General features: G+C 64.4%; 114 protein-coding genes, 2 tRNA genes and 2 pseudogenes (2 of these 118 cut by a window edge). 60 read left to right on the plus strand and 58 right to left on the minus strand.

Features of this window, described 5'->3' with window-relative positions:
• A protein-coding gene (mfd, locus tag BKG76_RS04420; protein WP_070936296.1) for a transcription-repair coupling factor crosses the window boundary here: on the minus strand, window positions 1-2343 show its 5' portion. Its footprint begins 1311 nt before the window's first position; 2343 of the gene's 3654 nt are visible here — the first part of the coding sequence; it begins with the start codon at window positions 2341-2343; its stop codon lies beyond the left edge, outside the window.
• A 107-nt stretch (window positions 2344-2450) separates the two neighbouring features.
• On the opposite strand from mfd, the gene lysA reads away from it, so the two are divergent.
• On the plus strand, window positions 2451-3797 hold the full coding sequence (gene lysA / locus BKG76_RS04425; RefSeq protein ID WP_070936867.1) for a diaminopimelate decarboxylase: 1347 nt from the start codon (window positions 2451-2453) through the stop codon (window positions 3795-3797).
• Here the strand turns inward: lysA and BKG76_RS04430 are convergent.
• The 7 genes from BKG76_RS04430 to BKG76_RS04460 all read right to left on the minus strand — a co-directional run bounded on the left by BKG76_RS04430 (window position 3794) and on the right by BKG76_RS04460 (window position 6657).
• Window positions 3794-4093 (minus strand): hypothetical protein, encoded by a 300-nt coding sequence (locus BKG76_RS04430; protein WP_070936297.1) that lies wholly within the window; start codon window positions 4091-4093, stop codon window positions 3794-3796. The two genes, lysA and BKG76_RS04430, sit on opposite strands and share 4 nt — an antisense overlap.
• Window positions 4094-4155: 62 nt before the next feature.
• Window positions 4156-4494 (minus strand): hypothetical protein, encoded by a 339-nt coding sequence (locus BKG76_RS04435; RefSeq protein WP_070936299.1) that lies wholly within the window; start codon window positions 4492-4494, stop codon window positions 4156-4158.
• Window positions 4495-4633: 139 nt separating this feature from the next.
• Window positions 4634-4897 carry a hypothetical protein gene (locus tag BKG76_RS04440; protein WP_070936300.1) on the minus strand — a complete coding sequence of 88 codons (264 nt, stop codon included), beginning with the start codon at window positions 4895-4897 and terminating at the stop codon, window positions 4634-4636.
• Window positions 4898-5019: 122 nt separating this feature from the next.
• The gene (locus BKG76_RS04445) at window positions 5020-5259 is read right to left on the minus strand and encodes a hypothetical protein (protein WP_070936302.1); all 240 of its coding nucleotides are present in this window, start codon (window positions 5257-5259) and stop codon (window positions 5020-5022) included.
• A gap of 103 nt (window positions 5260-5362) precedes the next feature.
• Window positions 5363-5662 carry a hypothetical protein gene (locus BKG76_RS04450; RefSeq protein ID WP_070936304.1) on the minus strand — a complete coding sequence of 100 codons (300 nt, stop codon included), beginning with the start codon at window positions 5660-5662 and terminating at the stop codon, window positions 5363-5365.
• 93 nt (window positions 5663-5755) lie between these two features.
• The gene (locus BKG76_RS04455) at window positions 5756-5989 is read right to left on the minus strand and encodes a hypothetical protein (RefSeq protein WP_070936306.1); all 234 of its coding nucleotides are present in this window, start codon (window positions 5987-5989) and stop codon (window positions 5756-5758) included.
• 74 nt (window positions 5990-6063) lie between these two features.
• Complete coding sequence (locus BKG76_RS04460; protein ID WP_070936308.1) at window positions 6064-6657, minus strand: TetR/AcrR family transcriptional regulator; 594 nt, start codon at window positions 6655-6657, stop codon at window positions 6064-6066.
• Between the two features lie 131 nt (window positions 6658-6788).
• Between BKG76_RS04460 and BKG76_RS04465 the strand changes: the two genes are divergently transcribed.
• The 3 genes from BKG76_RS04465 (at window position 6789) to BKG76_RS04475 (ending at window position 9472) form a co-directional block, all read left to right on the plus strand.
• A tRNA-Gln gene (locus BKG76_RS04465) sits at window positions 6789-6860 on the plus strand.
• Between the two features lie 16 nt (window positions 6861-6876).
• The gene (gene glmU / locus BKG76_RS04470) at window positions 6877-8325 is read left to right on the plus strand and encodes a bifunctional UDP-N-acetylglucosamine diphosphorylase/glucosamine-1-phosphate N-acetyltransferase GlmU (RefSeq protein WP_070936310.1); all 1449 of its coding nucleotides are present in this window, start codon (window positions 6877-6879) and stop codon (window positions 8323-8325) included.
• Window positions 8326-8485: 160 nt separating this feature from the next.
• A complete protein-coding gene (locus BKG76_RS04475) occupies window positions 8486-9472 on the plus strand; it encodes a ribose-phosphate diphosphokinase (RefSeq protein ID WP_005059141.1) in 987 nt (328 codons plus the stop codon).
• A gap of 23 nt (window positions 9473-9495) precedes the next feature.
• Here BKG76_RS04475 and BKG76_RS04480 read toward each other — a convergent pair whose 3' ends face one another.
• Window positions 9496-9843 carry a hypothetical protein gene (locus tag BKG76_RS04480; protein WP_083337905.1) on the minus strand — a complete coding sequence of 116 codons (348 nt, stop codon included), beginning with the start codon at window positions 9841-9843 and terminating at the stop codon, window positions 9496-9498.
• A 150-nt stretch (window positions 9844-9993) separates the two neighbouring features.
• On the opposite strand from BKG76_RS04480, the gene BKG76_RS25395 reads away from it, so the two are divergent.
• The 6 genes from BKG76_RS25395 to BKG76_RS04505 all read left to right on the plus strand — a co-directional run bounded on the left by BKG76_RS25395 (window position 9994) and on the right by BKG76_RS04505 (window position 14193).
• Window positions 9994-10125, plus strand: a complete 132-nt coding sequence (locus tag BKG76_RS25395) for a hypothetical protein (RefSeq protein ID WP_269085928.1) — start codon at window positions 9994-9996, stop codon at window positions 10123-10125.
• Complete coding sequence (locus BKG76_RS04485; RefSeq protein ID WP_070936314.1) at window positions 10118-10804, plus strand: LpqN/LpqT family lipoprotein; 687 nt, start codon at window positions 10118-10120, stop codon at window positions 10802-10804. The genes BKG76_RS25395 and BKG76_RS04485 overlap by 8 nt, the downstream gene beginning before the upstream one ends.
• 45 nt (window positions 10805-10849) lie before the next feature.
• On the plus strand, window positions 10850-11734 hold the full coding sequence (locus BKG76_RS04490) for an oxidoreductase (RefSeq protein ID WP_070936316.1): 885 nt from the start codon (window positions 10850-10852) through the stop codon (window positions 11732-11734).
• 155 nt (window positions 11735-11889) lie between these two features.
• Window positions 11890-12537, plus strand: a complete 648-nt coding sequence (locus BKG76_RS04495) for a 50S ribosomal protein L25/general stress protein Ctc (protein ID WP_070936318.1) — start codon at window positions 11890-11892, stop codon at window positions 12535-12537.
• A 36-nt stretch (window positions 12538-12573) separates the two neighbouring features.
• Window positions 12574-13140, plus strand: coding sequence for an aminoacyl-tRNA hydrolase (gene pth, locus BKG76_RS04500; protein WP_078279525.1), 567 nt, complete (start codon window positions 12574-12576; stop codon window positions 13138-13140).
• Window positions 13141-13170: 30 nt separating this feature from the next.
• Window positions 13171-14193 carry a beta-ketoacyl-ACP synthase III gene (locus BKG76_RS04505; protein WP_070936321.1) on the plus strand — a complete coding sequence of 341 codons (1023 nt, stop codon included), beginning with the start codon at window positions 13171-13173 and terminating at the stop codon, window positions 14191-14193.
• Here BKG76_RS04505 and BKG76_RS04510 read toward each other — a convergent pair whose 3' ends face one another.
• Both BKG76_RS04510 and BKG76_RS04515 read right to left on the minus strand, forming a co-directional pair.
• Complete coding sequence (locus tag BKG76_RS04510; RefSeq protein ID WP_070936323.1) at window positions 14194-15369, minus strand: carboxylesterase family protein; 1176 nt, start codon at window positions 15367-15369, stop codon at window positions 14194-14196. It abuts the gene before it with no gap.
• Window positions 15366-15992, minus strand: a complete 627-nt coding sequence (locus tag BKG76_RS04515; protein WP_070936325.1) for a TetR/AcrR family transcriptional regulator — start codon at window positions 15990-15992, stop codon at window positions 15366-15368. Before BKG76_RS04515 ends, BKG76_RS04510 begins: the two co-directional genes overlap by 4 nt.
• Window positions 15993-16068: 76 nt before the next feature.
• Between BKG76_RS04515 and BKG76_RS04520 the strand changes: the two genes are divergently transcribed.
• Window positions 16069-16968: an alpha/beta hydrolase gene (locus BKG76_RS04520; protein ID WP_070936868.1), complete on the plus strand. Its 900-nt coding sequence runs from the start codon at window positions 16069-16071 to the stop codon at window positions 16966-16968.
• Entirely contained in the window at window positions 16955-17596 is a 642-nt protein-coding gene (locus tag BKG76_RS04525; RefSeq protein WP_070936327.1) for a maleylpyruvate isomerase family mycothiol-dependent enzyme, read from the plus strand. The genes BKG76_RS04520 and BKG76_RS04525 overlap by 14 nt, the downstream gene beginning before the upstream one ends.
• A gap of 40 nt (window positions 17597-17636) precedes the next feature.
• Here BKG76_RS04525 and BKG76_RS04530 read toward each other — a convergent pair whose 3' ends face one another.
• The 3 genes from BKG76_RS04530 to BKG76_RS04540 form a co-directional block, all read right to left on the minus strand.
• Window positions 17637-17993 carry a hypothetical protein gene (locus BKG76_RS04530; RefSeq protein WP_070936329.1) on the minus strand — a complete coding sequence of 119 codons (357 nt, stop codon included), beginning with the start codon at window positions 17991-17993 and terminating at the stop codon, window positions 17637-17639.
• Window positions 17994-19643: a fatty acyl-AMP ligase gene (locus tag BKG76_RS04535; protein WP_070936331.1), complete on the minus strand. Its 1650-nt coding sequence runs from the start codon at window positions 19641-19643 to the stop codon at window positions 17994-17996.
• A 232-nt stretch (window positions 19644-19875) separates the two neighbouring features.
• Window positions 19876-20820: a 4-(cytidine 5'-diphospho)-2-C-methyl-D-erythritol kinase gene (locus BKG76_RS04540; RefSeq protein WP_070936333.1), complete on the minus strand. Its 945-nt coding sequence runs from the start codon at window positions 20818-20820 to the stop codon at window positions 19876-19878.
• Window positions 20821-20909: 89 nt separating this feature from the next.
• Between BKG76_RS04540 and BKG76_RS04545 the strand changes: the two genes are divergently transcribed.
• Entirely contained in the window at window positions 20910-21827 is a 918-nt protein-coding gene (locus BKG76_RS04545) for a bifunctional helix-turn-helix transcriptional regulator/GNAT family N-acetyltransferase (RefSeq protein ID WP_070936335.1), read from the plus strand.
• Here BKG76_RS04545 and BKG76_RS04550 read toward each other — a convergent pair.
• Entirely contained in the window at window positions 21824-22486 is a 663-nt protein-coding gene (locus tag BKG76_RS04550) for a TetR family transcriptional regulator (RefSeq protein ID WP_070936337.1), read from the minus strand. The two genes, BKG76_RS04545 and BKG76_RS04550, sit on opposite strands and share 4 nt — an antisense overlap.
• 180 nt (window positions 22487-22666) lie before the next feature.
• Between BKG76_RS04550 and BKG76_RS04555 the strand changes: the two genes are divergently transcribed.
• The 4 genes from BKG76_RS04555 to BKG76_RS04570 are packed head-to-tail and all read left to right on the plus strand — an operon-like array spanning window position 22667 to window position 28325.
• Window positions 22667-23062 carry an MmpS family transport accessory protein gene (locus BKG76_RS04555; protein WP_232783654.1) on the plus strand — a complete coding sequence of 132 codons (396 nt, stop codon included), beginning with the start codon at window positions 22667-22669 and terminating at the stop codon, window positions 23060-23062.
• Window positions 23059-25971: an MMPL/RND family transporter gene (locus BKG76_RS04560; RefSeq protein ID WP_070936341.1), complete on the plus strand. Its 2913-nt coding sequence runs from the start codon at window positions 23059-23061 to the stop codon at window positions 25969-25971. Before BKG76_RS04555 ends, BKG76_RS04560 begins: the two co-directional genes overlap by 4 nt.
• Before the next feature lie 46 nt (window positions 25972-26017).
• Complete coding sequence (locus BKG76_RS04565; RefSeq protein WP_070936343.1) at window positions 26018-26821, plus strand: serine/threonine-protein kinase; 804 nt, start codon at window positions 26018-26020, stop codon at window positions 26819-26821.
• A 19-nt stretch (window positions 26822-26840) separates the two neighbouring features.
• Window positions 26841-28325: an amino acid permease gene (locus tag BKG76_RS04570; protein WP_070936345.1), complete on the plus strand. Its 1485-nt coding sequence runs from the start codon at window positions 26841-26843 to the stop codon at window positions 28323-28325.
• A 3-nt stretch (window positions 28326-28328) separates the two neighbouring features.
• Here BKG76_RS04570 and rsmA read toward each other — a convergent pair whose 3' ends face one another.
• The 3 genes from rsmA to BKG76_RS04585 all read right to left on the minus strand — a co-directional run bounded on the left by rsmA (window position 28329) and on the right by BKG76_RS04585 (window position 31275).
• Window positions 28329-29225: a 16S rRNA (adenine(1518)-N(6)/adenine(1519)-N(6))-dimethyltransferase RsmA gene (gene rsmA / locus BKG76_RS04575; RefSeq protein ID WP_070936869.1), complete on the minus strand. Its 897-nt coding sequence runs from the start codon at window positions 29223-29225 to the stop codon at window positions 28329-28331.
• Window positions 29189-30316, minus strand: coding sequence for a resuscitation-promoting factor (locus BKG76_RS04580; RefSeq protein ID WP_070936347.1), 1128 nt, complete (start codon window positions 30314-30316; stop codon window positions 29189-29191). The genes rsmA and BKG76_RS04580 overlap by 37 nt, the downstream gene beginning before the upstream one ends.
• An 83-nt stretch (window positions 30317-30399) precedes the next feature.
• Window positions 30400-31275, minus strand: coding sequence for a TatD family hydrolase (locus BKG76_RS04585; RefSeq protein ID WP_070936349.1), 876 nt, complete (start codon window positions 31273-31275; stop codon window positions 30400-30402).
• Here BKG76_RS04585 and metG point away from each other — a divergent pair.
• The 5 genes from metG to BKG76_RS04610 all read left to right on the plus strand — a co-directional run bounded on the left by metG (window position 31217) and on the right by BKG76_RS04610 (window position 37169).
• Complete coding sequence (metG, locus tag BKG76_RS04590) at window positions 31217-32878, plus strand: methionine--tRNA ligase (RefSeq protein ID WP_269085929.1); 1662 nt, start codon at window positions 31217-31219, stop codon at window positions 32876-32878. The genes BKG76_RS04585 and metG overlap by 59 nt on opposite strands.
• 89 nt (window positions 32879-32967) lie before the next feature.
• The gene (locus BKG76_RS04595; protein ID WP_070936353.1) at window positions 32968-34125 is read left to right on the plus strand and encodes an NAD(P)/FAD-dependent oxidoreductase; all 1158 of its coding nucleotides are present in this window, start codon (window positions 32968-32970) and stop codon (window positions 34123-34125) included.
• Between the two features lie 8 nt (window positions 34126-34133).
• Complete coding sequence (locus BKG76_RS04600; protein WP_070936870.1) at window positions 34134-35039, plus strand: RNA polymerase sigma-70 factor; 906 nt, start codon at window positions 34134-34136, stop codon at window positions 35037-35039.
• A 41-nt stretch (window positions 35040-35080) separates the two neighbouring features.
• Window positions 35081-35899: a GNAT family N-acetyltransferase gene (locus BKG76_RS04605; RefSeq protein WP_070936355.1), complete on the plus strand. Its 819-nt coding sequence runs from the start codon at window positions 35081-35083 to the stop codon at window positions 35897-35899.
• 4 nt (window positions 35900-35903) lie between these two features.
• A complete protein-coding gene (locus tag BKG76_RS04610) occupies window positions 35904-37169 on the plus strand; it encodes an aminodeoxychorismate synthase component I (protein ID WP_070936358.1) in 1266 nt (421 codons plus the stop codon).
• On the opposite strand, the gene rsmI is transcribed toward BKG76_RS04610, so the two are convergent.
• Window positions 37153-37989 (minus strand): 16S rRNA (cytidine(1402)-2'-O)-methyltransferase, encoded by an 837-nt coding sequence (gene rsmI / locus BKG76_RS04615; RefSeq protein ID WP_070936359.1) that lies wholly within the window; start codon window positions 37987-37989, stop codon window positions 37153-37155. The two genes, BKG76_RS04610 and rsmI, sit on opposite strands and share 17 nt — an antisense overlap.
• Before the next feature lie 86 nt (window positions 37990-38075).
• On the opposite strand from rsmI, the gene BKG76_RS04620 reads away from it, so the two are divergent.
• A complete protein-coding gene (locus BKG76_RS04620; RefSeq protein ID WP_070936361.1) occupies window positions 38076-39620 on the plus strand; it encodes a dolichyl-phosphate-mannose--protein mannosyltransferase in 1545 nt (514 codons plus the stop codon).
• 75 nt (window positions 39621-39695) lie between these two features.
• Here BKG76_RS04620 and arcA read toward each other — a convergent pair whose 3' ends face one another.
• Window positions 39696-40910: an arginine deiminase gene (arcA, locus tag BKG76_RS04625; RefSeq protein ID WP_070936363.1), complete on the minus strand. Its 1215-nt coding sequence runs from the start codon at window positions 40908-40910 to the stop codon at window positions 39696-39698.
• A 53-nt stretch (window positions 40911-40963) separates the two neighbouring features.
• Between arcA and BKG76_RS04630 the strand changes: the two genes are divergently transcribed.
• A complete protein-coding gene (locus BKG76_RS04630) occupies window positions 40964-41566 on the plus strand; it encodes an alpha-ketoglutarate-dependent dioxygenase AlkB family protein (protein ID WP_070936365.1) in 603 nt (200 codons plus the stop codon).
• Here the strand turns inward: BKG76_RS04630 and BKG76_RS04635 are convergent.
• Window positions 41563-42258 (minus strand): DUF5642 family protein, encoded by a 696-nt coding sequence (locus BKG76_RS04635; RefSeq protein ID WP_070936366.1) that lies wholly within the window; start codon window positions 42256-42258, stop codon window positions 41563-41565. The two genes, BKG76_RS04630 and BKG76_RS04635, sit on opposite strands and share 4 nt — an antisense overlap.
• A gap of 96 nt (window positions 42259-42354) precedes the next feature.
• On the opposite strand from BKG76_RS04635, the gene BKG76_RS04640 reads away from it, so the two are divergent.
• Window positions 42355-42678: a hypothetical protein gene (locus tag BKG76_RS04640; protein WP_070936367.1), complete on the plus strand. Its 324-nt coding sequence runs from the start codon at window positions 42355-42357 to the stop codon at window positions 42676-42678.
• A 280-nt stretch (window positions 42679-42958) separates the two neighbouring features.
• Window positions 42959-43270 carry a hypothetical protein gene (locus BKG76_RS04645; RefSeq protein WP_070936369.1) on the plus strand — a complete coding sequence of 104 codons (312 nt, stop codon included), beginning with the start codon at window positions 42959-42961 and terminating at the stop codon, window positions 43268-43270.
• A gap of 53 nt (window positions 43271-43323) precedes the next feature.
• Here BKG76_RS04645 and BKG76_RS04650 read toward each other — a convergent pair whose 3' ends face one another.
• The 4 genes and pseudogenes from BKG76_RS04650 to BKG76_RS24750 all read right to left on the minus strand — a co-directional run.
• Window positions 43324-44217, minus strand: a complete 894-nt coding sequence (locus BKG76_RS04650; protein ID WP_070936370.1) for a metal-dependent hydrolase — start codon at window positions 44215-44217, stop codon at window positions 43324-43326.
• A 90-nt stretch (window positions 44218-44307) separates the two neighbouring features.
• A complete protein-coding gene (locus BKG76_RS04655) occupies window positions 44308-45069 on the minus strand; it encodes a phosphatidylethanolamine N-methyltransferase family domain-containing protein (protein WP_070936372.1) in 762 nt (253 codons plus the stop codon).
• 29 nt (window positions 45070-45098) lie between these two features.
• Window positions 45099-45689, minus strand: a complete 591-nt coding sequence (locus tag BKG76_RS04660; RefSeq protein WP_070936871.1) for a sensor domain-containing protein — start codon at window positions 45687-45689, stop codon at window positions 45099-45101.
• A gap of 124 nt (window positions 45690-45813) precedes the next feature.
• Window positions 45814-45927 (minus strand): annotated as a pseudogene (locus tag BKG76_RS24750) (MBL fold metallo-hydrolase); the annotation flags it as partial.
• A gap of 163 nt (window positions 45928-46090) precedes the next feature.
• Here BKG76_RS24750 and BKG76_RS04665 point away from each other — a divergent pair.
• Both BKG76_RS04665 and BKG76_RS04670 read left to right on the plus strand, forming a co-directional pair.
• A complete protein-coding gene (locus tag BKG76_RS04665) occupies window positions 46091-47044 on the plus strand; it encodes an alpha/beta hydrolase (protein WP_070936872.1) in 954 nt (317 codons plus the stop codon).
• Window positions 47045-47084: 40 nt separating this feature from the next.
• Entirely contained in the window at window positions 47085-47474 is a 390-nt protein-coding gene (locus BKG76_RS04670; protein WP_070936374.1) for a PPOX class F420-dependent oxidoreductase, read from the plus strand.
• A gap of 7 nt (window positions 47475-47481) precedes the next feature.
• Here the strand turns inward: BKG76_RS04670 and BKG76_RS04675 are convergent, their stop codons facing one another.
• Complete coding sequence (locus BKG76_RS04675) at window positions 47482-48171, minus strand: type 1 glutamine amidotransferase domain-containing protein (RefSeq protein WP_070936376.1); 690 nt, start codon at window positions 48169-48171, stop codon at window positions 47482-47484.
• A gap of 124 nt (window positions 48172-48295) precedes the next feature.
• Here BKG76_RS04675 and BKG76_RS04680 point away from each other — a divergent pair, with 124 nt between their 5' ends.
• A complete protein-coding gene (locus BKG76_RS04680; RefSeq protein WP_070936378.1) occupies window positions 48296-49288 on the plus strand; it encodes an NAD(P)H-quinone oxidoreductase in 993 nt (330 codons plus the stop codon).
• Here the strand turns inward: BKG76_RS04680 and BKG76_RS04685 are convergent.
• A complete protein-coding gene (locus BKG76_RS04685) occupies window positions 49269-50063 on the minus strand; it encodes a sulfite exporter TauE/SafE family protein (RefSeq protein ID WP_070936873.1) in 795 nt (264 codons plus the stop codon). The two genes, BKG76_RS04680 and BKG76_RS04685, sit on opposite strands and share 20 nt — an antisense overlap.
• An 88-nt stretch (window positions 50064-50151) precedes the next feature.
• Here BKG76_RS04685 and BKG76_RS04690 point away from each other — a divergent pair, with 88 nt between their 5' ends.
• Window positions 50152-50907, plus strand: a complete 756-nt coding sequence (locus tag BKG76_RS04690; protein WP_070936380.1) for an AraC family transcriptional regulator — start codon at window positions 50152-50154, stop codon at window positions 50905-50907.
• 32 nt (window positions 50908-50939) lie between these two features.
• A complete protein-coding gene (locus tag BKG76_RS04695; RefSeq protein ID WP_070936383.1) occupies window positions 50940-51164 on the plus strand; it encodes a hypothetical protein in 225 nt (74 codons plus the stop codon).
• Between the two features lie 511 nt (window positions 51165-51675).
• Here the strand turns inward: BKG76_RS04695 and BKG76_RS24995 are convergent.
• The 7 genes and pseudogenes from BKG76_RS24995 to BKG76_RS04725 form a co-directional block, all read right to left on the minus strand.
• The gene (locus tag BKG76_RS24995; protein ID WP_131815787.1) at window positions 51676-52065 is read right to left on the minus strand and encodes a hypothetical protein; all 390 of its coding nucleotides are present in this window, start codon (window positions 52063-52065) and stop codon (window positions 51676-51678) included.
• Between the two features lie 1495 nt (window positions 52066-53560).
• Window positions 53561-55955, minus strand: a pseudogene (locus BKG76_RS04700) (hypothetical protein); the annotation flags it as partial.
• Window positions 55956-56488: 533 nt separating this feature from the next.
• Window positions 56489-56564, minus strand: a tRNA-Ala gene (locus BKG76_RS04705).
• Window positions 56565-56647: 83 nt separating this feature from the next.
• Entirely contained in the window at window positions 56648-57655 is a 1008-nt protein-coding gene (sepX, locus tag BKG76_RS04710; RefSeq protein ID WP_070936384.1) for a divisome protein SepX/GlpR, read from the minus strand.
• 251 nt (window positions 57656-57906) lie between these two features.
• Complete coding sequence (locus BKG76_RS04715) at window positions 57907-58560, minus strand: GNAT family N-acetyltransferase (RefSeq protein ID WP_070936386.1); 654 nt, start codon at window positions 58558-58560, stop codon at window positions 57907-57909.
• 28 nt (window positions 58561-58588) lie between these two features.
• On the minus strand, window positions 58589-59899 hold the full coding sequence (glp, locus tag BKG76_RS04720; protein ID WP_070936388.1) for a molybdotransferase-like divisome protein Glp: 1311 nt from the start codon (window positions 59897-59899) through the stop codon (window positions 58589-58591).
• An 11-nt stretch (window positions 59900-59910) separates the two neighbouring features.
• Window positions 59911-60840 (minus strand): UTP--glucose-1-phosphate uridylyltransferase, encoded by a 930-nt coding sequence (locus tag BKG76_RS04725; RefSeq protein ID WP_070936389.1) that lies wholly within the window; start codon window positions 60838-60840, stop codon window positions 59911-59913.
• Window positions 60841-60941: 101 nt separating this feature from the next.
• Between BKG76_RS04725 and BKG76_RS04730 the strand changes: the two genes are divergently transcribed.
• From BKG76_RS04730 to mscL, 4 genes are all read left to right on the plus strand, one after another.
• Window positions 60942-61517, plus strand: a complete 576-nt coding sequence (locus tag BKG76_RS04730) for a 5-formyltetrahydrofolate cyclo-ligase (RefSeq protein ID WP_083337907.1) — start codon at window positions 60942-60944, stop codon at window positions 61515-61517.
• Between the two features lie 59 nt (window positions 61518-61576).
• Window positions 61577-61918 carry an FmdB family zinc ribbon protein gene (locus BKG76_RS04735; RefSeq protein ID WP_070936393.1) on the plus strand — a complete coding sequence of 114 codons (342 nt, stop codon included), beginning with the start codon at window positions 61577-61579 and terminating at the stop codon, window positions 61916-61918.
• 64 nt (window positions 61919-61982) lie between these two features.
• Window positions 61983-62687 (plus strand): SAF domain-containing protein, encoded by a 705-nt coding sequence (locus BKG76_RS04740; protein WP_236737522.1) that lies wholly within the window; start codon window positions 61983-61985, stop codon window positions 62685-62687.
• Window positions 62688-62696: 9 nt separating this feature from the next.
• Window positions 62697-63092: a large-conductance mechanosensitive channel protein MscL gene (gene mscL / locus BKG76_RS04745; RefSeq protein ID WP_070936396.1), complete on the plus strand. Its 396-nt coding sequence runs from the start codon at window positions 62697-62699 to the stop codon at window positions 63090-63092.
• Window positions 63093-63117: 25 nt separating this feature from the next.
• Here the strand turns inward: mscL and BKG76_RS04750 are convergent, their stop codons facing one another.
• From BKG76_RS04750 to rpmF, 9 genes are all read right to left on the minus strand, one after another.
• Window positions 63118-63759, minus strand: coding sequence for an MspA family porin (locus tag BKG76_RS04750; RefSeq protein ID WP_207543745.1), 642 nt, complete (start codon window positions 63757-63759; stop codon window positions 63118-63120).
• A 232-nt stretch (window positions 63760-63991) separates the two neighbouring features.
• Window positions 63992-64606 (minus strand): MspA family porin, encoded by a 615-nt coding sequence (locus tag BKG76_RS04755; RefSeq protein ID WP_236737538.1) that lies wholly within the window; start codon window positions 64604-64606, stop codon window positions 63992-63994.
• A 156-nt stretch (window positions 64607-64762) separates the two neighbouring features.
• Window positions 64763-65368 (minus strand): MspA family porin, encoded by a 606-nt coding sequence (locus tag BKG76_RS04760; RefSeq protein ID WP_407937643.1) that lies wholly within the window; start codon window positions 65366-65368, stop codon window positions 64763-64765.
• A 370-nt stretch (window positions 65369-65738) separates the two neighbouring features.
• The gene (locus BKG76_RS25275; protein WP_083337908.1) at window positions 65739-65942 is read right to left on the minus strand and encodes a hypothetical protein; all 204 of its coding nucleotides are present in this window, start codon (window positions 65940-65942) and stop codon (window positions 65739-65741) included.
• 4 nt (window positions 65943-65946) lie between these two features.
• On the minus strand, window positions 65947-66444 hold the full coding sequence (locus BKG76_RS04765) for a MogA/MoaB family molybdenum cofactor biosynthesis protein (protein ID WP_070936404.1): 498 nt from the start codon (window positions 66442-66444) through the stop codon (window positions 65947-65949).
• A 35-nt stretch (window positions 66445-66479) separates the two neighbouring features.
• The gene (locus BKG76_RS04770) at window positions 66480-67793 is read right to left on the minus strand and encodes a trypsin-like peptidase domain-containing protein (protein ID WP_070936406.1); all 1314 of its coding nucleotides are present in this window, start codon (window positions 67791-67793) and stop codon (window positions 66480-66482) included.
• 41 nt (window positions 67794-67834) lie between these two features.
• Window positions 67835-69370 (minus strand): HAMP domain-containing sensor histidine kinase, encoded by a 1536-nt coding sequence (locus BKG76_RS04775; protein WP_083337909.1) that lies wholly within the window; start codon window positions 69368-69370, stop codon window positions 67835-67837.
• 32 nt (window positions 69371-69402) lie between these two features.
• A complete protein-coding gene (locus BKG76_RS04780) occupies window positions 69403-70089 on the minus strand; it encodes a response regulator transcription factor (protein ID WP_070936408.1) in 687 nt (228 codons plus the stop codon).
• 67 nt (window positions 70090-70156) lie between these two features.
• The gene (rpmF, locus tag BKG76_RS04785) at window positions 70157-70330 is read right to left on the minus strand and encodes a 50S ribosomal protein L32 (protein WP_070936410.1); all 174 of its coding nucleotides are present in this window, start codon (window positions 70328-70330) and stop codon (window positions 70157-70159) included.
• A 347-nt stretch (window positions 70331-70677) separates the two neighbouring features.
• Between rpmF and BKG76_RS04790 the strand changes: the two genes are divergently transcribed.
• From BKG76_RS04790 to BKG76_RS04820, 7 genes are all read left to right on the plus strand, one after another.
• A complete protein-coding gene (locus BKG76_RS04790; protein ID WP_070936412.1) occupies window positions 70678-72387 on the plus strand; it encodes an acyclic terpene utilization AtuA family protein in 1710 nt (569 codons plus the stop codon).
• 5 nt (window positions 72388-72392) lie between these two features.
• Window positions 72393-73541 carry an acyl-CoA dehydrogenase family protein gene (locus BKG76_RS04795; RefSeq protein ID WP_070936876.1) on the plus strand — a complete coding sequence of 383 codons (1149 nt, stop codon included), beginning with the start codon at window positions 72393-72395 and terminating at the stop codon, window positions 73539-73541.
• The gene (locus BKG76_RS04800; protein ID WP_070936415.1) at window positions 73538-75133 is read left to right on the plus strand and encodes an acyl-CoA carboxylase subunit beta; all 1596 of its coding nucleotides are present in this window, start codon (window positions 73538-73540) and stop codon (window positions 75131-75133) included. Before BKG76_RS04795 ends, BKG76_RS04800 begins: the two co-directional genes overlap by 4 nt.
• Before the next feature lie 13 nt (window positions 75134-75146).
• Window positions 75147-77168: an ATP-binding protein gene (locus BKG76_RS04805; RefSeq protein ID WP_070936416.1), complete on the plus strand. Its 2022-nt coding sequence runs from the start codon at window positions 75147-75149 to the stop codon at window positions 77166-77168.
• On the plus strand, window positions 77165-78334 hold the full coding sequence (locus tag BKG76_RS04810) for an acyl-CoA dehydrogenase family protein (protein WP_070936418.1): 1170 nt from the start codon (window positions 77165-77167) through the stop codon (window positions 78332-78334). Before BKG76_RS04805 ends, BKG76_RS04810 begins: the two co-directional genes overlap by 4 nt.
• Window positions 78335-78359: 25 nt before the next feature.
• A complete protein-coding gene (locus BKG76_RS04815) occupies window positions 78360-79154 on the plus strand; it encodes an enoyl-CoA hydratase family protein (RefSeq protein WP_070936419.1) in 795 nt (264 codons plus the stop codon).
• An 86-nt stretch (window positions 79155-79240) separates the two neighbouring features.
• The gene (locus BKG76_RS04820) at window positions 79241-79843 is read left to right on the plus strand and encodes a DUF1707 SHOCT-like domain-containing protein (protein WP_070936420.1); all 603 of its coding nucleotides are present in this window, start codon (window positions 79241-79243) and stop codon (window positions 79841-79843) included.
• Here the strand turns inward: BKG76_RS04820 and BKG76_RS04825 are convergent.
• The 7 genes from BKG76_RS04825 to sfnG all read right to left on the minus strand — a co-directional run bounded on the left by BKG76_RS04825 (window position 79797) and on the right by sfnG (window position 89074).
• Window positions 79797-81032: a cupin domain-containing protein gene (locus tag BKG76_RS04825; protein ID WP_070936877.1), complete on the minus strand. Its 1236-nt coding sequence runs from the start codon at window positions 81030-81032 to the stop codon at window positions 79797-79799. The genes BKG76_RS04820 and BKG76_RS04825 overlap by 47 nt on opposite strands.
• A 311-nt stretch (window positions 81033-81343) precedes the next feature.
• On the minus strand, window positions 81344-83197 hold the full coding sequence (locus BKG76_RS04830; protein WP_070936422.1) for an ABC transporter ATP-binding protein/permease: 1854 nt from the start codon (window positions 83195-83197) through the stop codon (window positions 81344-81346).
• A 22-nt stretch (window positions 83198-83219) separates the two neighbouring features.
• A complete protein-coding gene (gene purH / locus BKG76_RS04835; RefSeq protein ID WP_109420569.1) occupies window positions 83220-84800 on the minus strand; it encodes a bifunctional phosphoribosylaminoimidazolecarboxamide formyltransferase/IMP cyclohydrolase in 1581 nt (526 codons plus the stop codon).
• A complete protein-coding gene (purN, locus tag BKG76_RS04840; RefSeq protein ID WP_083337910.1) occupies window positions 84770-85468 on the minus strand; it encodes a phosphoribosylglycinamide formyltransferase in 699 nt (232 codons plus the stop codon). Before purN ends, purH begins: the two co-directional genes overlap by 31 nt.
• The gene (locus tag BKG76_RS04845; RefSeq protein ID WP_070936425.1) at window positions 85465-86766 is read right to left on the minus strand and encodes a cell division protein PerM; all 1302 of its coding nucleotides are present in this window, start codon (window positions 86764-86766) and stop codon (window positions 85465-85467) included. Before BKG76_RS04845 ends, purN begins: the two co-directional genes overlap by 4 nt.
• Before the next feature lie 26 nt (window positions 86767-86792).
• Window positions 86793-87815, minus strand: a complete 1023-nt coding sequence (locus BKG76_RS04850) for a DUF5336 domain-containing protein (RefSeq protein WP_070936428.1) — start codon at window positions 87813-87815, stop codon at window positions 86793-86795.
• A 137-nt stretch (window positions 87816-87952) separates the two neighbouring features.
• A complete protein-coding gene (gene sfnG / locus BKG76_RS04855; protein WP_070936430.1) occupies window positions 87953-89074 on the minus strand; it encodes a dimethylsulfone monooxygenase SfnG in 1122 nt (373 codons plus the stop codon).
• Between the two features lie 118 nt (window positions 89075-89192).
• On the opposite strand from sfnG, the gene BKG76_RS04860 reads away from it, so the two are divergent.
• Entirely contained in the window at window positions 89193-90041 is an 849-nt protein-coding gene (locus BKG76_RS04860) for an LLM class F420-dependent oxidoreductase (protein WP_070936431.1), read from the plus strand.
• On the opposite strand, the gene BKG76_RS04865 is transcribed toward BKG76_RS04860, so the two are convergent.
• Window positions 90038-90640 (minus strand): hypothetical protein, encoded by a 603-nt coding sequence (locus BKG76_RS04865; RefSeq protein ID WP_070936433.1) that lies wholly within the window; start codon window positions 90638-90640, stop codon window positions 90038-90040. The two genes, BKG76_RS04860 and BKG76_RS04865, sit on opposite strands and share 4 nt — an antisense overlap.
• A 170-nt stretch (window positions 90641-90810) precedes the next feature.
• On the opposite strand from BKG76_RS04865, the gene BKG76_RS04870 reads away from it, so the two are divergent.
• Window positions 90811-91341, plus strand: a complete 531-nt coding sequence (locus BKG76_RS04870; RefSeq protein WP_070936435.1) for an STM3941 family protein — start codon at window positions 90811-90813, stop codon at window positions 91339-91341.
• Between the two features lie 141 nt (window positions 91342-91482).
• Here BKG76_RS04870 and sucD read toward each other — a convergent pair whose 3' ends face one another.
• Entirely contained in the window at window positions 91483-92385 is a 903-nt protein-coding gene (sucD, locus tag BKG76_RS04875) for a succinate--CoA ligase subunit alpha (RefSeq protein ID WP_070936437.1), read from the minus strand.
• Between the two features lie 14 nt (window positions 92386-92399).
• Window positions 92400-93563, minus strand: coding sequence for an ADP-forming succinate--CoA ligase subunit beta (sucC, locus tag BKG76_RS04880; RefSeq protein ID WP_070936439.1), 1164 nt, complete (start codon window positions 93561-93563; stop codon window positions 92400-92402).
• A 422-nt stretch (window positions 93564-93985) separates the two neighbouring features.
• Between sucC and BKG76_RS04885 the strand changes: the two genes are divergently transcribed.
• From BKG76_RS04885 to BKG76_RS04905, 5 genes are all read left to right on the plus strand, one after another.
• Window positions 93986-95032 (plus strand): M23 family metallopeptidase, encoded by a 1047-nt coding sequence (locus BKG76_RS04885; protein WP_070936441.1) that lies wholly within the window; start codon window positions 93986-93988, stop codon window positions 95030-95032.
• Window positions 95033-95294: 262 nt separating this feature from the next.
• Window positions 95295-95885 (plus strand): TetR/AcrR family transcriptional regulator, encoded by a 591-nt coding sequence (locus BKG76_RS04890; protein ID WP_070936443.1) that lies wholly within the window; start codon window positions 95295-95297, stop codon window positions 95883-95885.
• A gap of 99 nt (window positions 95886-95984) precedes the next feature.
• Window positions 95985-96695, plus strand: coding sequence for a cysteine hydrolase (locus BKG76_RS04895; RefSeq protein ID WP_070936446.1), 711 nt, complete (start codon window positions 95985-95987; stop codon window positions 96693-96695).
• Between the two features lie 61 nt (window positions 96696-96756).
• Complete coding sequence (locus BKG76_RS04900; RefSeq protein ID WP_070936879.1) at window positions 96757-97704, plus strand: aldo/keto reductase; 948 nt, start codon at window positions 96757-96759, stop codon at window positions 97702-97704.
• 14 nt (window positions 97705-97718) lie between these two features.
• On the plus strand, window positions 97719-98357 hold the full coding sequence (locus BKG76_RS04905; RefSeq protein WP_070936448.1) for an FMN-dependent NADH-azoreductase: 639 nt from the start codon (window positions 97719-97721) through the stop codon (window positions 98355-98357).
• 6 nt (window positions 98358-98363) lie between these two features.
• On the opposite strand, the gene pcrA is transcribed toward BKG76_RS04905, so the two are convergent.
• Window positions 98364-100712, minus strand: a complete 2349-nt coding sequence (gene pcrA, locus BKG76_RS04910; protein ID WP_207543746.1) for a DNA helicase PcrA — start codon at window positions 100710-100712, stop codon at window positions 98364-98366.
• Between the two features lie 340 nt (window positions 100713-101052).
• Here pcrA and BKG76_RS04915 point away from each other — a divergent pair, with 340 nt between their 5' ends.
• Genes BKG76_RS04915 through msrB form a run of 4 tightly spaced genes read left to right on the plus strand, consistent with a single transcriptional unit; the run spans window position 101053 to window position 104414 of the window.
• The gene (locus tag BKG76_RS04915) at window positions 101053-101343 is read left to right on the plus strand and encodes a chorismate mutase (protein WP_070936451.1); all 291 of its coding nucleotides are present in this window, start codon (window positions 101053-101055) and stop codon (window positions 101341-101343) included.
• Between the two features lie 44 nt (window positions 101344-101387).
• Window positions 101388-102146, plus strand: a complete 759-nt coding sequence (locus BKG76_RS04920) for a hypothetical protein (RefSeq protein WP_070936453.1) — start codon at window positions 101388-101390, stop codon at window positions 102144-102146.
• A gap of 42 nt (window positions 102147-102188) precedes the next feature.
• Window positions 102189-103838 (plus strand): glucose-6-phosphate isomerase, encoded by a 1650-nt coding sequence (gene pgi / locus BKG76_RS04925; protein ID WP_070936455.1) that lies wholly within the window; start codon window positions 102189-102191, stop codon window positions 103836-103838.
• A gap of 45 nt (window positions 103839-103883) precedes the next feature.
• Window positions 103884-104414, plus strand: a complete 531-nt coding sequence (msrB, locus tag BKG76_RS04930; protein WP_070936457.1) for a peptide-methionine (R)-S-oxide reductase MsrB — start codon at window positions 103884-103886, stop codon at window positions 104412-104414.
• 26 nt (window positions 104415-104440) lie between these two features.
• On the opposite strand, the gene BKG76_RS04935 is transcribed toward msrB, so the two are convergent.
• Complete coding sequence (locus BKG76_RS04935) at window positions 104441-104950, minus strand: helix-turn-helix domain-containing protein (protein WP_070936458.1); 510 nt, start codon at window positions 104948-104950, stop codon at window positions 104441-104443.
• Window positions 104951-105065: 115 nt separating this feature from the next.
• On the opposite strand from BKG76_RS04935, the gene BKG76_RS04940 reads away from it, so the two are divergent.
• The 3 genes from BKG76_RS04940 to BKG76_RS04950 are packed head-to-tail and all read left to right on the plus strand — an operon-like array spanning window position 105066 to window position 107900.
• Window positions 105066-105857, plus strand: coding sequence for an aldolase (locus BKG76_RS04940; protein ID WP_070936459.1), 792 nt, complete (start codon window positions 105066-105068; stop codon window positions 105855-105857).
• Entirely contained in the window at window positions 105854-106741 is an 888-nt protein-coding gene (locus BKG76_RS04945) for a dihydrodipicolinate synthase family protein (protein ID WP_070936460.1), read from the plus strand. The genes BKG76_RS04940 and BKG76_RS04945 overlap by 4 nt, the downstream gene beginning before the upstream one ends.
• Before the next feature lie 22 nt (window positions 106742-106763).
• A complete protein-coding gene (locus BKG76_RS04950) occupies window positions 106764-107900 on the plus strand; it encodes a GTP-binding protein (RefSeq protein WP_070936461.1) in 1137 nt (378 codons plus the stop codon).
• Here the strand turns inward: BKG76_RS04950 and BKG76_RS04955 are convergent.
• The gene (locus BKG76_RS04955) at window positions 107897-108457 is read right to left on the minus strand and encodes a CGNR zinc finger domain-containing protein (protein ID WP_070936462.1); all 561 of its coding nucleotides are present in this window, start codon (window positions 108455-108457) and stop codon (window positions 107897-107899) included. The two genes, BKG76_RS04950 and BKG76_RS04955, sit on opposite strands and share 4 nt — an antisense overlap.
• Before the next feature lie 80 nt (window positions 108458-108537).
• On the opposite strand from BKG76_RS04955, the gene BKG76_RS04960 reads away from it, so the two are divergent.
• From BKG76_RS04960 to ctaD, 3 genes are all read left to right on the plus strand, one after another.
• Complete coding sequence (locus BKG76_RS04960; RefSeq protein WP_070936463.1) at window positions 108538-109032, plus strand: VOC family protein; 495 nt, start codon at window positions 108538-108540, stop codon at window positions 109030-109032.
• Window positions 109029-109901, plus strand: coding sequence for an NAD(P)-dependent oxidoreductase (locus BKG76_RS04965; RefSeq protein ID WP_070936464.1), 873 nt, complete (start codon window positions 109029-109031; stop codon window positions 109899-109901). The genes BKG76_RS04960 and BKG76_RS04965 overlap by 4 nt, the downstream gene beginning before the upstream one ends.
• Before the next feature lie 71 nt (window positions 109902-109972).
• A complete protein-coding gene (ctaD, locus tag BKG76_RS04970) occupies window positions 109973-111649 on the plus strand; it encodes an aa3-type cytochrome oxidase subunit I (RefSeq protein ID WP_070936465.1) in 1677 nt (558 codons plus the stop codon).
• Here ctaD and BKG76_RS04975 read toward each other — a convergent pair.
• Window positions 111646-112080 (minus strand): pyridoxamine 5'-phosphate oxidase family protein, encoded by a 435-nt coding sequence (locus BKG76_RS04975; protein ID WP_070936880.1) that lies wholly within the window; start codon window positions 112078-112080, stop codon window positions 111646-111648. The genes ctaD and BKG76_RS04975 overlap by 4 nt on opposite strands.
• Window positions 112081-112129: 49 nt before the next feature.
• Window positions 112130-112978 carry a TIGR03621 family F420-dependent LLM class oxidoreductase gene (locus BKG76_RS04980; RefSeq protein WP_236737523.1) on the minus strand — a complete coding sequence of 283 codons (849 nt, stop codon included), beginning with the start codon at window positions 112976-112978 and terminating at the stop codon, window positions 112130-112132.
• 86 nt (window positions 112979-113064) lie between these two features.
• Here BKG76_RS04980 and BKG76_RS04985 point away from each other — a divergent pair, with 86 nt between their 5' ends.
• Window positions 113065-113278 carry the start of an NAD(P)H-dependent amine dehydrogenase family protein gene (locus tag BKG76_RS04985; RefSeq protein ID WP_070936466.1) on the plus strand. 839 nt of this gene lie beyond the right edge of the window, so the window shows 214 of its 1053 coding nt (coding positions 1-214); its start codon is at window positions 113065-113067; its stop codon lies off the right edge, out of view.

The following is a 113278-nucleotide window of genomic DNA, read 5'->3' on the forward strand; positions in this document are numbered from 1 at the left end:
CTGTTCTTCGTCGACGATCACCAGCCCAAGGTCTTTCCATCGCACCGCGGTCTGCAGCAGCCGGTGCGTGCCGATGACGATATCGACTGAGCCATCGGCCATTCCCTCGATAACCAGTTTCGAGGTGACCGGATCGGTGAAACGCGACAGACCCGCCACCTTCACCGGGAAGCCGGCGGTGCGATTGGTGAATGTCTGCAGATGCTGATCCGCCAGCAGCGTGGTGGGTACCAGCACCGCGACCTGCTTACCGTCCTGGACGGCCTTGAATGCCGCGCGCACCGCGATTTCGGTTTTGCCGTAGCCGACGTCGCCGCACACCACCCGGTCCATCGGAACCGGCTTCTCCATATCCGATTTCACTTCGGTGATGGCGGTCAGCTGGTCGACGGTCTCCACGAAGCCGAAGGCGTCTTCCATCTCGCGCTGCCACGGGGTGTCCGGAGCGAAGGCGTGTCCGGGCGCCGCCTGGCGCGCCGCGTACAGCGCGACAAGTTCGCCCGCGATCTCGCGAACAGCCTTACGTGCCTTGGTCTTCGTGTTGGTCCAGTCACTGCCGCCGAGGCGACTGAGACCAGGCGACTCGCCACCCACGTACCGGGACAGTTGATCCAGGGAGTCCATCGGCACGTACAGGCGATCGCTCTGGCCGCCGGCCGCGGCGCCACGCTTACTCGACGCGTACTCCAGCACCAGGTATTCCCGACGGGCTCCACCGACGGTGCGTTCCACCATCTCCACGAACCGCCCGATGCCGTGCTGATCGTGCACAACGAGGTCACCGGCGGAGAGTGCCAGCGGGTCAACCTGATTGCGGCGCTTGGCCGGTAGCCGCTTGCCGTCGGTGGCCGCAACCCGGCTACCGGTGAGATCCGTCTCGGTGACGATGACGATATTGGCACCCGGGAGTATCACGCCATCGGTGAGATGACCACGCAGCACCCCGACGACGCCCTCGGCAGGCTCTGCGCCCGGCTCTAACAGCGTTGCAGGGGTTTCCGTTTCGGCCAGCTGCTCGATAATCCGATGTGTGGTGCCGGCTCCGGCGGCCACAACGGCCGCCCGCCCACCGGTCATCACGTGAGCACGCAACATCGCGAAGATCTCCGCCGCACCCTCTTTGTGACCGCGCGAGGACGGCGACGGTCGCACCGCCAGCGCGACAGTTTGATCGTTGTCCATGCCCAGCGGGCTCAGCGACCACCATGGATACCCGGCCTCGCCCGCCGCATGCTTGACGTCATCGAGTTCACGGAACCCCGAATCTGCCAGTGCGGCAATATCGATCGGTGCATCGGCTCCGATGGCGGCGACAGACCAAGACGCCTCCAGGAATTCCCGGCCGGTGCGCTCCAGATCGGCCGACCGCCTCCGCACCTTCTCCGGATCGCAGACCAAGACGGGTGCGTTGTCGGGCAGATGGTCGACCAACATGGTCAGCTCGCCCGAATGCAGCACGGGCAATAGCGATTCCATACCGTCGACGCAGATACCGTCCGCCAGCTTGGCGAGCATCTCCCCTACCCCGGCGCCGAGGCGGTGCTCTTCTGGCGTGCTACCGGAGACTCCCGCCACAGCGGCGAGTTCGGCGGCGCGGGTGCGCACCTGCTCGGTGAGAAGCAGCTCGCGACAGGGCATGGCGAGTACGGACGTGACCTCCAACTCGGGGATCGATCGCTGGTCGGCGACGGAGAAGTAGCGCATCTCGCTGACCTCGTCACCCCAGAACTCGACCCGCACCGGATGGTCGGCGGTGGGACTGAAAACATCCAGGATGCCGCCGCGCACCGCGAACTCCCCGCGGCCGGCCACCATGTCCACTCGGGTGTATGCGAGCTCGACCAGACGGGCGATCAACCCATCGAATTCCGACTCGGCACCGACGGTGAGCTCCACCGGCTCCAGATCGAACAGCTCGGGGGACATCGGCTGCAGCAGCGAGCGCACCGTGGTCACCACCACTCGCAGCGGCACCCCCATCCGGGAATCCTCCGGATGGGCCAGCCGGTGCAGCACCTGCAACCGGGCACCCACGGTGTCGACACCGGGTGACAACCGCTCGTGCGGGAGCGTCTCCCAGGACGGCAACAGCGTCACCGCGTCGCCGTACACGTCGCGCAGCTCGGCGGCGAGGTCTTGCGCCTCTCGGGTGGTGGCCGTCACAACCAGGACGGGTGGATCGCTCGCATCGGCCATACCCGTCACGACAAATGCGCGTGCACACGTCGGACCGGTCAGATCGAGGCCGGTCTTGGCGGCAATGGCCGGAGCGAGAACATCGAATGCAGGGTCCCGCAAGGCTGTCCGGATCACCCCGGCGAGAGGCGGGGTAGTCGCAGTCATGGTGGCCCTATTCTACGGCGCCCAGATCTCGCCAAAATCGGGCCCATCGCCGTCAAGGCCACGTCAAGAAACTCCACATGCGCTCGCCACGGGCGCACGGTGAATACATGACACTTCTGGACCTCCTGCCGTCCTTACACAATGTGGCTCGGCCACGCGTCGACCCGACGGTGTGGCCGGTCACCACACATCTGGATGAGCAGGGCCGGATGTGCGTCGGAGAGACGGCGCTCTCGGAAATCGCCGACCAGTTCCGTACCCCCGCGTACGTGCTTGACGAGGAGGACTTCCGCTACCGCGCCCGCCGCTATCGCAGCACCCTGCGCGAGATCGAGGTCGCCTATGCCAGCAAGGCACTTCTGACGGCCGATGTCGCGCGCTGGGTGGCTCAAGAGGGGCTCTCACTGGACGTCTGCTCCTCCGGTGAGTTGGCGACCGCACTCGCGGGAGGTTTCGACCCGGAACGAATCATCATGCACGGCAACGCCAAGACCCCCGACGAGCTCAGTGATGCCGCCGCGGTCGGCGTGGGCCGGATCGTGGTGGACTCCTACACCGAGATCATGTTCCTGGCGACTCGGCTCAAGAAGCGCCAGCGTGTGCTGGTACGGGTTACCCCCGATATCGATATCCACGGGCATGCCGCCGTCACCACGGGCATCACCGACCAGAAATTCGGGTTCCCGCTCCATGGTGGACACGCGATCGAGGCCGCCCGCCGCGTTCTGGACCAACCCCTGCTGGACCTCGTGGGCTTGCACTGCCACATCGGCTCACAGGTCACCGACTGCGCGCTGTACGCCGAGACCATCCGCCGCATGATCGCGGCGATGGCCGACATCCGTGCCGAACACGGCGTGATCCTGGGTGAACTCAACATCGGTGGCGGCCACGGCGTTCCCTACCGTTCGGGCGACCCCGAACTCGACCTCGCCGAGCTGCGCGACTTCATTGACGACGCCCTCGATGCCGCCTGCGCGGCCGAGCGCTTCCCGCGCCCGCGCGTCGTCGTCGAGCCCGGCCGCGCCATCTCCGCACGCGCGGGCGTGACGCTGTATCGGGTGGTGTCGGTCAAGACCCAGCCCGGTGGGCGCACCTTCGTGGCCGTCGACGGCGGTATGAGCGATAACCCCCGCGTGTCCCTGTACGACGCGAAATACAGTGTCGCGCTGGCAAACCGGCATCCCTCTGCTCCCCCGCAGCTGGTGACGGTGGCCGGGCGGCACTGCGAATCCGGTGACGAGATCGCCCGCGATGTCAGCCTGCCGTCCGATGTTCGTCCCGGCGATGTGTTGGCCGTCGCGTGCACCGGCGCGTACAACCACAGCATGGCCTCGTCCTACAACATGGTGGGACGTCCGCCCGTGCTCGCGGTCCGCGACGGACACGTACGCGAACTAGTGCGTCGCGAAACGATCGCCGATCTGTTGTCGCGGGACCGCGGCGCGCGCTAGAGCGCGGCGCCGCTCTTGGTCGGCGCAACCGTCAACGGCGGTGAGGGAATCTTGGCCGTGGGCGAGGAATGCAGCTCGGCATCGCCCGGCTCGGTGCACACCTGCTCACCCGGCTTGGGTGCGCCGCACTTCTCGTGCGCACCCGCCGGCGGAACGACCGCGGTAGGCAACGCACAGTGCGAAGCTCCTGGGGCGCAGGGCGGGTCGGCGTGAGATATGTCGAGAGCAAGCGGCACACCGACGGTGACCGCAGCAGCAACCAGCAGCGCCGCACGTCTCACCAGCACAAACATCATGAGCAAACGATAGGCCTATTTGATTAGCCAGGCACTACTTCGCAGCGAATTCACAGCAGCGTTCAGCCGTGTGCTTGCGGAGAGGAACCATTGCCCGGCACCATCACGGCCTGGGTCGACTGGGGCGGCGTCGGCAAGTCCCTCACATTGGGAGCCGACCGCAGCTCCGCGTCCCCCGTCTCGGAGCATTGCTCGAAGGTCTCGGGAACCCTGAGATCGGCAGAGGCGCCGGTGCATTTCTCATGGTCGCCCACGGGCCGTGGCTGATTGGGCGGCAACGCGCAACGCGGCGCCCCGGCCGGGCACGGGTCCGCGCGCACCGTTCCCGCGGCCAGCGGAACCCCAACGAAGAGCGACAGTGAGAGCACTGCCAGGCCGGCACGAATCCACAACAGTCGCATGCTGAGCTCCTGACAGCTGGGCGGTCTCCACGCCGAACATAGGCGTGTTCCGACCCAGAAAAGTGAACGGCAGCTGTGAGTCTGCTACCAGTTTGATTCCTGCCGAGAAAAACCCTTGCCAGGAAAGCGATGTCACCTGTCAGGGGCGATTACGCGCCTCGCCGGGAGCGTTGATCGCCTGCCACGGCGGCATGCTGCTTTGCGGAACCTGCGGCATGACATACGGATCCGGACTTGAGTGCAGCTCGACGTCCTCATGTACCGGAGTCGGCGGCAGCGGTGCCTGACACATGGCCGGATCCGCGCACGGCTGCTCCGCACCCGCGACCGGTGCCACCGGCACGATGACCAGAGCGACCGCCGACGCGGCGGTAACCACGCATCGGAACGCTGTTGACGCCATGACAGACACCTCGCCTATCCATCAACCCCAACGTCTGATTTTAGGCGCTTTTCGCACGTCACATGGTTGATTCGCAGCTTTTCGGCTAGCCAGATCACGGTGCGTCCGCCTGCCCAACCGGCTCACAGATTGTCGGGACGCACCGGCACATCCGGCGGTTTCGGCAAGTCGGCCGGGTCCGGCCAGGACCGCAGCTCGGCGTCGCCCGAGGTCACACAAATCTCGGAACCGGTTCGCGGCTGCATGCAGTTCCCGTGCCCTCCCCGGGCCGGGCCCGCGGCATACGTCGAATCGACGTCGACAGGAACGACGACAAACAAACCCGTCGCCGCCACCGCCATGGCATACCGAAGGCCAGGCATGGAACAACACCCCTTAACTGCTTAGATTCCCTAACGAATCAAAATTAGACTCATTAGGAACTGAAAGCAACTATCGAGGTAACGCTGCTCCGGCGTCTACCGGCTAGTGACCCATACCGGGATTACCGAAAACCATCCAGGGTGGCTGCTCGGCCTGCGGAACCTCCGGAATGTCGGCCGGGTTCGGCGACGAATGCAGTTCCGCATCCCCCGCACGGGTGCACACCATGTCGTCGGGACCGCCGTTGCAATCCTCTGGGTTGGCCGGCGCGGACTGACACATGGCCGGGTCGGCACATTGCGGGTCTGCCGCGGCGACCGGGGCCAGCGACACAGGCAATGCGCCCAGCGCGGCCGCTGCGGCGCCGACCACAGCCCATCGCACAACTACTGATGTCGTCATGACAAACACCTCACCTACTGATCAACCCCGACAACTTAAATTCTAGGTGATCGAGGCATGTCACGCGTGGGTTCACCTCGACTGCCGGCCCCGTCAAGGGATCCACACACCGGACCCAGTACCGCCCACGACCAACCATGGCGATGCCTGCGGAACCTCGGGGATGACCTGCCGATTCGGTGTGGAATGCAGTTCCGCGTTGCCGGGCTTCACGCACACCCGCGCGGTGAGCGGACCGCTGCAATTATCGGCCGCCGCATTGGGCGCGCCGATCACACCCAACGCGAACGCGGCCGCCATACCCACAACCCAACGCGACCCCGTCATGACCGACCACCACCTGTACGAACCATCCGTTATGTCGAACGGTCCGGAGTGCGCAGATGTTCCTGCGCGACGGGTCACTCCTCGTGCAGCTGCGGATCGGCTTCCAGATGCTTCAAACCGTGCCAGCACAGGTTGACGATATGAGCCGCCACCACTTCCTTCTTGGGCTCCCGGGCATCAAGCCACCATTGCGCCGTCATCGACACCTGTCCCACCAACGCCTGCGCGTACAGCGGCGCCATCTCGGCGTCCAGACCACGGCGCTGGAAGTCACCCGCCAAGATGCTCGACACCTGACTGACCGCGTCGTTGAGCAGACTGGAGTACGTCCCCGAGCTGACACCGGGGGGTGAATCCCGGATCAGGATCCGGAAGCCGTCGGTGCGGTCCTCGATGTAGCTCAGCAGGGCAAGCGCCACCTGCTCGAGCCGGACCCGCGAGCGATAACTCGTCAACGACGAGGTGATGCCGTCCAGCAGCACGGACATCTCACGATCCACCACGACGGCGTACAGCCCCTCCTTGCCGCCGAAATGCTCGTACACGACAGGCTTGGACACCCCAGCGCGTTGCGCGATCTCCTCGATCGAGGTGGCCTCGTATCCGCGCTCGGCGAACAACGACCGCGCCACATCGATCAGCTGACGGCGGCGCTCAGTGCCGGCCATCCGGACGCGAGGGGTGCGTCCGGGGCCGTCCGGCCTACTAGGTACCGCCATGTGCCATCACTCTTTCTCGACCCCTCGGCAGGCCGCGTGGCCGAGCTAGGTGGTCGACTACAGTCTTCATTCTGTAACAGTCCGTCGTGGTGTAATCGGCAGCACCTCTGATTTTGGTTCAGATAGTTCAGGTTCGAGTCCTGGCGACGGAGCAGTAGGGAGTAGGAAATGCCAGGCAATTCCGCTGGGACCGCAGTAATCGTGCTGGCCGCGGGCGCCGGTACCCGCATGTGTTCGGATATCCCCAAGGTGCTGCATACCCTCGGTGGCCGCTCCATGCTGGCGCACTCCGTGTATGCGGCAGCCAGCGTAAATCCCGAACATCTGGTGATCGTGCTGGGGCATGACCGCGAACGCATCGCCACCGCCGTCGACATCCTCGCCGAGTCGCTCGGCAGGAAGATCGAGATCGCCGTCCAGGAACAGCAGCTCGGTACCGGACACGCGGTGGCGTGCGGTCTACAGGCGCTGCCGCCGGACTTCTCGGGCACGGTCGTCGTCACCTCGGGCGACATCCCCCTGCTGGACGGCGACACCCTGGCGGGGCTGATCGGCCGGCACACGAGCGAGCCCGCCGCCGCCACCCTGTTGACCACCACGCTGGCAGATCCCACCGGTTATGGACGCATCCTGCGCACCCAGGACCGCGAGGTCATCGCAATCGTCGAGCAGACCGACGCCACCGAGAGTCAGCGCGCCATCGGCGAGGTCAACGCCGGGGTGTACGCCTTCGACGTCGAGGCCCTGCACGCGGCGCTGTCGCGGTTGCGCTCCGATAACGCGCAGCACGAGCTGTACCTCACCGATGCCGTCTCGATCATTCGCGAGAGCGGAAAAGTGGTGCACGCCAACCATGTTGACGACAGCGCACTGGTGGCCGGGGTCAACGACCGGGTGCAGCTCTCCGAGCTCGGTGCCGAACTGAACCGCCGGATCATCCGCCATCATCAGCGCAATGGGGTCACCATCGTCGACCCGTCGAGCACCTGGATCGACGTCGAAGTCCGGATCGGGCAGGACGCCACCATCGCTCCCGGCACCCAGCTGCACTCGTCGACCGTCATCGGCGGTCATTGCCATATCGGACCGGACACCACCCTCATCGACGTCACCGTCGGCGACTCGGCCACGGTCATCCGCACACACGGTCAGGGCTCCACCATCGGCGCGCGATCGGTCATCGGGCCGTTCACCTACCTGCGACCGGGCACGGTCACGGGCGAGAGCGCCAAACTCGGCGCGTTCGTGGAGGTCAAGAACTCCACCGTGGGCCGGGGCACCAAGGTGCCGCATCTGACCTACGTGGGCGACGCCGATATCGGCGAGCACAGCAACATCGGCGCGTCCAGCGTGTTCGTCAACTACGACGGAGAGACCAAGCGGCGCACCGTAATTGGCTCGCATGTGAAGACCGGCTCGGACACCATGTTCGTGGCCCCGGTGACCGTGGGCGACGGTGCGTACACCGGCGCCGGGACCGTCATCCGCGAAGACGTGCCGCCGGGTGCGCTGGCGGTGTCGGCCGGCCCGCAGCGCAACATCGAAGGCTGGGTGGCACAGAAGCGTCCGGGCTCGGACGCGGCCAGGGCTGCCGAGGAAGCATCCAGAGGTTCCTGACCGGATTCCTGACCACCGAGAACCCGGGTTGGACATCTCGCGTTCAAATTCCGGCAACCCCCTCCCAGTCATCCGGGAAAGGTCCGTACGATTACCCCGACGGGGCGGTACCCGTCAGTAGCCCAAGACCCGAACTAAACCCAAGAGGACTAGCTGCGCCGTGAGCACCGACTGGACGGACAACCGCAAGAATCTGATGCTGTTCTCGGGTCGTGCGCACCCCGAGCTGGCCGAACAGGTCGCCAAGGAGCTCGACGTCCAGGTGACCGCGCAGACCGCCCGCGATTTCGCCAATGGCGAGATCTTCGTGCGGTTCGAGGAGTCGGTACGCGGCTGCGACGCGTTCGTTCTGCAGTCGCATCCCGCGCCGCTGAACACCTGGCTAATGGAACAGCTGATCATGATCGACGCCCTCAAGCGGGGCAGCGCCAAGCGCATCACCGCGATCCTGCCGTTCTACCCCTATGCCCGCCAGGACAAGAAGCACCGCGGCCGCGAGCCCATCTCGGCCCGCCTGGTGGCCGACCTGTACAAGACCGCCGGCGCGGATCGCATCGTCACCGTCGACCTGCACACCGACCAGATCCAGGGCTTCTTCGACGGGCCGGTGGACCACATGCGTGCCCAGTCGCTGCTCTGCGGCTACATCGCCGAGCACTATGTGAGCAATGGCGAAGATGTGGTCGTCGTGTCACCGGATTCCGGTCGCGTGCGCGTCGCCGAGAAATGGGCCGACTCCCTAGGTGGCGTGCCGCTGGCCTTCATCCACAAGACCCGTGATCCGCGAGTACCCAACCAGGTCAAGGCCAATCGCGTCGTCGGTGACGTGACCGGCAAGACCTGCGTCATCACCGACGACATGATCGATACCGGTGGCACGATCGCCGGTGCGGTTGGGCTCCTGCACGAGGCAGGCGCCAAGGACGTCGTGATCGCCGCCACCCACGGCGTGCTGTCCGACCCCGCCGCCGAGCGTCTGGCCAACTGCGGCGCCCGGGAAGTGTTGGTCACCAACACCTTGCCCATCGGCGAGGAGAAGCGGTTCCCGCAGCTGACCGTACTGTCGATCGCGCCGCTGCTGGCCAGCACCATCCGCGAGGTCTTCGAGAACGGTTCGGTGACAGGGCTTTTCGACGGGAACGCCTAAGCCCCGCACCGAACCGATCGGAACTAGACCTCGTCGTTGTCCGACGTCAGAACGGTTCCACTCTCGTCTCCTCCGCACACCGCACCCGCGTTCTCGCATCCGGCGCCGGTACCGCTGGCAGGTGCCGGCGGAGCGATGTTGTTGCTGTCGGTGTCGTCAGGGCCCGACACATCGGCGTCGGGACCGTTACCGCCACCGGGATCGCCCGGGTTGAGGGGCGCAGCAGAAATCACGGCAGCGGGGGCGAGCGGATCCGCCAGGGCGGTTACTTCCGCGGAACCCAGTCCGACAGCACCGAAAACGACGAGACCAAGCACTGGCAAGAAACGATGCGCGACCGATCGTGTTCTTGAAGATTTCACAAGTAGCATTCAGTAAAGGTACAGCGCTTTCCATGGATGTGGACATGAAAATCTGTGTGCTTTTCAACAGCGAAAACCATTGCGCCAATTGCCCGCCAGAGCCGCCGGGCCGTTCACCCAATCTGGCGAACGGGCGTAACAACCCATAGGGTCGGTCCCGTGAGCACAGCACCCAAGGGGCCACCACCAATCCACCCAACAGAGGGTCGCACCGTGCTACTGAGCGCCACCACCGTCCATGAGGTCTTCGAGAACGATTCGGTGACAGTACTTTTCGGCAAGAATGCGTAAGGCCGCGCTAGCGGTCGCATGCGTGGTGGCACTCGCGACGATCGGATGCGGCACCCAAAAGCCCGGGCAGCCCACCATTTCCTCGAGCAGCTCGGCCCCGGAATCGACCACCGCACCGAGCAGCTCCTCCGCGGAATCGACCACCGCACCGGCCACCGTCACGCCGACATCGATGAACCAATACCTGCAAAGCATCGGTGTCAAGGTCACCCCGGTGTCACCGGAGAGCCCGGCTAACGTCCGGGTCGAGCTGCCGCTGCCCGAGGGTTGGGAGAACCTGGGCTCACTCGATCCCGCCTACCTGATCACCGATAAGCCCAGTGGCGCCGATCAGGGCCGAACACCGAGCGCGGTGGTGTATCTCATCAAGCTCGACGGCCCTCTGGATGCCCGCAAGGCGATCACCGAGCACGGATTCGCCGACGCGCAGAACACCCAGAACTTTCAGAAGATCGCCTCGTCTCTCGACGACTTCCAGGGATACCCGTCGGCCGCCATCGAGGGCACCTACGACAACCAGAACGTGCGAGTGCACGCGTGGAATCGGGATGTCATCGTGCCCGACGGATTGCTGCACTACCTGGTTCAGCTCACGGTGACGACCACCGAATCCCAGTCCACCGCGCTGTCCCCGGACGTCGCCGCCCTCACCGGTGGCCTGAAAATCACGAAGCGGTAAGGACACCCTCGACGCTGTCGGCCAGGACCGTTAGGGTCAGCTCCCGTGACCAAGTCGACTACCCAATGGACCGCCGCCGAGCTGCCGTCGTTCGAGGGCCGCACCGTCGTCATCACCGGAGCGAATAGCGGGCTGGGCCTGGAGACCGCGCGCGAACTGGCCCGTGTGGGCGCGCACGTCATCATGGCGGTGCGCAACACCGAAAAGGGAAACGCCGCCAAGGCTTCGATCAAAGGAAGCACTGAGGTGCGACAGGTCGATGTGGCCAACCTGGCTTCGGTGCGTGCGTTCGCCGACACCGTCGAGAGCGTCGACATCCTGGTCAACAACGCCGGCATCATGATGGTGCCGCAGGCCAAGACGGTCGACGGCTTCGAAAGCCAAATCGGCACAAACCATCTCGGCGCATTCGCGCTCACCAATCTGCTGCTGCCCAAGCTCACCGACCGGGTGATCGCGGTGTCTTCCGTCGCGCACCGGGCCGGGAAGATCAATCTGGGCGATCTCAACTACGAGCGCCGCGGTTACACCCGCGCGGGGGCCTACGGGGCCTCGAAGCTGGCCAATCTGCTGTTCACCAAGGAATTGCAGCGGCGTCTGAGCGCCGCCGGGTCGTCGGTGCGCGCGCTGACCGTCCATCCGGGTGTGGCGGCCACCGAGCTGCAGTCACACAGCGGGAACCCGATCTTCGAGATCGCGCTGAAGACGGGGAACCTCTTCGCGCAGGACGCCCAACACGGTGCCCTTCCCACGCTGTACGCCGCATCCCAGGACCTGCCGGGTGACACGTACATCGGACCGGACGGGCCGTTCGAGGCCAAGGGGTACCCCAAGCGCGTAGGACGCAGCAGCAGGGCGCAGAACACCGAGAGCGCCAAGGGACTGTGGGACCTGTCCGAGCAGCTCACCGGGGTGTCGTTCCCTCTCTGACACCTGCGCTGATTGGTCTTTCCGGTCCCGCCTCGGCTACTCTGAGCAGGCTGTCACGGCGAGGGTGGGTCTTCCCACCGTTATCGACGGGATCATGGACTTCATCGTGTTGTCCTCCCTGTGCCGTGTCTCACGAAACGCAAGGAGTTGACCAGATGTCCAAGAAGAACACCCCCACCAGCAATAACCTCACCGTCACCGTCCGCAAGGACACCGGTAAGGGCGCCTCACGCCGCGCCCGCCGCGACGGCCAGGTTCCCGCCGTGCTGTACGGCCACGGCACCGCCCCCGAGCACCTGAACCTGCCGGCCCGCGATTTCGCGGCCGTGCTGCGCCACACCGGCACCAACGCCATCCTCACGCTGGATATCGAAGGCCGCGAGCAGCTGGCCCTCACCAAGACCATCGAGATTCACCCCATCCGCCGCAACCTGGTGCACGCCGACCTGCTGGTCGTGCGTAAGGGCGAGAAGGTCGTTGTCGAGGTGAACGTCCACGTCGAGGGCGATGCCGAGAGCGGCACCCTGGTGGCTCAGGACGCCAACACCCTGGAGATCGAGGCCGAGGCAATGTCGATCCCCGAGTTCCTCACCGTCTCGGTCGAGGGCCTGCCCGCCGGCACCCAGATCGCCGCCGGCGCGATCGAACTGCCCACGGGCTCCACCCTGATCTCCGATCCCGAGACCCTTGTCGTCAACGTCGTCGCCGCGCCGACCGCCAGTGAGATGGACGCCGAGGGTGGTGGCAGTGAAGGTGCCGAGGCGCCCGTCGCCGAGGACGCCGAAGGCTCCACCGAAGAGTAGGCGGAGTAATCCGTGCCCGATTTATCCGAAGACGCCGTGCTGGTGGTCGGCCTGGGCAACCCCGGGCCGACCTACGCCAAGACACGACACAACCTCGGATTCATGGTCGCCGACCTGTTGGCGGCCAAGGATGGCGCAACCTTCAAGCCGCACAAGAAGTCCGGCGCCGAGGCGACGACGATTCGCCTCGGCGGCCGGGCCGTGAACCTGGCCAAGCCCCGCACGTTCATGAACACCTCGGGTCCTCAGGTGGCCGCGCTGGCCAAGTTCTTTTCGGTTCCCGCCGGGAACGTCATCGTCATGCACGACGAGCTGGATCTGGATTTCGGCACCGTGCGACTCAAGCTCGGCGGCGGCGAGGGCGGCCACAATGGCCTGCGCTCGATATCGCAGTCGCTGGGCACCAAGGACTATCTGCGGGTTCGGCTGGGCGTCGGACGTCCACCCGGACGCAAGGACCCGGCGGCTTTCGTCTTGGAGAACTTCGCCAAGACGGAGACCGAGCAGGTTCCCCTGCTGTGTGAGCAGGGCGTCGACGCGACGGAGCTACTGATCCGCCTCGGTCTGGAGGCAGCACAGAACCAGGTACATGCCTGGGGTTAGACGCCCGGATGTGCCCGCTATGGTCTCCTCATGACCGATATCGCGGAGATCACCGGCCCCAACAAGATCGGCCTCCTCAGCCTGGGCGCGTACCGCCCCGAACGCGTCGTCACCAATGAAGAGATCTGCGAGCACATCGAGTCCTCCGATGAGTGGATCTACACCCGCACCGGCATCAAGAGCCGTCGGTTTGCCGCCGACGATGAGTCCGCTCAGACCCTGGCCATCGAGGCGGGGCGTAAGGCCATCGCCAATGCCCTGCTCACCGGTGCCGAGATCGACGCGGTGATCGTCGGCACCAGCACTCACTACTTGCAGACGCCTGCATCCGCCCCGGCCGTGGCCACCGCACTGGGCGCCCAGGGTGTCCCTGCCTTCGATCTGTCGGCCGGCTGCGCCGGGTTCGGATACGCGGTGGGCGTGGCGGGCGACATGATCCGCGGCGGCAGCGCCAGCAAGGTGCTGGTCATCGGTTCGGAGAAGCTCTCCCCCGCATTGGATATGACCGACCGCGGCAACTGCTTCATCTTCGGCGACGGGGCCGGCGCGGTGGTCGTCGGCGAGACCGCCGAACAAGGCATCGGCCCCACCGTGTGGGGCAGCGACGGCAGTCAGTCCAACGCCATTCGTCAGGACATCGACTGGATGGACTTCGCGGCGGCACCCGACCCGGATGGCCCGCGACCCTACCTGCGCATCGAAGGTACTTCGGTATTCCGTTGGGCTGCTTTCGAAATGGGCAAGGTTGGGCAGCGAGCCATGGAGGCCGCCAAGGTGGGGCCCGAACAGATCGACGTCTTCGTGCCGCATCAGGCCAACACCCGCATCAACGAACTGTTGGCCAAGAATCTGCATCTGCGTCCGGATGCCGTCATTGCCAACGACATTGAGCACACCGGCAACACCTCGGCGGCATCGGTGCCGCTGGCCATGGAGACGCTACTGTCCACCGGTGCGGCCAAGCCCGGTGACCTGGCACTGCTCATCGGCTACGGTGCCGGGCTCAGCTATGCCGCCCAGGTGGTCCGGATGCCACCTGTGCCGTTCGAGTGATTACTTCTCTCTTCTGATAGTGATCGGCTGGCCGATCAATCCGTCGATGTCGGGGGTTCCGTCACGCGCGAATGACGCCCATGCCGCACGCACGGCACGCCCGAAACGTTCCACTTCGTCCCACGGGGTATCGCCGAGCATCGGGGCCAAACTCCAGGACTCACGGCCGCCGAGAAGCAACGGCAATTCAATACAATGTGTCGCACCGAAAGGCGAACCCATTGGTCGCCAATCGATCTGATACGAGAACACCCGGGAGCCGGTGGCCGCCAGCCGCTCCCGAAATCGACGCATGTGCCTGCCGAAGATCAGTCTCGATGGCAGAGGGGCGACCGGAAGTGGAACCCCGAATGCGGTCACTTCCTCACGCGTAAATCCGTACATCACGTCACGACCGTTACCGTCCGCTGAAAGCGGCTCGGCGACAACGGGGTACACACCGAGTACTGGCGCAAACGGAATAAACAATGGTGACCGGACGCGGTGTGCTACGGCCGCCCTGGTAGCGCGAAGCAGTTCATCGGGTGTGACACAGCGTGGGTCGGCCGCAAGCTCATTCGCCAGCTCTCGACCGAACTGGTCAGCCTGCTGCGGCCGAAGTGTCGACATCAGCGGACCGCTCTGCACGATGGCACGGTGAAACAGTCCACGGGCCTCATCCATTCCCAACAAGAGCGCAGTCGACAGGCCGCCCGCCGACTGGCCGAACACCGTGACGTTGGAAGGGTCACCACCGTAATCGGCGATACGACGCTGCACCCACCGCAGAGCCTCCAGCTGGTCGAGGAGGCCCAGATTTCCCTGACTAACGCCGGCTAGATGCAGAAACCCAAACACACCTAACCGATAGTTGACGCTCACCACTACGACACCTTGTTCCTGGCAGAGCTTGGCACCGTCATACCAGGCCTGCAAGCCTCCCCCACTGACGAAGGCTCCGCCGTGCAACCACACCATCACCGGGCGCCCCGCGCCATCGCATGCGGGTGTCACGACGGAAAGATCGAGGCAATCTTCGCTCTGCGGAAGTCGCGGATTAGCCTCTCCCATAACGCCTTCTAGCCTTGACGGCGACTGAGGGCAGATCGCTCCGCTGGTCGGCCCGTCGTCGGTGACCGGTTGCGGGGGCTCGAATCGATTGGCCGTCGCATACCGGATTGCACCCGAGCGCTTCATCGGCAACCTCCTTTCGGCTTGGCACGCAAGGTGATGCCATCGATCAGCATGGCGATTCCGAGGTCGAATTCCCTTGCCGGGCCGATTTCTTGCGCCACCCCTGCTAGGGCTGCCACATTCGGATAGTTATCGTCGGCCACTGCGCCGATTAAGGTGGCGGCTCGGCTGGCATCCTCCCCCAACCCGGCCTGCGCGGAACCCAGGGCGAATCCCAGCACCGCCCGAAAGGCGGCCAGTCGACTCTCACCATCGAGCCCGCCTCGCGCAAGGGCCGCGATCAGTGCGTCGATCACGGCGAACCCCACAGGCGCGGACATGCGGCGGGTGAGCACCAGCGAGATCGCGGCCGGATGCTTGCGCACCGCGGTCCAGATATCGCGGGCGATTCGGTCGACATCGGCCCGCCAGTCGGCGGACGGCCTACGGGCCGGCACCGTGGCCATGACAGCAGCCACCACCAGCTCCTCTAGCCCTTCCTTGCCTTCGACGTAGTTGTAAAGCGTCATCGGCCCGGTACCCAGCGCCGTCGCCAACGATCGCATGCTCAGCGCCGAAAGCCCACGGGTATCCACGAGTTCCAATGCGGCGATGGCTATTTCATCCCGAGTAAAGCGTGCTTTCATCAATCCCCTTGACAAGTACACCGTACGTATTGCAACCTCACTATACACGTACATCGTACCTATGGAAGGCTTCGCGATGACCACATCAACCACAGAGCGCCTCGGGTTCTCCTCAAGCGGGATCCGGTGCGCGGGATGGCTCACCCGCCCCGCGGGACCCGGCCCGCATCCGGCAGTCGTGCTGGTACACGGCCTGGGCGCCACCCACGACATGATGTTGCCGCAGTACGAGCAGCATTTCGCGGCAGCAGGCATCGCCACACTGGCATTCGATTACCGGTACACCGGCGCCTCAGAAGGGTCTCCCCGCCAGCAGTTCTCGATGCGCGGGCAGCGCCACGACGTCGAGTCGGCCATCGCATTCCTGCAGACCCACCTGGATATCGATCGTGATCGCATCGCACTGTGGGGCACCAGCCTCGGCGCCATGCACGTCACACTGGTCGCCGCCGGACGCGACGACCTGGCCGCCGCGGTCATCCAATGCCCCATCGTGCACGGGCCGGGCGCAGCGCGTACATCCAACTTCTGGTCACTGCTGCGACTGGGACCGACGATCGTCGAGGATCTGGTACGCAAGATATTCGGCCGCTCGCGGCGATACGTGCCGATCGTCGGACCGCCGGCGAGTCTCGCGTTGGTGAGCGCATACGGCGCCTTGGCGGGCTGGGAGTCGACCTGCCCGCCGGGTCATGAGTTCGACAACCGGATTGCGGCGGCCGACGCATCGATGCTCGTGTTCACCACGGCGCTGCGACGGTCGCAAGAGATCGCCGCGCCGCTGATGGTGTGCGTATGCGACCGCGAGGGACTGATGGACCCCCGATATGCCGAGCAGGTGGCCCGTCGCGCGCCCCGCGGTATCGAGTTCCACTATGACTCTGACCATTTCGATATCTATCACGCGCCGGTATCGGAACGCGCCCTCGCCGACCAAACCCTGTTTCTTCGGGAGCATCTGCATGTCGGCCGCTGACGTCCTTCGCGCCCACGATCTGAGATTCCTCGACACCGTCGCCGATCTCACGGCGACAGACTGGGCCCGGCCCAGCCTGTGCTCCGAATGGTCCAATCACGAGGTACTGGCGCATCTGGTGATCGGAAGAAGCGCCTCGGTGCGGGACATCGCGACAGGCATGATCCGCGCGCGGTCTTTCGATCGGGAGAACACCCGTACAGCAAAAACACTCGCCGCCGATCAGGCGCCCGAGGAACTCCTGAGTGAGTATCGCAGGTTCATCATTCAACCCAGCGGAGTCGGCAAGGTGTTCCCGCGCGGTCTGTTACTGGGTGATCACGCGGTCCACGAACTCGACATCCTGTTCGCGCTCGACCACACGTCGTCGATACCCGCCGAGATTCTCGTCAAGGTCCTCAAAACCCAAGTAGGGCTGCCGAATCCGTTCGTCCCCGCGTATTTCACCGCACGGGGTCTGCGGTTGCGCGCGACGGACGCGGACTGGAACCACGGAACATCGGGGCCAGTCGTCGAAGGCACGGCCGCCGTACTCGCGTCGGTGCTGGCCGGCAGACCAAAGATGCTCACGTATCTCGGCGGTGATGGCGTCGGGGTGTTGGCGCAGCGCCTCGGCGCCCGACATTAAAGTCTCTGCCCGAACCCGCGTGGGAGATTACTGCCCGCGTTCAGAGCGCAATGGTGTCGTGCACAGCCGTCACATAAAACACGTGCGGATCAAACCCGGGCCGACCATCGCCCTCGGTGCCACTTACTACCACCCAAACTCCGTCGATCGGCCACGACTGGTCGAACCAGACATCCTGCTGGATTTCGGTGCCGGACCACATGATTCGGGCCATCAACCCACGGTCAGGATAGCTCACCACCACAGTCACAATTCGTCCGAGACGGAATCGGGGATCAGCAGCGCACGCCTGTGCGGCATGCGCAAGCCGACGCTGCGCCGACTGACGCTTCCAGCCGGGGCCGCCGACGCGCCAAACGATCAGCGCGATTGCGCCGATGATCAGAAGGGTCAGCACCTAGATGACGAGGGCCACCGAGGTCGAGCGACGCAGCTTGCCCGACGGGGTCTTCGGGATGCTGCCCGGTCCGAGCACCACCACATTGCGTGGCCGCACATCGACCTCGGCGACAACTTCGTGCGCGACGTGCTGCTCGATGCGGCGCACCTCGTCCGGGTTCTCGAAAGCGTTGGACTCCACCACAACCGCGAACGTCTCACGCTGGTTCTTGGGGTCGACACCGGCCTCCAGGCGCACCGCAACCGCGCAACCCGGCCGCACACCTTCGACACGTCCGGCGGCACGCTCGATATCGGTCGGGTAGATGTTGCGGCCCGCCATGATGATGACGTCCTTGACGCGACCGCAGACGACGACGTGACCCTTCTCTGTCAGGTAGCCGAGGTCACCGGTGTTGTACCAACCGTTTTCGTCCTGCGCGGCCAGGAAACCACCCATGGTCACATAGCCGGGGGTCACCGACTCACCCCGCAGCTCGATGACGCCAACGCCGCGCGGGGGCAGCACATTCAGGTCCTCGTCGATGACCCGCGCCTCGATGCCGGGCAGCAGCGGGCCCAGGGTCGCCAGGTGGCGCAGGTTTCCGCGGGTGGCGGGGACCGCGCGACGCAGGGCGGCCAACAGGTCGGCATCGACCTCGTCGACAACCAGCCCGGATGCCTCGACCTCCGAGAAGGACACGGCCAGCGCGGTTTCGGCCATACCGTAGGCGGGCACCATCGCAGAAGGCTGGAAGCCGAACGGCTTTCCGGCATCACACAGGTCGTGAACCACGGCCGGGTCCACCGGCTCGGCGCCGGAGAGCACGAACCGCAGCGTCGACAGATCGAAGTCACCCGGCTTGGCCTGGTTGCGCAGACGCTTGGCGAACAGCGAGTAGGCGAAGTTCGGGGCGGCCGTCATGGTGCCCTTGTACTTGTCGATCAGCCTGCCCCACAACAGGACATCGCGCATGAAGTCCATCGGAGTGATCTTCACCAGCTCGGCGCCGAAGAACATCGGCACCGTCAGGAAGCCGACCATGCCCATGTCGTGGAACAGCGGCAGCCAACTGACCATCACGTCGACGTCGGGCTTGTACTTGGAGGCGACGTACATGCCGTGCGCATTGGCGTACAGGTTGCGGTGGGTGATCTTGACGGCCTTCGGGGAACCTGTCGACCCGGACGTCAGCTGCATGAGTGCGACGGAGTCCTCGTCGGCCTCGACGGGCTCGATCGGGTCGGCGTCCCACAGGTCCTTGATGTGAACGACGATGACGCCCTTCTCCTGCAGTACCGGAGCGGCCGCGTCGAACGGGGCAGACACGATCACAGCCTTGGCGCCGATCATGTCGACGACCTTCAGGGTGTCCTCGGCCCACACGGCGAGGTCGGTGCGTGGGGTCGGCTGGTGCAGCATCGTCAGTGAGGCACCACGCATCCACACGGCCTGGATCGCCGGGGCGATCTCGACGGGCATACCGACCAACATGCCGATCGCGTCGTCGGGGCCGAGGCCCGCGGCGGCCAGACCACCGGCCAGCTGCTTGGCGCGTTCGTGTACCTGTTTCCAGGTGTGCCGGACTGGGGTGTCGGGTTCGCCGGTGACCATGCCCTTGGCGCTGGACAGCGCGTTGGCGTACAGCTCGTCGGTAAACCTGCTCACAGTTTCCTCCTGGCCTAGGCCTGCTGGGCGAGTCACGCTTCCTTACCGGATGCTCCGCCACCCGTGCCACGACGTGCGGTAGGCGCGCGCAGGGCCGTTAGCAGCGGATTCATATCGTTCAGGTGACAGTCCGGATGCCTTCTTATGATCCGTTAGCATCTTAGGCTTTTCTTAATCGCCGACCAAACCCAGTGTGATCTTGATGTTTGGCGTGTCGCCCCACTCGGCGTGTCTAGCCGTCGCTGCGGCCTTGAATGACCTGCGCCCCATGGACGGGACCGCTGGCCACCCGGACCGTGCGGCATACGCCCGCGCCGGCCAGCTCCGCGCTGACATGGACTGCGTCGTCGGCCGAGGTACACAAGAACGCGCAGGTAGGGCCCGATCCGGAGACGATTCCGGCCAGTGCACCCGCGGACTCCCCCGCCCGCAGCGTCCGGCGCAGTTCGGGGTTCAGACTCACCGCCGCCGCCTGCAACTCATTACCCAAGAGCGGTGCCAATCGGCGCGCATCGCCGGCGGCGAGCGCACCCAAGAGTTCATCTGCCTCGGCGAGCCGAGGCGGATCGCCGTTCTCGCGCAGCCGGTCGATCTCCTTGAAGACCTGGGGCGTGGCCAAACCACCGTCGGCGAAGGCGAACACCCAGTGAAAGACGTTGCGCGCCAATACCGTGGCCAGCTGCTCGCCCCGGCCGGTGCCCAGCGCGGTGCCACCGTGCAACGCAAATGGCACATCGCTGCCCAGCTGAGCGGCCAGGTGGTGCAGATCGCGGCGCGGAACACCGGCGCGCCACAGCTCATTCATCGCGACCAGGACCGCGGCGGCATCGGCGGAGCCGCCGGCCATACCGCCCGCGACGGGGATGTCCTTATTAATAAAGATCGAGACGTCGGGGGCGCGGCCCACGTGATCGGCGAACAGCTCGGCCGCCTGCCAGGCGAGATTGCGTTCATCGGTGGGCACCGTGCCTTCGCCCTGCCCGACGACGTCCACGGACAGCACGTCGGCGTCCCGGACGGTGACGTCATCGGCCAACGACACCGCGTGAAAAACGGTGGTCAGCTCGTGATAGCCATCCTCACGGAGGTCACCTACGGCCAGGTACAGGTTGACCTTGCCGGGCGCCCGAACGGTCACCGCGCCGGTAGGCACCCAATCGGAGACGGTCTCGGACACGCCCCTGAGGGTACGTTCTGGCGACGCGGATAGCCGCCACGCATCAAACAACGGAGACATCGCGGCTTTATCTGACTAAAGTCAGATAAATGACCGATACCCTGGTTGACGGCCTGCGCAGCTTCAACAGGACCGTCACGCAACGGATAGGAGTCCTGGAGAGCGAATACCTCGCCCGGGACCGCCCGCTCGGGCAGTCCCGGGTGCTGTGGGAAATCGGTGAGAACGGCTGCGACATCCGCGAATTGCGAGCCCGCCTGGGCCTGGACTCGGGCTATCTCAGCAGGCTGCTCCGCGCACTGGAAGGCGCCGGGCTGATCGACGTGAACGCAGCCGACGGCGATACCCGAGTGCGCACCGCACGGCTGACCAGTACCGGCAGCGCCGAACTGGCCGAGCTCGACCGCCGCTCCGACGACCTGGCGCAATCGATCCTCGAACCGCTGAGCGCGAATCAGCGCCGTCGGCTCGCCGACGCCATGGCCGAGGTCGAAAAACTCTTCGTGGCCTCGCAGGTTCAGATCGCCATCATGAACACCCGCTCCCCCGAGGCCCGGTACTGCATTCGCTCCTACTTCGAAGAAATTGCCACCCGGCTCGAAAACGGGTTCGACCCCGCGCTGGCATTGCCCGCCGGCGATGCCGAACTCTCCGCACCCGCTGGGCTGTTTCTCGTCGCGACCCTGCACGAGGAGCCCGTCGGCTGCGGCGGGCTGAAGCTGCTCAGGAATGCCGACAGCATCATCGAAGCGGCCGAGATCAAACGAGTGTGGATCTCCCCCAACGTCCGCGGCATGGGGCTCGGGAAACGCATCCTCACCGAACTAGAGCGGCAGGCCACCGCGCACGGCGCACACACGATTCGCTTGGACACCAACCGGGCGCTGACCGAGGCGATCGCGATGTATCGCTCGGCGGGTTATGACGAGGTCGCCGCGTTCAACCACGAGAAGTACGCGCACCACTGGTTCGAGAAGCGCCTCGACGCCTCAAGCCCGCGCGCCTAGGCCCTTTTCGTCGCCCCGATGCATGTCGCGGTCAGTAACCGCGTGAGCGTGCTGGCGAAATCGGTATCCCAATCATCCGGAATGCCGGGCTCCTCGCTGAAGTCGTGTTCGAGCCCCTTGGGGGGATGCGCGAACTGCCACAACATGGCCGCGAGAGCGAAGGACGACATGACGACGTCCAGTGCTGCCTCACGGTCGAGCTCCGGCGCCGATCGCTCTATCGCCTCGACGATGGTCATCGCGGCCGCCTGGTTGACCCGCTGCGCCTCACGGACTTGGTCGATGACCACCTCGTGCTCGAAGTGGACGTAGTGACTGCCCAGCAGATCGCAGAACAGCGGCGCATCGACAAGCGCGCCCGACAGTATCGCGCCGACCTCGACAGGCGACCGTTCCTGTGAACCCTCCAACGCCATACAGACGGACTCGGCCAACTCCGCCATGCCCTCGGTCGAAAGGCGCAGCAGCACTTCTTTGTGGGAGCTGAAGTAGCGGCGCACCGCGGAGTGATGGACCCCCGCACGATTAGCCAAACCGGTGAGAGTGACGGACGCGACACCCGACTCCAACGCCAAGGAGCGCGCGGCTTCCACGAGCGTTGCCGCACGTTGACGCTTGTTCTCCTCGGAGCGGGCGCGCCGAAAACTCAGGGAAGTCATCTCACTCAAGATAACGCACGGCGTGTGACTTGCGGGCCCATCTACCCACTGGTAGGTTGCCTGTAACGCACAGGCTATGCGTTACAGGCGAAGCTTCGAATAGTTCTCCGGTTCAAAGCAAACGGGTGAAGGGGTCCTGCGATTCTCAGCGCATTGAAGCGGGCGTGGATCCCCGTGGTGATGGTGCTCGTGTTGGCCATCGCGGGCTTTGCGGTATGGCGGATTCGCGGCATCTTCGGCTCGTCGCAGCTGCCCACCTACGCCGGCAGCATGACCGACGACAAGAACAACTCCAAGCCCAAGCATGTGCTCTACGAGATCTTCGGCCCTCCCGGCACCATCGCGGACATCAACTACATCGACAAGGAAGGGGAGCCCCACCAAATCAACGGGGCGACGCTACCGTGGTCGATTGAGATCGTCACGACCGCACCGTCGATGACGGGAAACATCCTGGCCCAGACCCGCAACGCCGATGGACTCGGTTGCCGCATCACGGCCAATGACGAGAAAAAAGACGAGAGGTATACCAACGAGGTGAGCGCCTACGTCTACTGCTTTGTGAAGTCCGCATGAGCGGGGCGCACGCCAACGGAGAGCCGACTTTCCTGGCCAAATGGATCCGGCGTCTGTCCATCCCCATCGTCATCGCATGGGTTGCGGTCGTCGTCATTCTCGCGCTCTCGGCGCCTCAGCTCGAGCAGGTGGGTCGCGAGAACACGGTTTCGCTGAGCCCCTCCGACGCGCCGTCCATGAAGGCCATGAAGAACATGGGGCGCCTCTTCCAGGAGTCCGACTCCAACAGCGCCGCCATGATCGTGCTCGAGGGCAACCAACCGCTCGGGCCCGGCTCGCACAAGTTCTACGACGAGATGGTGTCGCAGCTGCGCGCCGACACCAAACACGTTCAGCACGTTCAGGACTTCTGGGGCGACCCGCTGACCGAATCCGGTGCGCAGAGCACCGACGGCAAGGCCACCTACGTTCAGCTGAACCTCGCCGGCGACATGGGCGAGACGCTCGCGAACGAATCGATCGAATCCGTCCGCGATGTCGTCAAGAAACTCACGACCGACGAACACGGCAATCCCAAACCGATGCCGGACGGTCTCAAGGTCTACGTCACCGGCCCGGCCGCTCTCCAGGCCGATATGGGCCATGCCGGCGACAGCAGCATGATCAAGATCACCGGGCTGACGTTCATCGTCATCATCGTGATGCTGCTGTTCTTCTACCGATCGATCTTCACCGTGCTGCTGGTGCTGCTCATGGTGGGCATCCAGCTGGGTGCCGCACGCGGCATGATCTCGGTGCTTGGCGACAACCACATCATCGGGCTGTCCACCTTCGCGGTGAACCTCCTTGTGGTGCTCGTCATCGCGGCCGGGACCGACTACGCCATCTTCCTGATCGGGCGATATCAGGAAGCAAGAGCGAAGGGGCTCGACAGCGAGGCCTCTTACTACGAGATGTTCCATGGCACAGCACATGTCATCTTGGGCACCGGGTCGACCATCGCGGGCGCCATGTACTGCCTGAGCTTCACCCGGATGCCGTACTTCCAGACCATGGGTGTGCCGTGCGCGGTGGCCGTCCTCACCGCGGTGGCCGTCGCACTTACCCTGGGGCCTTCGCTGATCACCATCGGCAGCAAGTTCGGGTTGTTCGAACCCAAGCGCGCCATGCGAATTCGCACCTGGCGTCGTATCGGGGCCGCCATCACGCGCTGGCCCGGCCCCATCCTGGCGGCCTCGATGGCCATCGCCATCATCGGATTGGCCGCGCTTCCCGGATACAAGACCAGCTACGACGACAAGAAGTACATCCCCAAGGACATCCCCGCCAATCAGGGTTTCCAGGCCGCCGACCGACACTTCGATCCGGCCCGGATGAACCCGGAGATGCTGGTGCTGGAGTCCGACCACGATTTGCGGAACTCCGCGGACTTCCTGGTCATCGACAAGCTCGCCAAAGCCGTCTACCGGGTACCGGGAATCGCACGCGTGCAAGCGATTACCCGTCCACAGGGCACACCGATCGAGCACAGCTCCATCCCATTCCTCATCAGCGCCCAAGGCGTCGGCCAGGTGCAGAACCTGAAACTGATGAAAGACCGCATGGCAGACATGAAGGTCCAGGCCGACAAGATGGGCGTCATGGTCGGCACCATGAAGAAGATGCTGGCCAACATGACCGAGCTCACCGGCGTGATGCACCAGATGATCGGCGACATGCACACGCTGCAGGGCACCATCCATGACATGCGGGACAGCCTGGAGAATTTCGACGACTGGTTCCGCCCCATCAAGAACTACTTCTATTGGGAGAAGCACTGCTTCGACATCCCGGTCTGCCAGGCGTTCCGGTCGATCTTCGAAGTACTGGACAAGATCGACGACCTCACCGAGAACATGGACGCCATGGTCTTGTCCATGGAGCAGATGGACGTCATCATGCCCCAGATGGTCGCGGACATGCGGGACATGATTCCGCTCATGGAGTCGATGCAGAACATGATGCTGACGATGCACAGCACCATGGCCGGCATGTACGACCTGCAGGACGAGACGAGCAAGGACTCGACCGCCATGGGCAGGGCGTTCGACAAGGCCAAGAATGACGACTCGTTCTATCTACCGCCGGAGATCTTCGACAACCCGGACTTCAAACGCGGCCTGAAGATGTTCCTGTCTCCCGATGGCAAGACACTGCGCATGATCATCTCGCATCGCGGTGATCCCACGTCGCCCGAAGGACTTTCGCATATCGAGCCGATCAAGCTGGCGGCCATCGAAGCGGTCAAGGGCACGCCCCTGGAAGACGCCAAGATCGAACTCGGCGGCACCGCAGCGACATTCCATGACATGGCCGACGGCGCGCGCTACGACCTGATGATCGCCGGTATCTCCGCGCTGTGCCTGATCTTCCTGATCATGCTGCTCATCACCCGCAGCTTCGTGGCCTCGCTGGTCATCGTCGGCACCGTCTTGCTGTCCCTGGGCGCATCATTCGGTTTGTCGGTCATCATCTGGCAGTACATCCTGGGCCAGGAATTGCACTGGATGGTCATGCAAATGGCGATCATCGTGCTCCTGGCGGTGGGCTCCGATTACAACCTGTTGTTGGTTTCCCGGCTCAAGGAAGAGCTCCCGGGCGGGCTGAAGACGGGCATGATCCGGGCCATGGGCGGTACCGGCAGTGTAGTGACCTCCGCAGGCCTGGTCTTCGCCTTCACCATGATGGCCATGGCCATCAGTGACCTGACCATCATCGGCCAGGTGGGTACGACGATCGGCCTCGGTCTGCTGTTCGACACCCTGGTAGTGCGGTCGTTCATGACACCGGCCATCGCGACCCTGCTGGGCCGCTGGTTCTGGTGGCCGCTGAACGTGCGTACCCGTCCACTACCCCCGCCGAGAACACCGCAGCCGCCGGCATCCGTTCCGCCTCCCCCGGCGCCCGTCGGCGCAGGACCGGCGTACTAGGACCGAATTCTTCACCCCGCTGGGCGACTCGTGACACCCTCGGTGCATGCCTGTACCAGGTAGTGAGTTCAACGGCTACATCGTCGACGCCCTCGCGGGCCGTGGCGGGACGGCGCAGGTCTACCTGGCACACCGCGCCGACGACGGGTTCGCGGTTGCTCTGAAGGTGCTGGAGCCGCGGCATCAAAACCCGGAGAACATCGACCGGCTGCACCGCGAATTCGACTTGGCCCAACGGTTCTCACACCCCCGCATCATCACGATGTACGAACGCGGCGAGGACTGGCTGGCCATGGAGGCGCTTACCGGCGGCTCGGCTCAAGACCTGGTGGGCACGGATCAGAGCTGGATCATCCCGATCAAACTGACTGCCCTACAACAGATCGCCGGAGCACTGGACTACATTCACGAGGCCCAGGTGGTGCACTGCGACGTGAAGCCGTCCAACATCATGCGCGGAAGCTCAGGCAACGCCGTACTCACCGATTTCGGTGTGGCGCAGGAACTCACTCACGCCGACGGGCCGCGCCGGCCCGTCGTGCACACCTCACTGCCTTACGCCGCGCCCGAGGTACTGCGTGGGCAACCCGTCACCGCAGCCACCGATCAGTATGCGCTGGCCTGCACGGCTGTCGAACTGTTCGATGGCAAACCCCCGTTCACCGCACGAACGGTGCTCAAACTCGTCGATATGCAGCTGAACGCCACGCCGTGGCCGATTTCATACCGGCATAAGCACATTCCCCGCGCTTTCGATTCCATCGTCGCCAAGGCGATGTCCAAGGATCCGTTAAGCCGCTACCCGACATGTACGGAGTTCATAACACTTTTGACACACGCGATGACCTAATCCCCGGTAGCGTCGCCCCATGGCATCTCCAGCTAATTACGATACGTCGGGCCTCGCCCGCGAGGACGAGGGATATCACAAAGGCCTGAAGAACCGCCAAGTGCAGATGATCGGGATTGGCGGTGCCATCGGCACCGGCCTTTTCATGGGCGCCGGAAAGCGCTTACACGAGGCCGGGCCAAGCCTGTGGCTCGTCTACGCCGTCTGCGGCGTGTTCGTGTTCTTCATGTTGCGCGCACTCGGAGAGCTGGTGCTGCACCGCCCATCTTCGGGGTCTTTCGTGTCGTACGCGCGCGAATTCCTCGGCGAGAAGGCCGCTTATGTCGCCGGATGGATGTACTTCGTCAACTGGGCGGCCACCTCGATCGTGGACGTCACCGCCATCGCGCTCTACATGCACTACTGGGGCAGCTTCAAGGCCATCCCGCAGTGGACCATCGCACTGATCGCTCTCATCATCGTGCTCACGCTGAACATGATCAGCGTCAAGCTGTTCGGCGAGATGGAGTTCTGGGCCGCACTCATCAAGGTCATTGCCCTAGTGGCCTTCTTGATCGTCGGCGTCGTGTTCTTGGCCGGGCGATTCACCGTAGAGGGTGCCCCCACCGGGCCCTCGATACTCGCCGACAACGGCGGGCTCTTCCCCACTGGGTTACTGGCCCTTGTGGTGGTCACCTCCGGGGTGGTCTTCGCCTATGCCTCAGTGGAATTGGTGGGCACCGCGGCGGGCGAGACGGAGAACCCCGAGAAGGTCATGCCGAAAGCCATCAACGCCGTGGTTGTCCGCATCGCCGTGTTCTATGTCGGCTCATTGATTCTGCTCGCGCTGCTGCTGCCGTACACCCTCTACAAGGAGGGCGAGAGCCCGTTCGTGACGTTCTTTTCCCGGGTGGGTTTGCCCTACGCCGGTGACATCATGAACTTTGTGGTGCTCACCGCCGCGCTGTCCAGCCTCAACGCCGGCCTGTACAGCACCGGCCGCATCCTGCGATCCATGTCCATGAACGGCAGTGCACCACAGCTGCTGTCCCGCATGACATCCAACGGTGTTCCCTTCGCCGGCATCGCGCTCACCGCATGCTTCACCGTGGCCGGCGTGTTCATGAACATGGTCATTCCGGCCAAGGCTTTCGAAACGGCACTGGACGTGGCTGCCCTCGGCATCCTCGCGTCGTGGGCCACCATCGTCATCTGTCAGCTGCGGCTTTACCAGTGGTCGCAGCGCGGCATCCTGCGTCGCGGCAAGTTCCAGATGCCCGGCGCCCCCTACACGGGGTACGCGACACTCGTCTTCCTCGTGGTGGTGCTGGCGCTCATGTGTTACGAAAACTATTGGAACCTGGTCGCTCTGGCGATCTTCACACCGCTACTGACTATCGGTTGGTACCTCTCCAGGGAACGCGTCATGCAGCTGGCGCAGGAGCGAATCGGCTATACCGGTCAGTACCCGGTGATCGCGGAGACACCGATGATGGACGATCCGCCCAACCTCGGTGACAAATAGGACCTAGCTGATCGACGAACGCTCCAGCAGGCGCGCGAAATCCGCGACGTCCAGCGTCTCGCCGCGACGCGCGGGGTCGATGCTGGCGGCCAGCAGACGACGTGCCGACTCGTCACCCGAGCCCGCCCACTCGGCAAAGGCGTTGCGAGATGTCTTGCGGCGCTGCGCGAACGAGATGTCGATGAGATTGAAGAGCTCCTTGCGGAACCCGGCGTCAGAGGGCCATGTCGCATCCGGGTGACGATCGATGCGCACCAGGCCCGAGTACACCCGTGGGATCGGCCAGAACACCGCAGGCGACACTGTGCCGAGACGCTTCACCTTGCCGAAGTAGCGCACCTTGACGCTGGGCACCCCATAGATCCGCGAACCAGGCTCGGCAGTCAGTCGATCGGCAACCTCGGACTGAACCATCACCAAAATGGTTTTCACCGAATCGAATTCGGTCAAAATCCGTAGCAGTGCCGGCACCGCGACGTTGTAGGGCAGGTTCGCCACCATCGCCGTCGGCTCGCCCTGGATATCGGCGGGCGTGAGGTTCAGAACATCCTGGTGAATCACCGAGAACCGGTTGAACTCACTGTGCGAATGTTCCTTGATGGTGGCCGGCAGGCGCCGTGCGAGTACGGGATCCACCTCGACGGCGGTCACCGCGCAGCCCTTGTCGAGCAGGCCCAGCGTCAGCGAACCCAGGCCGGGCCCAACCTCGATGACATGATCACCCTTGCCCACACCCGATGCCGACACAATCCGGCGAATGGTGTTGGCGTCGTGAACGAAGTTCTGGCCCAGCGTCTTCGTCGGTCGGAAATCGAGATCCTTGGCCAGTTGTCGGATCTCGGTGCGGCCGAGCAGCCTGATGGTCAGCGGGCACCAACTCTCGCGCTGCACACCGGCCAGGCGCCCCACCCCTGCGCGGACAATGTCTTCTCGGCGATGGCGATCTGCTCCTCGCGCGTCGCGAGATCAGCGCGCGGCGCGTACTTGCCACCACCGTGCGCCAGCCAGGTGCCGAAGTCGAACTGCACGCCGCCGTAGAAGCCGTTGCCGGTGTTGATGGCCCAGTTGCCGCCCGCCTCGCACTGCGCCAGGGCATCCCAGGCCGAACCACGCGTGACGTTGGGCACCTCGGTACCGGGCTTGGCGCCCACCCGAAGCACCGAATCGCGGGCGGGGGTCAGCACGTTGTTGGACACCGGCATGCGTCCGGTCTCGCGGCCATTGACCGACAGCACCGAGTAGACGATGTCCTGGGTGCCCGGAGCGCCCGGATCCTGGACCACCGAGCGACTCATGTTCATCTCGGGGTCTTCGATCTTCTGCGGAGTCGGTGCCAGCGGGGCCTGCTCGGTCACTCGGCTGACGCGGATGCGCGTCACGGTGATCGGCATGTCGGCGGTCACCGGAGTGCTCGGCGCGGGATCGACGGTGTCGAACTGCTGCAGCGGGTTACCCGTTGCCTCCAGCAGCGCACCCACGGTGGGCGCTGCGATGCGCGGGGTACTGATCGCACCGCCATCGTTGAGCTGGACGGTCTTGGCGCTCACCACGGCCAGCGACATACCCTCCAGCGGGAGGCGGCTGCCGCGGGTGGCGGCGGTCGGCGCGGTGTCGGTCATCGACAACTGCGACAGGGCATCGCTCACCGTGCTGGCGGTGGTCCACACCTGCTGGGTGCCCTGGCCGTCCACGGAGATGTCCAACGGACGCGAACGCTTCAGAACAATGGTGTCGCCGTTGCGCACCGAATCGTGCTTGGCGGGGGCGACATCGTCACGGTCGGACAGTGCGTATCCGTAGTCGGCGAGGACCTCGGACACCTGCGACTTGACGGTGGTGACCGTCATGGCGTTTCCGTCGACGTTGAGAGTCAGTGTCTTGTGCGCAGCGATGGCGTAGCCACCGCCCGCGCCGATCACCACCAGCAGGGCGGCCACAAGGGCGCGTAGCAAGGGCGATCGCGTTGCGTTGAGCTTCGTCAGTGCATTCACGAGTAGGGGTTTCCTGCGTTCGTTTCGGAGCCTCGATGCCGGACGTGGTGGGGCGCAATCCGGCTGATAATCATCCTCATTGATCACGACACGGTAACGAAAGCATCGCGTGGGGGCAACTCATCAACGATCTTGAACACCCCGATTGCGGTCGCAGATGAGGCTTTCGCTAACCGGTCAGCTGTTCGCCCAGTTATTTCCGCCAAGGCGCGAACGGTGTATGGCAGGCAATACGGTTCATTGGGTGCGCCCCGGTAAGGATGTGGTGTCAGGTAGGGCGCATCAGTCTCTACCAGCAGTTGTTCGTCCGGAATGAGCACGGCAGCCTCTCGCAGCGCGCGGGCGTTCTTGAAGCTGACCGTCCCGGACAAACTCAAGATCCAACCCTCAGCGACACATTTTTTCGCCATTTCGGCATCCGACGAGAAGCAGTGGAAGATAACCGAGGGCGGCGCACCCTCGGCCTTCAGCACATCGAGCACTTCCGCGTCGGCGTCACGGTTGTGAATCATCAGCGGCTTGCCCGTCCGCTTGGCCAGCTCGATATGCCAAGCAAATGCTTCGCGCTGCACCGATGGCTCCGCGCACCCCTCCAAACGGCCCGGCCAATACAGGTCCAAACCGGTCTCGCCGATCGCCACCACCCGGGGGTGGGCAGCCAGCGTCTCCAATTCAGCACGTGCGTCCCCGGTAAGGTCGCCGGCCCGGGTGGGATGCAGCGCCACCGCGGCATACACCCGCGGATCGGCGGCAGCGGCCGATACCGCCCAGCGGGCGGACTCCAGGTCGTCGGCCACCGTCACCACCCGTCCGACACCGACGGACTCTGCGTGATCGACCATGGCGCGTACGTCCTCGGCAGTGACCGCACCGCACGCATCCAGATGAGTGTGGGCATCGATGAGGGGTGCGAGCGGCAACGGGTCGGGTGGTCGGGAACGAATATGGCCGGGCGTCATCAGAACACCAGTCTATAAAGTTGCTCAGACCATGCCTGAATCATTGGATCCGTTCTACATCACCACCGCCATCGCGTACCCGAACGGCGAACCGCACATCGGACACGCATATGAGTACGTCGCAACCGATTCCGTGGCCCGGTTCAAACGGCTGGACGGCTTCGACGTGCGCTATCTCACCGGCACCGACGAGCACGGTCTGAAGGTGGCGCAGGCGGCGGCCGCGGCCGGAATCCCGACGGCGCAGCTCGCGCGGCGCAACTCCGATGTCTTCGAGGCATTGCAGCGCAAGCTCAACATCTCCTTCGACCGGTTCATCCGCACCACCGACCCCGATCACCACGAGGCGTCCAAGGCGATCTGGCGCCGGATGGCCGACAACGGTGACATCTATCTAGACACCTACTCGGGGTGGTACTCGGTACGTGACGAGGCGTTCTACACCGATGCCGAGACCACGGTCGCCCCCGACGGCACCCGCACCGCCACCGAGAGCGGTACACCCGTCGAGTGGACCGAGGAGCATTCCTACTTCTTCAGGCTGTCGGCGTACCAGGACAAGCTGTTGGCGCACTACGAGGCCTATCCGGAATTCATCGGCCCGGCGGTGCGGCGCAACGAGGTCGTCAGCTTTGTCTCCGGTGGTCTACGTGATCTGTCCATCTCCCGGACCACCTTCGACTGGGGGGTGCAAGTACCCGAGCATCCCGATCACGTGATGTACGTGTGGGTCGATGCGCTCACCAACTACCTGACCGGTGCCGGTTACCCCGATACCGATTCAGAGCTGTTCCAGCGGTACTGGCCGGCCAATGTGCACATGATCGGCAAGGACATCATCCGGTTCCACACCGTGTACTGGCCCGCCTTCCTTATGTCCGCCGGGATCGAGCTGCCGAAGCGGGTTTTCGCGCACGGCTTCCTGACCAACAAGGGCGAGAAGATGAGCAAGTCGATCGGCAATGTGGTGGATCCCATCAACCTCATCGATACCTTCGGCCTGGACCAGGTGCGCTACTTCCTGCTGCGCGAGGTGCCGTTCGGCCAGGACGGCAGCTACACGGAGGACGGCCTGATCGGACGAATCAACGCCGATCTGGCCAATGAGCTGGGCAACCTGGCTCAGCGGTCCCTGTCGATGGTGGCCAAGAATCTCGGCGGAATCGTGCCGGAGCCCGGCGAATTCGCCGCGGCGGACCATGAACTGTTGGCGGCCGCTGACACGCTACTGGAGCAGGCTCGGGCGCATTTCGAGGTGCCCGCCATGCATCTGGCACTGGAAGCGATCTGGCAGGTGCTGGGCGCGACCAACCGGTACTTCTCGGCCCAGGAGCCGTGGGTGTTGGCCAAGAGCCTCCAGGCAGACGGAGCCGCGGCCGACCAAGAGCGATTCGGCACCGTGCTCTACACCACGTTGGAGGTGGTTCGGATCGTGGCGCTGCTGGTGCAGCCGGTAATGCCCGAGTCCGCGGCCAAGCTGCTCGATCTGCTGGGCCAGTCCGAGGATCAACGGGACTTCACGGCCATCGGGACACGGTTGAAGCCCGGCGTCAGCCTGCCCGCACCGACCGGTGTGTTCCCGAAGTATCAGGTGCCCAAGTAGGTCACGAATGTGAGCCCGGTCACGGTCTGTCACAGATTTCGCCGCCCCGGTGTCTTAGGGGCATCAGCGAATGAAAGGAAGTCACCGAAATGACCGAGAACACCCGAGTGATCGTGATCGGCGGGGGCTACGCCGGAACCCTGGCGGCCAACCAATTGCTGGCCAACAAGAACCTGACCGTGACCCTCGTCAATCCGCGACCACACTTCGTCGAACGGATCCGCCTGCACCAGCTGGTCGCCGGTAACCGGGGTGCGACGGTCGACTACGACCAGCTGCTCAATCCGGCCATCCGTCTTGTGGTCGACAAGGTCACCCACATCGATGCCGACGCCCAAAAGCTGGAACTCGCCTCGGGTGCGCTCCTGCCGTATGACTATCTGATCTACGCCGTCGGAAGCACGACCACTACCCCCGACATCCCGGGTGTGGCCGAAAATGCGTTGTCCATCAACGAGTTCGAACACGCCCAACAGGTACGCGCCCGGTACGAACGACTCGCGCCGGACGCACCCATCGTGATTGTCGGCGCGGGTCTGACTGGTGTCGAGCTGGCCGGGGAACTCGCCGAGGCCGGCCGCACGGTGACGCTGATCTGCGGCGCGCAGCTGTTGCCTTCCGTCGGCGAACCGGCACGGCGCGCCGCGGCCAAGCGGTTGGGCAAGCTCGGTGTGCAGGTGCTGGCGCCCGCCACCGTGGTTCGGGTCGACGAGGACGCGGTGACCCTGTCCGACGGCCGGGTACTGACGAGCGCGCTGACGGTGTGGACCGCGGGGTTCGGTGTGCCGCGGCTGGCCGCCGACAGCGGGCTGCGGACCGACGCGCTGGGGAGATTGCTCACCGATGAGACGCTGGTCAGCGTCGATCATCCCCGCGTCGTCGGGGCCGGTGACGCGGTAAGCCCCTCAGGCGTGCCGCTGCGGATGAGCTGCCAGGCCGCCGGGCCGCTGGCCGCGCGTGCGGTCAAGACTGTGCTGGCCCTGGTAGACGGGCTGCAACCGGTAGCGGGCGGACAGATCTTCGTCGGGCAGAACGTCAGCATCGGACGTCGTGCCGCCGTCATCCAGACCTCACGCGCCGACGACACACCACGCAAGCTGTTCATCGGCGGCCGGACCGGTGCGGCGATCAAGGAAATGATCTGCCGCGGAACGGTTTACTTCCTGAAACAGGCCGCCAAGCATCCGAAGGCCTATTACTGGCCGCAGGGCGGCAAGCGCGCTGAAGCCCTCAAGGTACAGGCGTAACGGTGACGGTGTCTGACTCCGCGCACGCCGAACTGTTCACCCACCTGCGCCCGTTGTTGTTCACCATTGCGTACGAAATGCTGGGTTCCGCAACGGAAGCCGACGACGTACTACAGGAGAGCTATCTGCGGTGGGCGCAGGTGAATCTGGACTCGGTCACCGACACCAAGGCCTATCTGGCGCAGATTGTCAGCCGTCAAGCCCTGAATACGCTGCGCACCAACAGCCGTCGCCGCGAGGAGTACGTGGGCCCGTGGCTGCCTGAGCCGGTACGGGTCGCCTTCGACGGCGATACCGAGGACGCCTCGGCCGATGTGGTCCTGGCCGAATCAGTGTCCATGGCAATGCTGGTGGTACTGGAGACGCTGGCCCCGGATGAGCGCGCGGTATTCGTGATGCGCGAGGTCTTCGGGTTCGATTACAGCGAAATTGCTTCTACCGTATGCAAATCCGAGGCTGCGGTGCGTCAGATAGCGCACCGCGCCCGCGAGCATGTGCAATCGCGCCGCCGCCGGTTCACCCCCACCGACCAGCAGGCCGAAGAGATCACCACCAAGTTTCTGCTCGCGGCCGCCGGTGGCGATGTCGACGCCTTGGTGGAGATGCTTGCCCCCGACGCGGTGTGGACATCCGACGGCGGCGGCAAGGTCAGCGCGGCACGACGTCCGGTGTACGGGGCCGACAGAGTGGCCCGCGTGGCGATCGGACTGTCCCGGGCCGCCGCGGAGTTCCCCGACATGCGAATGGAATTCAGCATCTACAACAGCACCCCGGCGCTGCTGATCTACAGCGAAGGGCGCCTCGACGTCGTGCTTGCCGTCTCGATCGCGGACGGCAAGGTGGCCCACGTCTTTGCCATCCGAAACCCCGACAAATTGGCCACCGCCGAAATCACGCGCCGGATCAGCAGATAACCAGTGGCGGCCGCGGCCGGATATCGGACAGAATCACCGGCGTGTTCTGCGATATCGACACCGCCGCGCGCATCGAGCGCGCCGAAGCCGACACCATTGCCGCCGGAACTACGAGGTGCGACGACGGTCTCGCGATCCCACTGGCAGGGGGCGTCGCGTCATACGCCGGACCGGGTTCACCCATGAACAAGATCGCGGGGCTCGGGTTTGGTGGCGTACCAACCGAATCCGAGCTCGACGCCGTCGAGCGAGAGTTCGCCGCCCGCGACACTCCGGTGCACGTGGAGGTCGCGAGCCTGGCAGATCCCGCGCTCTGCGAGCTGCTGACCGCGCGGGGATACCTGCTGGTCTCGTTCGAGAACGTCCTCGGACTCGCGCTGACGGACGTCCCCGCGCCCGTCGTCCCCGACGGCATCACGGTCCGCCACAGCGGGATAGACGAACTCACCACGTGGCTCGATGTGGTGGTCGACGGGTTCGCGGTACCCGATGACCAAGGCGTGGCCTCCCACGAATCATTTCCGCGGGAAGTGCTTTCCCGCACAATCGCCGCGCTGTCGACAGTGGAGGGCGAACAGCGGTACATCGCAGTACGCGAGGGGGCCGTCGCCGGTGGCGCGAGCATGCGCATCCTGGATGGCGTGGCTCAGCTCAACGGTGCCGCGACCGCCGCCCCGCACCGTCGGCGCGGTGTTCAGACCGCGCTGCTGACCACTCGGCTTCACCAGGCCGCACGTGACGGTGCGGACTTGGCAGTGGTCACCACCCTGCCCGGGTCGAAATCCCAGCAGAACACCCAGCGTGAAGGCTTCGCACTGCTGTACACCCGCGCGATCCTGGTGAAGCGTCTGCGAAACTAGGTCCATGCGCGTCCAGCAGCTCGGCAATCTCGGCCCGCCGCCGGCTGTGCTCCGATCGCTGGCCGTCGCCACACGCGAAACGGGGCGGCCGGCACCCGCCGCACTGATCGGATCGTGGTACGGCTCGCGGGCGATCATCGCTCCGTCCTTGTCCACTCGCCCGGTACTGCCTCGACAAGCATTCAGCGACAAAACCTCTCATTTGACCGATGCCCCACCCGAAGCGGTGGGGGGTGGCTGGATTGGCTATCTGGGATATCCGGATCGGGCTGCGGCCGGCCGTAATCAGCGGCTTCCCGCTGCGGCCGGCGGCTGGACCAATGCGGTACTGCGGCTCGATGGTGACGAATGCTGGTGGTACGAAAGCCTTCTAGATCAGGAATGTCCGGAGTGGATACTTCACGCACTGCGACACCCCCGCGATCCCCTGCCGTGGTTCATCGAGTGGACGGCACCCGACCGTGAGCATCACCGCGATGCCGTCGGCCGCTGCCTGGAAGCCATCGCGGCCGGTGAGGTGTACCAGGCCTGCGTGTGCACGCAATTCCGCGGCGCCCTGACGGGTGAACCGCTGGACTTCTTCGCCGATGCCGTCACCCGAACCGCGCCGGCCCGCGCCGCCTTCCTATCCGGCGTGTGGGGTGCCGTCGCCTCGTTGTCACCCGAATTGTTCTTGCGGCGCAAGGGCGCCGACGTCCGCTCCAGCCCCATCAAGGGCACCCTCGCAGCCACCGAGGATCCCGCCACACTGCTGACCTCGATCAAGGATGTCGCCGAGAACATCATGATCACCGATCTGGTGCGCAACGATCTGGGACGCATCGCCGACACCGGCACTGTCACCGTCCCCGAGCTGCTGGCCGTGCACCCGGCACCCGGCGTATGGCATCTGGTGTCCACCGTTGCGGCCAAGGTGCCGTTGGAAGCCACCGCCAGCGACCTCCTGACCGTCGCCTTTCCGCCCGCGTCGGTGACAGGCACACCGAAAACCCGTGCACGCCAACTGCTTCGCCAATGGGAATCAGATCACCGAGGGGTGTACTGCGGCACCATCGGGATGCTCTCACCCGCGGCCGGCCTGGAACTCAACGTCGCGATCCGCACCGTCGAAATCGCACCGGACGGGCGTGCCGTGCTCGGCGTGGGCGGTGGCATCACCGCCGACTCCGACGTCGACGCCGAATGGCAGGAATGTCTGCACAAGGCGGCCGCCACCGTCGATCTCACCGCGATCGCGGCGTGCGAACCCAGGCTCAAGCCCGCGCTTTGACCACCGCGTCGTACAGGTCGCGTCGCGACAGCGTCGCACCGGACTCTCCGATGGCCGTCGCGCAGGACTCACGCAGCCCCATCCCGTCGTCCATCAGCTCTTCGACCCTGGCCACCAAGGCCTCGATCTGCGGTACGGCGGGACGACCGCCGTCGAGCACCACCGTGATCTCCCCGAGCACATCGTTGCTCTCGGCCCACGCCGCCAACTCGCGCAGTGTGCCCCGCAGCACCTCTTCATGCGTTTTGGTCAACTCGCGACAGACCGCCAACCGGCGCTCGGGCCCCAGCACCTCCACCGCGTCGGCCAGTGTCTCCGCCAGGCGCCGCGGCGACTCGAAGAACACACAGGTGCGCGGTTCGGTCGCCAGCTCGGCGAGCCACCGGCGCCGCGGCCCCTGCTTGCGGGGTGCGAACCCCTCGAAGCAGAAACGGTCCACCGGGAGCCCCGAGACGGCCAGCGCCGTCGTCACCGCCGACGGTCCGGGCAGGCATTTGATCGGTATCCCCTGTTTGACGCAGGCGGCGACCAAGCGGTATCCCGGGTCGCTGATCGACGGCATCCCCGCGTCGGTGACCACCAACACGTCGTACCCGGCCTCCAGATCGGCCAGCAGGGGCTCGATGCGGCTGGCCTCATTCTGGTCGTAGAAGCTGATGATCTGGCCGCTGATCTGCACGTCCAGCGACTTCGCGAGGGCCCGAACACGGCGGGTGTCCTCGGCGGCCACCACCGAGGTCTTGGCCAGCGCCTCACGCAATCGGGGTGAGGCATCCCCCGGCTCACCCAGCGGTGTCGCCGCCAGCAGCAAGTTCCCCATCCCGCAAGACTAAATCCCCTCGTCGCTACCGCTGCAGCCCGCCGCTCCAAGTCGCCCCGCCAGGGTCCTCCCTTACGATCGACCGTGTGATCGCGCCCGCAACCCTGCCGCCGACCTCGGCAGCCGAGTCGGATCTCCAGTCGCCGGGGCCCCGGATACCGCCCGCGGACTTCGGACCCACCGACCGATTCCGTGGCTGGGTGATGACCGTCGTCATCACGGTCATTGCAGCCCTGACCCGGTTCATCAATCTTGGCGCCCTCACCGACCGCGGCACCCCCGTCTTCGACGAGAAGCATTACGTGCCGCAGGGCTGGCAGGTTGTCACCAACGACGGCGTCGAGGACAACCCCGGCTACGGGCTGGTGGTGCATCCGCCCATCGGCAAACAGATGATCGCCCTCGGTGAATGGCTGTTCGGATACGACCCGTTCGGCTGGCGATTCGCGGCGGCGCTCTCAGGCACCATCATCGTGCTGCTGGTTGCCCGGATCGCCCGGCGGATCAGCCGGTCCACCATGGTGGGCGCCATCGCCGGAGTCTTACTGATCGCGGACGGAGTCAGCTTCGTCACCGCACGCACCGCGCTGCTCGACGTGTATCAGGTGCTCTTCGTGGTGGCCGCGTTCGGCGCGCTGATCGTCGACAGGGACCAGGTTCGGGAACGGCTTTACCACGCATACCTTGACGGGCGCATCGGCGACACCCCGTGGGGCCCACGACTGGGGGTGCGCTGGTGGCGCTTCGGTGCCGGAATCCTGCTTGGATTGGCCTGCGGCACAAAGTGGTCGGGCCTGTACTTCATCGCATTCTTCGGCGTGCTGTGCATCGCGTTCGATATCGCGGCGCGTCGCGCCTACGGCGTGCGGCGTCCCTGGGCCGGCACCGCGGTGCGCGATCTGGGGCCCGCTTTGTATGCGCTGCTGGTCATTCCGTTCATCGTGTACATGGCCTCGTACTGGTCGTGGTTCGCGTCCGAGACGGGCATCAACCGGCACGCCGAGGGACGGCAGATCGGTGTCGGCGGGTGGATGCCCGATGCCCTGCGCTCGCTCTGGTACTACACGCACAGCGTCTACACATTCCATTCGACGCTGACCAACTCCAATGGCAATCACCATCCGTGGGAATCCAAACCATGGACCTGGCCGATGTCGCTGCGACCGCTGCTCTACGCCATCGAGGACAAGAACGTCCCCGGCTGCGGCGCCAATTCCTGTGTGCGCGCGGTGTTGTTGGTGGGCACGCCGGCCATCTGGTGGCTGGCGGTTCCGGTGCTGTTGTGGGCGACGTGGGCGACGGTGGTCCGGCGTGACTGGCGCTACGCGGCGGCACTCGTCGGCTACTGCTCGGGGTGGCTGCCCTGGTTCATGAACATCGACCGGCAGATGTACTTCTTCTACGCCGCGCCGATGGTGCCGTTCCTGGTCATGATGATCGCGTTCATCGTCGGCGACTTCCTACGTAAGCCGACGGCCAACCCGGAACGAAAGACGTTGCGAATGTTCCTCGCAACGTTCTACGTGGCATTGGTGGTCACCAACTTCGCCTGGCTGTATCCGATCCTCACCGGTGCCGCCATCTCACCGTTCATGTGGAACATGGAGATGTGGCTGCCCAGCTGGCGCTAGCCGTGTTCACGCCGACACGCCGTGTCGCGGCGTGTTCGTATCGCACATGTTCGCCATAGGACGGCGTGTCGGCGCCTAGAGCAGGTCGCGCGACACCGGGCAGGACATACAGCGCGGTCCACCCCGACCCGTCCCGAGCTCCGACGCCGAGATGGCAAGCACCTCAACACCGGAATCCTCGAGGCGGGCATTGGTTTCCACGTTCCGTTCATAGGCGACGACGACGCCGGGCGCCAGTGCCAGGGTGTTGTTCCCGTCGTCCCATTGCTCACGTTCGGCCGTGACCGGGTCAAGTCCGGTATCGATGACGCGTAGCTTGCCGATACCCATCGCATCGGCCGCGGCCTCGACGAAGGGCTCTGAACCCGAGATGCTGACGCCACCCTCGGTGCGGCGGATGGTGAACGCCGACAACGAATCCTGAATAGCCGGGTACATCACCACGGCGTCGGTGTCGACCATGGTGCAGACGGTGTCCAGATGCATCGACGCCCGCTCCTGCGCGATGGGCACCGCGAGCACGGTGTGGGCCAGACCGTCGTCGAACAGGCTGCGCGCCAGGGCTTCCGCACCGGCAGGGGTGGTGCGTTCCCCCACTCCGACCGCTACCACGCCGGGCCCCAACAGCAGCACGTCGCCACCCTCGACCGGGGCCGAGTGCGACTCGTAGGCGCGGCGTACCCCGAGGAACCGTGGGTGATGGGCATAGATCAGATCGGTGAGCGAGGTCTCGCGCACCCGGGCCGGCAGCGCCAGGGAAGTGATCGCGAATTTACGGCCAATCCAGAACGACGAGTCGCGGGTGAACAGCAGGTTCGGCAGCGGTTCGATGACGAAGTCCGATCCGTGATGCATGGTCCGCACCAGCGACGGTTGCCCCACCTTGCCACCCACCGGCAGTTCGTCGAACGTCATCCCGCACATCAGCACGTACGCCAGATCGGCGGCATCCAGCGTCCGCAGATACCCCGAAAGATCCTGTGCCAGGGCGTAGCCCAGCCTGCGCGCATTGACGGCGGCCGAGATGCCCTGCACCCTGGCCGCACCGCTGGCGAGCGCCTCGCGCAACAAATCGGAGAGCAGCAGCACTTCCACACCGCGCGAACGCAGCACCTCGGCGAAGGCGTCGTGTTCCTCCTGGGCGCGCGCCACCCAGGGCAGCCCGTCGAACAGCAGCTGATCGTTGTTGCGCGGAGTCAGCCGCTTGAGCTCGTCGCCCGGCCGGTGCAACACCACTACCCGCAGCCGTCCCACCTCTGAATTGGCACCCAGCACTGGAACATCCGTCATGAGATGACGCTAGCTTGCCGCGCAATCGAACATGTGTGCGATACCATGAAGGTGTGACACACACGGTTCAAGCATCACTGTTCGGCGCTCCGCCGGTCCCGCGCCGTGAGTTGGCGGGCGGCGCTTGGCTTGAGGTGCATCATGAATGGCTCGGACGTGCGGACAATCTCATGGGCCAGCTGTTGGCGCAGGTGCCCTGGCGTGCCGAACGCCGACGCATGTACGACCGCACTCTCGACGTCCCGCGGCTGGTCAGCTTCCATGACCTGACGGCGGGGTCACCACCGCATCCGGTGCTGGAGACCATCTGCGACCGGCTCAATGGCGAGTACACCAACGAACTCGGCGAACCCTTCACCACGGTGGGCCTGTGCCAGTACCGCGACGGCACCGACAGCGTGGCGTGGCACGGCGACACCATAGGCCGCGGCCTACGTGAAGACACCATGGTCGCGATCGTAAGCATTGGCGCCACACGTACTTTCGCCCTGCGACCACGGCTCGGTGGCGACTCGATCCGCATCAACGTCGGCCACGGAGACCTGTTGGTGATGGGCGGCTCCTGCCAACGAACCTGGGAACACGCCATCCCGAAGACGTCCAAGCCGGTGGGGCCACGTATCAGCCTGCAGTACCGGCCCCGCGACGTGCGCTAGGAGCGCACCGCCGCAACCGCCTTGACCAGCAGATCCGATGCACGCTTGCCGTCCGGCAGCGCGGGCGGGACATTGCCGACGGCGATCGGACTGACCGTGACCGCCACCATGTAGCGGCCCAGATATGCCGAATAGTTCAGAACTTCCTGGCCGACCGCCCGCCCGGAGGTGCCACTGAGCACGTCGCGCTTCATGCCGAGCGTGCGCGCGCCGTCGATGGCGGGCGCGTCGATCACCTCGGTCTGCCCCGCGATCCCGTTACCGCGGAAACCGACCTTCTTGCAGTCCGCCGACACGGCCGGATCGAAGGGGACTTCCTGCGAGGTTTCCACGGCCACTGCCACGTACTGATTCCCCGCACCCGTCGCGGTCAAGGCCGCCATATTTCCCTTAAGCCCTGCGGGCACCGTGCTGCCACCGCTGTACTTGGCACATCCGGGAGGGTCGACCGTCATACCCGGCGGCAGTGGAGCCGGCGAGAGCAGCTTGGGGTCCATTCCCGCCGGCTCCATGGTCTTGACCACGAATTCGGGCCCGAACTGGCTCCTCAGCGAGGCGATGTTTCCGATCTGGACGTTGTGGTTGACGGGATTCTGGACGCTTCGGCCACACCCAGCCACCGGCACGGTAACGAGCGCAAGCACACAGGTGGCCCAGATTCCCCAGCTCTTGACGGTCACCGGCTTCAGCACCCGGCCACTGTATCGATTCGGAACGAAAAATCGATGGCACCTATAGGGAACAATGTCTGTGTGGCCCAGAGTTAAATCCTGTGAGGACGGTGTGAGATGAACACGGTGGTTCGGTTGAGCCGGTTGTGCCTGGCGGCAGTAGGTGCCGGTGCGCTGTTGGCCCTCACCCCCGGTACAGCACTCGCCGATGACGCACAGTCGGTTATCAACCAGTATCAGGCGCAGGGCTATCAGGTCATCATCGACCGCAGCGGCAGCGCACCTACCAACAAGTGCACCGTGTCCAACATCCGCAACGGACAGGATGTGTATCGCACCGAGTATCAGCGCACCTGGATGCCCAGCGGAAAGTGGCTGGTGCTGCCGGTCCGGGTGCTCGACCACAGATTGGTGTACATCTCCCTTAACTGCAACGTCTAGTTAGCCTCACCTAACTGGATTTGCCGGTTCGCTGGGAGCCGTCCCGCCACCCCAGCGCGAGCAGCGCCACCTAAGAACGAGCGCAGGCGAAGCTATGAATTTGGCGTCAATTTCGCAGAGCGGGAATCAATCTGAGTATTACCACGTTGGACAGGACAGATTCACGAACGTTGATGATTCAGGCTTGAGTCTGGGCGTCGGGGGTCGGGTCTCGATGTGGTGGACGGAAACGTTTCCGTAACAGCGAGGCCGCGAGGAGTGAGGCGAGAGGAGTGAAATCATGAAGAAGTTGCTATTTGCAGGTATTGCCGCAGCTGGCGTCATCGGGGCGTCGCTGGGATCGGCAAGTGTCGCCCTCGCCGGACCATCTGGATCGGGCGATGCTAACACTGTCATCAATGACCTCAAGTCAAGCGGGTACCGAGTGATCGTCTCCAAGACGGGCGCCGGTGATCTGAGCAAGTGCACCGTCGAGTCGGTTACGCAGGAGTCGCCTGTGAGCAATGTGCAGCCGGCCAGGGATGTGCGTAACAACCCCACCACGGTGCCGACGATCGACCGCAAGGTCGCGCATGTCGCACTGAGCTGCTGAACACAGCAGAACGTGACAATGGCCCGGGCCGCAAGCCCGGGCCATTGTTGTCTCTACTTCAAGTGATCAACCAGAGTGCCCTCGGCGCCGAATAATTCAGCGCGCCACCGCTCCAGCAGCGCTTCGGTGTCGAGATCGTCGGGATGGAAGTCCTTCTTCATATAGACGGCGAGCCTGCCGATCATGCCGTCGTTGAGTAGCGGGCCGCGGATCAACCCGACCGTTTCGCGTAACACCCGCGCCGGCTGGCGCCGTCCCGCCGGATCGCTCCACGCGATGGAGAACCACGAGCCTGCGGTCGCGAACGGCACCGTCCCCGTCCAGATGACGGCCATTACCGCGCGCCGCAGCCATTCGGGTCCGCCGACCGCTCGGTAGACGTCGAAGGCCACCGATTTGTGCTCAAGCTCCTCGATTGCATGCCAATACAACAGGTTCCGCACCTCGTCATCGGTCACCATGTCCTGGAGCTCACCGCTTTCCAGCAGTCGCTCGGCCAGCACAGCGGTGTAGTGCTCCAGCGCAGCCGTCGCGGCCAGCATGGTCAGCCGGACGTACTTGAGACGGTCCATGTCCGGTAGGTACTTGTCGACAAGGTCTTCGACCTTGCCGGAACGCCGCCCGATCGTCTCGACCATCCTGCTGCGATAGCCCATCTCGGTGAGCTTTTCGTTGAGCTCGCGATGGTGCAGGCCATGGGTGACCTCCTGACCGATGAACCCCGCGACACGTTTCTTGAGCGTCGGCTCGGTGATTCTGTCGGCGTAGCGACGCACTGATCGGACGAAGAACTCCTCCCCCGGCGGGAACACCGCAGAGGCACCTGCCAGCACGTGGCTGAGCGCAATATCGTTGTCGGCGAAGTGCCTTCGCATAGGCACCGGGTCGCCGAACCAGAACCTGATACGCCGAGTCTTCGGGTATGAGGCCATTACCGGAACAGCCATTCGCACTACCTCCACATCGATCGTGTAACTCAGTGTTACACGAATCGCTTACGTTTTGAAGAAGTGCGTAAAAGTCGGGTCTTAGGTCCCCTACAGCAGCCCCGGCACGATGGCCTTGCGCTCGCGCGGGTACTCGCCGGGGAACGTCTCGCGATACCAGCGATGAATCGCGAGAGCGCGCGGCAGCAGATTCGCGATGGAAAACAGCACGAAGATCAATCCGGGCAGCGTCCACGCCATCAACGCCCAACCCGCCCAGAGAATGATTTCGCCGAAGTAGTTGGCCGCCGACACCCACCGGAACGCGCCGCCGTACGGGATGCGGTAGCCATCGAAACCGTCGGCCCGCAGATTGATGAGAATGCGGTCGGCATGGAAGTTCACGATCCATCCGGCGAGGGCGACAAGCACACCGAGGATGAACCGGGGGTCGGTGAACCACGCAGCGCTGCGCAGATGCGCGGCGAAGGCGACCGCGTACCCATTGGCAAAACCATTGACCGCGTTGAATATGAATCCGAACGCAATCCCGCTGTAGGGGAAGCGTTTTCCGCTGTCCCTACGCGAGAGCGGATAGATCAGTCCGCGGTAGAGATAGTGGCATTGCCACAGTACGTACAGCACCAGCGCCGGCACACCGTGATGATGCGCGACGGTCCAGAAGGTGATGGTGAACGCCCACCACTGCGGGCATTCGAAGATCAGCCAACCCACCTTGGCGGGCGCGGTGAACCTCTCGCCCGGCTTGGCGAACCTGCCGTAGGGATTGGTGAACCAGAAGCCGCTGACAAAAGTGACGATGGCCAGGACTACCAGGAAAACAATCGCAGCGTGATACAGCTCGGTAAGCACACCGGGACAGTACCGAGTGAACGGTGGTTCTAAGCAGGGTCGATGATGTTGGTCTTCAGCTGGTTGGCGACCTGGCCCGCGACCTCGGCGTTGTCGGTGGCGCCCGAGGAGCTCACCCCGTACACCACATTGCCGGTGATGTGCACGCGTGTCGCACCGGTGTTATCGCCCCACGAAAGCGTGATCGCATTGCTCATGCCGAACGAGTACCCGCCCGGCGACTGCGCCCTGCACTTGTTGAAGGCTTCTGTCAGCCGTTGAAATTCGCTTTGGGCGGCGGGCTTGTCTTGAAAGATCGCAACGGTCTCGTGCAGCGTTTGACGCGGGTCTGCCGTGCTGGCGACGTTGAGCTCACGGTATGCCTGCCAACCATCGCCCAGGTCGCCCTGCGCCGTGGCGTGCAATAACCCGCACGGGTCCGCGGAGTTGATGGCAGGCCCGTAGACCGGTGCGGTGTCGGTATGTGTCGTATCGGCCGTCGGGAAGCCCAGGGACTTGACCTCGTCGAGACCTGCGAACAGTGAATCTGCCGCCGAAGCATCGATTTTCAATTCAGTGAGCTCCGGAGTGGGCGGCTTCTCCGCCGCAGGACTGACTGGCTGAGAGCAGCCCGCGACCAGAGCACTGGCAAGAAGACCCAACCCGGCCCACCGTGTCCGCGTCACCCTAGAAGTGTGGACGGCCAACCTGGGAGCACGCTGGGAAGTGGGGCAGATCACGCGCCGCAGGCGTCAACGGCAGCGGCGTCACCCCATCCGGCCCCAGCCAGAGATAGCAGTTCAGCAGGCGAGCCTGACCACCCGGAATGCACAACCGGAACAACGACGGGGCGAGCTGCCGCAGGTCACTATGCGGCACGTCGACACGCTGCGTGGCGCGACAAGTGACCAACGCGTTGCGGAATTCGGCCAGTCGGGTGCCTGCGTCACGCAAGTCGGCAAGGATGGAGATGGTCGCCTATGCGATGTCGTGGGACCAATGTCTTGAAACGGCCGGCCAACAGCACGATGCGAGAGGCAACATGACGGACATCAAGCCAATACTCGAGCCCGAGGCAGCGGAGTTCTGTCGGGCCACCAACTCTCCGCCGTTCCTCTATCAGCTGTCACCCCAGGACGGACGCAAGGCCGTCGACGAAGTGCAATCCGGCCCCGTAGACATGCCGGATGTCGACGACGAGTGGATCACCGTCGACGGCGGACCCACAGGATCGGTGAAGGTCCGCATCGTCAAGCCCGTCGGCACCACCGGGGCGCTGCCCGTGGTCTTTTACATCCACGGTGCGGGTTGGGTGTTCGGCAATGCGCATACGCACGATCGGCTGGTCCGCGAATTGGCGGTGGGCGCCGAAGCTGCCGTGGTGTTCCCCGAGTATGACCTTTCCCCGGAAGCGAAGTATCCGATAGCGATCGAGCAGAACTACACGGCCGCGCAATGGGTCTTCGCTCACGGGGCCGAAAAAGGCTTGGATGCTTCACGATTCGCCGTCTCGGGCGATTCGGTGGGCGGCGATATGGCGGCGGTGCTCACCCTCATGGCCAAGGACCGTGGTGATGTCTCCATCCGCCACCAGGTGCTGCTGTATCCCGTGACCGCAGCCGACTTCGACACCCCGTCGTATCACCAGTTCGCGGAACACTACTTTCTGTCCCGCGAAGGCATGAAATGGTTTTGGGATCAATACACCGAGAATGACGGCCAACGCGAGGAGATTTACGCGTCACCCCTGCGGGCAACCATCGACCAACTCTCTGGCCTGCCACCGGCTTTGGTCATCACCGCCGAGGCCGACGTACTGCGCGACGGCGGCGAGGCCTACGGCGCCAAGCTCCGTGAGGCCGGTGTGCCCGTCGTGCAGGTGCGCTTCGGCGGGATCATCCACGACTTCATGATGCTCAACGCGCTGCGCTCCAGCCATGCCGCGACGGCCGCAATAAAACTCGCGCAGGCCACCCTGCGTGAGGCCCTGAAATGATGGCAGCTGGACGCGGACTCACCGAACAAGGGAGACAAGCATGACCGATTGGGATGTAGTCGGCCGGGCCAACTATGTGTCGTTCACGAGCTATCGCAAGGACGGCACCGCGGTCTCCAGCCCGGTCTGGATTGCTCCCGACGACGGCAAGCTCTACTTCTTCTCGGAAGTCGGCGCATACAAGGTGAAACGCATCCGCCGTAACCCGTCGGTCACGTTGCAGCCCTGCGATGTTCGCGGGAAGCTCACCGCGGGGGCGCCGATCGTCGAGGGCACTGCCCGTGTTCTCGAGTTCACCGATAGCCCACGGGTCCGCAAGATCCTCAATCGCAAGTATTGGCTGCTGGGCCCGTTGAGCGAGATCGGCGTGTGGGTAACTCGCCGACAGCAGGCGTCCTTCGCCATCGAAATCGCGCCCGCCGAAAGGTAGTTCGTACTCAGCCCGCCAATACCGAGACGACCTTCTTGGCCGTCGCCTTGGCGGATCCGGGGTTTTGGCCCGTCACCAACCGGCCATCGGCGACGACGTACGACGCGAACGGGATCAGACCCTTCTCGTAGCGGGCGCCGCGCTTTTTCATCTCCTCTTCGACGTTGTAGGGCACGAGCTTGTCCACCCGGGCCAGTACCTCCTCCGTCCAGGAGAACCCGGTGAGCTTGCGCCCGGCGACCAGCAGCGATTCGTCGGAGAGCGTGGTGTTGAGCAGGCCGGCGTAGCCGTGACATACGGAGGACACGACTCCCCCACGTTCGAAGATCTCACGCGAAATACGCTGCAGGCCTTCGCTATCGGGGAAGTCGAACATCACCGCATGGCCGCCGGTGAAGTAGATCGCGTCGAATTCCGCCGCGTCGATCTCATCGGGTGAGGCGGTGTTGGCCAGCAGGGCCATCTTGGCATCGTCGGCTTTCCACGCCTTTGCGCTCTTGTCGTAGTTCGGGAACTTCAGCGAGCGTGGCTCCAACGGCGAGAGCCCTCCCCTCGGACTGACGATCTTCTGTTCATAACCCGCCGCGGCGAACACGTCATGCGCGTGTGTCAACTCCGAGAGCCATAATCCCGTCGGCTCCGACGGGTCCTCGTAGTGCGCGACGTTGGTGACGACATTCAGGATGCGCTTGGTCATGCTCTCAGCATTCCGCCGATGGAGCGGTTACGCCACACCTTCGGCGAGATACCCCGGCCCATAGCCTCCACATAACGGATGATGAGAGCAATCGGCCAGACGGCAACGCAAGGAGGCAGGCCGCATGTATGCGATAACACTCAACGGTTTTGGTGATCCCGAGGTCATGGAGTGGGCTCAGGTGGCAGACCTGCCCGCCCCGGGCCCCGGAGAGGTGGCCATCGATGTGGTGGCCGCGGGCGTCAATCGGGCCGACGTGATGCAACGCCTGGGCCTGTACCCGCCGCCACCCGGCGCCAGCGAGATCCCTGGCCTCGAGGTTTCCGGCTACATCGCCGAAGTGGGTGCCGGGGTGCAGGATTGGTCACCCGGCGATGCGGTATGCGCGCTGATGGCCGGCGGCGGATATGCCGAGCGAGTCAACGTCGCCGCTACGCAGGTGCTGCCCGTGCCGCAGGGCGTCAGCGTCACCGGTGCGGCAGCCCTGCCGGAAACCGCCGCCACCGTGTGGTCGAACGTGGTGATGACGGGCGGTCTGCGCAGCGGGCAGACGCTGCTGATTCACGGCGGCGGTAGCGGAATCGGCACGCATGCAATACAAGTGGGCCGCGCATTGGGCGCGAATGTGGCGGTGACCGCCGGAACGCAGTTCAAGCTGGATCGGTGCCGCGAGCTCGGTGCGCAGACGCTGATCAACTACCGCGAGCAGGATTTCCCGGCGGTGGTCAACGCCGAGTACTCCGGGGCCAATGTCATCCTCGACATCATGGGCGGCAGCTACCTGCCCAAGAATGTGGAGGCGCTCGCCGAGAACGGCCACCTGACGATCATCGGATTGCAGGGTGGGGCCAGCGCTGAGCTGAATCTTGGTGCGCTGCTGTTCAAGCGGGGATCGGTACACGCGACCAACCTGCGTCGCCGGCCCGAGCAGGGGCCTGGCTCCAAGGCCGAGATCATCGCCGAACTCCGACGGCGGCTGTGGCCGCTGATCGACGAGGGAGCCGTGGCACCCGTCGTCGCCGCCGAGGTTCCGATCACCAATGCCGCAGAAGCGCACCGGCTGCTGGACTCCTCCGAGACTGTCGGAAAGGTACTACTCACGGTGCGCGAGCAGTAAGCATCGCCAGGGCCGAAACAACGAGCAGTCCGACATAAGCCCAGGCATGCACGGTATCGGGCAGCCGTGGCGGCCGCCGTCGTAGCCAAAACAGCACCGGTAGAGCCCCGGCGAGCAGCGCGATCGCGGAACGGAAATCCACCGCGCCGACGAAGTACGGCTCACCCGCCACCGCTGCCGAGGTGCTGGTCAGAAAGATCGCCAGCGCCGGCACACTGATGGCCAGCGTCAACGGATTCGCCAGTGCGGTCGCCACATTCATCGGCTGGCCACCGCGGCGCAACAACGGAACCGTCATGACGCTGCCACCCACTCCCAGGAAAGAGGCCACCGCACCGATGGGAACGCCCAAGGCGGGAGGAATCGCGAACTCGCGTTGGGGCCCGTCAATCACGGTGGCGCGGCGCAGGAAACCGGGCCGCAGCAGCACATCGAGGATTGTGATCACCAGGTAGACCACGAAACCCCATGTCGTCAGCTGCGGTGACGCCAACCGGGCCAGCCCCGCACCGAGCACGCCGCCACACCCCAGCAAGACCACGAGTGTTGCGGCACTTCGCAAGTAGAACAACGTGGTTCGCGGCGTCGCCGCGGTGGCCGCGGCCGCGCTGACCACCATGACCACCGCAGAGGTTGCAACGGCCACCTCCGGCGCCGCCGCACCCAGCACACCATCGACCCACATGATTACCGGCACAGTGACGAAACCGCCGCCGAAACCGAACAACACGGTGGTGAGGCCCGTAAGCACTCCGATCACCACCAACACGAGCACGTCCATGGAACCAGTCCATCCGACGCGTCGCACGCGAACAATCGAAAGCCAGCTCGATTCATTCGACTTTCGGCCATATCCTGACACGATGCGGAACGTACCGCTCGCCGACGTCGACGACCTGCCCCACGATGTCCTACCGATCAGCACCGACTACACCAACGGGCAGCTGCTGGACTGGCATCAGCACCGGCGTGCACAGTTCCTCTACGGAACCACCGGCACGATGATCGTGGATACCGACGCCGGGACATGGACGGTACCCACCCGCCGCGCCGTCATGATCCCGGCGCGCACGCGCCACCGGGTGCGCATGTTGGAGGTGCGCACCGGCAGCCTCTACATCGAACCCTCGGCCGTTCCGTGGTGGCCGTCGTCGTGCGTGGTGGTCGACGTCAGTCCATTGATGCACGAACTGCTCAGTGCTGCAGCAGATCTGGCTGCCGACTATGACCGGTCCGGCCGTGACGGAGCGCTCACCGCGCTCCTGCTGCACGAGCTGGCATTCTTCACCGCGCTGCCACTGCACGTCGATATGCCGCGATCGGCCGACCTCGCCGAGCTGTGCCGCGCCTACCTCGATGCGCCGGAGGTATCGGTGTCCAATGCGCAGTGGGCGCTGCGGCTGAACACGAGCGAGCGCTCGCTGACTCGCCGCTTCCGCGATGAGGTCGCCTTGAGCCCGGCCGCATGGCGCGTGCGGGCGCGGCTGCTGGCCGCGGTGCCGCTGCTGCGCGATCATTCGGTGACTCAGGTGGCCGGACGGCTGGGATATGCCACGCCCGCCGCCTTCTCCTACGCCTTCGGCCGCGCGTTCGGCATCGCCCCGTCAACCATCAGCTGAATGCTTCAGCATTTGACGATACTGTGGGTCGTATGACGACGACGTTCGTCGGGATAGCGGCGATCGTGGCGATGACCCTTATAGGTATCGGCATGAATGCTGGGCTCTTCAACACCCGCAGGGCACGCCAGGCGATTCCGCCACTGGTGGCGCGAGCGGCTGCTCCCGTGTACGCACTCAACCGCCGGATCGGCAACCCGGGCCGCACCACCAAGCTCAAGGACGAGCCCGAACCAACAGACGAACCCACGGACTAAAGCGCTCGTCCCACCCATCCCAACAAAAAAGAACCCCCGGCTAGCGGGGGTTCTTGTGGTGGAGCTAGGGAGAATCGAACTCCCGACCTTCTCGATGCAAACGAACGTCAGTCGGCGGTTGTTAGGACAAGCCACGTTGGCCTAGTAAGGGACCTGCTGGTCAGCACGTTGGTTCCGTTGGTCGTTATCAGGCTTGGAAAGTTCTGCTGCGGACTGACTGCGGACTGAGTCAGATGGATCTGCGCCGGAGACTCGACCAGCCGACTCCTTCAACATCGCTGACATCACGAGGATGGCTGCAGGATGCAGCGCAGCCGGAATGCACGGGTACATTCCGGGACGCACTCACCTAGCTACACGGACGCGGCGGGCCCAACAACCGGAATCCCGCACCCCCAAAGACAAACCAGTCTCCCAAAGCAACGCTATCGCAGTTCCCATCAATTGTGAGCCGGATTGGATAATAGCCTTCAAAGATCAATCGAAGGTTGAGCGGGCGACTAGCTCTGCATCAGTACTTCTGGATCATCGACGCAAATTTAAGCATCGCCGCCTCGGCGTCGCGTTCTATCGCCCGGCCGCTTAATGCCGCACTAATACAAGCGCGCAACACCATTGCCGCCTCCATAAATATCGGCGAGCTAGACTCCATTACATCATATCCAGCACGGTCAACAATCAGCACTCCCGGTGGAAGTGGCCATTCATTTTGCGTAAGCCCACCACGAACGCCTTCCACAAAATCCTCAGGCAATCCAGGAACAAACCCTCTTAGACGATTTAGTTCACTCTTAATGGCGTGCTCCCCGGTCTCATCCCATGGATTACCTACAAGGATATTGACGGTCGCAGCGCTACCCGTAGAAACTATGAATTCACCGCCAAGAAGGGCACGCGGCATGATTCCACCCCTTCTTTGAACCTCCACGACATATCGCGCACTTTGAGCGACCAAATGTAGGCCTGTCGAGGCTTCTATAGAAAACCCTACCTCCGCAGTGGGCGTATAGGCGGCTTGCGGAATATCGTCACTTATAGCTGACGCCCCGGCTCGATCGATGTTTAATATCATTACGGCAGCAATCCATTCATTTGCTTCCACCAACGGCCAAACAAAGGGTTCTCTTGTATGAGATCGAGATCATAGTTTTTCCCAGGTGGATGTGTCATCAGCGCCTCTGCATGTGCCGCTTCATAGTCCATACCCTGTTTCATGAGGCCATTTTCTGTCAGCTCATGCCTCATGAAGTTCACTTGAGTGTCGCTTAAAGGTGCACCCTGCGAAATGGCGTCACGTATCCGCGAAATCATAGCATCGTTGGGCTCAAATGGATCCATACGACTCAAATGCGCAGCCACGTTGTCTATGTCCACAGCTGTAAAATCTGCTTTTGTGGCGAAGCTAGTTACGGGCGAGATAGCCTGTTCGGCAGCCTCGGCACCGCCGCGTCCCAGCCACGCGGCCCGTCCAGCCTGCCCCGCCGGGGTGAACATGCTCGCTGCCAGTCCAGTATCTAGGACGGCACCCAATTGGGTGCGTCCTGCGTAGCCATCGGTAGTCAATACGTGCATGTCGTAGGGCACGTTCGGGACCCCCGGCAGGTTCTGGTGAACCCACGACGAGATGCCGCCCGAATCGGCGCGCAAGACCGGGTCAGTGATGGTATCGATCGCGGTGCCGTTGTCCATGCCGTCCAGGAAGGTGGCGGTCTCGTTGGTATCCGAAAGCCACTTGCCTGAGGCGTCATAGTTGGACACCGGGGTGCTTTGGTGGCTGTACTCAACCTTGCCGCCGGGAGCCGTTTGCAATGGCCCGGTCTGGCCCCGCACCGAAAAACCACTCAACACCCCATTCGGGTCCTGCTGTGTCAGCAACGTGACCGGATTGCCATTCAAAACACCCTGCAACACACCGTTTTCGCCCGGATGCAGGTTGGTCAACGTGCCCGCCTCACCCAAATTCATAGACGGGGCACTACCGGGGGTTTGGATCAACCGCACCGGGCTGCCATTGGGACCCAGATAGGTACTGAGCTCACCTTGCGGCGAAATCACATGCGCGGTGCGCCCATCAACCACATGATTGGCCGCACCACTGGGATCTGAATACCAACTCGACCCCTTCGGTGGGCCCGCGGCGACCTGGTTGAGATTGCTCGTCAAACTTCCAACCGGCGCTGTCTCCTGCGGTTTAGGCTCGGTGGCCCCCGGCAACGTCGGTGAGGACGGCTCAGCAGGATCACCCGACGCCGAGGACAACAACCGCTGACTCGAGGTCTGCGGCGTGGCTGCAGCGTAAGCGCTATTGAGGGCCTGCAACTGCGGCGGCAACGACGAAGCCGCCAGCGGGGACAGCGGTTTAGGTGTTGACGTCGGGCTGGCCGCCTTAGGCGCCTGCGGCTGCGCGGGCGCAACTGGCTGCGGTGGCTGCTGGGGTGCCCGCTTGGTGCTGTCTAGTGCCTGCACACCCGAGGACTGCGGTGTTGGTGGTGTGGGTGGTTTCGGAACATCGCCAGGCCCGTTGACCGCTGTGGCGGTGCCCGAGAGCGCGTCGGTGGCCCCTGAGGTATCGGGCATACCGGAGGTGCCCAGACTTGAAGCGGTGTTGACAATCCCCGAAACTTGAGAGACCCCACCTGCGACCTGGCCGGTCAGGTCAGCGACTTGGCCACCGGCCTGGGTGAGCTGCTGCACCTGCTGGGCCTGGGGCTTGAGTTGCGGGTTCGCATCGGCAGCGAGCTGTGCGCCCTGACCGGCCTCATTGAGCCATGTCGAGGCGATCGACGCACCGGAGCCCACCGCGTCGGCGGTGTCACTGATTCCCCCAGAAACGCCTTGTACCAACGCAACTGCGTCCATCGGATTAACCGCACCGGACTGCGCCGACGACGCCAGAGAGGCCCCTGCCTGCGCGGCCGAGCCGAAATTCTGCGCCGCAGACCCCGCGGACTGCCCCAAATTCACACTGTCAGAAACAGTGTTGGCAATGTCGCCAGGCAGCGACTGGCTCAGCTGCGCCCCGTCCTGCGCCAGCGCCTGGGTGTCCGGCCCTTGTTGTTGGTCGGGTTGGGGCTGTTGATCGTCCTGCTTGCGTCTGCGCGTGGAGGCCGCACCCATCAACAACGCGGACAGGTCGTTATTGCCCGACTGGTCCTGCTGTTGGTCTTTGTCGTCCTTCTTTTTGTCTTTAGACGGGGCCTTGGGCAGCTTCTGGTTGCCGTTCTGCTTCTGCTGACCCTGCTGCTGGAGTTGTTTGGTCAGATCATCAAGACGTTGGCGATCTTGCGTGGACTGCTGCTGTTGGTCCTGTAACTGGCGGGTCAGCTCATCAAGACGCTGCTGATCAGACTGATTCGGTGACTGCTGATCAGGCTGCTGCCCAGTGTTGTTCTGCGGTGGCTGGTTTTGAGGTGGCTGCTGCTGGGGCTGTTGAGCGCTCTGATTACCGCTCTGCGCGCCTTGATTGGCTTGCCCACCTTGCGATCCCGGGTTGAAATCTGGGTTCGGTTTTCCTGGTCCTTGGGTGTACGGGGTAGCGTTTTGGTAGTCAGGGATTTGGGTGCCGTGCGCGGGCTGATCCCAACCTTGCTGAGGCCCCTGCTGTCCACTAGAGCCCTGAGCCCCGTTATTACTGATCGAGGGGGCTTGAGTGTTGTAGATCGATATCGAGCTGTTTTGGTCCATCGGTGGCTGGTTGATCCCGCCCTGATAGTCCGGCATCTGATTAGGCATCTGCGGCGGCTGGAACTGGGAGGCATCCGGGCCGTAAGAGTTGGTCCCGTTGGAGCCGCCGCCGCAATCGGGCGGGCATTGGGCATGCGCTTGGGGCACCGTGGCCGGGGTAAACCAGCCGAGACCCAGCCCGCTGGCCGAGAACATCAGTACTGCTATGACACCGGCTGTCGCAGTGGCTTTCTGGGAAGCATCCGTGGCCCACGTGTAGAGGCCCGCCAGGCCTTTCCACCAACCCAGATTCGACCCGATCCCCCACGCCAACGTGGCCGCGATCGCGGCCACAGCGGGAAGCACATTGGGCCCGGTGATCCACACATACAGCCGGGGCGTGATCCCAGCGGCCAGCAGCACCAACCCGGCCCCGCCGCCGATCAACGCCGCGAGCAGACCCGGATGCCACAACGACTCGTCGTGCTTCTTGCGCGACTCATTACGCTGCGCCCCAACACCTTCGGCAATAGGGGTGCGGACACGAGCACCGAGCATCCCAGCATCGGTCAAGGCATCTTTGGCCAGGCCCGCGAGGTACTTACCGCCCGTGAACAGGGCCGCTCCGGCGAGCACGGCCACCAGCATCTGCCCGATACCGAGCAGCAGTGTCCAGCTGGGTTCTCCTGAAAGGTGCTGCCACCAGGTGCTGTAGCCGCCGCGCAACGTCCACCACATACCCAGCGCTCCGGCGATAACCGCCCCCGACGCGGCCACCGCCTGCACCGACTCAGAGAACCGTTCCTTGCCGGCAGCAGACACAGCGGCGATCACCGGCTTGATACCCCAGGTGATGAGTTTGATCCCACCACCCAGCGCCGTCATCCCTGCCAGCAGCGCCACGACCCACACACCCCAGGCCCAGGGATCGCCACCGGCCCGATACAAGCCGTGTAGACCGGCGACCCCCACCACCGTCAACACCGCGCCAGCGAAAACAGCAGCCCCCCGACGACCGGCATCACCGGCAGACACCGACGTGGCGGCAGATACCGTCTGCAGTTCGCTGGAATGAGTGAGATCCCGGCAGGTCAACACCCCTGTCGCCTCGGTCACATCGCGATTCACAGAACCCACCGACCGTCCACCCCTCCCGACACCCGCAACCACGTCATACATTGCGGTCCAACAATCGACCCAGCATAAGCCACAAGCCAAGATCGCGTCAGACCCACTGGCAAACAATATTTACGGCGTCCCATTTGAGACGCGAGATACCAAGATCAAGCATGCCGCGACCAGCGGATACTCACCCAGCCGAGGTTGCCCAAATCCCGCTCGACGAGCTGGCCCGTGCCAGACGGTCAGAGACGCCGATGACGCACAGTCGGCATGGCTAGAAGCATCACGGCATGCCCGATGGCCATCGAACGGTTAACTTCTACCGTCTGAGCAATGGTGTTGGCCGCTTCCCCGTTGCCGCACACGCAGCGCGCTAAGGCATCGTTCTCGGCGCTGTGCCTTTACGCGCGACCAAGCAGGGGGAGTTGAAGTCGTGGGACGGCCAGTTTGGACCCAGCAATTCGATCTACTGACGACGTACCAGATTTCAGATACACCCGTCCCAACAAAAAAGAACCCCCGGCTAGCGGGGGTTCTTGTGGTGGAGCTAGGGAGAATCGAACTCCCGACCTTCTCGATGCGAACGAGACGCGCTACCAACTGCGCTATAGCCCCAAGACGCTAAGACCTTACCAGCCGTCCCCGCGTCTGACCGAATCGCGGGATGGGCCGCAAAGGCGAAGAGCGTCCGCTCCGGCCTACTGGCCGACAGCGTGCGGAATACGGTACTGCCGCGGCTCGTCGTAGTAATCCAGATGTTCGAAAACCGGGTCCTCGTCATCGATTTCGAGGACGGCCGCGCCAGGACGGCGCAGACGCTGCGGCACCACATCCAGCTCACGGTCCGTGACGTTCTCCACACCGACCACACGTGCGCGCTGGTAACGCGCGGCGCGACGACGGCGCAGCTGCTCCTCGATGCGAGTCTGACGCCGCAGGTAGCCCAGATAGAGCACGGCCATCACACCGAGCACGCCGCAGGCCCACCACGCGGTGCTGGTCGCGGTCGCGGACACCACACCGGCGAGAACCATCGCACCGACCAGACCCATCAGCACCCGCTTGCGGAAGGCGAACTTGCGCGCGTTCTCCTTGGCCATGACATCGGGATCAAAGCGGCGGCGGCGTGACGAGCTGTACACCGGCGGCGCCTGATGACGTTCCCGCGAGGGTTCGGCCGCGATGGCCAGGCCCGAGGTGTCGTCAACGTACTCGTACGTGCCCGAATCTGTTTCGGCGACGGGCGCACTGGGCGCCTCTTCCAGATCCTCAAGCTCATCGGACAACGCGGCCTCGCCGGCCGGCAGCGCGGTCGCGTCTTCGTCGATGACATCGACGTCGACGGGCTCGTCGACCGCAACCTTCTGGGGACGAACCTTGCGCACGGCCATGGCCTTCACGGCCTGGGCGGCGTCCTTGTCTTCTTCGGTGGGCGCACTCGCGATCACACCGGTCGAATCTTCTTCTTCCTCGTCCTCAAATTCATCGACGTCTTCACGACGGAAGTCCGGGTCGCTGCGGTGACCGGCGGCGGGCCCGGTGCGACGCAGCAGCTTGGCGGCTTTCCCGTTCAGGACCCGCGTCGCCAGTGCGACATCACTCGTGCGTTTGACCACGTCACGCTTGTTGATCAGCATCGGCACCAGGACGAACAGCCACAGCACGACTAGTCCGATCCACAACACCGATTGGGGGATGCTCGGCATCTCGGCCAGCTCCTTTCTGCGCGCTCTTCGTGCCTCTACGTCTAAGCCTCAGGTCAAGGCTAGGTCGGCGATCTGCGCACGTTACGAGGCGCGCCGATACCAATTACACACCTGTAATTCTACAGGGGCAAGCATCACAGGCCCCAATAGTCACATCAGTCTCACTAATATCTGGCGAGCAGACGCTTCGTGAGGCGAAAGCCCAGGACGCGCGAGCGCCAGGTGTCTGCGCCCGGGGAGCGACGGAAGGGTCAAACCCAGCTGGCGTTGCCGGAGCGCACCAGCGTCGCGGCAACCGAGCCCCGCACCTCTTCGACCGTCATCGCCACCAACAAATGGTCACGCCAGGCACCGTCGACATCGAGGTAACGCCTGAGTAGCCCCTCTTCACGAAAGCCGACCTTGGACAGCACCGCCCGGCTGGCACCGTTCTCCGGCCGCACCGTCGCCTCCACCCGATGCAGGGTCACGGGCCCAAAACAGTGATCAAGCCCCAGCGCGAGCGCCGCGGTCGCCACCCCCTGCCGGGTCACGGTGCTGACCACCCAATACCCGATCCAGGCTGAACGCAGCGCACCGTGCGCGATATTGCCGATCGTCAGTTGCCCGACGAAGTTTCCGTTCAGCTCGATGGCGCACGGAATCATCCGCCCCTTACGCGCCTCGGCCCGCAGGCCCGAGCACAGCGCCGGCCACGACGACACACCGTGGCGCGCCATCCAGTCGACCTCCGAGGACGGCTCCCACGGCTGCAGATGCGACTGGTCGGCCAGCCGCGCACGGCTCCACGCCATCCCGTCGCGCAGTCGGATGGGGCGCACCGACACCACTCCCGCGGGCACACGTAGCTTCCCGAGCGGCATCGGCCAGCCCGGATGCGCGCTCTCCTGACGCCAGACGCTCATGCGGGCTCCTGGTCTTCGCGCGGGAACCTCATCCTCGCTGCGCCAGGAACGCGACCTCGACGATCTCCCCCATGCGGACCTGTTCCACCTCGGCGGGCACGATCACGAGGCAATTCGCCTCGGCAAGCGTCGCGAGCAGGTGCGATGACGACCCGGCCGCACTACCCAATATCTGCACCAGATACTCGCCGTTGTCCTGATCGCGCATCAACTGCCCGCGCAGAAACCCCTTACGGCCCGCAATGGACGTAATAGGAGACACGGTGCGTGCCTGCACAATTCGGCGTTGCGCGTGCCGGCGTCCGAGTGCCAGCCGGATCAGCGGCCGCACCATCACCTCGAAGACCACCAGGGCTCCGACCGGATTCGCGGGCAACAGGAAAGTGGGCACCGCGTCGCGGCCCAACTGACCGAAGCCCTGCACAGAGCCCGGATGCATGGCGATGCGACCGACTTCCATATCGCCCAGCGCCGAGAGCGCCTCACGAATACCTTCCGCGGCGGCGCCGCCGACCGCACCTGAGATGACGACGACCTCGGCTCGATTCAGCTGCCCCTCAACTACCTCGCGGAACGCGGCGGGCTCCGCGCTGACGATGCCCACACGGTTGACATCGGCGCCGGCATCGCGGGCCGCAGCCGCCAGCGCGTAGGAATTCACGTCGTAGACCTGGCCGTTCCCCGGTGTGCGGTCGACATCGACAAGCTCGCCGCCGACACTGATCACCGAGAGCCGGGGCCTCGGATGCACCAGCACCCGATCACGTCCGACCGCGGCCAGCAGTCCGACCTGGGCCGCGCCGATGATGGTGCCCGCCCGCACGGCGACGTCACCCGGTTGTACATCATCGCCGGTGCGCCGCACGTAGTCACCCGAACGCACCGCACGCAGCACCTTGACCCGCGACTCCCCGCCCTCGGACCAGCGCAAAGGCAGCACGGCATCGGCCAGCGTCGGCATGGGAGCACCGGTCTGCACGCGCACCGCCTGGCGCGGCTGCAGCCGGGTAGGCGTGCGCTCCCCCACCCGAACCGTGCCGACGACCGGCAGCTCAACCGTTCCGATCTCCCCGGTGGACTCTGCTACATCGTCCTCGTCATCGGGGCTGCCGCCCTCGCCTGGACTGATCACGCGCACCACACCACCGGCGGCCTGCACATCGACACTGCGCACGGCATATCCGTCGATGGCGGCCTGATCGAATCCCGGCAAAGGCCGGACCGTCACCACTTCCTCGGCGCACAACAAACCCTGGGCTTCGGCGATCGCCACCCGAACCGGGCGCGGCGCCACCGCAGCCGCCGTGACTTTGGCCTGCTGCTCCTCGACCGAACGCACTGGTGCCTTTCTTACTCCGACTCCGGCAGCACGGTCGATTCCCGGCCAAGCCGCTCGACCAGCCACTCGCGCAAGCCCGGACCGTAATCGTCGCGGTCCAACGCAAAGTCAACAGCAGCCTTGAGATAGCCGCCGGGATTTCCCAGGTCGTGTCGGGATCCGCGATGCACCACAACATGCACCGGATGCCCCTCGTCGATCAATAACGCGATGGCATCGGTGAGCTGCAACTCGCCGCCGGCACCCCGCGGGATGCGCTTGAGCGCGTCGAAAATCGCTCGATCCAGCAGGTAACGCCCGGCCGCGGCGTAATTCGACGGCGCTTCCTCGGTCTTGGGCTTCTCCACCATCCCCTTGACGCGCAACACATTCGGGTTGGCGGCATCGGGAACGATCTCGACATCGAAGGCGCCGTAGGCGCTGATCTCACTCGGCCGGACCTCGATGGCGCACAACACCGAACCGCCACGCTTGGCCCGCACCTTGGCCATGGTCTCCAGCACTCCGCGGGGCCACACCAGGTCGTCGGGCAGCAGCACCGCAATGGCGTCCTCGTCATCGTCGAGAACCGACTCGACACAACCGACGGCATGTCCCAGCCCCAATGGCTCGGCCTGCACCACCGATTGCACCTTGATGAGGGCGGGCGCCCGCCGGACCTTCTCCAGCATGGCGTGCTTGCCGCGCGCTTCCAGCGTGCCCTCGAGCACCAGGTCCTCGACAAAATGCGCGACGACCCCGTCCTTACCTTCGGAGGTGACGATCACCAGGCGTTCGGCGCCGGCTTCGGCGGCCTCTTCGGCCACCAACTCGATTCCCGGGGTGTCAACCACCGGGAGTAGCTCTTTGGGCACGGTCTTGGTGGCTGGCAGGAACCGGGTGCCCAAGCCAGCCGCGGGGACCACGGCAGTGCGCGGGATGGACACGTCAGGGGCCGTCATAGCCACTCACCCTAACCACTGACCCGGGAATTTCGCTGGCAAGGCGGTAGCGTCACGGTATCGGCCATCCTCAGAGCACCCCAGAGAACATTAAGGACGCGCTGCGGCAACAGATTGTGCAGGCACGACGGGCCATATCGCCTGCCGAGCGCGAAAAACAGAACGACGCGCTCGCCGCGCATGTCGTGGCGGCGTCCGCGGGCCTAGCGGTGATCGCCGCGTACCTGCCGGTGGGATCCGAACCAGGGTCCGTGCGAATGCTCGATGCCCTCGTCGGCCGTGGTGTGCAGGTTTTGCTCCCGGTCGCCCGCAATGACGAGGAGGGCACCCCGACCGCGCTGACGTGGGGTCGATACTGCCCGGGCGAGCTGGTGGACGCACCATTTGGTCTGCGTGAGCCCGCTGCACCGGAGTTCGGTGCGGCCGCGCTCGCCGACGCCGGACTGATCTTGGTGCCGGCGCTGGCGGTGGATAGGCGGGGTAATCGGTTGGGGCGCGGCGCCGGGTTCTACGACCGCTCGCTGCGGTTCGCCGCGCAGGCGACGGCCCTGATCACGCCGCTGTTCGTCGGGGAGATTCTTGACGAGATTCCGGCAGGACCACACGATGTGCCGGTGACGCATGCGCTCACCGCCGACGGATTGGTCACACTCGGCGGCGGGACGTGGCGGACCTAGCACTCCAAGCGGTAGAGTGCTAGTGGCGTTTCATGGCTTGCCAGTTCCGGAGGACCCCCATGCCTACCTATTCCTATGCGTGTGCCGACTGCGGCGACAAGTTCGACATCGTGCAGTCGTTCACTGACGATGCCCTGACCGTGTGCCAAAAGTGCTCGGGCAAGCTACGCAAGCTGTTCAACTCGGTGGGCATCGTGTTCAAGGGCAGCGGCTTCTACCGCACCGACAGCCGCTCGGGCAGTGTGGACGCCGCCGCCAAGAGCGATTCCGGCACGAAGAGCGAGTCCAAGTCCTCGACGTCGGAGTCTTCCGGGTCTTCGAGCCCTTCATCGACCGGCTCGTCCTCGACCACGTCGAGCTCTTCCAGCTCCACTGCTACCGCCTCCGCCGCCGCCGGCTGACGAGTTATCCACAGCGACAAATTCGCTACTGACGCCGGGATGCGCCTCGCCCTAGCGTGAGGGCATGGCCCGATCGGGGATGAGGCGCTCGCGCGAAGAGCATCGAGCGCAGTTGGATCCGACTGCGCTACAGCGCATATCGACGGCACTTCGTCCCGATTGGGCCCGGACAACGTTGGCCCGCAGAATCGCGGCAGCGATCCTGGTTCTCTTCGCGGCGGTACTGGCATTTCGCCCCGACCCGGCCAATGATCGCGCCGACGTGGTGGTGGCCGCGCACGACCTGCCACCCGGCACAATTCTGACCGGTGACGATGTACGGGTTGAAAAGCGTTCCGCAACAATCCTTCCCGACGGCGCAAGCACCAATTCCGGCGCCATCATCGGCGCGACACTGGCCGGGCCGGTGCGTCGCGGGGAGATGCTGACCGACGTGCGAGTGTTGGGCCCGAGGTTGGCAGAATCTGCAGCCGGCAAGGACGCCCGCATCGTGCCGGTGCCACTGGCCGATGCCGCCACCGTCGACATGATCCGCACCGGCGATGTGGTCGACATCCTCACCGTGGCCGATCACGGACCTGGCGCCACTGAATCTCCTCCCGAGCCCACGGTGTTGGCCACCGATGCGGTAGTTGTGCTGGTGTCGCCGAAACCCGTCACCAAGGGCATTGGGACCGAAAGGGTGGTAATGGTCGCATTGCCGCCGCAGCAGGCAAATCGCGTCGCCGCAATCGCGTTAGTACAGGCGATAACGCTGACCTTCCGTTAGGGTCAGATCATGTTCAAGGGATTCAGAGATTTTCTGCTGCGTGGCAACGTTATTGACCTTGCGGTCGCGGTGGTCATCGGTGCGGCATTCACCGCGCTGGTCACCAAGTTCAGCGACGCCATCATTCAGCCGCTGATCAATCGGATTGGCACGGGACCGAATTCGGATCACCCCGCACTTAAGGTCAGCATCGGTGGCGGACAGTACTTGGACTTCAATGTCCTGGTCACCGCAACCATCAACTTCATCCTGATCGCGGCGGTCGTCTACTTCTTAGTTGTCCTGCCGTACAACACGATCAAGGAACGTCTGGCCAAGTCGGGCGAAGAGCCTGCTGCCCAAACCGAGGCGGAACTGCTCGTCGAGATTCGCGACCTGCTTGCCGAGCAGAAGAAGGCGTCCTAGCGCCTTCTTCTGCCGGCTTGGCGGGCTACTTCATGTCCCAGGTCTCACCATAGGTGGTAACGCTGTCACCCGCGGAACTGATCAACCGAGCGTAGGGGCGAAGGAGAACACCACCGGCGGCGCCGGTCACGGTGCCGTGCGCGTTACTCACCGCAACGGCACCCTTGGGGCCCGAGATGGCCACCGAGAAGGTCGCGACCTCCTGGATGCCGGGCCCGTTGCCCAGGTCCACATTGATGCCGGCACTCGGCAACAGGTTGGTGGTCTGGACGTACGAAGCCTCGGGGCTACCACCGAAGGCATTCGGAATACCGTAAAGAATCGACGTATTCGGTGTCGTGTAGTTGAAGTTCAAACCCACACCCAACGACCACGGATAACCCACCTGGTAACCCAGCTCGAGAGTGCCCTCGAACGCATCGGAACCCGCACCCGTCACCTCATAGACCGCGCGGCCGGAGTGAAACCACTCGCGCGTCAGACGGTTGCGGTCCAGCGGAAACACACCATTAAGAAAGGTGTCCCACTGCTGAATCCGCAGCAAGCGCCCCTTGCCATCGACCAGCGTCAGCTCGTCGTCCAAACCCGCGGCCGCTGTGCCGGTCCCGGTGATCGCTAGACCGACCATCCCGACGACGAGTATCAATGATGCAAAGGCGTTACGCATGACCCGCCGGATGCCAACCGTTCTCATTCAGTTCCCTCAATTCTCGGGCGAACAAACGCCAGGGCAAAGATCTGATTCGCCAGACCACATTGTTGCTCAGGCGGGCCAAACGTAACGGCCAAATCATCTCGGGGAGTTTCTTGAATGTTTCCGCGAGGCTAACTCACAGCAGATCCACAGACCTGCTTGTCGTGCAGTGTCCTACCACTACAGACGTATTTAGTAATCGCGACTACTTCATGTCCCAGGTCTCGCCATACGTGGTGACACTGTCGCCCGCACTACTGATCAAGCGGGCATAGGGACGCAGCATCACGCCGCCTGCGGCGCCGGTCACCGTGCCGTGCGCGTTGCTCACGGCTACCGCACCCTTGGGACCAGCAACCGCTACCGAGAACGTCGCGACCTCCTGGATGCCGGGCCCGTTGCCCAGGTCCACATTGATGCCGGCACTCGGCAACAGGTTGGTGGTCTGGACGTACGAGGCTTCCGGGTTGCCGTTGGGGAAGACGTTCGGAATACCGTAGAGAATCGAGGTATTGGGCGTCGTGTAGTTGAAGTTCAGACCCACACCCAACGACCACGGATAACCCACCTGGTAACCCAGCTCGAGAGTGCCCTCGAACGCATCGGAACCCGCACCCGTCACCTCATAGACCGCGCGCCCGGAGTGAAACCATTCACGCGTGAGCCGGTTGCGGTCCAGCGGAAACACGCCATTGAGAAAGGTGTCCCACTGCTGAATCCGCAGCAAGCGCCCTTTACCGTCAACCAGGGTCAGCTCGTCGTCCAAACCCGCGTGCGCGGTGGCAGTGGTTGTTACGGAGATCGCCAATGCCATGAACATCGCTATCAGGCACTCGAGCAGCCGGTGCGCACCACTACGCATGGACGATCCCCTCGATCAGCGCGGTGGCGCATCGACGTACGTGAGGTCGTCAATCTAGCAGGAGAATGTGATATCTGGAAACGCTTGTTCTCCAGATATCACCAAGGATTCCGGCTACTTCATGTCCCAGGTCTCGCCGTAGGTGGTAACGCTGTCACCCGCGGAACTGATCAACCGCGCATAGGGACGAAGGAGAACACCACCGGCGGCGCCGGTCACCGTGCCGTGCGCGTTGCTCACGGCTACCGCACCCTTGGGACCAGCAACCGCTACCGAGAAGGTCGCGACCTCCTGGATGCCGGGCCCGTTGCCCAGGTCCACATTGATGCCGGCACTCGGCAACAGGTTGGTGGTCTGGACGTACGAAGCCTCGGGGCTACCACCGAAGGCATTCGGAATACCGTAAAGAATCGACGTATTCGGTGTCGTGTAGTTGAAGTTCAAACCCACACCCAACGACCACGGATAACCCACCTGGTAACCCAGCTCGAGAGTGCCCTCGAACGCATCGGAACCCGCACCCGTCACCTCATAGACCGCGCGGCCGGAGTGAAACCACTCGCGCGTCAGACGGTTGCGGTCCAGCGGAAACACACCATTAAGAAAGGTGTCCCACTGCTGAATCCGCAGCAAGCGCCCCTTGCCATCAACGAGGGTCAGTTCATCGTCCAGACCTGCATGCGCCGTCGCCGTCGTCGCAATGAGAGCAACAAGAGTCATGAGCAGAGCGCCGACCGCCAACACACCGCGGCGGGCCCAGCCCGATACCTTGCTCAACAGCTTCATTCTGTTCCTATCAGTCCCCTCATGGCGAACATGAGAATTTCCTAAGCGACGGACAGAAGGACGATATCGGCACGGTGACGGCGCGGCAATCTGAAGGATCATTCTGATATCGCCGACATCACCCACCTCCAGGTAGGCCAGTGAGCCTGAAGTTAGCCAAACCCAAGGCATCTACAGGGTTAACGATCAAGCGGCCGAACGCTTTGCTGGAAAACAATGGAGAGCTCCAGGGGAACCGACACCCCGGATGGGTATCCAGACCTTGCGACCTGCTTGGTTTACACGTCAGATATGCCGAAATACCCTAGCCATGGTGGGGTGGAACGTTATCGCGCAACCACCGATCACCCTCGTGTGTGCCGCGGGAATCGTTCACGTCGCGTTCATCTGGACCCAGGGACGGCATGGTCTGACCGAAGATCCGGTCGATATCCGCATTGCTGGCGCTTGTTCCTTCTCCACCACTTTTGTGGCGAAGGTCACAATCCGGAGCGTCCGGGCTGGACACCCGGTCAGATCTCCAGGCTGGATAGTTGCTCGATGATCTGAATTGCCATCGGCGTCACGGTTGCCATGCCATCGCGCACCGCCGCGCGGGTGCCGGCCACATTGACCACCAGGGTGCTACCCGAAATGCCCGCGACACCGCGCGACAGACCTGCCTCGGCGACGCCTGCCGCGAGGCCGGACGACCTGATGGCCTCCGCGATGCCGAGCAACTCACGGTCAAGCAGCGGCTGTGTCGCCTCGGGGGCGACGTCGCGCGGCGTCACGCCGGTGCCACCGACAGTCACCACCAAGTCCACCCCACCGATCACCGCGGTGTTCACTGCGTTCTGAATCTCCGAGAGGTCTCCCTCGACAACCACCACACCGTCAACCACGAATCCGGCCTCCGAGAGCAACTCGGTGACGAGCGGACCGCTGGTGTCCTGATCACCATGGGCTGTTCTGTCGTTGACGATGACGACCAGAGATCGCCCCACCGGTCCCACCTCAAGCTCTGTCATGGAAGCAACGGTAACCGCTCGCAGGGACACCTGAGTCATCGGGCGACCTCACCCAGTGTCACGTCCGCCGTCTTCTCCGGTCCGCCGTTGCCGTCGGTGTACGTCAGCGTGACCTTGTCACCGGGCGCCTTGGACCGCACGGCCGCCACAAGTCCATCGGCGCTGTTCACCGGCCGGTTGTCCACCTTGGTGACGACAGCACCATTGGGCACGCCGGCCTTCTCGGCGGCGCCACCAGCGACCACTTCCACGATCCTGGCGCCCTGTGTCTCCTTGTCATTGCCTACCCGGACGCCCAGCGAGGCGTGGGTGGCGTGGCCGTTCGAAATCAGCTGATCGGCGATCCGCTTGGCCTGGTCGACCGGAATCGCAAAGCCGAGGCCGATCGATCCGCCCTGCGTCTCGCCGCTGGAGTCGCCACCCATGGTCGCGATCGCGGAGTTGATACCGACCAATTCGCCGTTCAGGTTGACCAGCGCGCCACCGGAGTTACCCGGGTTGATGGCGGCGTCGGTCTGAATGGCATCCAGCACGGTGTCCTGATTACCGGCCTGCCCCGCCGTGAACACCGGACGGTTCAGCGAGCTGACGATGCCCGTGGTGACCGTGCCATCGAGGCCCAGCGGGGATCCGATCGCGACAACCGACTGTCCCACAACTAGATTCGCGGATGAACCGATCGCGACGGGCGTCAGGCCCGAGGCTCCGGTGACCCGGACCACGGCGATATCGGTGGCGGGATCGATTCCCACCACTGTGAAGGGTGAGGTCTTTCCGCCCTGGATGGTGGCCGTGGTCTTGGCTCCTGGATCACCCGCCGCTTGCACGACGTGGGCATTGGTGAGCACCAATCCGTCAGCGGACAGGACCACCCCGGATCCCTCCTCGCTGGAACGGCCCATGATCGTTTCGAGCTTGACGACGCTCGGAAGCACCTTGGCCGCAACCTGTTCCACCGATCCCGCGGGTAACGCGGCGACCGGCTGGGCGGAGGGCGCGCGCCCCGGCGCGATGGGGGTCAGCCCACTGCTGCTGGTGACGACGGGCGATTTGTGCTGGCGGTCGGCGACGACGGCGCCCACCGTGCCACCCAGACCACCGGAGACCAGCGCCAGGACGACGGCACCGACCACAAGTCCCCCGCCGCTTCGCCCCTTGGGCTGCGACTGATGCTGCGGCTGCTGATCCGGACGCTGCTGACTCGGCTGCTGCGAGGTGTAGCCGTATGCCTGCCCCGGGTAATGATGGCCGGACTGCGCGTGATGGGTTGGCGCCTGATGCCCATGTTGTTGCCCCGAGTAAGGGCCGGACGGCCGGTATGCCCAGCTGCCATGGGGGTCGTTAGTCATAGCTGCTTCCTCACCAGTCCTTCATAGGCGTTCAGGATCGTCTAGCTTGAGTGCCACGCTGCCGGAACGGACTGAGAATCCACTGAGATCTCCCTCGCGTTCGGCACAGACTTCCGGCGACCGGCCGTATCGCCCATGTGTGGTGCTCCGATGGGTCCGGGTCGGCCCGGCAGAAGCACATGCATGGAGGTTCCGGGAGCCGGTTCACCGTCGATCACTGCACCGGGATCAGTCTCCTCGACCTTAATGGCGCCACCATGTTTCAGCACTACCTGCTTCACGATGGCCAACCCCAAACCGGATCCCGGCATTCCCCGTGCCGGGGTGGCCCGGTAGAACCGCTCAAAAACCAGGTCTCGTTCGGCGGGCGGGATTCCCGGGCCGCGATCAGAGATGACAAGCTCGGCATGGGCGGCGTCCACCTGGGCCAGCCGCACCGATACCGCGGTACCCGACGGGCTCCACTTGGCCGCGTTGTCGAGCAGGTTGAGAACCGCTCGCGACAATCCCGCCGCGTCGCCGTAGACCTGCCAGGGCTGCAGGACGACGTCGAATTCAATGTCGTTGCGGCGGCGGCGAACTCGCTCGAGCGTGCCCTCCACCACCTCGACCATATCGACCGGCTCATGCACGATATCGGCGCCGTCGCCACGCGCCAGATCAACCAAATCACCCACCAGCGTGGACAACTCCTCGATTTGGGCGATCACATCGCGCTGCAGCGCTTCCATCTCTTCGTCGGGCAGACGCGGGGCGCCCGGCTGCATGGCCGCCATCAGGAGCTCGGTATTGGTGCGCAGTGACGTGAGCGGGGTGCGTAGCTCGTGGCCCGCGTCGGTCACCAGCCGCGCCTGGCGGTCGCGTGACTCCGCCAGGGCGCGCAGCATCGTGTTGAAACTGATGGTGAGTCGGGCCAACTCGTCGCTGCCGGTGACCGCGATGGGGCGCAGATCATCGGTTCTGGCCACCCGCTCGGCGGCATCGGTGAGCCTGGCCACAGGACGCAGCCCGGTGCCGGCCACCATGGCTCCGGCCGCGGCTGCCACCGCGACGCCCACGCCACCGACGATCAGCAGTACCCACCCCAGCCGCCGCAGCACCGTATCGGTGGGGTCGAGTGATTTGGCCATGATCAGCGTGCTGCCGTTGTCCAACCGAAGGGCAAGCACGCGTTGGTGATTCACGGTGCGCATCGACTGCTCCAGCTCGCCGCGGGTTACCGCTTGCTCGGGCGCGCCATAGGGGATGGTCTGCCCCTGCTGTGTCGCCGAGAACGTGATGAGCCCCGGGAAGATCAGCTTGGCGTTGACATCGGCCGAATACGCGGTGCCTTCGATGGCGCGGCGTGGATCCACCGACAGCAAGCCGCTGCCGATCAGCAGGTTGGCGCGATCGTTGAGCTGCTTGTCGACATCGCGGTACAGCGCGGTGGATACCAGCAGGTATGACGCAACAGCCATGAGTACCACGACCATCGCCACCATGGACATGGCGAGCAGCATCACGCGCCAGCGCAGCGATACCGATGAGCTGGTTGCCCGCAGCGGAGAAAATATTGCCGTGCTGGAGCCCCGCATCCGCCTCGGCATTCGTAGTGTCGCCATAGGGATTACGGAGGGGTCTCCCGCAGCACGTAGCCGACACCGCGGACGGTGTGGATGAGCCTGAGCTCTCCCTCGGCCTCGGTCTTGCGTCGCAGGTAGCCGACGTACACCTCAAGGGCGTTACCCGACGTTGGGAAGTCGAACCCCCACACCTCTTCGAGGATGCGACTGCGCGTGAGTACCCGTCGCGGGTTGGCCATGAGCATTTCCAGCAGCGCGAATTCCGTGCGCGTCAGGCTGATCGACCGGGTGCCGCGGTGCACCTCGCGGGTGATGGGGTCCAGAGTCAGATCACCGAAGCTGAGCGTGGCAGCATCGGCCGACTCGTCGACGGTGGTGCGGCGCAGCAGCGCGCGCATCCGTGCCAGAAGCTCCTCCAGCGCGAAGGGCTTGGGGAGGTAGTCGTCAGCGCCCGCATCGAGTCCGGCCACTCGTTCCGAGACCGAATCGCGGGCGGTGAGGACCAGGATGGGCAGATCGTCCCCCGTGCTGCGCAATCGGCGGCACACTTCAAGGCCGTCGAGCTTGGGCATCATCACGTCGAGCACCAACGCGTCAGGACGATCGTTGGCTATGGAGTTGAGCGCATCGACGCCGTCCTCGGCGAGATCCACCGAGTACCCATTGAAGGACAGAGATCGTCGCAACGACTCGCGCACAGCCCGGTCGTCGTCGACTACAAGAATTCGCACAGGGACCAGTGTTAACCGTGCGGCTGAGATATTACTGAGGAAGCCTGAGAATCGGCTCTCTCAGTGTTCAGCGACGGTCGAGATCGATGAGCCCGAGGCGGGCAGCCTTGAGCAGACGACGGGGAACCTTGTGGTTCTGTCCGCCGACAGTGACGTTGACCAGCTCAGTGGCAGTGGCCTTCCACTGCGCGCGCCGGCTACGGGTATTGGAGCGGGACATTCTCCGCTTGGGGACGGCCATGGTCGCGCCCTCTCCTTAATTCTCAGGTTTCTGTGTCATTCGCCCGCGCCGCGCCAGCATGTTGGGCGCAGCGAGCGACAATCAGCACACGATAGCCGGTAGCGGACATGAGCTGCAAATTTGCTCCCCACCACTCCGCGCCGACACGCCGCGCGATGGCGGATTCGTATCGCATTTTCTCACCATAAGACGGCGTGTCGAGGCAACCGCCGCAGCTCGGCCAACCACTTGGTTGGACCGCTAGATTGACGTTTTGGCGGGTGAGGTAATTTGGCAGCGCACGAGCAGTCGACGCCGACCTCGAGAGGACTTCCGATGAGCCGCAAGCGCGAAGAGGACCAGGAATCGTGACTATTGCGCCGGTACGAATTGGGAACTGTTCAGGCTTCTACGGGGACCGACTATCGGCCATGCACGAGATGCTCACCGGCGGTGAGCTCGACTATCTGACCGGCGACTATCTGGCCGAGCTGACCATGCTCATCCTCGGCCGCGACCGTGCCAAGGCCCCCGAGCGCGGCTACGCCAAGACCTTCCTGCGTCAACTCGAGCAGTGCCTGGGCCTGGCCCAGGACAAGGGTGTGCGCATCGTCGCCAACGCCGGCGGCCTCAACCCCGCGGGTCTGGCGGATGCGATCCGTGCCCTCTCCGACAAGCTGGGCATCCAGACCAACGTCGCGCATGTCGAAGGCGATGACCTCCTGGCCCGCACCGCCGAGCTCGGGCTCGGATCGCCCTTGACCGCCAACGCCTACCTCGGCGCCTGGGGCATCGTGGAATGCCTCAATTCCGGGGCCGACGTCGTGGTCACCGGTCGGGTCACCGACGCCTCGGTGATTGTCGGCCCTGCCGCCGCGCACTTCGGCTGGCGCCGCGACGACTACGACAAGCTGGCCGGCGCGGTCGCCGCCGGGCACATCATCGAATGCGGCACCCAGGCCACCGGAGGTAACTACGCCTTCTTCACCGAAATCCCCGACCTCTCGCACGCGGGCTTCCCGCTGGCCGAGGTATATGAGGACGGATCGTCCGTGATCACCAAGCACGAGGGCACGGGCGGCGCGGTCAGCGTGGGCACCGTCACCGCGCAGCTGCTCTACGAGATCACCGGGGGCCGGTACGCGAACCCGGATGTCACCGCCCGCCTGGACACCCTGCGGCTCGACGCTGACGGTCCGGATCGTGTGCGCGTCTCGGGCGCGACGGGCGAGGCACCGCCGCCAGATCTGAAGGTGTCGCTGAATGCCATCGGCGGCTTCCGCAACCAGATGACCTTCGTATTGACCGGATTGGACATCGACGCCAAGGCGGATCTGACCCGCAAGCAGCTCGAGTCCGCGCTGTCGTCCCCTCCACAGGACATCCAGTGGACGCTGGGACGCACCGATCACCCGAATGCCGACACCGAGCAGGCCGCCAGCGCGCTGCTGCACGTCATGGTGCGCGATTCCGATCCGAACAAGGTGGGCCGGCAGTTCTCCAACGCGGCGGTGGAGCTGGCGCTGGCGAGCTACCCCGGTTTCCACGTCACCACACCTCCCAAGGATGGCGAGCCGTACGGCGTGTTCACGCCCGGATACGTTTCCGCCCAAAAGGTTCCGCATGTGGCGGTACTGGCCGACGGCTCCCGGGTCGATATCGCGCAGGCGTCGCAGACACAGCCGCTCGCCGAGGCCCCTGCGGCGGCATTGCCTGAACCGTTGCCTGCCGGACCGGTGCGACGGGTTCCGCTGGGAACTGTCGCCGGCGCGCGCAGTGGCGATAAGGGCGGTAGCGCCAATGTCGGCGTCTGGGTGCGCACCGACGATGAATACCGCTGGCTTGCACACGCTTTGACTGTCGACGCACTGCGCGAGCTGCTGCCGGAAACCGAGCAGCTGGAGGTGGCGCGCTACCTGCTGCCCAAGCTTCGGGCCGTGAACTTCGTCATCCAAGACATCCTCGGCAAGGGCGTGGCTTATCAGGCCCGGTTCGACCCACAGGCCAAGGGCATTGGCGAATGGCTGCGTTCCCGCGAGATCGACATCCCCGAATCCCTCCTGAAAGCGAGCAAGTGAGCGCAATGAGTTCCTGGAACACGCCCGAGCGCAAGGCACTTCGGGAGACGGTACGTGACTTCGCCGAGCGCGAGATCCTGCCGAATGTCAACGAGTGGGAACGCGAGGGACTGCTCCCCCGCGAATTGCACCGCAAGGCAGGCGATCTGGGTCTGCTCGGACCGGGCGCACCGGAGGAGGTCGGCGGCGGTGGCGGCGATGCCATCGATCCGGTGATCGTGTGCGAAGAGCTGCACTACGCCGGTGTGCCCGGCGGCGTGTTCGCCTCCTTGTTCACCTGCGGCATCTCCACACCACACATCATCGCTTCCGGCGACCAGCGGCTCATTGACACTTATGTGAAGCCGACACTGGCCGGTGACCTGATCGGGTCACTGGCCATCACCGAGCCGGGCGGCGGGTCCGATGTCGGGCACCTGACGACGTCGGCCAAGCGGGACGGCGACCACTACATCGTCAACGGCGCCAAGACCTTCATCACCTCCGGTGTGCGCGCCGACTATGTGGTCACCGCGGTCCGCACCGGCGGGTCGGGTGCGGCCGGCGTCTCGCTGCTGCTGATCGACAAGGACACACCAGGATTCGAGGTGGCCCGCAAGCTCGACAAGATGGGCTGGCGCTCCTCGGATACCGCCGAGCTGTCCTTCACCGATGCGCGCGTGCCCGCCGAGAACCTGGTGGGTGGCGAGAACACCGGATTCGCACAGATCGCCGGAGCCTTCGTATCGGAGCGCATCGGCCTTGCTGCCCAGGCATATTCGAGCGCGCAGCGCTGCCTGGACCTGACCGTGGAATGGTGCCGGAATCGGGAGACGTTCGGGCGGCCGCTCATTTCCCGTCAGTCGGTGCAGAACACCCTGGCCGAGATGGCGCGCCGGGTCGACGTCGCACGCGTGTACACACACGCACTGGTCGACCGGGCCATCGCGGGTGAGACCAACCTGATCGCCGAGGTGTGCTTCGCCAAGAACACCGCAGTCGAGGCCGGCGAATGGGTGGCCAATCAGGGTGTCCAGTTATTCGGAGGCATGGGGTACATGACCGAGAGCGAGATCGAGCGGCAGTACCGCGATATGCGCATCATCGGGATCGGTGGCGGCACCACTGAAATCCTCACCTCGCTGGCCGCCAAGCTTCTGGGGTACCAGTCGTGACCATCCTGCGCAGCGCCGTCAACACCAACTCGCCCGAGTACCAGGCCGCGGCCGAAGCCATGGCGACCAAGCTGGCCGAGGTCAATGCCGAAACCGCCAAGGCCCTCGCCGGCGGCGGCGAGAAATACGTTGCCCGCCACCACGAACGCGGCAAGCTGCTGGCACGCGAGCGCATCGAGCTCTTGATCGACCCCGACTCGCCGTTCCTGGAGCTATGCCCGCTCGCAGCCTGGGGCAGCGATTTCACCGTCGGCGCCTCGCTGGTCACCGGTATCGGCGTGGTCGAGGGCGTCGAATGCATGATCGTAGCCAACGACCCCACCGTCAAGGGCGGCACCAGCAACCCTTGGACATTGCGTAAAGTTCTGCGGGCCAACGATATTGCCTTCAAGAATCGCTTGCCCGTGATCTCACTGGTGGAATCAGGCGGCGCGGACCTCCCCACACAGAAGGAAGTGTTCGTACCGGGCGGACAAATGTTCCGCGACCTCACGCGGCTTTCGGCCGCGGGCATACCAACGATCGCCCTGGTGTTCGGAAACTCCACGGCCGGCGGCGCCTACATCCCCGGCATGTCGGATCACGTGGTGATGATCAAGGAGCGCTCCAAGGTCTTCCTGGCCGGTCCCCCGCTGGTCAAGATGGCTACCGGTGAGGAGTCCGACGACGAATCCCTGGGCGGTGCCGAAATGCACTCCCGGGTTTCCGGTTTGGGCGACTATCTGGCGGTCGACGAGCAGGACGCGGTACGCCTCGGGCGCCAGATCGTCTCGCGCCTCAATTGGGTCAAAAAGGGACCTGAACCGGCCGCGGTGATCGAACCGCTCGCCGACCAGGATGAGCTACTCGGCATCGTGCCGGGAGACCTGCGTATCCCGTTCGATCCGCGCGAAGTGATCGCACGCGTCGTCGACGGTTCCGAATTCGACGAGTTCAAGGAACAGTACGGGTCATCACTGGTCACCGGATGGGCACGTCTGCACGGCTACCCCATCGGCATCCTCGCCAACGCGCGGGGCGTGCTGTTCAGTGAGGAAGCCCAGAAGGCCACCCAGTTCATCCAGCTGGCCAACCAGGCCAACACGCCACTTCTCTTCGTGCACAACACCACCGGATACATGGTGGGCAAGGAGTACGAAGAGGGCGGCATGATCAAGCACGGCTCGATGATGATCAATGCGGTGTCCAACTCGACGGTGCCGCATCTGTCGCTGATCGTCGGGGCTTCCTACGGCGCCGGCCACTACGGCATGTGCGGCCGCGCCTATGACCCGCGATTCCTGTTCGCATGGCCCAGCGCCAAGTCGGCGGTGATGGGCGGCACGCAGTTGGCCGGTGTCATCTCCATCGTGAGCCGTGCCGCCGCCGCGGCACGAGGCCAGGAGGTCAACGAGGACGCAGATGCCGCCATGCGGGCCGCGATCGAGGCACAGATCGAAGCCGAGTCGCTACCCATGTTCATGTCCGGCCGCTTGTACGACGACGGGGTCATCGACCCCCGTGATACCCGGGCGGTGCTCGGTATGTGCTTGTCCGCCATTGCCAATGGACCAATCGAGGGGACGTCGAACTTCGGCGTCTTCCGGATGTGAGGTTAGGAATCCAATGACTGTCACCTCCGTTTTGGTTGCCAATCGCGGCGAGATAGCGCGCCGCGTCTTCGCCACCTGCCGCAAGCTGGGGCTGGGTACCGTCGCCGTCTATTCGGATGCCGATGCCGACAGTCCGCACGTGTCCGAGGCCGATGCCGCAGTCCACCTCCCCGGCACCTCCAGTGCCGAGACTTACCTGCGCGGCGAGCTCATCATCGCCGCGGCCAAGGCCACCGGCGCCGACGCCATCCATCCCGGTTACGGATTCCTCTCCGAGAATGCCGATTTCGCGCGGGCCGTGGCCGATGCCGGCCTTACGTGGATAGGCCCGCCGGTCGCCGCCATCGAATCGATGGGCTCCAAGATCGAGTCCAAGAAACTGATGGATTCCGCCGGCGTACCGGTGCTGGGTCAATTGGACCCGGAGACCGTCACCGCCGCTGAGCTCCCGGTACTGGTCAAGGCCTCTGCCGGTGGTGGCGGACGTGGTATGCGGATTGTTTCCGAGCTCGACAAACTCCCGGCGGAAATCGCTGCCGCACAACGGGAAGCGCAGTCGGCATTCGGTGATCCGACCGTCTTTTGTGAGCGCTACCTGGGTACCGGCCGGCACATCGAAGTACAGGTGATGGCCGATACCCATGGCACCGTGTGGGCCGTGGGAGAGCGTGAATGCTCCATCCAGCGCCGTCATCAGAAGGTCATCGAAGAGGCACCCTCACCACTGGTGAACCGGGTCGACGGCATGCGCGAGCGGCTCTTCGAGGCGTCCCGCACCGCCGCGAAGGCCATCGGATATGCCGGCGCCGGAACCATGGAGTTTCTGGCCACCGAGGACGGTGAGTTCTTCTTCCTTGAGATGAACACCCGTCTGCAGGTGGAGCATCCCGTCACCGAGTGCACCACCGGTCTGGACTTGGTGGCCTTGCAGATCCAGGTGGCAGACGGAGCCAGGTTGCCCACCGAATCGCCTGCCATCCAGGGCCATTCGATCGAGGCGCGCCTGTACGCGGAGAACCCCGCGGCCGGGTGGCAGCCGCAAAGTGGCACCGTGCGGCGCTTCGACATACCGGGGTCCGCCGCGGAATTCCACCTCCCCGGGCACCCTGGGCGCAACGGGATCCGCCTGGACTCGACCATCGTCGACGGCAGCGTGGTGTCGGTGCATTACGACCCGATGCTCGCCAAGGTCATCACGGTCGCACCGACCCGCACCGAGGCTGCGCGGTTGTTGGCGTCGACGCTGGAACGCGCCCGCATTCATGGACTGACCACCAACCGCGACCTGCTGGTCAACGTATTGCGCCATCCGGCGTTCCTTGACGGCGATACCGATACCTCGTTCCTGGACAAACACGGCCTGGACGCGCTGGCCAAACCTCTGGCCGACGAAGCGGCGCACCAGTATTCGGCCCTCGCCGCCGCCCTGGCCGATGCCGCCACGAACCGCGCTTCGGCGGTGGCCTGCGCCGCGGTTCCGAGTGGCTGGCGCAACCTGCGGGGCCCGTCGTCGGGATTCCAGAACAAGGAGTTCACCGCGGGCGAGAGCACCATCAGCGTCCGGTACCGGCTGACCCGCACCGGCCTGGAGTTGGACAGCACGGCCGACACTGCCTGGCCCGCTATCGAACTGGTCTCGGCGACACCGGAACACGTAGCGCTCGTGATCGACGGTGTCCGCCGAGGGTTCGATATCGCGAACTACGGGGATTCCGTCGACATCGACTCGCCGCTCGGTCCGGTGGCACTGACCGTGGTGCCCCGGTTTACCGACCCCAGCACCGAGGTGGCGGCAGGCTCACTCATCGCACCGATGCCCGGTGTCGTACTGCGCCTCGGCGCTGCCGTGGGTGACACCGTGACCGCCGGGACGCCCATCGTCTGGCTGGAGGCCATGAAGATGGAGCACACCATCGCTGCCCCCGCCGACGGTGTCATCGAGATCCTCAATGTCGAACCCGGACAACAAGTAGAGCTCGGCACCGTACTTGCCCAGCTGACCGCTGATGCCAACACAGAAGGAGAGCCAACATGACCCCTCCCAACCCCTACGTCGAATCCGATGAGCGCAAGGCCCTGCGGCAAGCGGTGGCGTCACTGGCCTCCAGCTACGGCCACGAGTACTACCTGGAGAAGGCGAAGACGCACACTCCCCTCACCGAATTGTGGAATGAGGCAGGCAAGCTCGGGTTCCTGGGTGTCAATATCCCCGAGGAGTACGGCGGCGGGGGCGCCGGCATGTACGAGCTGTCGCTGGTGTTCGAGGAACTCTCGGCGGCCGGATGTGCGTTGCTGATGATGGTCGTATCCCCCGCTATCAATGCCACCATCATCGCCCGATACGGCACCGATGAGCAGAAGAAGAACTGGCTCCCGGCCATGGCCGACGGCACTTTCACCATGGCCTTCGCCATCACCGAGCCCGATGCCGGATCCAATTCACACAACATCGTCACCACCGCCAAGCGCGATGGTGGCGACTGGATCCTCAACGGGCGCAAGGTCTTCATCTCCGGCGTCAACGAGGCCAAGGCCGTCCTCGTGGTGGCCCGCACCGAGGAGGCCAAGACCGGCAAGCTCAAGCCCGCGCTCTTCGTGGTGCCCACCGATACCAAGGGCTTCGAGTACACCCCGATCGACATGCAGCTGACACTGGCCGAACAGCAGTTCCAGGTGTTCCTTGACGATGTGCGCGTGCCGGGTAACGCCCTCGTCGGATCCGAGGACGCCGCGATCATGCAGCTGTTCGCCGGCCTGAACCCGGAACGAATCATGGGTGCTGCCAGTGGAGTTGGCCTGACCCGGCTGGCGCTCGGCAAGGCTACCGAGTACGTGAAGACCCGCCAGGTGTGGAAGACACCCATCGGTGCACACCAGGCCATCGCGCACCCGCTGGCCGAGATCAAGGTCGAGCTGGAGCTGGCCAAGCTCATGATGCAGAAGGCCGCCACGCTGTACGACTGTGGCGACGACTGGGGTGCCGCGGAGGCCGCCAACATGGCCAAGTACGCGGCCGCCGATGTGGCCTGCCGTGCCGCGGACCGTGCCGTGCAATCCCTGGGTGGCAACGGGTTGACGACCGAGTACGGGGTGGCCCCGCTGTTGAATCTGTCCCGCTTCGGGCGTATCGCTCCGGTGAGCCGGGAGATGATCCTCAACTTCGTCGCGCAGACATCCCTCGGTCTGCCCCGTTCGTACTGATCCACACAAAGGAAAGGTCCGCCGAATGGCGAAAGAATCCGAGACCCTGGTCCAGTACGAGGTAGAAGGCCGCGCCGCCCGCCTGACGCTCGACTCGCCGCACAACCGTAATGCGTTGTCCAGCCGGCTGGTACGGCAATTGCGGGAGGGATTGCAGCGCGCCGCCGCCGACCAGACGGTGCGGGCGGTGGTGCTCACCCACACCGGCAACACCTTCTGCGCGGGCGCTGATCTCTCTGAGGCATCGGAAGGTTCGACCGATCCGCAGGACATCGCCAAGGATCGGGCCGGGCAACTCACCGCGCTGCTGCGCGACATCCTGGAGCTGTCACTGCCCGTCATCATCGCCGTCAACGGCCACGTGCGGGCCGGCGGCTTCGGCCTGGTGGGTGCCGCGGATATCGCGGTAGCGGGACCGGACAGCACCTTCGCCCTCACCGAGGCACGCATTGGGGTAGCGCCGTCGATCATCTCGTTGACGCTGCTGCCCCGGCTCACCGGCCGCGCGGCCGGACGCTACTTCGTCACCGGCGAGAAGTTCGACGCGCGGGTGGCCGCGGAGATCGGTTTGGTGACCAAGTCCGTCGACAGCGCCGAAGCCGTCGAGGCCGCGGTCACGTCGTTGGTGGATGACATCGCGCTCGGCTCGCCGCAGGGGCTCGCCGAGTCGAAGAGACTGACCACCGCGCCGATCCTCGCCGATTTCGATGCTCGTGCAGTCGAGTTGACGGAAACCTCGGCGCGTTTGTTCGTATCTGCCGAGGCGCAGGAGGGCATGTTGGCGTTCCTGCAGAAGCGGCCTCCTGCCTGGCAGGTGTGAACCAGACGTCACTACGGATGTAGTGCGCTGAGCAACACGATTGAACGGCGTGCCTTTATGCGCGGTTCGTCGTAGGCTCGGCGGTGATGAGCAACCTCCCTGAGCGGGTGACCGCATCGATGCGGGCCGCAGATGCCGATCGCATGCGTGTGGCGCAGCTGTTATCCGATGCTGCCGCGCAGGGTCGGCTAGAACTCTCGGAGTTTGAGGAGCGGCTCACCAAGGTGTACTCGGCAAACACCTACGGTGAGCTTGATCAGCTCAGCGCGGATCTTCCCGCCGTCGCCACCTCACCGGTTCGGGGTCAAGGCACCAAGCCAGCGCCCTCGACGGTGCTGATGGCCATCATGAGCGGATTCGAACGACGCGGCCGCTGGAACGTTCCCGGCAAGCTCACCTCCTTCGCGCTGTGGGGTGGTGGTGTGCTGGATCTGCGGTACGCCGATTTCACCTCCAACGAGGTGGAGATCCGCTCCTTCTCCATCATGGGTGGGCAGACGATCCTGCTGCCGCCGGAGCTCAACGTGGACGTCACGGGCGTCGCGGTGATGGGCGGCTTCGATCACTCGGCGAGCGGCGTTGGTGTGCAGGGCGCCCCACACGTGACCGTCAAGGGCTTCTCGCTATGGGGTGGCGTGAACGTCAAGCGGAAGCGGCGCAAGCGGCGCGAGTCGCTGGAAGAGCGCTAACAAGATCGAGCGCGCCGAACCGCCACAGCGCGTTCACCACCTGGCGCCGGCGGTTGGTATCCAGTTCGGCCGCAAGGACGGCGTCAAGATCGTTCAGGGTGAACTCGCCGGTGAGCGCTAGGAGTTCATCAAGGTTCACGGCACCGCCGAAGGCGATATCCCGGCCACGCGCCACGAGGTGGGTTCGGTCGGTGCCGACGACACACTCCACCACGCCCGGGTAGGCCCAGCCGTACGCGGCATCGACGGGGGCGTCGCCGGTTCTCAACGCCGCCACCTTCGGCGCGCGCAGATATCCGGCGGTGCGCTGTTTGGCCGCCGCGAGTGCCATGGTCGCCGGTAACTCCGATAGCGCCTCGGGGACGTGGAGGGTCTCCAGCACCAGCCGCTGCACATCATCGAAGCTAGCTGGCTCACCCGCCGCGTCGAGCCGGGCACCGAAATGGTCGATCAGCAAGTCCGCGAATGATTTTCGGATATCGGACGGAAAGAGCGTGACCCCCAGGAACACCGACGGACCCGTGTTGCGGAAGAGGTGGTAGCGCCCTCGCGGAATGCACACGAAGTCACCCGGACGCAAGACGTAGCGACTTGCTCCGGGCAGGAGGCGATCGAAGTCGAATGACACCTTGCCCAGCGACGGGTTCTCGAACAGCTGGTGTGGGTCGATGCCATCCACGGGCCACACCCAGAGTTCCTTGTGGCCGGGTCCCAGATGGAAGATCAGCGACGGCTCGTCGTCCTTGTGTATTCCGAACGGCGTCCACTCCACATCGGCGATAAAGGTGTAGATATCCGCGCCGGACACCAGATCTCGATCGGGTGTGAGGCTGCGCACCACGGACCGCGCAAGTGCGGCAAGGCCCAGGTCCCACGAGGAGACATCGTTGATGGCGACGCAGGCGGGACGGTCGTCAGCGGAGTCGGCGAGCCACTCGGTCAATGACTGATCGTCGCGTGGCGGGGTACGCGAGAGGTTCTCGGTAAGCTTGAAATCGAACTCGCTACCCCGGAACCCGCGTAGTCGCAGTCCTTTTGCGCCACTGGTGGTCGCCGTAGCGACTGCCGCCGTGATTCGTTCGGCGATTCTCCGGGGAGCCGCAACCAGCGCGGGCAGGAAGACCGTTTCCTGGTAGCGAGGGGCATGGTCAGCGACGAACTGACGCCAACGCGGGTCCTGGACGAACACTATTTTCGCCTCCATGCTTGCGACGAGGGGCGGGCGGCCAATGGGTCGACCACCCGCCCTCGGCATCCACTCTTAGTGGCTGGCAACCATTTCCGTCGCGGTGACGATTTCATCGTCCTCAACAACGATCTCTACAGCGATATCGCGCATGGCGGTTCCTTTCGTGTGACGGTTTACTGCCAACTGAACAGAACACCGCGGGGACATCCGTCGCGTGGAGCCACCGCGGCCGACATACGCCCAGCCCGCGGGCGCCGTCACTAGATCAGTCGCACGGGCGTAGCCAAAAGTTCCCGCGGCATCTGCCCCCGTCAACCGGGAAGCGCGACGAGCTCCCAGTCGCCGTTCCCGGTCAACTCCAACCGTGACTGGTGGTGGCGGTCGATCGTCGACCGATGGCCCACGCTGACCACGACGCATTCGGGTAGCCGTTCGCGCACCAGCGCGTACATCGCGTCCTCGAGCCCCTCGTCCAGAGCCGAGGTGGACTCGTCGAGGAACACCACCTTCGGCCGCACCAACAGCACCCGCACGAAGGACACCCGCTGCTGCTCCCCCAGTGAGAGCACGGCGGCCCAATCGGCCTCCTCGTCCAGCCGGTCGGTGAGATGCCCCAGAGCTACGTCACGCAGCGCCCCCCTCAGCTCCTCATCCGAAACTTCCTCCACCGGCAGCGGATACACGACGGTCTCACGCAGGTTGCCCAGCGGCAGATAGGGCAGCTGGGGCAGGAACAGGGTGGCCCACCCATCAGGCCGGGCCACCAACCCCGAGGTCTGCGGCCACAACTGCGCCAGGCTGCGCAGCAGGGTGGTCTTCCCGCATCCCGAAGGACCCTTCACCACAACGCTGCCACCCGCGGTCAGCGTCAGATTCAGGTCGGCGATCATGTCGCGCCCCCGCAGGTCCAGAACCTGTACGTCGGAGAGAGTCAGGGCGTTGTCTGCATCGGCCACGTCGATGCGCGGCAACTCCCGTGCGCGATGGTCGCTGTCCAACATCTGGTCGATACGCAACAGCGCGGCCCGGTACACGGTGAACTCGTCATAGGCATCCCTGAAGAAGGACATTGCGCCACAAACATTTCCGAATGCCGCCACCGTCTGCAACAGATCACCCACCTTGATCTGCCCCGCGAAGAATCGAGGCGCTTGCACCGCGTAGGGAATCATCCCGGTGGTCACATCGCCGACGCCCCGGTTCCACCCGTTGAGCCGCAGCTGCGCGAAGACAATTCGCCACATGTTCGCGATGATCTCGTTGAAACGCGAATGCAGCAGCCGGCGTTCGCGCTCGCCGCCGCGGTAGAACGCCACCCGCTCGGCACTATCGCGCAGCCGCACCAGCGCATAGCGGAAACTCGCGCTGAATCGCTCGTTCAAGAAGTTCAACCGGACCAGCGGGCGCCCGATCCAGAACGCGATCACGGTCACCGCGATCGAGAAGACGAACGCGATGAACACCATGGCCCGCGGAATCTCGAAGTTCCCCACCAGCAGCGGCCCGGACAGCTGCCACAGCACCCCGGTGAACATGACGATCAGCAGCGTCTTGTTCACCGCACCGAGCGTCAGGTCCACCGACTTCGTGGTGTGCGTCTCGATATCGATCTGGATACGCTGGTCGGGGTTCTCTACCGGGGTATCGAGAAATCGGTTGCGGTAGAAGGCATCCTTGCTCATCCAGTCGTCGACGAGACGCGTGTTGAGCCATACCCGCCATCTGATGGCGAAGACTCGCCGCAGGAACAGATCCACCACCGTGTACGTCACGGTCAGGACTACCAGCACCCCGCTGATCGCAAACGAGGTGAAGAAGGCCTGACGCGCATCGGCTAGCAGCGCGGAATCATGCGTGACCAGCGCCTCCGAACCAACCTGCAGCGCATTCATCAGGTCCTTGTACTGGTACGTGAAGATGACCGTCACGCGCGCCATGTACACGGTGTGCCACATCATGAACGCCAACAGCGCCCAGGTGCGCCAGGTCTCGCGTCCCCAGAAGAAGGGAGCGTTGACCCGCCAGAACTGTTGTCCCCATTGGGTGAAGCGGGCGATGACGAAAGCCACCACAAGGAAGACCACCATGGTGATCACCCAGGCCTGCAGCGTCCACACCAGCGAGCGCAATGGCTCGCCCGGCCAATCCAAACTGGGCTGAACCATTGGCTCCCCTATTTATTGCGCCCTAGTGGGCAAAGTGGCGTGCTCCGGTGGTGTACAAAGTGATTCCCGCGGCCTTGGCGGCATCGGTCACCAACTCATCGCGCATCGAACCGCCCGGGTGAACAATCGCGCGCACCCCGGCCTGTGTCAGCACCTCCAGGCCGTCGGGGAACGGGAAGAACGCATCCGAGGCCGCTACCGCACCGGTAACCCGATCCCCACCGCGAGACACCGCCAGCCGTGCCGCATCGACCCGGTTGACCTGTCCCATGCCCACGCCGATGGTGGCGCCGCCGGTGGCGATGACGATCGCGTTGGACTTGACTGCCCGTCCCACTTTCCAGGCGAACACCAAGTCCGCCAAGGTATCCGCATCAGCAGCGGTACCCGCCACCAGCGTCCAGTTGGCCGGATTGTCGCCCTCTGCGTGGAGGGCATCGCGCTCCTGCACCAGGAGACCACCGCTGATCTGACGCCACTCGGTGCATCCGGATTGCGGCTCGGCCGCGCGCAGCAGCCGCACGTTCTTCTTGCGGCTGAGCACCTCGACAGCACCGTCTGCGTATCCCGGGGCGACGATCACCTCGGTGAAGATGTCGGCGACCCGCTCGGCCATCTCCACGCTCACCTCACGGTTGACGGCGATCACACCACCGAACGCACTCAACGGATCACACTCGTGGGCCTTGAGGTGCGCATCGGCAATCGAGATATCCGACACCGCGATACCGCACGGGTTGGCGTGCTTGATGATGGCCGCGCACGCCTTGTCCTGGTCCCACGCGGCGCGCCACGCGGCGTCGGCGTCCGTGTAGTTGTTGTACGACATCTCTTTTCCGTGCAACTGCTCGGCCTGCGCCAGGCCGTGGCCCGTCGCACCGACGTACAGCGCCGCCTGCTGGTGCGGGTTCTCGCCGTAGCGCAGCACCGCCGCGCGATTCCACGTCCCGCCGATCCACGAGGGCAGCGCCGCATCCTCGGGTTCCGCGACACCGGACAACCAACCGGCGACGGCCACGTCGTATTCGGCGGTGTGCCGGAATGCCTTGGCTGCCAGTACCTTCCGTGCCTCCAGGGTGAATCCCCCGGCGCCGACGGCGGTCAGCACCTCACCGTATGACGCGGGGTCGACGACAACTGCCACGCTCGGATGGTTCTTGGCCGCAGCGCGCACCATGGAGGGTCCGCCGATGTCGATCTGTTCGACGCATTCGTCCTCGGAGGCACCCGAAGCCACCGTCGCAGCGAACGGGTAGAGGTTGACCACCACCAGCTCGAAGCCCTTGACGCCCAACTCCTCGAGTTGGGTGAGGTGCTCCTCGCGGCGGGTATCGGCCAACACGCCGGCGTGCACGTGTGGGTGCAAGGTCTTTACCCGACCGTCCAGCACCTCCGGAAACCCGGTGACCTCTTCCACCGGTGTCACCGGAATTGAGGCAGCTGCAATAGTTTTCGCGGTGGATCCGGTGGATACCAGTTCCACACCCGCGGCGTGGAGCCCGCTGGCGAGCTCCTCCAGTCCGGTCTTGTCGTAGACGCTGATCAATGCCCGACGTACGGGTCGCTGCGTACTCACTTGATGGAGGCCCTTCTTCCGTTCCATGTCAAACCTCTGGTGGCGACCGCGGCCAGCACATCTACCAGCAGCGTCCGTTCCACCACCTTGATGCGTTCATGCAGGCTCGCCTCGTCATCATCCTCGTGCACGGGGACGGGCTGCTGAGCGAGAATCGGCCCGGTATCCATCCCGGCATCGACCAGATGCACGGTGCAACCGGTGACCTTGACCCCGTGGGCCAATGCCTCGGGCACGGCGTGCGCGCCGGGAAAAGATGGCAGTAGCGCGGGGTGGGTATTGATCACCCGGCCCAGGAACTGCGAAAGAAACTGTGGTCCAAGTATCTTCATGAATCCGGCAGACACCACGAGGTCCGGCCGGTGCACGGCGGTCGCCTCGGTGATCGCGGCGTCCCATTGTTCGCGGGACTCGTAATCTGCAAGTCGCGCCGTATAGCTGGGGAGCTGGGCGCCGGTGGCGATGTCGAGGGCGGCGCATTCCCGGTCGGTGCCCACCGCGACGATCCGCGCGGGAAAATCGCCCGTGGCCGCGTCAAGAAGCGAACGCAGCAGGGTGCCGGTACCGGAAGCCAGAACCACGACCCGCGCAGGGGCAGATGGCGCGATCTCGACCGACTGACCGGGCGTCGATGAGCCACTCGCGCGAAGAGGATCGGGTTCCGACACGCCGCTGAGCGTAGCCGGGCTGGTCACTTGGTTGTTTCCGGAGGGTCGCTGGGCTCGGAATCCAATTCCGGCTCCGGCTCGATCTCGGACTCCGGCGCCGGTTCTGGTTCTGGTTCTGGTTGGGACTCTGGATCTGGTTCGGGCTCTGGTTCCATCTCCGGTTCGGGCTCTGGTGCGGACCGCGCCCTGGCGGGCAACCGGGTCGCCCCGCCCAGCATGAACACCGTCAACAGGCCGATGACCAAGAACCAGAAGAACACTCCGGGGCCGAACGTGCCCTGATCGATCCCCAGCCGCCCGAAGTTCCCCAACTGTCCGCCGGCGAGCTTTCCGAGAATCGCCAGGAAGGTTGCCGCGAGCAGCGCCGCCGTCACCACCTTGTGGATCGCGGTGGGCCACGGCGCCGGTCGGCGTGCGCACTGTTGGCCAACGGCCACCCCGGATACCGCACCGATGATCATCAGCGCCACCCAGGCCGGACCAAGCGGTGGCGTGGGGACCGACGCCAGGATCGGTACCGCCGGCAGCTGGCCGCCGAACACCGCAAACGCGCTGAAGGTCGCGGTGCCCACGTGTGCGCTGGATCCGACCGCCAGCGCACAGGACCCGAGAATCACGTTGGGCGCGTACAGGATCGCCAGCAGCGTCAGGCTCAACTGGCCCACGAAATCGTTGGTGACCGAGTACAGCTGATCCATCGTCGCCCAGTGCACCACCAGCGACCCGGCCGTAACAGCTGCCGACAGCCCGAACAGTGCAAGCACGCCCGCGACGGCGCCGCGGGCGGCCTCCATCGGCCAGGCCGGCAGCTGCAGCACGAGCGCAAGCCGCTTGCCGACTCGCGTCACGACGCCGGCAATCGCCCCCGCCGAGTGCACGCCGAGGACGGAACCGAAGGCGCGCAAGGCGTTCGGTGATTGCAGCTGCGTCAGCACCGTCGACGCGTCGTGGATGATCGCCAACGATATCGCCGTCATGAGCAAGGGGCCGGCGAGCGCCGAGGCGATCACCCACCGAATCACGTACCAGGACGCGGTCGGGGCGATGGTCGAGGCCACGGTCCGCGCGACTCCCCACACCATCGCCGCGGTCGGCAATAACGGCAGCACCTCGATGACTCGCCCACCGATGGAGATCGGTACCAGGTGCGTGCCCAGCCACATGCTGGCCACCGCACCGAACGTCCCGGTCATATCGCTGTTGGCGATCACCAACTGCACCAAGACGATTGCCGCAATGATGACCAACGCAACTGCTGACGGGCCGAAGGCAACCGTCAGCAGTGCGCGAGCCTGTGCGGGATTGGCGCGCGAGGTTTGATTCACGCGCCGATCACGGCAGTAAACACCGTCTAGTTAGAGGGACGTGAGGTGCCGAACAGGTCGTCACCGCTGGCAGGAGCGGAACCGCCACCGGCACCCGTGCCGCCCTGCTGCTCACCACCGGCAGCCTGACCGCTGGTTCCACCGAAGGTGGGGTACTGCTGGGTCGGCTGCGAAGAGGCGGCCTGCTGGGCCGGCTGTGCGGACGGAGGCGTGAAGCCCGTGCTGCTGAATCCCTGCGGCGGGGTCGGGGGCGCCGACTGCGGCGGCTGCTGCTGGCCGTAGCCACCGTACGACGGCGGGGCAGTGGGAGCCGCCTGCTGCTGGCCGTAGCCGGGAGCTGCCTGAGCGCCGGCCTGGCCGTAGCCCTGGGCGGCCGGCTGCTGGCCGTAGCCGGGCTGCTGGCCGTAACCCTGCGCCTGACCGTAACCCTGCGGCTGACCCTGCTTGGGCTGCTGCGGCTGCTGCTGTGCCGGGGTGTAGTAGCTCTGCTGCGGCTGGTACTGGTTGCCAAACGGGTTGGTCGCCGGCGAAACAGCCTTGGCCTTGATGACGCCGACCTCGCTGAGCAAGGAGTACACCGACACCGCGGCCTGCAGGCCGGACACCACGGCGAGTGTGATCAGGCCCCACCCGATGCCGACCTCACCGACGGCAGCCGCGAACGGGTTGCCGAACAGTCCGCCGAGCACAAAGAGGAACCCGACGATCGACAGGATCGCGACGGGAGCCTGCTTGTCGTCCTTGCCGGACAGCAGTGAGACACCCGCGGTCAGACCGGCGATCAGCAGGGCGAACTGAGCGAAGCCGAAGACCGGAGACAGAGCCAGAAGGTCGAACCCGCCGAAGCTGCCCGACGTCCCAGAGCTGGCCTTTCCGGTGTAGAACGGCCCAAAGCCGGCGATGAAGCCGATCAGGCTCAGCACCAAGACACCACCGGGCAGGTAAACCCCCAGCGCGCCGGTGTTGGGCTCGGCCGCAAAAGACGGGGTGCCGTACGGGTTGGACGGCTGCGCGGGCTGGTATCCGGGCCCACCGGTCGAATACGTCATTACATCTCCTACGTCACGGTTTCGGTCGTGGTCTCGGGGTAGATCGCCTCCACGCTACTGCACGTCCATCCCCGCAGGGGCGGAGACAAGCCGAAGACAAGCCGCGGCCAGGCCAGAGGCTGCCGAGGCAGCATCGGTTAGCTCAAAACCGGTACTCGGTATTCGCTGAGCGTTTCCTGAGAGTCGGCGGCCTCGATCTCGCGGACCAGTGGCAGCACCTTCGCACCGAAGTATTCGATCTCCTCCTGGAAGTGCAGGAAGCCACCCAGGATCAGGTCCACTCCCCTGCGCCGGTATGCGGCGATCCGCTCGGCGATCTGCTCGGGAGTGCCGATGAGCTGGGTGCGGAATCCGTCGTTGTATTGGACAAGGTCTTCGAACGACGAATCCGCCCACATTCCCTTCTTGTCGCCGGTAGCCGAACCCGCCTGCTGCACGGCCGAGCGGAAGCCTTCGACGGCGGGACGATTGGCCTTCGCGACGATTTCCCGCAGCACCTCACGCGCTTCGGCTTCGGTGTCCCTGGCGATGATGAAACCGTTGAGCCCGATGCTGACCTCGCGGTCCACGGTCCGCGCATGGTCCCGGACCTCCACGATCTGGTCGGTGATACCGGTGAAGTCCTTACCGTTGGAGAAGTACCAGTCGGAGTAGAGGCCTCCGTTGCGCCGGGCCGCTGTGGAGTTGCCGCCCTGAAACAACTCGGGCGTGTGAATGGGCTTCGGTTTCAACGTGAAGTCGTGGATGCGGTAGAAGTCGCCCCGGAAATCGACGTCGTCCTCGGTCCAGATCTTGCGCAGTACCTGGAGGAATTCGGCGCTGCGCCGGTACCGCTCGTCATGCTCCAGCCAGGGTTCGCCCAGGTGTGTGAATTCGTCCTTGAACCATCCGGAGACCACGTTGACGGCGAACCGGCCGCCCGAGAGTTGGTCAGCGGTGGCACCCAGCTTGGCGAGCACACCCGGCTGCCAAAGCCCGGGATGGACGGCGGCGATCACCTTGAGCCGCTCGGTGGCCAGTAACAACGCCAGCGAAAAGCTGGTGGATTCGTGCTGGTATTCGGCACCGTAACTCGCCTCGTAGCGCACTTGGGTGAGCGCGTATTCGAAGCCGTTGTTCTCGGCCGTGCGCGCCAGGGTGACGTTGTAGTCGTAGCCCCAGTCCGTGCGCTGCTCGATGGTGCTGGTAACCAGCCCGCCACTGACGTTGGGGACCCAGTAGGCGAATTTGACGTGGTCGGCGATCCGTTCGGTCGTCATAGGGGTATGCAAACAGCGAACCCTCAGGACGGTCATCCGTCTGACTCACCGTGATCCGTTTCCCGCGAGATATGGCCCCACTCTCGACAACAAAACTGGAACACGTTCTAATTGGTGAATGGACTACGGGCTCGTTCTGTTCACCAGTGACCGCGGCATCTCGCCGGCCATCGCCGCCAAGGCCGCCGAGGACGGCGGGTTCAGCACCTTCTACGTTCCCGAACACACACATATCCCGATCAAGCGCGAGGCCGCCCACCCCGGCACCGGCGGAGCCGAACTGCCCGACGACCGCTACATGCGCACCCTGGATCCCTGGGTCTCGCTCGGCGCCGCGTGCGCAGTGACCTCAAAGATCCGACTGGCCACCGCGGTCGCGATCCCCGTCGAGCACGATCCCATCACGCTCGCCAAATCGATTGCGACCCTTGACCATATGAGTGGCGGCCGGGTCACCGTGGGCGTCGGGTACGGCTGGAACACCGACGAGCTGGCCGACCACAACGTTCCCGCGGGCCGCCGTCGCACCATGCTGCGCGAGTACATCGAGGCGATGCGCCAGCTCTGGGAAAACGAAGAGGCCAGCTACTCGGGTGAATTCGTCAACTTCGGCCCCAGCTGGGCCTGGCCCAAGACGGTGCAGAAGCACGTCCCGGTGATCGTGGGCGCGGGCGGCACCGAGAAGAACTTCAGATGGATCGCCAAGAACGCCGACGGCTGGATGTCCACCCCACGCGATGAGGACATCACCGGAAAGATTGTGGCGCTCAAGGAAGAATGGAAGACGGCCGGGCGCGACGGCGACCCGCTGATCTATGTGCTGGCGGGCAAGCCCGACCCCGAGCAGCTGGCCACCTGGCGCGAGCTGGGTGTCACCGAGGCAATCTTCGGGATGCCGGACCGCTCCGAAGAAGAGGTGCGGGCGTACATCGAGCGGTTGTCCGGAAAACTCGCCGCGTTCGCCTAGCGCACCGAGAACGGCGGCAGCGCGGCGAACTTCTGCCCCACCCTGATGGTCGGTGTCACCCCGGCCACCCACCGGCGCAGCCGTGTCAGCGGATGGTCGGAAAAGCGTTCATCCCAGCGAATTTCATCGGCGATGTTGTAGGGAATGCCCGGTTCGAGGTCGGGCGCGTAGGGGTGCGGAGGCCACATCCGCGACGACGGCTCACCGGCCGCCAGCAGCTCCTGCAACACGATGGCCTCTCGGACCCCGGTCACCGGCCCCTCGGCGAAGGCCCCGCAGACCATCGCGTAGGAGTTCGCGCGCGGCACGACGATCGAGGCCATGAAGGTGAGCCCCTGCGGGGCATCAGCTTTGGGAACCTTGACCACATACAGCAGACCGGGTAACGAGTCGACGCCGACGATGAACGCCTCGACAACGCCAGCGCGCCTGTGGAGCACGGTCTCTACGAGCTCGCGACGCACCGCGCCCACGTCGTGCAGCGACACCGCCAGGTAAGCACCACGAGAATGCGAAACCCAGAACTGATCACCGGTCGCCGGGTCGTACCAGCCGTCTTCGCTCGGCACCAGCCCGGACGTGTCGAACGAGAGATCCACGAATCGAGAAGGTAGCCGTCCGAAAGCGGTTCGCAAACCCCATCATCCGATTGTTCATGCATAGGTAACGCAATCTCACTGAGAGAAAACAGATATCGACTGCCAGTAGATTTCGTGGACGCATCGGATGCGCTATCTGGCGAATCGCGAGAACCTCATATCATTTGCTCATGGAGGAACTAGCGGGGAACAGTAGTACCGGCGATGAGCTGATCATCGCCCTGAGCAAGGGCCGTCTGAGCCTGATCGCTCTCGGCGCCATCGCCTTTGTTGTCTTGTGCGCCTGGGTGGTGACCGCCGACGATGTCAGTATCGTTCGCCGCGCACTCGCGGGCATCGGCATCCCGTTCTTCGGGCTGTGTGCGCTGTGGGGATTACGAAAACTCTTCGACACCCGACCAGGGCTCATCCTGAGCAGCAACGGATTTGTCGACAATGCCAGCGCCCTCGCCGCGGGATTCGTCCCATGGACCGATGTGACCGGCACCCACGTCGTGGAGATCAAGAGGCAGCGGATCCTGATGGTCACCGTGAAAAACCCCGAGCACTACATCGCGCGGGGTGGCCCGGTGACACGACTTCTGAACCGCGGCAACATGCGCATGGCAGGCAGCCCCATCGCGATATCGGCGAATTCGCTCAAGATTGGCTTCGACGATCTGCTCGCAGCGTTTGAGGCGAATCGCAGCAGGTTCGGCTAGCCGGCCAGGGCCCACACGTCGAGCGTGAAGCTACGGCAGAATTTCGACCCGATTTCCGCGGTAACTTCACACTCGACGAACTGCGAAACAACAAGGGCCCCAACCGGAAAACCGGTCGGGGCCCTTGCGCAGGAATACTTGTTACAGGCTCTGCAGGATCTCGCGTGCCAGCTTGGCGGTCTCGGACGGCGTCTTGCCGACCTTCACACCGGCGGCCTCGAGGGCCTCCTTCTTGGCCTGGGCGGTACCCGAGCTGCCGGACACGATGGCACCGGCGTGGCCCATGGTCTTGCCCTCGGGGGCGGTGAAGCCCGCGACGTAGCCCACGACGGGCTTGGACACGTTGGCCTTGATGTAGTCGGCCGCACGCTCCTCGGCGTCGCCACCGATCTCACCGATCATGACGATGATCTTGGTCTCCGGGTCCTTCTCGAACGCCTCGATGGCGTCGATGTGGGTGGTGCCGATGACCGGGTCGCCGCCGATGCCGATGGCGGTCGAGAAACCGAAATCGCGCAGCTCGTACATCATCTGGTAGGTCAGGGTGCCGGACTTGGACACCAAGCCGACCGGACCGGTGCCGGTGATGTTGTTGGGCGTGATACCCACCAGGGCTTCACCGGGGGTGATGATGCCGGGGCAGTTCGGTCCGATGATGCGGGTCTTGTTGCCCTTCTCGACGTTGTAGGCCCATGCATACGCGCTGTCCTGCACCGGGATTCCCTCGGTGATGACAACCAGCAACGGGATCTCGGCGTCGATGGCCTCGATGATCGCGTCCTTGGAGAAGGCGGGCGGCACGAAAGCGATCGACACGTCGGCGCCGGTCTCCTTGATGGCCTCGGCGACACTGCCGAACACCGGCAGCTCGACGTCGTTGCCCTCGGAGTCCTTGTGCGACACGGTGGTTCCGGCCTTGCGGGCGTTGACGCCGCCGACGACCTGGGTACCGGCCTTGAGCATCAGTGCGGTGTGCTTGGTGCCCTCACCGCCGGTGATGCCCTGGACGATGACCTTCGAATCCTTGTTCAGAAAGATAGACATTGATTCAAGCTCCCTTACTTGCTCGCCAGCTCGGCGGCCTTGTCGGCGCCGGCGTCCATGGTCTCGGCCTGGATGACCAGCGGATGGTTGAACTCGGCCAGGATCGCTCGTCCCTCGTCGACCTTGTTGCCGTCGAGACGAACCACCAGCGGCTTGCTGGCGGTGTCACCGAGGGTCTTCAGGGCGCCGACGATGCCGTTGGCCACTGCGTCGCACGCGGTGATGCCACCGAACACGTTCACGAAGACGCTCTTGACCTGTGAGTCGCCCAGGATCACGTCGAGGCCGGCGGCCATCACCTCGGCCGAGGCGCCACCACCGATGTCCAGGAAGTTGGCGGGCTTCACGCCGTTGTGGTTCTCGCCGGCGTACGCGACGACGTCCAGGGTGGACATGACCAGGCCCGCGCCGTTACCGATGATGCCGACCTGACCGTCGAGCTTGACGTAGTTGAGGTCGTGCTCCTTGGCCTTGAGCTCGAGCGGATCGGTCGCGTCCTTGTCCTCGAACTCGGCGTGGCCGGGCTGACGGAAGTCGGCGTTGCCGTCCAGGGTCACCTTGCCGTCGAGGGCCAGGATCTGGTTGTCGGGGGTACGCACCAGCGGGTTGACCTCCACCAGGGTGGCGTCCTCACCGACGAACACCTCCCACAGCTTCTGGATGGTGACAGCGGCAGAGTCCAGGACCTCGGCGGGCAGCTTGCCCTTCTCGGCGATCTCACGAGCCAGGGCCAGGTCGACACCCTTGACGGCATCGACGGGCACCTTGGCCAGCGCGTCCGGGTTCTCCTCGGCCGTTACCTCGATCTCCACGCCGCCCTCGACCGAGCACATGGCCAGGTAGGTGCGGTTGGCGCGATCCAGCAGGAAGGAGATGTAGTACTCCTCAGCGATATCGCTGGCTTCGGCGACGAGGATCTTCTTGACGATGTGGCCCTTGATGTCCAGGCCCAGGATGTTCTGTGCGTGAGTAAATGCGTCATCGGGGGTGGCGGCGTACTTCACACCACCGGCCTTGCCACGTCCACCGACCTTGACCTGCGCCTTGATCATCACCGGCTTGCCGATTTCCTCGGCAATCGCCTTCGCGTCCTCGGCGGTGGTGGTAACCCGGCCCGGCGTCGTCGGCACGTTGTGCTTAGCGAACAGCTCCTTGGCCTGGTACTCGAAAAGATCCATCTAGCTAGCCCATCTTCCTCATCGAACGTCGGGTCGGCACTATTGCACTAGGGACTGTAGCCAAGGCCATAGCGAGGCCCCTCACTACTTCTGAGTAAGTGGCCGATTTCACCACCTGATCAGTCACAAAATTCACCGACTGGCCATCCGCCGGTAGGACTCGAACACGTCTGCAACCGGTTTCAGTTCGGTCACGAGGGCTCGCCATACGGCTGTGATCTGTGGTGAGGTAGCCCCGGCGAGATTCGGCAACGACGCCCGGGCCTGGGAGCCCTATCAGCGACTTCGTGATGCAAGTCACATTTATATGCGTATCCACGCATTGAGTTGCGACTCCCATCGCCCAACCGTTACCTTCTCTTGGGTTAGATCACGTTTTGGTCACGTCAGGTCGTGACGTCGAACGGAAGACTGGCAGGGTTTTGACACAGCATCGAGCGATACGCACGCGTGGTGGTCGGGGCGCGGAACTAAGCGAGAACGAGATCACCAACATCGTGCCGATCGACGAGTTCGGCCTGGGTGACGCGCTGGACCGCCCCGAACTTGAGGATTACGACGTCTACGAGGAAGCCCCGGAAGAGGGCCCCGAGACCGAGCACCAGACTGCTCTCGACCAGATCGAGCAGGACTGGGTAGAAGACACCGACGAAGCAGACCGGATCCGCGCCTCCATCGAGGCCACTGCGGACTGGTTCGCCGCCTCTGCTGCACGCACCAGAGACCCTCGTGACACCCCCACCGACAAGCTGCCCCGGATCAGCAGCGGAGGCGTGCACCGCCGCCGCGAGATCGGCCAGGTAGGCAAGACACGACTGGCCCTGGCCGCCATGGCCGCAGGCGCTGCCGCCGCAGCCGGATACAGCGCGTTGAGCGAGCACGATGCCGCGACGGCTGCCGATCACCACAGCCTCGCGCTGGGTAGCTCCGCGACGGTGATGGCCACCCACGGCCCGCAGTTGGTGTCCGCCCCGCTGGCGACCGATACCTCGGTCACCGATGAGCAGCTGGCGAAGGCCACCGCATTCGCGACCGAGCGCGCAGACCGCGAAAAGCGTCTGCTGGCTCCGCGCTTCGTGATGCCCACCAACGGCACCTTCACCTCCGGCTTCGGCTACCGCTGGGGCGCCCTGCACGGCGGCATCGACATCGCCAACAGCATCGGCACTCCGATCGTGGCCGCCGCCGACGGCGTCGTCATCGCCACGGGCCCGACTGCCGGTTACGGCGCGTGGGTGAAGATCCGTCACTCGGACGGCACCGTGACTCTGTACGGCCACATCAACACGTGGGAAGTTTCCGTGGGTCAGCGTGTGATGGCCGGTGACCGCATCGCCACCATCGGCAACCGTGGTAACTCCACCGGTCCGCACCTGCATTTCGAGGTGCTGCTGGGCGGTTCGCAGCGCATCGACCCGCAGGGCTGGCTGGCCAACAAGGGCCTCACCTTCACCCGCTTCGGCGACTGACACCGCAAGGAAACGTGCGGCGTTCCGAAACGCGCCATCTCTCCAACCTTCTCAGCGCGGTCGTTTGTGGGATCAATTCGGCAAGCACCGCAGCCGCCGATCGACATAATTTCTCGCATCGGACCAGCCGGTTTCCCATCGGGTTCACCGGTACCCTGCCCCAGCCTTGGCGGAGCTTCGAAGCACGGTGACGTCGGCGGCCTCAATCCGCCGAGGATGGAAGCCAAATAAAGATAGCCGACCGGTCAGCTAAGATTGTGGCATGCCACGTCCAGCGAACCCGGACGTCCGCCGTCGACTACTCGCGGCGGGCCTCGACCTGGTGCACGCGCACGGTTTTTCCGCCAGCGGAGTCAAGGACATCACCGACGCCGCGGGTGTGCCGAAGGGGTCTTTCTACGCGTATTTCGCCAGTAAAGAAGTGTTCGCCGCAGCGGTCCTCGAGCACTACTGGTCCGATATCGAGGCGAGAATTCTGCCGCTGCTGGACTCCGGCGGGCCGGCGCAAGACCGCATCACGAGCTTCTTTCACGCACTTGCCGACGAGCACGAATCCGCCGACTTCCTGCTCGGATGTCTGGTCGGAAACATGTCTTTAGAGCTCGGCGGCTCCAGTGAACCCGTCCGCGTCGAATTGACCCGCATCCTGGACCGCTGGGATGGGGCGCTGGCCGATTGTGTGCGATCGGGCCAGGCAGAGTCTGACGGTATCGGTATTGGCCGCGGTTCGGCAGAGCTGGCATCGGTGCTGATCGAGGCCTGGGAGGGTGCCGCCCTGCGAGGCAAGGTGACCCGCAGCCGCGCGCCATACGACCGGTTCGAGGCGGTCACGCTTCCGGCTTTACTGCGCTGATCTGGGCCTTCAGGTGAATAGGTTGACAGCTCTTGATTTATAGACGACTGGTCATCTATCTTTATCTAGTCAGCATCCACCGACCGCAAGGGCCCTGCCATGACAGACCAGACCAGCCTCAGCTCGTCGCTCCCCAGCTCCGGGTTCGCGCTCGACACGTCCCGCACCGCGCTCGTCATCACCGATCCGCAAATCGATTTCCTCAGCCCCGATGGGGTGTCGTGGTCCGTATTCGGCCGGAGCGTCGAGGAGAACAACACAGTCGCGCACATCGGCCAGCTACTCGATGCCGCCAAGCTAGCCGGGATCACGGTGGCGGTGTCGCCGCACTACTTCTATCCGACCGACAAGCAGTGGAGGTTCGGCGACCCGCTCGAACAGTTCATGGGCGGCGTCGGCATGTTCTCCCGCACCGGGGCCTACACCATGAACGGCTTCGCCGACTCTGGCGCAGACTTCCTACCTGCATATCGCCACCACATCCACGACGGGTCCACCGTCATCACCTCGCCCCACAAGATCGTCGGGCCGGAGTCGAATGACCTTGTGCTGCAGCTGCGTAAGCGCGGCGTGAGCCAAGTGGTACTGGCCGGGATGGCCGCAAACCTCTGCGTGGAGGGCCATCTGCGCGAATTGGTCGAGCAGGGCTTCGAAGTAGCCGTCGTAAAAGACGCGACGGCGGGTCCGCGGTTGGCCGAAGGCGACGGTTATCTCGCCGCCCTGGTGAACTTCCAATACCTCGCCAGTGCGGTGTGGACCACCGTGGAAGCAGTCGCCTTCCTCGAGGAGAGTGCCGACATCAGCCAGTGAAATGCGAAAAAACAATCCCCCCAAACACTTCCACCACCTACGCGCCAAGGAGACCAAGACCATGACACTCAACGAGGATTTACGCCAGCGCCGATTCCTGCTGAACAACGGAAGCGCCGCTATCCCGGCTCTCGGGTTCGGAACCTCACTATCCGACAACACCAAGACCGAAGCTGCGGTCAAGGCTGCGGTCGAGGCCGGATTCCGCCATCTCGACGCCGCCGAGCGCTATCGCAATGAAGCCCAGGTCGGCGCCGCGCTCAAGGATTTGTTCGCCCACGGGACCGTCCGCCGCGAGGACTTATTCGTGACCACCAAACTGTGGAACAACAACCACCGCCCCGAACGGGTCAAGCCTGCCCTACAAGCCAGCCTGCGCCGGCTGGGATTGGACACACTCGACCTGTACCTGGTGCACACCCCGTTCGCATTCCTGCCCGGCGACGACCAAGATCCCCGCGATGCCCATGGTGACGTCATCTATGACGAGGGAGTCACCCTGACTGAAACCTGGTCCGCGATGGAGAACCTCGTCGATGAAGGACTTGTCGGCGCGATTGGCCTCTCCGATATCGGCGTCGAAAAAGCCAGGGAGGTTATGGAATTTGCGCGCATCAAGCCGGCCGTTGTCGAGGTGGAGTCGCACCCGTATCACCCGCAGTGGAAGCTGCATGAACTGTGCCAGAAGCACGGGGCTGTTCTCCTGGCCTTCGCGTCCCTCGGACATGCACTGGAACCGCGACTGCTCGATGACCCTCTCATCGTGTCCATAGCGCGGGAGTTGGGCATTGCCCCGGCTCAGGTGTTGTTGGCTTGGGGGATACAGCGCGGCAGCGCGGTTCTCACAGCATCGGTCACACCGTCGCGGATCGCCGAAAACTTCAATGTCACAGCGCTTCCCGAGAGCGCGATCGAGGAGATAAACCAACAACTGCAAACCCGCATCCGGTTCAACTCCGTTGTCGACGGCGGGCAACCCGGATTCTCCGAAGTTCCTTCGGACCGCTGAAAGGGAGTTCAATCATGACAAAGTTGCTCTACATCCAAGCGTCGCCACGCAAGAGCGATTCCAAGTCACTGCAGCTGGCGGCCGTCTATCTGGACGCACTCCGAGCCACGAATCCCGACCTCGATATCGACGTACTTGACCTGTGGGACACGGAACTTCCCGCCTTCGACGGCGACAAGGCTGCCGCAAAAATGAATGTCATCACCGGAGCAGCGCAAAACGCCGCTGGACAGACAGCGTGGGATGAGATCGTCACGATCACAAAGCGATTCATCTCTGCCGATCGGTATCTCATCGCATCACCGATGTGGAATTCCGGAATCCCGTACCGGCTCAAGCATTACATCGATCTGGTTCATCAACCGGGGATGTTGTGGCGCCTGGATCCTGAAACCGGCTACGAAGGATTGCTCGAGGGCAAGCAGGCGACCTTGGCGCTGACCTCGGGCGTCTACGCGCAGGGCGTCGCCGAGCCCGCATTTGGCGTCGACCATCATGCGGCGTACCTACGTATGTGGCTCAATCAAGCAGGGATACAGCGCATCGACGAGCTACGATTCCAGCCCTCGATGCTTACCGATGATCCGGCCGGTGATCTGCGGAAGGTGCTCAGCGAAGCCACGCATCTCGCGGCAGCACACGGGCGGATCTGAGCAGCCTCAGAGCTTTTGCACGGGCGCGAAGTTGTGCATCAACTTCACCCGTCCGTCACTGCCGAAGTCGATGAGCGATGTGGCGCTCTCGCCGACACCGGTGACCTCCATGACCTTGCCCAGCCCGTATTTGTCGTGGCTCACCCGATCGCCGGGCTCCAGCACCAGCAGCGGTTTGGTGCGCTTCTTCGCGGACGGCACAGCGGCACCACCGCCAAATCTCCCGCGTGATCCGCCGGACCCATAGCCCCCGCCGCCGTAACTTCCGGCACCCGACGCAATCCGGCCGGGCAACGGGTCGGTGCGGCGCCAATCGATGAGCTCTTGCGGAATCTCTTGCAGGAAGCGTGATTCGGGGTTCATCATGGGCTGGCCCCACGACGAACGCACCTTGGCCCGGCTCAGGTACAGCCGCTGACGTGCCCGGGTGATCCCGACGTACGCCAACCGCCGTTCCTCGGCCAGCTCCACCGGATCGCCCAGCGCCCGCATATGCGGGAACATGCCGTCTTCCCATCCCGTCACGAACACCACCGGGAACTCGAGGCCCTTGGCGGTATGCAGCGTCATCATCGTGACCACACCGGCGGAGGACTCGGGCAGCTCATCGGCATCGGCGACGAGCGACACCCGCTCCAGGAAAGCCTCCAGGCTGCCCGGGGGTGCGCCGACATCCTCATCGTCGACCGGAAGATCTTCGCCGGCCGCCTGTGCGTTGACCGCGTCGGCACTGAATTCATTTGCGACGCTGACTAATTCATTGAGGTTATCGAGCCGTGCCAGCTCCTGTGGATCGCTGCTGTTCTCCAGCTCGTATCGATACCCGGTGTGGTTCAGCACGGCATCCACCACGTCACCGATATCGGGTAGCGCCCCCGGATCGGTACGCAGCGTGACTCGGATCTGGTCGAGCAACTCCATGAATGCGGCAATTGCCTTCTCGGAGCGAGAGTTCAGCATGGCGACCTTGCCCGCGGCGGCATCCGCGAGCGCCTCCCCGAAACCGATGCCCTTGGACTCGGCGTGCACGGCCACACATGCCTCGGCCCGGTCACCGATCCCCCGGCGAGGCGTATTGAGAATCCGGCGCAGGCTCACGGCATCACCCGGGTTCGTCAGCACCCGCAGGTAGGCGACGATGTCGCGAATTTCCTTGCGCTCGTAAAACCGCACTCCCCCAACAACTTTGTAGGGGATGCCGGTTCGGATGAAGATTTCTTCCAACGACCGGGAATTGTTGTTGGTGCGGTAGAACACCGCGACGTCACCGTAGTTGGCATCCCCACGATCGAAGAGCCCGTCGATCTCCCGCGCGATGAAGGACGCCTCGTCGTGTTCGTTGTCCGCGACATAGCCGACAATCAGCTCGCCCTCGCCGGAATCGGTCCACAGCCGTTTTTCCCGGCGGTTCGCGTTCTTGGCGATCACGGAGTTGGCGGCACTCAGAATGTTCTGCGTGGACCGGTAATTCTGCTCCAGCAAAATGGTTTTCGCGTTCGGATAGTCGCGCTCGAACTCCTCGATATTGCGGATGGTGGCGCCGCGGAACGCGTAGATGGACTGGTCGGCGTCGCCCACCACGCACAGCTCCGCGGGTTCGGGACCGTCGGGATCGACCGCTCGGTCCACATGGGCACCCGCCAGCTCACGGACCAATACGTATTGGGCGTGGTTGGTGTCCTGGTACTCGTCGACCAGGATGTGCCGGAACTTGCGGCGGTAGAACTGCGCGATCTGCGGGAACTGCTGCAGCACCGCCACGGTCTCGCCGATCAGGTCGTCGAAGTCCAAGGCATTGGCCGCACGCAAGCGCCGCTGGTACTCGCCGTACACATCGGCCACGATGCGGCGCAGCTCACCAGCGTCATCGTCAGCGGTCAGGTTGGCCACGGCCTGCTCGGGAGAGATCAGCTCGTTCTTCAGGTTGGAGATCGCGGTGGCCAGTAGCCGTGGCGAGTAGCGCTTGATGTCCAGGCTCATATCGCGCCCGATCATCTGCAGCAGCCGCCGGGAATCATCGGAGTCGTAGATCGAGAAGTTGGAGTTCAGCCCGGGCAGCAGCGAGGCCTGGTTACGCAGGATGCGCACGCAGCTGGAGTGGAACGTCGACACCCACATGGACTGCACCCGGTTGGCCACGATCTGCCCGACGCGCTCGCGCATCTCGGCCGCCGCCTTGTTGGTGAAGGTGATGGCCAAGATCTGACCCGGGCTGACGTCCCGCTCGGCCAGCAGGTAGGCGATGCGGCGGGTCAACACCGCCGTCTTCCCGGATCCGGCACCGGCAACGATGAGCAGCGGTGACCCCTGGTGGGCGACGGCGGCCCGCTGCTGCGGGTTCAGGCCGTCGAGCAACGCGTCGCTGGAGGAACTCGAGTCGCTGGGCATATCAAAAAGTGCTGGTTCGGAAAGATTCGCCATGACCGATCTAACTTACCGCTGACGAGGGACAACCTCGGCTTGATGCTCTTCAGGTCAGCATTCGTCGCATGTCGGCTACACTCTTCGGTGTGCTTGACCACCAGCAGCGATTTTTTTACGGGTACCGGACTCCGGTGCCCGTGGTCTAGCCGATTCACGAGCCCCGCAGTCCGCTACCGGACTACGGGGCTCATCTCTTGTGAGGCCGAATTCCGGGGTGGCATGCGGGGCGACCGCTCCAAGAGAAAGTGTTGAGAAAGAAATGACTACCCACATGACCGAGAAGGCCAGCCAGAACGACGCTGCGAAGGCCGCCGATATCGCTCCCGATATCGACGAGCTACGCAAGGAGATCGACCGCCTCGACGCGGAGATCTTGGCCGCCATCAAGCGCCGCACCGAGGTATCTCGCGAGATCGGCAAGGCACGGATGGCCTCGGGCGGACCGCGCCTGGTGCACAGCCGCGAGATGAAAGTGCTCGAACGCTTCAGTGAGCTCGGCCAGGAAGGCCATACTCTCGCCATGTTGCTGCTGCGCCTGGGGCGCGGCAGATTGGGACACTGATCCGGCCGAGTCCCGGCGGGGATCGGCGATGAGGGAGGGATTCGTTGAGCGACCAAGACAAGGGTGCGGACAACTCCACCGATAAACCGGCCAAGGCCGATGACGACTCGGTGGATTACGAGCTGGAGGCCGCCGTTGCGGCCGAACGCACGCCCACTCGCAGGTTTGTCGCCCGGCACGCCACCACCATCGTCATCGGCGTGCTGGCCGTCTGCCTTGCGGCGGTGACGGCCGTCGCCGCCGGCCTCTGGGTCGAGAACAACCGGACCATCGACGAGGTGCCACTGGCACGCCCGACCGTGAAGCTGGGTGTCCCGCTGGTGAACCCCGAGGTGACCACCGCCAGCACGACCACCGCCACAAAATCGCGGGTCCGGACGACAAGCAGTACCACCGGCAGTACCGCCGCGACCACGACCAGCGGGAGCGCCACCACCACGGCGACCACGACCAGCATCTCCGTGCCCGGTCCCACCACGTCCTCGGTGCCGCGCGAGGCAACCAAGGATGAGCAGTACGAGCTGACGAACGTGCTCAAGGCGTTCTATGCCGCACTCGGCGCCAAGAACCTCGACGTGCTCAACGCGCTGTCCTGCGTGAAGATCACCGACGAGGACCTCGAGGGCCAGTCCGATGACCTGAAGATCACCGTGGACAAGGTCGAGAAGACGGTCGTCAACGGCGATACCGCCTCGTCACGGGTGACCATCACCGCGACCGCCGGGGGTAAGACCCAGACAAAGTCGGGTATCGCCGGGTTCGCGCGCATCAGTAACCGATGGGTAACTTGCGCCAATCAATAGGCAGCACTGCACCACGCGATCGCCCCTACTAGGCTCGGTCGCATGACACTCTCAGCGGCGTGGCAGGCACTGGAAACTCATCACAAGCAGATCGCCTCCACCCACCTTCGAGAGTTTTTTGCCGACGACCCCACGCGCGGCAGCGAGTTGACTGTCACGGTCGGCGACTTGTACATCGATTACAGCAAGCATCGACTGACCCGCGAAACCCTTTCGCTGCTAGTCGATTTGGCCCAGGCAGCCGATCTTGAGGGGCGCCGCGACGCGATGTTCGCCGGGGCGCATATCAACACCTCCGAGGACCGCGCGGTGCTGCACACCGCGCTGCGCCTGCCCCGCGGCGCGCAGCTGGTGGTTGACGGGCAGGACGTGGTCGCCGATGTGCACCAGGTGCTCGACGCCATGGGCGACTTCACCGACCGGCTGCGCAACGGCCAGTGGACCGGAGCCACCGGCAAGCGCATCACCACCGTGGTCAACATCGGGATCGGCGGTTCGGACCTGGGACCGGTGATGGTCTACCAGGCGCTACGCCACTACGCCGACGCCGGAATCTCGGCGCGATTCGTCTCCAACGTCGACCCTGCCGACCTGGTGGCCACGCTCGCCGACCTTGACCCGGCGACAACACTTTTCATTGTTGCCTCCAAGACGTTCTCGACGCTGGAGACGCTCACCAATGCCACGGCCGCACGGCGCTGGCTGATTGACGGACTGGGTGGCGCCGCCGGGCAAGACGCGGTGTCCAAGCACTTCGTCGCCGTCTCCACCAACGCGAAGCTGGTGTCGGAGTTCGGGATCGACACCGCCAACATGTTCGGTTTCTGGGACTGGGTCGGCGGCCGTTACTCGGTGGACTCGGCGATCGGCCTGTCGGTGATGGCAGTCATCGGGCGGGAGGCATTCGACGAGTTCCTGGCCGGGTTCCACGTTGTCGACGAGCATTTCCGTACCGCACCGCTGGCAGAGAACGCGCCCGCGCTACTCGGCCTCATCGGCCTGTGGTACTCGAATTTCTTTGGCGCACAATCGCGTGGGGTGCTCCCCTACTCCAATGACCTGGCCAGGTTCGCGGCGTATCTGCAGCAGCTGACCATGGAATCCAACGGCAAGTCGGTCAAGGCCGACGGCGCACCCGTGGCGGTCGATACCGGTGACATCTACTGGGGCGAGCCGGGAACCAATGGACAGCATGCCTTCTACCAGCTGCTGCACCAGGGCACGCGGTTGATCCCGGCAGACTTCATCGGCTTCAGCGAGCCCACCGACGATCTACCTACCGCCGACGGCACCGGCAGCATGCATGACCTGCTGATGAGTAACTTCTTCGCACAGACGCAGGTGCTCGCCTTCGGAAAGACCGCCGAGGAGATTGCCGCCGAGGGCACCGCGCCCCATGTGGTCCCGCACAAGGTCATGCCTGGAAACCGGCCCAGCACAACGATTCTCGCCAGCAAGCTGACCCCTTCCACGGTCGGGCAGCTGATCGCGCTCTACGAGCACGAGGTGTTCACCGCGGGCACCGTCTGGGGTATCGACTCCTTTGACCAGTGGGGCGTCGAGCTGGGCAAGAAGCAGGCCATCGCCTTGCTGCCCGTGATCACCGAAGACGCATCCCCGGCGCAGCAGACCGACAGCTCTACCGACACCCTGGTGCGCTACTACCGCGCAGCGCGCGGAAGAACCAAGTAACCGCGAGGCCTTTCGAGCGGGTCGCGGGCGGCCTACTGTGGATCTATGCGGCGCTGGTTGCCTTCGACCGCTGATCCGGCCCTCACCCGACGGCAGTTGCTCGCCGGTGTGGCAGCACTGTGCGCTCTGACCAGTTGGGGCGCGCTCGCTACCGCGGCGGCCGATCCGACGACCCCGCCAGCACCGAATCCGGCGATCTCACACACCGACGCCGAGTGGCGCCAACTGCTGACCCCCAGCCAGTACCAGATCCTGCGGCAGGCCGGCACCGAGACCCCGTACAGCAGCCCCCTCAACAACGAGCACCGGACCGGCGTCTTCAGCTGCGCGGGTTGCGGTGTGGACCTGTTCTCGTCAGCGACCAAGTTCGACAGTGGCACGGGATGGCCGAGCTTTTGGCAGCCGCTGCCGAACGCCGTGTCGGAGAGACCGGACAACAGCGCGGGGATGAGTCGCACCGAGGTGCTCTGCAGCCGCTGCGCAGGACATCTGGGCCACGTGTTCGACGACGGCCCCAAGCCCACGGGGTTGCGCTACTGCATGAACGGCGCCGCGATGAACTTCCGCGCCACGTAGTTGCCGGAAAGTCGAACGGAAAGTCCCTAGGTGGCCGCGACGATCACCACGAGAGCCTGGGTCTGCGATATCCGGCGGATCCGATGGGTCCGGGTGGCATCGAGGTAGGCGCTGTCCCCCTCCTCGAGGACATAACTGACGTCCTCACACTGCAACTCGATCGATCCGCGGTGCACGAACACAAATTCCTGTCCTTGATGGGACGACTTGTGCTCCGCGAATTCCATCGACGGGCTCGCCAAGAACGGCGTCATGATCTTGCCGAGCATTTCGGTGCTCAGCGCATGAAACTTGCTGTCGTCCCAGTCATCCGCGCCACGATCCACGACCACCCGCGACTCGTGGGCGTCGTTGGTGAACAGCCGACTGACATCGACGTCGAGGGCCTGGGCAATGCGCATCGCCACCGACACCGACGGCGTGCTGTGTTCGCGCTCGACCTTCGAGAGGTAGCTCTTGGTCAGACCGGTGCGGCCACCCAGCTCCTCGAGGGTCAGGCCGCGTTCCCGGCGCAGCGCGCGAACCAGCGATGTCATCCGGCCAGTGTGACACGAGGTGTCCCCGAAACAGCCAGGCAACTTGGTTGACCATATGACACCTTGTGTCCTATGGTGATGATCGAACACCGCAAGATCAGAAAGGAGCACGGAAATGGCCAACACACTTCATGACACCAAGTCCGACCTGATGGATCGCGCCGAGCGCAGCATGGAGACTCACTTCTCCGACTCGCAGTGGTCCACCCGCCAGAAGGTCGCGATCACCTGCCGCGCACTCTTCGACCGCGGGCACGACTCCGGCCTCGCCGGGCAGATCACCGCGCGCGCCGAGGAACCCGGCACCTTCTACACCCAACGCCTCGGGCTCGGATTCGACGAGATCACCGAGGAGAATCTGCTCCTCGTCGACGAGGACCTCAACGTTCTCGACGGCTCCGGAATGGCCAACCCCGCCAATCGTTTCCACAGCTGGATCTACCGGGCTCGCCCCGATGTGCAGTGCATCGTGCACACCCATCCGTTCCATGTCGCGGCGCTGTCCATGCTGGAGACGCCCCTGATTGTTTCTCAGATGGATATCGCACCCTTGTATGACGACTGTGCCTTCCTGCCGGACTGGCCGGGCGTTCCCGTCGGAAACGAAGAGGGCGAGATCATCTCGGCCGCACTGGGAGACAAGAAGGCAATACTGCTCGCCCACCACGGTCACGTGGTCGCCGGCGCCTCCGTCGAGGAATCGTGCTCCCTGGCGGTATTGATCGAGCGGGGCGCGAAGTTGCAACTGGCCGCGATGGCGGCGGGAACCATTGCCCCCCTACCCGACCGGCTGGCCCGCGAGGCCCATGACTGGACCCTCACCCCCAAGCGCAGCATCGCCAACTTCGCCTATTACGCCCGCACCGCACTCGCCAATCACCCCGAGACCCTGAGGAAAATCGCATGACATCGGCTCCCCAGTTCCACGGAATCATCGCCTACCCGGTCACCCCATTCCTGCCCGATGACACCGTGGACGTCGATCGGCTTGCCGAGCTCGTGTCCCGGCTCGTGAACGACGGGGCCCACGCCATCGCACCGCTGGGCAGCACCGGCGAGTCCGCATATCTCGAGGAGCGCGAATTCGACGCCGTCGTCGACGCCACAGTCGCCGCGGTTAACAAACGCCTACCCGTCATCGTCGGAGCCTCGGATATGACCACCGCCAACACCATTCGGCGAGCACGCCACGCCCAGCAGGCCGGTGCCGACGCGGTGATGGTGCTACCCATCTCGTACTGGAAACTCAGCGACCGCGAGATCGCACAGCACTACGCCTCGGTCGCCGCGGCGATCGACATTCCGGTCATGGCCTACAACAACCCCGCGACCAGCGGCGTGGATATGAAACCCGAACTCCTGGTGTCGATGTTCCGCGATATCGACAACGTCACCATGGTCAAGGAGTCGACAGGCGATGTGCGCCGGATGCTCGACATCAAACGCCTCAGCGAGGATCAACTGCCCTTCTACAACGGCAGCAACCCGCTGGTCCTCGAGGCACTCAACGTCGGCGCATCCGGATGGTGCACTGCCGCACCGTGCCTAGCGCCGCAGCCGTGCCTCGACCTGTACGAGGCGGTGCGCACGGGACGCCACGACGATGCCGCATCCATCTACGCAGCACTCAAGCCATTGCTGCAGTTCATCGTCGCGGGTGGGCTGCCCACGACGGTGAAGGCGGGCCTGGAACTACAGGGACGTGCCGTCGGCGATCCCCGACGGCCACTGCTCCCGCTGGATGCCGAGGGCCGCGAGACGCTGAAGGGGATCCTCGCGTCCACTCCTTAATGATAATGGTTATCATTACCATGTGACTACAGCCCAGCTCCTTCCCGTAACCGTGCTCTCCGGATTCCTCGGCGCGGGAAAAACCACTCTGCTCAACCACATCCTGGCCAATACCGAGGGACGCCGCGTCGCGGTGATCGTCAACGACATGAGCGAGGTGAACATCGACGCCGCCCTCGTTGCGGGCACCGGACACCTGGACCGCACCGAGGAGCGGCTCGTCGAGCTCACCAACGGCTGCATCTGCTGCACGCTGCGTGAGGACCTGATCGAAGCCGTCGGAAACCTGGCCCGGCAGAATCGATTTGACCAGCTGGTCATCGAGTCGACCGGAATCTCCGAGCCCATGCCGGTGGCCGCCTCGTTCACCTGGGAGTTCGAGGACGGCACCAGCCTGGGCCAGGTCGCCCGGCTCGACACCATGGTGACCGTCGTCGACGCCTCCACCTTCCTGCCGGAGCTGGCACGCGGCGAGGCGCTGGCCGATCGTGAGATGGCCGCCGCAGACGGAGACGGGCGTTCCATCGCCGATCTGCTCACCGATCAGGTCGAATTCGCCGACGTGCTGATCCTCAACAAGGTGGATCTGGTGAACGAACGAACCCTCGGCATGGTGGAAACCCTGCTACGCCGCCTCAATCCCACGGCGACGATGGTGCGGTCCACCGGCGGCGTCGTCGACCTGGATCTGGTGCTGCAGACCGGATTGTTCGATCCCGAGCTGGCCGCCCAGGCACCGGGCTGGGATGAGGAGATCGCCGACGGGCACACCCCCGAAACCGAGGAATACGGCATCAGCAGCATGACCTTCCGTTCGGATCGTCCCTTCCATCCGCAACGCCTCAACACGGCGCTGGAGAACCTACAAGGACTGTTGCGCAGCAAGGGATTTTGCTGGATCGCCAGCCGCCCCGACATTGCCGCGATCTGGTCGCAGGCCGGACTGAACCTGACGATTGAACCCGCCCAGTTCTGGCGCAGCACCGAGATCGCCCCGGGGCAAGAGGTCGTCTTCATCGGCGTGCGGCTGGACCGGCCCCGCGTCCAACATCTCCTGGAGGCCGCGGTGCTCACCGACGACGAGCTCGCCGCCGGTCCGGAGGCGTGGCGCGGCTTCCCCGATCCCCTCCCCGCGTGGGGCCTCATGCACGCCCATTAGCGGCGTGTAGCAATGGCGGCCTTCTTGGCCCTGTTCCCGCAGGTGTTCATGTTGCACCAGCGCCGATTGTTGGCCCGGCTGGTGTCGACATAGAGACCGTGACAGTGCTCGTCCGAGCACGCCTTCACCCGATCGCGATCGGGACCGCCCAGTGTCTCGATGGCACTGGCGGCGATGACGGACAGGGCGTCCGCGACGCCCACGCCTCGCCATTGCACATCTGCGCCCTCGAGCACCCTGTGCGGATTGCCGTTCCGGGAGAACGTATTCAACATCCGCACGGCTGATGCAGCGATCCGCCCACCCGCTGCCACCGCGGCGCCCGCGCGGTGGATGCTCTCACGCAGCTCCTTGGCGACGGCCAGGCCGGCGTCGGTCAATGGCACATCCGAGAAGTCCAACTCGTTGGCTCGCAGCCATAACCGCAGCCGCCCCGGATCGGTCAGCCGTTCGGTGGCCGCACCGGCGCGGTCGAAGACGGTGGCGGTGAACCGGAATGCCAGCACCGCATTGTCCAACCGAAAGACCGCCCGTGTATCCCCGGCCGCGCTCACCATGCGAACCAGTTTAACCGGTTCGACAGATTCCGGAACATGTTCTACGGTGGAACCGTCTTAACCGGTTCACTGAAGGCGAGATGTCTGTCAACCACATCGGGATCACCGTTCCCGATATCGCAGCGGCAATTGACTGGTACCGCGAGATATTCGACTTCGAATGCATCATGGGTCCGCGCACACTCGAACCCGGGCCGACCGGAGAGCTCCCGCCGGGACTGGACACCAGGTTCGGCCGGGCCCGGATGGCCGGCCTGCAGACAGACAACGGTGTGGGTGTCGAGCTCTTCGAATTCATCGACCCGGCGACGGACCCGCCACCGCTGCTACCCGTCGAGTACACCCGGCGCGGCACGTGGCACCTGTGCCTGACGGTCTCCGACGTCGAGGGGCAGACGCGCGCCGTTTCGGCAGCCGGCGGCCGGGTCATCACCGCCCCACGACCCGTCGTCGCGGGTAGACCATGGACCATGTCCTATCTGACCGACCCGTGGGGCACGGTCATCGAACTGATGAGTCACGACTACACCGAGATTTTCACCAACTGGCCCACCGAAACAGGAGCACACCAATGAGCACAATTGCCGTCGTCGGACTAGGGGCCATGGGAAAGGCTATGGCGGACAATCTTGTTCGGTCAGGACACGAGGTTTCTGTATGGAATCGCTCGCCAGGACCCGTCGAAGAGCTCGCCGCAGTCGGTGCACGACCACTCGAATCTGCGGCACAGGCCTTCGAGTCCGGTGTGGTGTTCTCGGTGCTGGCCGATGATCACGCCGTATCCGACACCTTCCTCACCCCAGAGATCCTTGCCGCTGGACGGGGAGCTCTGCACGTCAACCTCGCGACCGTCAGCACCCAGCTGGCCGACCGCGCCACCGCACTGCATGGCGAGCACGGGGTGGGATATGTCGCGGCGCCGGTGTTCGGCCGGGTCCCCGTCGCCCAAGCCGGGCAACTGCAAGTGCTGGCGGCGGGTGCGCCCGACCAAATAGACAGGGCACAACCATTCTTGGACGTCATCGGGGCACGCACCTGGCGATTGGGTGATGCGCCTCGGCAAGCCAATGTCGTCAAGATCATCGGGAACTTCCTGATCGCATCGGCCATCCAGTCATTGAGTGAAGCCGTCAGCATGGCGGAGCGATCCGGTGTGGATTCCACGCTGCTGGTGGAACTGTTGACCAGCACGCTGTTCCAGGGCCCGGCGTACAGCAGCTACGGCAAGCTGATTGCTACCTCAACCTACGAACCGGCCGGATTCACAACCACCCTCGGCCGCAAGGATGTTGGGCTAGCACTCGACGTGGCGGCAGACACCGGGCTGCGACTGCCGTTTGGCGAGGTACTGCGATCGGTTCTCGATGAGGCACTCGCGAGCGGTCACGCCGACCTGGACTGGTCCTCGATCGCCGACCTACAGCGGGCGCGCGACGCAGGCTGACTATGGCATGATGTCCGCAGGAATGCCTCACGTACACAGGCGAATCGCACTGTTTCGTATGGAGGTTTCCTGTGGCTATATCCCTCAAATTGGCGGCGAGCCGACCCTTTCCCCCGCGGGTAGGGCCTAAAGGCTCTCTTATCTACCGCCTTGTTACCACCACCGATCACAAGCTGATCGGTGTCATGTACCTCGTCACGTGTTTTGCCTTCTTCATGGTGGGCGGATTGATGGCGCTGCTCATCCGTGCCGAACTCACCACGCCGGGACTGGCATTTCTCTCCAATGAGCAGTACAACCAGCTGTTCACCATGCACGGCACGGCGATGCTGCTCTTCTACGCGACGCCCATCGTGTTCGGCTTCGCCAATGTGGTGCTGCCGCTGCAGATCGGCGCCCCCGACGTGGCGTTCCCGCGGCTCAACGCACTATCGTTCTGGCTCTTCCTGTTTGGTGCGCTCATCGCGCTGGCCGGGTTCATCACCCCCGGCGGTGCCGCCGACTTCGGCTGGACCGCCTACACCCCGCTCTCCGATGCCATTCATTCCCCCGGAGCCGGCGCCGACCTCTGGATACTGGGTGTCGCGGTCGGCGGATTGGGCACCATCCTTGGCGCGGTCAACATGATCACCACCATCGTGTGCATGCGTGCGCCGGGCATGGTCATGTTCCGGATGCCGATCTTCACCTGGAGCATTCTGGTGGTCAGCGTGCTGGTGCTGCTGGTGTTCCCGCTGCTGGCGGCGGCAGCCATCGGTCTGGCGGCCGACCGGCACCTGGGCGCGCACATCTTCGATCCCGCCAACGGCGGAGTTCTGCTGTGGCAGCACCTGTTCTGGTTCTTCGGACACCCCGAGGTCTATGTGTTGGCATTGCCGTTCTTCGGAGTGGTGTCTGAGATCTTCCCGGTGTTCAGCCGCAAGCCGATCTTCGGTTACACCACATTGGTCTTCGCGACCCTGGGTATCGGGGCGTTGTCGATCGCGGTGTGGGCGCACCACATGTACGCCACCGGCGCCGTTCTTCTTCCCTTCTTCAGTTTCATGACCTTCCTGATCGCGGTTCCGACCGGTATCAAGTTCTTCAACTGGATCGGCACGATGTGGAAGGGGCAGTTGACCTTCGAGACACCCATGCTGTTCTCGATCGGCTTCCTGGTCACCTTCCTGTTCGGCGGTTTGACCGGCGTTCTCCTCGCCGCTCCCCCCATTGATTTCCACGTCACCGACTCGTACTTCGTGGTGGCGCACTTCCACTACACGCTGTTCGGCACCATCGTGTTCGCCAGCTTCGCGGGCGTCTATTTCTGGTTTCCGAAAATGACGGGCCGGCTACTCGACGAGCGCCTCGGCAAGTTCCACTTCTGGTTGACGTTCATCGGCTTCCACACCACCTTCCTGGTGCAGCACTGGCTGGGCAATGAGGGCATGCCGCGCCGGTACGCCGACTACCTACCCACCGACGGCTTCACGGGTTTGAACATCGTGTCAACGGTCGGCGCATTCGTTCTCGGTTCGTCGATGCTGCCGTTCGTATGGAACATCTTCAAGAGCTACCGCTACGGCGAGGTCGTCACGGTCGATGACCCGTGGGGCTACGGCAACTCCCTGGAGTGGGCCACCAGCTGCCCGCCGCCGCGGCACAACTTCTCTGAGCTGCCCCGGATCCGTTCGGAGCGCCCGGCGTTCGAGCTGCACTACCCGCACATGGTCGAACGCATGCGCGCCGAGGCGCACGTCGGGCACTAGCCCGGAACGTGACCGCCGTCCGGCTCCCGCCCGAACACGAAGCGGCGGCCGGTGATCTGCGCCGGGATGATGCGCACATAGTGCAGTTTCAGCGTGGGTATCCACGGATACAGGCCGGCGCCGTCGGCCTCGTCGATCTCGACCGAGGTGCTGAGTACCTGCGCGGCGCCGCGCACGACCACGCTCCAGCCGCCGATATCGTTGTGATCGTCCGCCTCGAACAACACCTGGTCGCTCACCACCGCACCAAACAGTTTGGTGCCCTCCGCTGTTCGGAACAATACGGTGCCACGCTGGGTCACGAAGTTGATGGGAAAGATCTCCGGCCTGCCGTCGATCACCACCACCAGTCGCCCCAATTTGGCACTGGCGAGCAGTGTCCAGCTTTCGTATTTTTCGAGCAGGGTCACGGGTTCCGAATCGGCAGTCATGACGCCGATGATCATCTGCCGCGGCATCGGAAGATAGATGCGAAGGTCCTTACTTCAGCGCGGCGATCAATGCGTGAAAGTCCTTGAGCCCGCGCGGATCTGCCCCCATGTATGTCAGATAGGAGATACCGAGCTCTTCACGCAGAGAGATGATCTGCTCAACCAGCTCACCGCGTGATCCGTGCAGCAGAGTCGGCGATGCGCGTAGCTCCTCGTCAGAATCACCTGGTCGGTACACACGCATCAGCCCCAGATCCGGTGCGCGGTCAATCGCGACATCGAAGATCCCCAAGTTCAACTCCGGCGTGTCGGCATGCTGAGCAGCGGCATTGCGCACGTATGCGGCTCTCTCGGCGAGCTCGGCGCGCGTGCGGGCATCAGAGATCGCGACGATATCAGCCTGCTGCGCCGCAAGTTTCAGGATCTTATCGCCCTTGCCCGCGATCATGATCGGTACGGGCGACTGCACTGGCCGCGGCCAATGGTCCGAGCTTGAGAGCAGGCCCCGCAATGCATCGACCGCGTCGGCGAGCTGCCGCACCCGTCCGGCGGGGCTCAGAAAGGGCACTCCCGCGGCCTCGTACTCCTGCTGGACGTAGCCGGCCCCCAACCCGATCTCAATGCGACCGTCGGTGAGCCGGTCGCAGGTGGCGATGTCGCGCGCAAGTAGACGCGGAGAATAGAAACCGGTGGTCAGCACGAAGCTACCGACCCGGATGTTCGTCGAAACACTCGCAGCGGCAAGCATTACCGGGAAGGGTGCACCGACTCCGAGGTGGTCGGGAACCACCACTACGTCAACACCGCAATCCTCGGCCCGTCGCACCTGATCGCGAATCTGGACCGGGTCTCCATGGGAGATCAGATTCGTCCCAAACCGAAATCCGTGTCTAATCACCGAGATTCCCACCTCTCAAGATCTGGACCAAGCACTTGTTTGGTGTTATGCAGGTCTGAGGTTACCGGCTGCAAGGAGACAAAGACATGGTCTATCGGGTTGTCCAGTGGGCGACGGGGGAAGTCGGCAAGGCGGCGATCAGCGCGGTGCTCGCGCACCCGGAACTACAGCTGGTCGGGTGCTGGGTGCACTCACCGCAGAAGACCGGCATCGATGTCGGCGAGCTCATCGGGCAGGCCCCCATCGGGGTGATCACCACCAACAGCCTCGACGACATCGTCTCGCTGGATGCCGACTGCG

It is taken from the genome of Mycobacteroides franklinii, from assembly GCF_001853795.1.
Taxonomy (GTDB): Bacteria; Actinomycetota; Actinomycetes; order Mycobacteriales; family Mycobacteriaceae; genus Mycobacterium; species Mycobacterium franklinii.

What these genes read in the sequence shown, in the direction of transcription:
- lysA (WP_070936867.1), top strand. Translation starts at nt 2,451, where the DNA reads ATGACACTTCTGGACCTCCTGCCGTCCTTACACAATGTGGCTCGGCCA.
- BKG76_RS04430 (WP_070936297.1), bottom strand. Translation starts at nt 4,093, where the DNA reads ATGATGTTTGTGCTGGTGAGACGTGCGGCGCTGCTGGTTGCTGCTGCG.
- BKG76_RS04435 (WP_070936299.1), bottom strand. Translation starts at nt 4,494, where the DNA reads ATGCGACTGTTGTGGATTCGTGCCGGCCTGGCAGTGCTCTCACTGTCG.
- BKG76_RS04440 (WP_070936300.1), bottom strand. Translation starts at nt 4,897, where the DNA reads ATGGCGTCAACAGCGTTCCGATGCGTGGTTACCGCCGCGTCGGCGGTC.
- BKG76_RS04445 (WP_070936302.1), bottom strand. Translation starts at nt 5,259, where the DNA reads ATGCCTGGCCTTCGGTATGCCATGGCGGTGGCGGCGACGGGTTTGTTT.
- BKG76_RS04450 (WP_070936304.1), bottom strand. Translation starts at nt 5,662, where the DNA reads ATGACGACATCAGTAGTTGTGCGATGGGCTGTGGTCGGCGCCGCAGCG.
- BKG76_RS04455 (WP_070936306.1), bottom strand. Translation starts at nt 5,989, where the DNA reads ATGACGGGGTCGCGTTGGGTTGTGGGTATGGCGGCCGCGTTCGCGTTG.
- BKG76_RS04460 (WP_070936308.1), bottom strand. Translation starts at nt 6,657, where the DNA reads ATGGCCGGCACTGAGCGCCGCCGTCAGCTGATCGATGTGGCGCGGTCG.
- glmU (WP_070936310.1), top strand. Translation starts at nt 6,877, where the DNA reads ATGCCAGGCAATTCCGCTGGGACCGCAGTAATCGTGCTGGCCGCGGGC.
- BKG76_RS04480 (WP_083337905.1), bottom strand. Translation starts at nt 9,843, where the DNA reads ATGCTACTTGTGAAATCTTCAAGAACACGATCGGTCGCGCATCGTTTC.
- BKG76_RS04485 (WP_070936314.1), top strand. Translation starts at nt 10,118, where the DNA reads ATGCGTAAGGCCGCGCTAGCGGTCGCATGCGTGGTGGCACTCGCGACG.
- BKG76_RS04495 (WP_070936318.1), top strand. Translation starts at nt 11,890, where the DNA reads ATGTCCAAGAAGAACACCCCCACCAGCAATAACCTCACCGTCACCGTC.
- BKG76_RS04505 (WP_070936321.1), top strand. Translation starts at nt 13,171, where the DNA reads ATGACCGATATCGCGGAGATCACCGGCCCCAACAAGATCGGCCTCCTC.
- BKG76_RS04510 (WP_070936323.1), bottom strand. Translation starts at nt 15,369, where the DNA reads ATGAAGCGCTCGGGTGCAATCCGGTATGCGACGGCCAATCGATTCGAG.
- BKG76_RS04515 (WP_070936325.1), bottom strand. Translation starts at nt 15,992, where the DNA reads ATGAAAGCACGCTTTACTCGGGATGAAATAGCCATCGCCGCATTGGAA.
- BKG76_RS04520 (WP_070936868.1), top strand. Translation starts at nt 16,069, where the DNA reads ATGACCACATCAACCACAGAGCGCCTCGGGTTCTCCTCAAGCGGGATC.
- BKG76_RS04525 (WP_070936327.1), top strand. Translation starts at nt 16,955, where the DNA reads ATGTCGGCCGCTGACGTCCTTCGCGCCCACGATCTGAGATTCCTCGAC.
- BKG76_RS04545 (WP_070936335.1), top strand. Translation starts at nt 20,910, where the DNA reads ATGACCGATACCCTGGTTGACGGCCTGCGCAGCTTCAACAGGACCGTC.
- BKG76_RS04550 (WP_070936337.1), bottom strand. Translation starts at nt 22,486, where the DNA reads ATGACTTCCCTGAGTTTTCGGCGCGCCCGCTCCGAGGAGAACAAGCGT.
- BKG76_RS04555 (WP_232783654.1), top strand. Translation starts at nt 22,667, where the DNA reads ATGGTGCTCGTGTTGGCCATCGCGGGCTTTGCGGTATGGCGGATTCGC.
- BKG76_RS04560 (WP_070936341.1), top strand. Translation starts at nt 23,059, where the DNA reads ATGAGCGGGGCGCACGCCAACGGAGAGCCGACTTTCCTGGCCAAATGG.
- BKG76_RS04565 (WP_070936343.1), top strand. Translation starts at nt 26,018, where the DNA reads ATGCCTGTACCAGGTAGTGAGTTCAACGGCTACATCGTCGACGCCCTC.
- BKG76_RS04570 (WP_070936345.1), top strand. Translation starts at nt 26,841, where the DNA reads ATGGCATCTCCAGCTAATTACGATACGTCGGGCCTCGCCCGCGAGGAC.
- metG (WP_269085929.1), top strand. Translation starts at nt 31,217, where the DNA reads ATGAGGGGTGCGAGCGGCAACGGGTCGGGTGGTCGGGAACGAATATGG.
- BKG76_RS04585 (WP_070936349.1), bottom strand. Translation starts at nt 31,275, where the DNA reads ATGACGCCCGGCCATATTCGTTCCCGACCACCCGACCCGTTGCCGCTC.
- BKG76_RS04595 (WP_070936353.1), top strand. Translation starts at nt 32,968, where the DNA reads ATGACCGAGAACACCCGAGTGATCGTGATCGGCGGGGGCTACGCCGGA.
- BKG76_RS04610 (WP_070936358.1), top strand. Translation starts at nt 35,904, where the DNA reads ATGCGCGTCCAGCAGCTCGGCAATCTCGGCCCGCCGCCGGCTGTGCTC.
- rsmI (WP_070936359.1), bottom strand. Translation starts at nt 37,989, where the DNA reads ATGGGGAACTTGCTGCTGGCGGCGACACCGCTGGGTGAGCCGGGGGAT.
- arcA (WP_070936363.1), bottom strand. Translation starts at nt 40,910, where the DNA reads ATGACGGATGTTCCAGTGCTGGGTGCCAATTCAGAGGTGGGACGGCTG.
- BKG76_RS04640 (WP_070936367.1), top strand. Translation starts at nt 42,355, where the DNA reads ATGAACACGGTGGTTCGGTTGAGCCGGTTGTGCCTGGCGGCAGTAGGT.
- BKG76_RS04645 (WP_070936369.1), top strand. Translation starts at nt 42,959, where the DNA reads ATGAAGAAGTTGCTATTTGCAGGTATTGCCGCAGCTGGCGTCATCGGG.
- BKG76_RS04650 (WP_070936370.1), bottom strand. Translation starts at nt 44,217, where the DNA reads ATGGCTGTTCCGGTAATGGCCTCATACCCGAAGACTCGGCGTATCAGG.
- BKG76_RS04665 (WP_070936872.1), top strand. Translation starts at nt 46,091, where the DNA reads ATGACGGACATCAAGCCAATACTCGAGCCCGAGGCAGCGGAGTTCTGT.
- BKG76_RS04670 (WP_070936374.1), top strand. Translation starts at nt 47,085, where the DNA reads ATGACCGATTGGGATGTAGTCGGCCGGGCCAACTATGTGTCGTTCACG.
- BKG76_RS04675 (WP_070936376.1), bottom strand. Translation starts at nt 48,171, where the DNA reads ATGACCAAGCGCATCCTGAATGTCGTCACCAACGTCGCGCACTACGAG.
- BKG76_RS04680 (WP_070936378.1), top strand. Translation starts at nt 48,296, where the DNA reads ATGTATGCGATAACACTCAACGGTTTTGGTGATCCCGAGGTCATGGAG.
- BKG76_RS04690 (WP_070936380.1), top strand. Translation starts at nt 50,152, where the DNA reads ATGCGGAACGTACCGCTCGCCGACGTCGACGACCTGCCCCACGATGTC.
- BKG76_RS04695 (WP_070936383.1), top strand. Translation starts at nt 50,940, where the DNA reads ATGACGACGACGTTCGTCGGGATAGCGGCGATCGTGGCGATGACCCTT.
- BKG76_RS24995 (WP_131815787.1), bottom strand. Translation starts at nt 52,065, where the DNA reads ATGCCGCGTGCCCTTCTTGGCGGTGAATTCATAGTTTCTACGGGTAGC.
- sepX (WP_070936384.1), bottom strand. Translation starts at nt 57,655, where the DNA reads ATGCCGAGCATCCCCCAATCGGTGTTGTGGATCGGACTAGTCGTGCTG.
- BKG76_RS04715 (WP_070936386.1), bottom strand. Translation starts at nt 58,560, where the DNA reads ATGAGCGTCTGGCGTCAGGAGAGCGCGCATCCGGGCTGGCCGATGCCG.
- BKG76_RS04725 (WP_070936389.1), bottom strand. Translation starts at nt 60,840, where the DNA reads ATGACGGCCCCTGACGTGTCCATCCCGCGCACTGCCGTGGTCCCCGCG.
- BKG76_RS04735 (WP_070936393.1), top strand. Translation starts at nt 61,577, where the DNA reads ATGCCTACCTATTCCTATGCGTGTGCCGACTGCGGCGACAAGTTCGAC.
- BKG76_RS04740 (WP_236737522.1), top strand. Translation starts at nt 61,983, where the DNA reads ATGGCCCGATCGGGGATGAGGCGCTCGCGCGAAGAGCATCGAGCGCAG.
- mscL (WP_070936396.1), top strand. Translation starts at nt 62,697, where the DNA reads ATGTTCAAGGGATTCAGAGATTTTCTGCTGCGTGGCAACGTTATTGAC.
- BKG76_RS04750 (WP_207543745.1), bottom strand. Translation starts at nt 63,759, where the DNA reads ATGCGTAACGCCTTTGCATCATTGATACTCGTCGTCGGGATGGTCGGT.
- BKG76_RS04755 (WP_236737538.1), bottom strand. Translation starts at nt 64,606, where the DNA reads ATGTTCATGGCATTGGCGATCTCCGTAACAACCACTGCCACCGCGCAC.
- BKG76_RS04760 (WP_407937643.1), bottom strand. Translation starts at nt 65,368, where the DNA reads ATGACTCTTGTTGCTCTCATTGCGACGACGGCGACGGCGCATGCAGGT.
- BKG76_RS04765 (WP_070936404.1), bottom strand. Translation starts at nt 66,444, where the DNA reads ATGACAGAGCTTGAGGTGGGACCGGTGGGGCGATCTCTGGTCGTCATC.
- BKG76_RS04770 (WP_070936406.1), bottom strand. Translation starts at nt 67,793, where the DNA reads ATGACTAACGACCCCCATGGCAGCTGGGCATACCGGCCGTCCGGCCCT.
- BKG76_RS04775 (WP_083337909.1), bottom strand. Translation starts at nt 69,370, where the DNA reads ATGCGGGGCTCCAGCACGGCAATATTTTCTCCGCTGCGGGCAACCAGC.
- rpmF (WP_070936410.1), bottom strand. Translation starts at nt 70,330, where the DNA reads ATGGCCGTCCCCAAGCGGAGAATGTCCCGCTCCAATACCCGTAGCCGG.
- BKG76_RS04795 (WP_070936876.1), top strand. Translation starts at nt 72,393, where the DNA reads ATGAGTTCCTGGAACACGCCCGAGCGCAAGGCACTTCGGGAGACGGTA.
- BKG76_RS04805 (WP_070936416.1), top strand. Translation starts at nt 75,147, where the DNA reads ATGACTGTCACCTCCGTTTTGGTTGCCAATCGCGGCGAGATAGCGCGC.
- BKG76_RS04810 (WP_070936418.1), top strand. Translation starts at nt 77,165, where the DNA reads ATGACCCCTCCCAACCCCTACGTCGAATCCGATGAGCGCAAGGCCCTG.
- BKG76_RS04815 (WP_070936419.1), top strand. Translation starts at nt 78,360, where the DNA reads ATGGCGAAAGAATCCGAGACCCTGGTCCAGTACGAGGTAGAAGGCCGC.
- BKG76_RS04820 (WP_070936420.1), top strand. Translation starts at nt 79,241, where the DNA reads ATGAGCAACCTCCCTGAGCGGGTGACCGCATCGATGCGGGCCGCAGAT.
- BKG76_RS04830 (WP_070936422.1), bottom strand. Translation starts at nt 83,197, where the DNA reads ATGGTTCAGCCCAGTTTGGATTGGCCGGGCGAGCCATTGCGCTCGCTG.
- purH (WP_109420569.1), bottom strand. Translation starts at nt 84,800, where the DNA reads ATGGAACGGAAGAAGGGCCTCCATCAAGTGAGTACGCAGCGACCCGTA.
- BKG76_RS04850 (WP_070936428.1), bottom strand. Translation starts at nt 87,815, where the DNA reads ATGACGTATTCGACCGGTGGGCCCGGATACCAGCCCGCGCAGCCGTCC.
- sfnG (WP_070936430.1), bottom strand. Translation starts at nt 89,074, where the DNA reads ATGACGACCGAACGGATCGCCGACCACGTCAAATTCGCCTACTGGGTC.
- BKG76_RS04860 (WP_070936431.1), top strand. Translation starts at nt 89,193, where the DNA reads ATGGACTACGGGCTCGTTCTGTTCACCAGTGACCGCGGCATCTCGCCG.
- BKG76_RS04870 (WP_070936435.1), top strand. Translation starts at nt 90,811, where the DNA reads ATGGAGGAACTAGCGGGGAACAGTAGTACCGGCGATGAGCTGATCATC.
- sucD (WP_070936437.1), bottom strand. Translation starts at nt 92,385, where the DNA reads ATGTCTATCTTTCTGAACAAGGATTCGAAGGTCATCGTCCAGGGCATC.
- sucC (WP_070936439.1), bottom strand. Translation starts at nt 93,563, where the DNA reads ATGGATCTTTTCGAGTACCAGGCCAAGGAGCTGTTCGCTAAGCACAAC.
- BKG76_RS04890 (WP_070936443.1), top strand. Translation starts at nt 95,295, where the DNA reads ATGCCACGTCCAGCGAACCCGGACGTCCGCCGTCGACTACTCGCGGCG.
- BKG76_RS04895 (WP_070936446.1), top strand. Translation starts at nt 95,985, where the DNA reads ATGACAGACCAGACCAGCCTCAGCTCGTCGCTCCCCAGCTCCGGGTTC.
- BKG76_RS04900 (WP_070936879.1), top strand. Translation starts at nt 96,757, where the DNA reads ATGACACTCAACGAGGATTTACGCCAGCGCCGATTCCTGCTGAACAAC.
- BKG76_RS04905 (WP_070936448.1), top strand. Translation starts at nt 97,719, where the DNA reads ATGACAAAGTTGCTCTACATCCAAGCGTCGCCACGCAAGAGCGATTCC.
- BKG76_RS04915 (WP_070936451.1), top strand. Translation starts at nt 101,053, where the DNA reads ATGACCGAGAAGGCCAGCCAGAACGACGCTGCGAAGGCCGCCGATATC.
- pgi (WP_070936455.1), top strand. Translation starts at nt 102,189, where the DNA reads ATGACACTCTCAGCGGCGTGGCAGGCACTGGAAACTCATCACAAGCAG.
- msrB (WP_070936457.1), top strand. Translation starts at nt 103,884, where the DNA reads ATGCGGCGCTGGTTGCCTTCGACCGCTGATCCGGCCCTCACCCGACGG.
- BKG76_RS04935 (WP_070936458.1), bottom strand. Translation starts at nt 104,950, where the DNA reads ATGACATCGCTGGTTCGCGCGCTGCGCCGGGAACGCGGCCTGACCCTC.
- BKG76_RS04940 (WP_070936459.1), top strand. Translation starts at nt 105,066, where the DNA reads ATGGCCAACACACTTCATGACACCAAGTCCGACCTGATGGATCGCGCC.
- BKG76_RS04945 (WP_070936460.1), top strand. Translation starts at nt 105,854, where the DNA reads ATGACATCGGCTCCCCAGTTCCACGGAATCATCGCCTACCCGGTCACC.
- BKG76_RS04955 (WP_070936462.1), bottom strand. Translation starts at nt 108,457, where the DNA reads ATGGTGAGCGCGGCCGGGGATACACGGGCGGTCTTTCGGTTGGACAAT.
- BKG76_RS04960 (WP_070936463.1), top strand. Translation starts at nt 108,538, where the DNA reads ATGTCTGTCAACCACATCGGGATCACCGTTCCCGATATCGCAGCGGCA.
- BKG76_RS04965 (WP_070936464.1), top strand. Translation starts at nt 109,029, where the DNA reads ATGAGCACAATTGCCGTCGTCGGACTAGGGGCCATGGGAAAGGCTATG.
- BKG76_RS04975 (WP_070936880.1), bottom strand. Translation starts at nt 112,080, where the DNA reads ATGACTGCCGATTCGGAACCCGTGACCCTGCTCGAAAAATACGAAAGC.